General features: G+C 64.9%; 98 protein-coding genes and 2 tRNA genes (2 of these 100 only partly in view). 65 read left to right on the forward strand and 35 right to left on the reverse strand.

Going from position 1 to position 115343, the window contains the following annotated elements; all coding sequences use genetic code 11:
* The 5 genes from phbB to IP92_RS17030 all read left to right on the forward strand — a co-directional run.
* Positions 1 to 366 carry the end of an acetoacetyl-CoA reductase gene (gene phbB / locus IP92_RS17010; RefSeq protein WP_145877103.1) on the forward strand. Its footprint begins 375 nt before the window's first position, so the window shows 366 of its 741 coding nt (coding positions 376–741); its start codon lies off the left edge, out of view; its stop codon occupies positions 364 to 366.
* Positions 367 to 467: 101 nt separating this feature from the next.
* Complete coding sequence (locus IP92_RS17015) at positions 468 to 1772, forward strand: amino acid deaminase (RefSeq protein ID WP_145877105.1); 1305 nt, start codon at positions 468 to 470, stop codon at positions 1770 to 1772.
* Between the two features lie 12 nt (positions 1773 to 1784).
* Positions 1785 to 2741 carry a prolyl aminopeptidase gene (pip, locus tag IP92_RS17020; protein ID WP_145877107.1) on the forward strand — a complete coding sequence of 319 codons (957 nt, stop codon included), beginning with the start codon at positions 1785 to 1787 and terminating at the stop codon, positions 2739 to 2741.
* Positions 2742 to 2883: 142 nt separating this feature from the next.
* Positions 2884 to 3336 carry a DUF2721 domain-containing protein gene (locus tag IP92_RS17025; RefSeq protein ID WP_145877109.1) on the forward strand — a complete coding sequence of 151 codons (453 nt, stop codon included), beginning with the start codon at positions 2884 to 2886 and terminating at the stop codon, positions 3334 to 3336.
* A 6-nt stretch (positions 3337 to 3342) separates the two neighbouring features.
* The gene (locus IP92_RS17030) at positions 3343 to 3795 is read left to right on the forward strand and encodes a hypothetical protein (RefSeq protein ID WP_145877112.1); all 453 of its coding nucleotides are present in this window, start codon (positions 3343 to 3345) and stop codon (positions 3793 to 3795) included.
* Between the two features lie 9 nt (positions 3796 to 3804).
* On the opposite strand, the gene IP92_RS17035 is transcribed toward IP92_RS17030, so the two are convergent.
* Positions 3805 to 4449: an SRPBCC family protein gene (locus IP92_RS17035; RefSeq protein WP_145877114.1), complete on the reverse strand. Its 645-nt coding sequence runs from the start codon at positions 4447 to 4449 to the stop codon at positions 3805 to 3807.
* Positions 4450 to 4538: 89 nt separating this feature from the next.
* Here IP92_RS17035 and IP92_RS17040 point away from each other — a divergent pair, with 89 nt between their 5' ends.
* The gene (locus IP92_RS17040) at positions 4539 to 6560 is read left to right on the forward strand and encodes an NADPH-dependent 2,4-dienoyl-CoA reductase (protein WP_145877116.1); all 2022 of its coding nucleotides are present in this window, start codon (positions 4539 to 4541) and stop codon (positions 6558 to 6560) included.
* A 117-nt stretch (positions 6561 to 6677) separates the two neighbouring features.
* On the opposite strand, the gene IP92_RS17045 is transcribed toward IP92_RS17040, so the two are convergent.
* From IP92_RS17045 to IP92_RS17055, 3 genes are all read right to left on the reverse strand, one after another.
* On the reverse strand, positions 6678 to 8381 hold the full coding sequence (locus IP92_RS17045) for a cation:proton antiporter domain-containing protein (protein WP_145877118.1): 1704 nt from the start codon (positions 8379 to 8381) through the stop codon (positions 6678 to 6680).
* Positions 8382 to 8485: 104 nt separating this feature from the next.
* On the reverse strand, positions 8486 to 9619 hold the full coding sequence (locus tag IP92_RS17050; protein ID WP_145877120.1) for a beta-ketoacyl-ACP synthase III: 1134 nt from the start codon (positions 9617 to 9619) through the stop codon (positions 8486 to 8488).
* 156 nt (positions 9620 to 9775) lie between these two features.
* On the reverse strand, positions 9776 to 11218 hold the full coding sequence (locus tag IP92_RS17055) for a S41 family peptidase (RefSeq protein WP_145877123.1): 1443 nt from the start codon (positions 11216 to 11218) through the stop codon (positions 9776 to 9778).
* A 343-nt stretch (positions 11219 to 11561) separates the two neighbouring features.
* Here IP92_RS17055 and IP92_RS17060 point away from each other — a divergent pair, with 343 nt between their 5' ends.
* From IP92_RS17060 to IP92_RS17070, 3 genes are all read left to right on the forward strand, one after another.
* A complete protein-coding gene (locus IP92_RS17060) occupies positions 11562 to 12125 on the forward strand; it encodes a hypothetical protein (protein ID WP_145877125.1) in 564 nt (187 codons plus the stop codon).
* A gap of 214 nt (positions 12126 to 12339) precedes the next feature.
* Complete coding sequence (locus IP92_RS17065; protein ID WP_145877127.1) at positions 12340 to 14373, forward strand: M13 family metallopeptidase; 2034 nt, start codon at positions 12340 to 12342, stop codon at positions 14371 to 14373.
* A gap of 139 nt (positions 14374 to 14512) precedes the next feature.
* The gene (locus IP92_RS17070; RefSeq protein ID WP_145877130.1) at positions 14513 to 16555 is read left to right on the forward strand and encodes a M13 family metallopeptidase; all 2043 of its coding nucleotides are present in this window, start codon (positions 14513 to 14515) and stop codon (positions 16553 to 16555) included.
* A gap of 112 nt (positions 16556 to 16667) precedes the next feature.
* Here IP92_RS17070 and IP92_RS17075 read toward each other — a convergent pair whose 3' ends face one another.
* Positions 16668 to 17243 (reverse strand): c-type cytochrome, encoded by a 576-nt coding sequence (locus IP92_RS17075; protein ID WP_145877131.1) that lies wholly within the window; start codon positions 17241 to 17243, stop codon positions 16668 to 16670.
* A gap of 225 nt (positions 17244 to 17468) precedes the next feature.
* Between IP92_RS17075 and IP92_RS17080 the strand changes: the two genes are divergently transcribed.
* The 3 genes from IP92_RS17080 (at position 17469) to IP92_RS17095 (ending at position 20108) form a co-directional block, all read left to right on the forward strand.
* A tRNA-Arg gene (locus IP92_RS17080) sits at positions 17469 to 17544 on the forward strand.
* A gap of 1007 nt (positions 17545 to 18551) precedes the next feature.
* A complete protein-coding gene (gene trfA / locus IP92_RS30800; protein WP_371860945.1) occupies positions 18552 to 19400 on the forward strand; it encodes a plasmid replication initiator TrfA in 849 nt (282 codons plus the stop codon).
* 357 nt (positions 19401 to 19757) lie between these two features.
* Positions 19758 to 20108 (forward strand): hypothetical protein, encoded by a 351-nt coding sequence (locus IP92_RS17095; protein ID WP_145877135.1) that lies wholly within the window; start codon positions 19758 to 19760, stop codon positions 20106 to 20108.
* A gap of 417 nt (positions 20109 to 20525) precedes the next feature.
* Here IP92_RS17095 and traJ read toward each other — a convergent pair whose 3' ends face one another.
* From traJ to IP92_RS17120, 5 genes are all read right to left on the reverse strand, one after another.
* A complete protein-coding gene (gene traJ, locus IP92_RS17100) occupies positions 20526 to 20891 on the reverse strand; it encodes a conjugal transfer transcriptional regulator TraJ (protein WP_145877137.1) in 366 nt (121 codons plus the stop codon).
* A gap of 95 nt (positions 20892 to 20986) precedes the next feature.
* Positions 20987 to 21277 carry a hypothetical protein gene (locus IP92_RS17105; RefSeq protein WP_145877139.1) on the reverse strand — a complete coding sequence of 97 codons (291 nt, stop codon included), beginning with the start codon at positions 21275 to 21277 and terminating at the stop codon, positions 20987 to 20989.
* A gap of 20 nt (positions 21278 to 21297) precedes the next feature.
* Complete coding sequence (gene trbL / locus IP92_RS17110) at positions 21298 to 22992, reverse strand: P-type conjugative transfer protein TrbL (RefSeq protein WP_145877141.1); 1695 nt, start codon at positions 22990 to 22992, stop codon at positions 21298 to 21300.
* Positions 22993 to 23176: 184 nt separating this feature from the next.
* Positions 23177 to 23944 carry a P-type conjugative transfer protein TrbJ gene (gene trbJ / locus IP92_RS17115; RefSeq protein WP_145877143.1) on the reverse strand — a complete coding sequence of 256 codons (768 nt, stop codon included), beginning with the start codon at positions 23942 to 23944 and terminating at the stop codon, positions 23177 to 23179.
* Positions 23945 to 23953: 9 nt separating this feature from the next.
* Positions 23954 to 24202, reverse strand: coding sequence for a hypothetical protein (locus IP92_RS17120; RefSeq protein WP_145877146.1), 249 nt, complete (start codon positions 24200 to 24202; stop codon positions 23954 to 23956).
* A gap of 632 nt (positions 24203 to 24834) precedes the next feature.
* Here IP92_RS17120 and IP92_RS17125 point away from each other — a divergent pair.
* The gene (locus tag IP92_RS17125) at positions 24835 to 25527 is read left to right on the forward strand and encodes a hypothetical protein (protein WP_145877148.1); all 693 of its coding nucleotides are present in this window, start codon (positions 24835 to 24837) and stop codon (positions 25525 to 25527) included.
* Positions 25528 to 25852: 325 nt separating this feature from the next.
* Here IP92_RS17125 and IP92_RS17130 read toward each other — a convergent pair whose 3' ends face one another.
* Positions 25853 to 27292: a DUF8370 family protein gene (locus IP92_RS17130; protein WP_145877150.1), complete on the reverse strand. Its 1440-nt coding sequence runs from the start codon at positions 27290 to 27292 to the stop codon at positions 25853 to 25855.
* A 182-nt stretch (positions 27293 to 27474) separates the two neighbouring features.
* Between IP92_RS17130 and IP92_RS17135 the strand changes: the two genes are divergently transcribed.
* From IP92_RS17135 to IP92_RS17145, 3 genes are all read left to right on the forward strand, one after another.
* Complete coding sequence (locus IP92_RS17135; protein WP_145877152.1) at positions 27475 to 27843, forward strand: nucleotide pyrophosphohydrolase; 369 nt, start codon at positions 27475 to 27477, stop codon at positions 27841 to 27843.
* A 2-nt stretch (positions 27844 to 27845) separates the two neighbouring features.
* Positions 27846 to 29750: a DNA/RNA helicase domain-containing protein gene (locus IP92_RS17140; RefSeq protein WP_145877154.1), complete on the forward strand. Its 1905-nt coding sequence runs from the start codon at positions 27846 to 27848 to the stop codon at positions 29748 to 29750.
* Positions 29751 to 30026: 276 nt separating this feature from the next.
* Positions 30027 to 31541 (forward strand): anti-phage protein, encoded by a 1515-nt coding sequence (locus IP92_RS17145; protein ID WP_145877157.1) that lies wholly within the window; start codon positions 30027 to 30029, stop codon positions 31539 to 31541.
* 280 nt (positions 31542 to 31821) lie between these two features.
* Here IP92_RS17145 and IP92_RS17150 read toward each other — a convergent pair whose 3' ends face one another.
* On the reverse strand, positions 31822 to 32802 hold the full coding sequence (locus IP92_RS17150; RefSeq protein ID WP_145877159.1) for a site-specific integrase: 981 nt from the start codon (positions 32800 to 32802) through the stop codon (positions 31822 to 31824).
* Positions 32803 to 32879: 77 nt separating this feature from the next.
* Between IP92_RS17150 and IP92_RS17155 the strand changes: the two genes are divergently transcribed.
* From IP92_RS17155 to IP92_RS17185, 7 genes are all read left to right on the forward strand, one after another.
* Positions 32880 to 32948: transfer RNA gene (locus IP92_RS17155), tRNA-Arg, on the forward strand.
* A 475-nt stretch (positions 32949 to 33423) separates the two neighbouring features.
* Positions 33424 to 34713, forward strand: a complete 1290-nt coding sequence (locus IP92_RS17160; protein ID WP_145877162.1) for a nucleotide sugar dehydrogenase — start codon at positions 33424 to 33426, stop codon at positions 34711 to 34713.
* Positions 34714 to 34725: 12 nt separating this feature from the next.
* Positions 34726 to 35784, forward strand: coding sequence for an SDR family oxidoreductase (locus IP92_RS17165; RefSeq protein ID WP_145877164.1), 1059 nt, complete (start codon positions 34726 to 34728; stop codon positions 35782 to 35784).
* A gap of 145 nt (positions 35785 to 35929) precedes the next feature.
* Positions 35930 to 37333, forward strand: a complete 1404-nt coding sequence (locus tag IP92_RS17170) for a TIGR03013 family XrtA/PEP-CTERM system glycosyltransferase (RefSeq protein WP_145877166.1) — start codon at positions 35930 to 35932, stop codon at positions 37331 to 37333.
* Between the two features lie 32 nt (positions 37334 to 37365).
* The gene (gene prsK / locus IP92_RS17175; protein WP_145877168.1) at positions 37366 to 39393 is read left to right on the forward strand and encodes an XrtA/PEP-CTERM system histidine kinase PrsK; all 2028 of its coding nucleotides are present in this window, start codon (positions 37366 to 37368) and stop codon (positions 39391 to 39393) included.
* 27 nt (positions 39394 to 39420) lie between these two features.
* Positions 39421 to 40791, forward strand: coding sequence for a PEP-CTERM-box response regulator transcription factor (gene prsR, locus IP92_RS17180; RefSeq protein ID WP_145877170.1), 1371 nt, complete (start codon positions 39421 to 39423; stop codon positions 40789 to 40791).
* A gap of 17 nt (positions 40792 to 40808) precedes the next feature.
* Complete coding sequence (locus IP92_RS17185) at positions 40809 to 42023, forward strand: VanZ family protein (RefSeq protein ID WP_145877172.1); 1215 nt, start codon at positions 40809 to 40811, stop codon at positions 42021 to 42023.
* A gap of 12 nt (positions 42024 to 42035) precedes the next feature.
* On the opposite strand, the gene IP92_RS17190 is transcribed toward IP92_RS17185, so the two are convergent.
* From IP92_RS17190 to IP92_RS17220, 7 genes are read right to left on the reverse strand one after another with little or no spacing between them, the layout of a single operon-like run.
* Positions 42036 to 42743: a tetratricopeptide repeat protein gene (locus IP92_RS17190; protein ID WP_145877174.1), complete on the reverse strand. Its 708-nt coding sequence runs from the start codon at positions 42741 to 42743 to the stop codon at positions 42036 to 42038.
* Entirely contained in the window at positions 42737 to 44014 is a 1278-nt protein-coding gene (locus IP92_RS17195; protein ID WP_145877176.1) for a glycosyltransferase, read from the reverse strand. Before IP92_RS17195 ends, IP92_RS17190 begins: the two co-directional genes overlap by 7 nt.
* The gene (locus IP92_RS17200; protein ID WP_145877178.1) at positions 44011 to 44898 is read right to left on the reverse strand and encodes a hydrolase 1, exosortase A system-associated; all 888 of its coding nucleotides are present in this window, start codon (positions 44896 to 44898) and stop codon (positions 44011 to 44013) included. Before IP92_RS17200 ends, IP92_RS17195 begins: the two co-directional genes overlap by 4 nt.
* Positions 44888 to 45739: a hydrolase 2, exosortase A system-associated gene (locus IP92_RS17205; protein WP_145877180.1), complete on the reverse strand. Its 852-nt coding sequence runs from the start codon at positions 45737 to 45739 to the stop codon at positions 44888 to 44890. Before IP92_RS17205 ends, IP92_RS17200 begins: the two co-directional genes overlap by 11 nt.
* Position 45740: 1 nt before the next feature.
* A complete protein-coding gene (locus tag IP92_RS17210) occupies positions 45741 to 45992 on the reverse strand; it encodes an acyl carrier protein (protein WP_145877182.1) in 252 nt (83 codons plus the stop codon).
* Between the two features lie 3 nt (positions 45993 to 45995).
* Positions 45996 to 47099, reverse strand: a complete 1104-nt coding sequence (locus tag IP92_RS17215) for a GNAT family N-acetyltransferase (RefSeq protein WP_145877184.1) — start codon at positions 47097 to 47099, stop codon at positions 45996 to 45998.
* Positions 47096 to 48340, reverse strand: a complete 1245-nt coding sequence (locus IP92_RS17220; protein ID WP_145877186.1) for an aminotransferase class I/II-fold pyridoxal phosphate-dependent enzyme — start codon at positions 48338 to 48340, stop codon at positions 47096 to 47098. The genes IP92_RS17215 and IP92_RS17220 overlap by 4 nt, the downstream gene beginning before the upstream one ends.
* A 239-nt stretch (positions 48341 to 48579) precedes the next feature.
* Between IP92_RS17220 and IP92_RS17225 the strand changes: the two genes are divergently transcribed.
* The 12 genes from IP92_RS17225 (at position 48580) to IP92_RS17280 (ending at position 63875) form a co-directional block, all read left to right on the forward strand.
* The gene (locus IP92_RS17225; RefSeq protein WP_145877188.1) at positions 48580 to 50169 is read left to right on the forward strand and encodes an acyl-CoA ligase (AMP-forming), exosortase A system-associated; all 1590 of its coding nucleotides are present in this window, start codon (positions 48580 to 48582) and stop codon (positions 50167 to 50169) included.
* On the forward strand, positions 50166 to 51410 hold the full coding sequence (locus IP92_RS17230; protein ID WP_145877190.1) for a pyridoxal-dependent decarboxylase, exosortase A system-associated: 1245 nt from the start codon (positions 50166 to 50168) through the stop codon (positions 51408 to 51410). Before IP92_RS17225 ends, IP92_RS17230 begins: the two co-directional genes overlap by 4 nt.
* A 78-nt stretch (positions 51411 to 51488) precedes the next feature.
* Positions 51489 to 53267 (forward strand): asparagine synthetase B family protein, encoded by a 1779-nt coding sequence (locus IP92_RS17235; protein ID WP_229418828.1) that lies wholly within the window; start codon positions 51489 to 51491, stop codon positions 53265 to 53267.
* 1 nt (position 53268) lies between these two features.
* A complete protein-coding gene (locus IP92_RS17240; RefSeq protein WP_145877195.1) occupies positions 53269 to 54303 on the forward strand; it encodes a polysaccharide deacetylase family protein in 1035 nt (344 codons plus the stop codon).
* A complete protein-coding gene (locus IP92_RS17245; protein ID WP_145877197.1) occupies positions 54300 to 54887 on the forward strand; it encodes an arsenate reductase/protein-tyrosine-phosphatase family protein in 588 nt (195 codons plus the stop codon). The genes IP92_RS17240 and IP92_RS17245 overlap by 4 nt, the downstream gene beginning before the upstream one ends.
* A complete protein-coding gene (locus IP92_RS17250; protein WP_145877199.1) occupies positions 54884 to 55990 on the forward strand; it encodes an acyltransferase family protein in 1107 nt (368 codons plus the stop codon). The genes IP92_RS17245 and IP92_RS17250 overlap by 4 nt, the downstream gene beginning before the upstream one ends.
* Positions 55987 to 57177 (forward strand): carboxylate--amine ligase, encoded by a 1191-nt coding sequence (locus IP92_RS17255; RefSeq protein WP_145877201.1) that lies wholly within the window; start codon positions 55987 to 55989, stop codon positions 57175 to 57177. Before IP92_RS17250 ends, IP92_RS17255 begins: the two co-directional genes overlap by 4 nt.
* A 14-nt stretch (positions 57178 to 57191) precedes the next feature.
* Positions 57192 to 58199, forward strand: a complete 1008-nt coding sequence (locus tag IP92_RS17260; RefSeq protein WP_158206762.1) for a glycosyltransferase family 2 protein — start codon at positions 57192 to 57194, stop codon at positions 58197 to 58199.
* Complete coding sequence (locus IP92_RS17265; RefSeq protein ID WP_158206763.1) at positions 58196 to 59200, forward strand: glycosyltransferase family 2 protein; 1005 nt, start codon at positions 58196 to 58198, stop codon at positions 59198 to 59200. Before IP92_RS17260 ends, IP92_RS17265 begins: the two co-directional genes overlap by 4 nt.
* A gap of 99 nt (positions 59201 to 59299) precedes the next feature.
* Positions 59300 to 62053, forward strand: a complete 2754-nt coding sequence (gene prsT, locus IP92_RS17270) for an XrtA/PEP-CTERM system TPR-repeat protein PrsT (protein WP_145877208.1) — start codon at positions 59300 to 59302, stop codon at positions 62051 to 62053.
* Positions 62054 to 62202: 149 nt separating this feature from the next.
* Positions 62203 to 63069: a PEP-CTERM/exosortase system-associated acyltransferase gene (locus IP92_RS17275; protein WP_145877210.1), complete on the forward strand. Its 867-nt coding sequence runs from the start codon at positions 62203 to 62205 to the stop codon at positions 63067 to 63069.
* The gene (locus tag IP92_RS17280) at positions 63066 to 63875 is read left to right on the forward strand and encodes a PEP-CTERM/exosortase system-associated acyltransferase (RefSeq protein WP_145877213.1); all 810 of its coding nucleotides are present in this window, start codon (positions 63066 to 63068) and stop codon (positions 63873 to 63875) included. The genes IP92_RS17275 and IP92_RS17280 overlap by 4 nt, the downstream gene beginning before the upstream one ends.
* Before the next feature lie 4 nt (positions 63876 to 63879).
* Here IP92_RS17280 and IP92_RS17285 read toward each other — a convergent pair whose 3' ends face one another.
* Complete coding sequence (locus tag IP92_RS17285) at positions 63880 to 64722, reverse strand: ThiF family adenylyltransferase (RefSeq protein ID WP_145877215.1); 843 nt, start codon at positions 64720 to 64722, stop codon at positions 63880 to 63882.
* Positions 64723 to 65090: 368 nt separating this feature from the next.
* Between IP92_RS17285 and IP92_RS30505 the strand changes: the two genes are divergently transcribed.
* Positions 65091 to 65978 carry a PEP-CTERM sorting domain-containing protein gene (locus tag IP92_RS30505; RefSeq protein ID WP_145877217.1) on the forward strand — a complete coding sequence of 296 codons (888 nt, stop codon included), beginning with the start codon at positions 65091 to 65093 and terminating at the stop codon, positions 65976 to 65978.
* A gap of 48 nt (positions 65979 to 66026) precedes the next feature.
* Here IP92_RS30505 and IP92_RS17295 read toward each other — a convergent pair whose 3' ends face one another.
* From IP92_RS17295 to IP92_RS17325, 8 genes are all read right to left on the reverse strand, one after another.
* On the reverse strand, positions 66027 to 66863 hold the full coding sequence (locus tag IP92_RS17295) for a lytic transglycosylase domain-containing protein (protein WP_145877220.1): 837 nt from the start codon (positions 66861 to 66863) through the stop codon (positions 66027 to 66029).
* 4 nt (positions 66864 to 66867) lie between these two features.
* Positions 66868 to 67587, reverse strand: coding sequence for a GAF domain-containing protein (locus tag IP92_RS17300; RefSeq protein WP_145877222.1), 720 nt, complete (start codon positions 67585 to 67587; stop codon positions 66868 to 66870).
* Between the two features lie 49 nt (positions 67588 to 67636).
* A complete protein-coding gene (locus tag IP92_RS17305) occupies positions 67637 to 68731 on the reverse strand; it encodes a nucleotidyltransferase domain-containing protein (RefSeq protein WP_145877225.1) in 1095 nt (364 codons plus the stop codon).
* Complete coding sequence (locus IP92_RS17310) at positions 68728 to 69636, reverse strand: HprK-related kinase A (protein ID WP_145877228.1); 909 nt, start codon at positions 69634 to 69636, stop codon at positions 68728 to 68730. The genes IP92_RS17305 and IP92_RS17310 overlap by 4 nt, the downstream gene beginning before the upstream one ends.
* Before the next feature lie 2 nt (positions 69637 to 69638).
* Positions 69639 to 69872 (reverse strand): HPr-rel-A system PqqD family peptide chaperone, encoded by a 234-nt coding sequence (locus tag IP92_RS29935; protein ID WP_158206764.1) that lies wholly within the window; start codon positions 69870 to 69872, stop codon positions 69639 to 69641.
* Entirely contained in the window at positions 69872 to 70444 is a 573-nt protein-coding gene (locus IP92_RS17315) for a hypothetical protein (protein ID WP_158206765.1), read from the reverse strand. Before IP92_RS17315 ends, IP92_RS29935 begins: the two co-directional genes overlap by 1 nt.
* A 186-nt stretch (positions 70445 to 70630) precedes the next feature.
* On the reverse strand, positions 70631 to 71206 hold the full coding sequence (locus tag IP92_RS17320; protein ID WP_145877499.1) for an XrtA/PEP-CTERM system exopolysaccharide export protein: 576 nt from the start codon (positions 71204 to 71206) through the stop codon (positions 70631 to 70633).
* Positions 71207 to 71355: 149 nt separating this feature from the next.
* On the reverse strand, positions 71356 to 72144 hold the full coding sequence (locus IP92_RS17325) for a S1 family peptidase (RefSeq protein WP_145877233.1): 789 nt from the start codon (positions 72142 to 72144) through the stop codon (positions 71356 to 71358).
* Positions 72145 to 72452: 308 nt separating this feature from the next.
* Between IP92_RS17325 and IP92_RS17330 the strand changes: the two genes are divergently transcribed.
* Genes IP92_RS17330 through IP92_RS17415 form a run of 18 tightly spaced genes read left to right on the forward strand, consistent with a single transcriptional unit; the run spans position 72453 to position 94348 of the window.
* Positions 72453 to 73982: an XrtA system polysaccharide chain length determinant gene (locus IP92_RS17330; protein WP_145877235.1), complete on the forward strand. Its 1530-nt coding sequence runs from the start codon at positions 72453 to 72455 to the stop codon at positions 73980 to 73982.
* 24 nt (positions 73983 to 74006) lie between these two features.
* Entirely contained in the window at positions 74007 to 74957 is a 951-nt protein-coding gene (locus tag IP92_RS17335; RefSeq protein WP_199271788.1) for an XrtA-associated tyrosine autokinase, read from the forward strand.
* Positions 74950 to 76482, forward strand: coding sequence for a TIGR03016 family PEP-CTERM system-associated outer membrane protein (locus IP92_RS17340; RefSeq protein ID WP_145877237.1), 1533 nt, complete (start codon positions 74950 to 74952; stop codon positions 76480 to 76482). Before IP92_RS17335 ends, IP92_RS17340 begins: the two co-directional genes overlap by 8 nt.
* A gap of 16 nt (positions 76483 to 76498) precedes the next feature.
* Positions 76499 to 77503 (forward strand): XrtA/PEP-CTERM system-associated ATPase, encoded by a 1005-nt coding sequence (locus IP92_RS17345; RefSeq protein ID WP_145877239.1) that lies wholly within the window; start codon positions 76499 to 76501, stop codon positions 77501 to 77503.
* The gene (wecB, locus tag IP92_RS17350) at positions 77500 to 78645 is read left to right on the forward strand and encodes a non-hydrolyzing UDP-N-acetylglucosamine 2-epimerase (RefSeq protein ID WP_145877241.1); all 1146 of its coding nucleotides are present in this window, start codon (positions 77500 to 77502) and stop codon (positions 78643 to 78645) included. Before IP92_RS17345 ends, wecB begins: the two co-directional genes overlap by 4 nt.
* Before the next feature lie 12 nt (positions 78646 to 78657).
* Positions 78658 to 79530: an XrtA system polysaccharide deacetylase gene (locus IP92_RS17355; RefSeq protein WP_199271789.1), complete on the forward strand. Its 873-nt coding sequence runs from the start codon at positions 78658 to 78660 to the stop codon at positions 79528 to 79530.
* On the forward strand, positions 79527 to 80624 hold the full coding sequence (locus IP92_RS17360; protein WP_145877243.1) for a FemAB family XrtA/PEP-CTERM system-associated protein: 1098 nt from the start codon (positions 79527 to 79529) through the stop codon (positions 80622 to 80624). Before IP92_RS17355 ends, IP92_RS17360 begins: the two co-directional genes overlap by 4 nt.
* Before the next feature lie 3 nt (positions 80625 to 80627).
* Positions 80628 to 81893 carry a TIGR03087 family PEP-CTERM/XrtA system glycosyltransferase gene (locus IP92_RS17365; protein WP_145877246.1) on the forward strand — a complete coding sequence of 422 codons (1266 nt, stop codon included), beginning with the start codon at positions 80628 to 80630 and terminating at the stop codon, positions 81891 to 81893.
* The gene (xrtA, locus tag IP92_RS17370; protein WP_145877248.1) at positions 81890 to 83446 is read left to right on the forward strand and encodes an exosortase A; all 1557 of its coding nucleotides are present in this window, start codon (positions 81890 to 81892) and stop codon (positions 83444 to 83446) included. Before IP92_RS17365 ends, xrtA begins: the two co-directional genes overlap by 4 nt.
* A gap of 1 nt (position 83447) precedes the next feature.
* Positions 83448 to 84629 (forward strand): TIGR03088 family PEP-CTERM/XrtA system glycosyltransferase, encoded by a 1182-nt coding sequence (locus IP92_RS17375; RefSeq protein ID WP_145877250.1) that lies wholly within the window; start codon positions 83448 to 83450, stop codon positions 84627 to 84629.
* Positions 84617 to 86512, forward strand: coding sequence for an XrtA/PEP-CTERM system amidotransferase (locus IP92_RS17380; RefSeq protein ID WP_145877252.1), 1896 nt, complete (start codon positions 84617 to 84619; stop codon positions 86510 to 86512). Before IP92_RS17375 ends, IP92_RS17380 begins: the two co-directional genes overlap by 13 nt.
* 52 nt (positions 86513 to 86564) lie before the next feature.
* Positions 86565 to 87794 (forward strand): TIGR04063 family PEP-CTERM/XrtA system glycosyltransferase, encoded by a 1230-nt coding sequence (locus IP92_RS17385; RefSeq protein ID WP_145877505.1) that lies wholly within the window; start codon positions 86565 to 86567, stop codon positions 87792 to 87794.
* The gene (locus tag IP92_RS17390) at positions 87791 to 88897 is read left to right on the forward strand and encodes a glycosyltransferase family 4 protein (RefSeq protein ID WP_145877255.1); all 1107 of its coding nucleotides are present in this window, start codon (positions 87791 to 87793) and stop codon (positions 88895 to 88897) included. Before IP92_RS17385 ends, IP92_RS17390 begins: the two co-directional genes overlap by 4 nt.
* Positions 88894 to 90291 carry a phenylacetate--CoA ligase family protein gene (locus IP92_RS17395; RefSeq protein ID WP_145877257.1) on the forward strand — a complete coding sequence of 466 codons (1398 nt, stop codon included), beginning with the start codon at positions 88894 to 88896 and terminating at the stop codon, positions 90289 to 90291. The genes IP92_RS17390 and IP92_RS17395 overlap by 4 nt, the downstream gene beginning before the upstream one ends.
* Positions 90288 to 91619 (forward strand): putative O-glycosylation ligase, exosortase A system-associated, encoded by a 1332-nt coding sequence (locus tag IP92_RS17400; protein WP_145877259.1) that lies wholly within the window; start codon positions 90288 to 90290, stop codon positions 91617 to 91619. The genes IP92_RS17395 and IP92_RS17400 overlap by 4 nt, the downstream gene beginning before the upstream one ends.
* Complete coding sequence (locus tag IP92_RS17405) at positions 91606 to 92595, forward strand: polysaccharide deacetylase family protein (protein WP_199271790.1); 990 nt, start codon at positions 91606 to 91608, stop codon at positions 92593 to 92595. Before IP92_RS17400 ends, IP92_RS17405 begins: the two co-directional genes overlap by 14 nt.
* A 14-nt stretch (positions 92596 to 92609) precedes the next feature.
* Positions 92610 to 94058: a lipopolysaccharide biosynthesis protein gene (locus IP92_RS17410; RefSeq protein ID WP_158206766.1), complete on the forward strand. Its 1449-nt coding sequence runs from the start codon at positions 92610 to 92612 to the stop codon at positions 94056 to 94058.
* On the forward strand, positions 94055 to 94348 hold the full coding sequence (locus IP92_RS17415) for a 2Fe-2S iron-sulfur cluster-binding protein (RefSeq protein ID WP_145877263.1): 294 nt from the start codon (positions 94055 to 94057) through the stop codon (positions 94346 to 94348). The genes IP92_RS17410 and IP92_RS17415 overlap by 4 nt, the downstream gene beginning before the upstream one ends.
* Here the strand turns inward: IP92_RS17415 and IP92_RS17420 are convergent, their stop codons facing one another.
* Positions 94349 to 95308: an AraC family transcriptional regulator gene (locus IP92_RS17420; RefSeq protein WP_307724857.1), complete on the reverse strand. Its 960-nt coding sequence runs from the start codon at positions 95306 to 95308 to the stop codon at positions 94349 to 94351.
* 60 nt (positions 95309 to 95368) lie between these two features.
* On the opposite strand from IP92_RS17420, the gene IP92_RS17425 reads away from it, so the two are divergent.
* On the forward strand, positions 95369 to 95911 hold the full coding sequence (locus IP92_RS17425; protein WP_145877267.1) for a carboxymuconolactone decarboxylase family protein: 543 nt from the start codon (positions 95369 to 95371) through the stop codon (positions 95909 to 95911).
* Positions 95912 to 95927: 16 nt separating this feature from the next.
* On the opposite strand, the gene IP92_RS17430 is transcribed toward IP92_RS17425, so the two are convergent.
* Positions 95928 to 96236, reverse strand: a complete 309-nt coding sequence (locus IP92_RS17430; RefSeq protein WP_145877269.1) for a hypothetical protein — start codon at positions 96234 to 96236, stop codon at positions 95928 to 95930.
* Positions 96237 to 96333: 97 nt separating this feature from the next.
* Between IP92_RS17430 and IP92_RS17435 the strand changes: the two genes are divergently transcribed.
* Both IP92_RS17435 and IP92_RS17440 read left to right on the forward strand, forming a co-directional pair.
* Positions 96334 to 96603: a MoaD/ThiS family protein gene (locus IP92_RS17435; RefSeq protein ID WP_145877272.1), complete on the forward strand. Its 270-nt coding sequence runs from the start codon at positions 96334 to 96336 to the stop codon at positions 96601 to 96603.
* Position 96604: 1 nt separating this feature from the next.
* Positions 96605 to 97690: a WD40/YVTN/BNR-like repeat-containing protein gene (locus tag IP92_RS17440; RefSeq protein WP_145877274.1), complete on the forward strand. Its 1086-nt coding sequence runs from the start codon at positions 96605 to 96607 to the stop codon at positions 97688 to 97690.
* A gap of 24 nt (positions 97691 to 97714) precedes the next feature.
* Here the strand turns inward: IP92_RS17440 and IP92_RS17445 are convergent, their stop codons facing one another.
* A complete protein-coding gene (locus IP92_RS17445) occupies positions 97715 to 98329 on the reverse strand; it encodes a TetR/AcrR family transcriptional regulator (RefSeq protein ID WP_145877276.1) in 615 nt (204 codons plus the stop codon).
* Positions 98330 to 98444: 115 nt separating this feature from the next.
* On the opposite strand from IP92_RS17445, the gene IP92_RS17450 reads away from it, so the two are divergent.
* From IP92_RS17450 to IP92_RS17460, 3 genes are all read left to right on the forward strand, one after another.
* Entirely contained in the window at positions 98445 to 99446 is a 1002-nt protein-coding gene (locus IP92_RS17450) for an MBL fold metallo-hydrolase (protein WP_145877278.1), read from the forward strand.
* Positions 99447 to 99532: 86 nt separating this feature from the next.
* Positions 99533 to 101551, forward strand: coding sequence for a 3'-5' exonuclease (locus IP92_RS17455; RefSeq protein ID WP_145877280.1), 2019 nt, complete (start codon positions 99533 to 99535; stop codon positions 101549 to 101551).
* 89 nt (positions 101552 to 101640) lie between these two features.
* The gene (locus IP92_RS17460) at positions 101641 to 102006 is read left to right on the forward strand and encodes a hypothetical protein (RefSeq protein WP_158206767.1); all 366 of its coding nucleotides are present in this window, start codon (positions 101641 to 101643) and stop codon (positions 102004 to 102006) included.
* Positions 102007 to 102149: 143 nt separating this feature from the next.
* On the opposite strand, the gene IP92_RS17465 is transcribed toward IP92_RS17460, so the two are convergent.
* Positions 102150 to 104732 carry a TonB-dependent receptor gene (locus tag IP92_RS17465; RefSeq protein ID WP_145877284.1) on the reverse strand — a complete coding sequence of 861 codons (2583 nt, stop codon included), beginning with the start codon at positions 104730 to 104732 and terminating at the stop codon, positions 102150 to 102152.
* A gap of 226 nt (positions 104733 to 104958) precedes the next feature.
* On the opposite strand from IP92_RS17465, the gene IP92_RS17470 reads away from it, so the two are divergent.
* From IP92_RS17470 to IP92_RS17490, 5 genes are all read left to right on the forward strand, one after another.
* Entirely contained in the window at positions 104959 to 105951 is a 993-nt protein-coding gene (locus IP92_RS17470; RefSeq protein ID WP_229418829.1) for a LacI family DNA-binding transcriptional regulator, read from the forward strand.
* A gap of 95 nt (positions 105952 to 106046) precedes the next feature.
* Complete coding sequence (locus IP92_RS17475; RefSeq protein ID WP_145877287.1) at positions 106047 to 108368, forward strand: glycoside hydrolase family 65 protein; 2322 nt, start codon at positions 106047 to 106049, stop codon at positions 108366 to 108368.
* On the forward strand, positions 108365 to 109009 hold the full coding sequence (gene pgmB / locus IP92_RS17480) for a beta-phosphoglucomutase (protein WP_145877289.1): 645 nt from the start codon (positions 108365 to 108367) through the stop codon (positions 109007 to 109009). Before IP92_RS17475 ends, pgmB begins: the two co-directional genes overlap by 4 nt.
* A gap of 26 nt (positions 109010 to 109035) precedes the next feature.
* Entirely contained in the window at positions 109036 to 110313 is a 1278-nt protein-coding gene (locus IP92_RS17485) for an MFS transporter (RefSeq protein WP_145877291.1), read from the forward strand.
* 25 nt (positions 110314 to 110338) lie between these two features.
* Entirely contained in the window at positions 110339 to 111349 is a 1011-nt protein-coding gene (locus tag IP92_RS17490; RefSeq protein WP_145877294.1) for a substrate-binding domain-containing protein, read from the forward strand.
* Positions 111350 to 111353: 4 nt separating this feature from the next.
* On the opposite strand, the gene IP92_RS17495 is transcribed toward IP92_RS17490, so the two are convergent.
* The 3 genes from IP92_RS17495 to icmF all read right to left on the reverse strand — a co-directional run.
* Positions 111354 to 111554: a hypothetical protein gene (locus IP92_RS17495; RefSeq protein ID WP_145877296.1), complete on the reverse strand. Its 201-nt coding sequence runs from the start codon at positions 111552 to 111554 to the stop codon at positions 111354 to 111356.
* Positions 111555 to 111569: 15 nt separating this feature from the next.
* A complete protein-coding gene (locus IP92_RS17500) occupies positions 111570 to 112466 on the reverse strand; it encodes a phytanoyl-CoA dioxygenase family protein (RefSeq protein ID WP_158206768.1) in 897 nt (298 codons plus the stop codon).
* Positions 112467 to 112624: 158 nt separating this feature from the next.
* Positions 112625 to 115343: the 3' portion of a fused isobutyryl-CoA mutase/GTPase IcmF gene (icmF, locus tag IP92_RS17505; protein ID WP_145877300.1), read on the reverse strand. 581 nt of this gene lie beyond the right edge of the window; the window shows 2719 of its 3300 coding nt (coding positions 582–3300); the start codon falls outside the window, past its right edge — the gene reads right to left on this strand; it ends in the stop codon at positions 112625 to 112627.

The raw sequence follows: 115343 nt of genomic DNA on the forward strand, positions 1-115343 counted from the left end.
ATGGTCGAGCGGGGCTGGGGCCGCATCATCAACATCTCGTCCGTCAATGGCCAGAAAGGCGCGTTCGGCCAGACCAACTATTCGGCAGCGAAGGCCGGCGTGCACGGCTTCACGAAGGCGCTGGCGCTGGAAGTGGCGAAGAAGGGCGTGACCGTCAACACGATCTCGCCGGGCTATATCGGCACGAAGATGGTCACCGAGATCCCGCAGGAAGTGCTGGACTCGAAGATCCTGCCGCAGATCCCGATGGGCCGCCTGGGCAAGCCGGACGAAGTGGCCGGCCTCGTCGCCTACCTGTCGTCCGACGAAGCAGCCTTCGTCACGGGCGCGAACATCGCCATCAACGGCGGCCAGCACATGTCGTAAGCGAGCCGCCGCCACCGGCAAAAACCGGTGTCAGACACTCAGGTGTCTGACACCGGTTTTGTTTTTGGTACAGTACACAGCCAATCTTCAGGGGACTATCGATGAGCATCCTGCCCGACGGCGGCCTGCAACTGGCCGCGCTCGAAGAACAACTGCTGCAGCCCGGCACGAAGGGCTTGCCGATCGCGGAACCGCTGCGTCAGCACATGATCGGCGTGCAGCGCTGGAACGTGCTCGCTGCCGACACGAGCTTTCCCGTCGCGCTGCTGAAGACGTCCAGCCTGCTGCACAACCTCGACTGGATGCATGCGTTCTGCGCCCGTTTCAACGCGGTGCTGGCGCCGCACGGCAAGACGACGATGAGCCCCCAGCTGTTCGGCGCCCAGCTGGCCAACGGCGCCTGGGGCATCACGCTGGCGACGGCTACGCAGGTGCTGGCCGCCGCCCGCTTCGGCGTGCGTCGCGTGCTGCTGGCCAATGAGTTGGTCGCCCCGGCCGACATCCGCGCTCTGCTGTACCTGATGCAGGACGACCCGGGCTTCGAGCTGTATACGCTGGCCGATTCGGCCGACGGCGTGCGGCGCTTGTCCGATGCCGTCGTCGCCAGCGGCCTCGATCGGCCGTTGCCGCTGCTGGTCGAACTGGGAATCAACGGCAAGCGCGCCGGCTGCCGCTCGCCGGACGATGCGCTGACGCTGGCCCGCCTGATCGCCAATGCACCGGGCCTGCAACTGGCCGGCATCGAAGGCTACGAGGGCTTGCTGGTCAGCGACGACCGCGCCGCCGACATCGAGCGCGTGAACGCCTTCCTGGCCCACATCGCGCAACTGGCGCGGCAGGCCGATGCCGAAGGCCTGTTCGGCGGGCCGCGCATCCTGCTGTCAGCGGGCGGCTCGTCGTACTTCGACCTGGTGGCGCGGGGTTTCCGCGACGTCGACGGCCTGTCGCGCCCCGTGCTCTCCGTGCTGCGCAGCGGCTGCTACCTGACCAGCGACCATGGCCACTACCTGCAGATGACGGCGGAACTGGACGAGCGCGAACACCTTGCCGTCGGCCTGAAGCCGGCGCTCGAAGTGTGGAGCATCGTGCTGTCCCGCCCCGAGCCCACGCTGGCGATCCTGTCGATGGGCAAGCGCGATGCGTCGTACGACCTGGGGCTGCCGCATGCGCTGGTCACGCATCGTCCCGGCGACGCTGGACCGGTGGCGCTGCCGGACGGCGCGCGCATCGAGAAGATGAACGACCAGCATGCGTACCTGCGGCTGCCGGAAGGGACGGACGTGCGCGTGGGCGACCTGGTCGGCTGTGGCATCTCGCACCCGTGCACGACGTTCGACAAGTGGCCAGTGCTGCTGCTCGTCGACGACGATTACAATGTACAGCGCGCCATCAACACGATCTTCTGAAAGACTGCCGACATGCCCGATCCGTCCCCGTACCTGTTCCCACCCGTCGCGCCGCAACGTAGCGGCATGCTGCCGGTCGACGAACTGCACACGATCTATTGGGAGGAGGTCGGCAATCCGCAAGGCATCCCCGTGATCTTCCTGCATGGCGGTCCCGGTGCGGGCCTGTCGCCGCAGCACCGCCGTTTCTTCGATGCGCGCCACTACCGCGTGATCCTGTTCGACCAGCGCGGCGCCGGCAAGTCGACGCCGCTGGGCGAGACCCGCAACAACACGACCCAGCTCCTCGTCTCGGACATCGAACGGCTGCGCGAGCTGATGGGCATCGACAAGTGGCTCGTGTTCGGCGGTTCGTGGGGCTCTACGCTGGCGCTGGCCTATGGCGAGACGCATCCGGAGCGCTGCCTGGGCTTCGTCCTGCGCGGCATCTTCCTGTGCACGCCGCTGGAGATCGACTGGTTCATCGACGGCGCGCAGTGGTTCCACCCGGAGATCCACGAGGAGTTCGCGGCCGCCATTCCGGCCGACGAGCAGGGCGACCTGCTGCAGGCGTATTACAAGCGCATCATGGACGACGACCCGGCCGTCTACTGGCCCGCGGTGCGCGGCTGGAGCCGCTTCGAAGGGCGGCGCGTGTTCCTGCTGCCGCAACCGGACGAGCCGCCGTGCGACACGCTGGACCTGGGCCTCGGCCGCCTCGAGGCGCACTACATGGCGAACCTCGGCTTCTTCGAGGAAGACCAGCTGCTGAAGAACGTCGAGCGCATCGCCCACCTGCCGGCGGTCATCGTGCAGGGCCGCTACGACGTGATCTGCCCGCCGTTCACCGCATGGCGGCTGCACAAGCGCTGGCCGGGGTCCGTCGTGAAGATGGTGCCGGACGCGGGGCATGGCGCGATGGAGGCGGGGATCAGCCGGGAGCTGGTAGCGGCGACCGAACAGTTCCGCCGCTTCGGTAGATTTGAATAGCGCGTAGGCCCGATAAAGTCGTCAGGGCAGGACGCCGCGGCGGCGCCATGGCGGCTTGCCCGGCCGCGCGCGCCCCTCGCGGGCTGTTACACTGGCGGCTGAAGCGGGCGCATCGTCCCGCGGGGACATTATCATCAATTCAATGAACATTCAGCTGGGCGATATCGGCCACATCATTCAACTGGCGATCGCGCCGGTATTCCTGCTTAACGGCGTCTGCACGGCACTGATGGTGCTGATCAACCGGCTGGCGCGGATCATCGACCGGTCGCGGGTGCTCGAAGACCGCCTCGACGTTGCCTACAACGACAATTACCTGACCGAGCTGGACGTGCTGTACCGCCGCTCGCACCTGATCAACTACGCAATCACGCTGGCGACCGCGTGCGGCCTGTTCGTCTGCCTCGTCATCGCGCTGCTGTTCATCGGCGATACGACCGAAGTCACGCTGGACAAATACATCGCCGGCCTGTTCGTCGCCTCCGTGATCAGCCTGATCGGCAGCTTCGGCTTCCTGCTGCGCGAGATCTTCATCGCTTCCGCGGCGATGCGCGCCATGCGCCACGTCCGCCTGTCACCCAAAACCAACGAGTAGTTTTCCATGCATGATTATCAACGCCCCCCGACCCTGCACCGCTACGGCCCCCGCGACGAACTCGACCTGGCACTGACCCAGGGCCAGTTCGTGCTGCGCCCGATGGCGGGCTTCCTCACGCTGTCGTTCTCGCAGGCGTGGGACCGCCAGCTGTTCGACCTGTTCGGCGCCGACGCCTGCCTCGTCATCCACAACACGGAAGAATTCGGCGAGCGCATCCACCGTGCCGTACAACGCGCATTGCCCAACTGGGCCGGTATCGACGGTGCCGTCGAATACGGCAGCCGCGCGCGCCTGGGTGCCGCCTTCACGATGGGGACGCAGGATGCCGCGGAACAGGAATGGAAGTTCGCGTGGCGCCCGATGCATACGCAGGCGAGCCTGAACCCGGTCGTGATCCGGATCGGCAGCATCGAACAGTTCGCGGAAGTGCGGGCGAAGGACCACTACCCGGCGTGATGCCGGCGTTCAGCGCGGGGCCGGCACCGCGGCGGCTTGCGTGCGCGCGATATCGGTGCCGGTGGACGGCAGCGCACGCGGCGCCAGGCCCTTGTCGAGGCGCGTCAGCACGGCCGTCAACATGCGTTCGACGTCGCCGCGGATGATGTTCGTGCCGAGGATGCCGGGCACGTAGAAGCTCGGCATCATGCGCCCCGTGTACAGCACGCGGGTGCCGCCCGTTTCCGGCACGGGCACCAGTTCCCAGCGCGATTCGTAATGCTTCATGTCGCCCGAGATCAGGTCGATGTCGATCGACGACATGGGCTGCTCCGTCGCGCGCACGATCAGGTGGATCGAGCGGGACATGAACAGAAAGCGGGCATTGCCGAACTGCTCGATGATCACTTCATTGCCATTGCGCGAGAGGACGCGGCACGACACGAGGTCGGGCACGAATTCCTCCATCCGGTCGTAGCTCGTGAGGATACGCCAGACCACCGGCAGCGGCGCTTGCACGGTGCCGCTGGCATCGATCTCGTACATGTGCAGCGCATCCTGCGTGATGCGCTTGACGGTGACGTGCAGCTTGGGCGTGTCGGTACGCTGCCCTTGCGCATACACCAGCGCGGGCGCGGTACAGCCGATCAGCAGGAGCAGCAGCAGTTGCCTCATGCTGTTCAGCGTACGGGAAGTGGTGTCAGAATACAAGTCTCGCACGCCCGTTCGGTTATCCAGCGCACAAACTCCATCCCAATCGAAAGATGACACCTTACCCCCATCTGCTCAGCCCCCTGGACCTTGGCTTCACGACCCTGCGCAACCGCGTCGTGATGGGTTCGATGCACACCGGTCTCGAAGACCGCTTCTGGCACTACGGCAAGCTGGCCGCGTTCTATCGCGAGCGGGCGCGGGGCGGCGTTGGACTGATCGTTACAGGTGGCATCTCGCCGAACCGGCAGGGGTGGCTGCTGCCGTTCGGCGGCACGCTCAATCATCTCGGCGACGTGTTCAATCACCGCAAGGTGACCCGGGCGGTGCACGAGGAGGGCGGCAAGATCCTTCTGCAGATCCTGCACGCGGGGCGCTACGGCTACCAGCCGTTCGTCGTGTCGGCATCAAGCCTCAAGTCGCCGATCTCGCCGTTCAAGCCGCGCGCGCTGACGGAGGCCGGCATCGAGGCGACCATTCGCGCCTACGTGCGCTGTGCCCAGCTGGCGCGCAAGGCCGGCTATGACGGCGTCGAGATCATGGGCAGCGAAGGGTATCTGCTGAACCAGTTCCTGTCGGCGCGGACGAACCGGCGCACCGACCGCTGGGGCGGCGCCGTCGAGAACCGCATGCGCCTGCCCGTCGAGATCGTGCGCAGGGTGCGCGAAGCGGTCGGGCGCGACTTCATCATCATGTACCGGCATTCGCTGCTCGACCTCGTCGAAGGCGGCAATACGTGGGATGAGGTGGCGACCGTCGCCCGGGCATTGCAGGAGGCCGGCGTGACGATCCTGAACACGGGCATCGGCTGGCACGAGGCACGCGTGCCGACGATCGTCACGTCGGTGCCGCGCGCCGCGTTCGCGGCCGTGACGGCGCGCCTGCGCCGCGAGGTGACGATCCCCGTCGTCGCGTCGAACCGCATCAACATGCCGGCCGAGGCGGAAAACGTGCTGGCACGCGGCGACGCGGACATGGTGTCGATGGCGCGGCCGTTCCTGGCCGACCCGGAATTCGTCAACAAGGCGAAGGCCGGGCGCGCCGACGACATCAACACGTGCATCGCCTGCAACCAGGCGTGCCTCGACCACACGTTCGCGAACCGGCGCGCCACGTGCCTCGTCAATCCGCGCGCCTGCCACGAGATGGAGCTGGTGTACCGCCGCACGCCGGCGCGCCGCCGCGTGGCCGTTGTCGGCGCCGGGCCGGCCGGGCTATCCGCCGCGACGGTGGCGGCCGAGCGGGGGCATGACGTGACGCTGTTCGAAGCGAGTGAGCGCGTCGGCGGCCAGTTCAACGTGGCGCTGCGCATCCCTGGCAAGGAGGAATTCACCGAGACGATCCGCTACTTCCGCCGCCGCCTGGACGCGACGGGCGTGCGCGTGCAACTGGGCCGGCGCGTCACCCCCGCGGACCTGCAGGACTACGACGACGTGGTCGTCGCCACCGGTGTCGTGATGCGCCGCCCGGCGATCGACGGCATCGACCACCCGAAGGTGCTGACCTACCTGGACGTGCTGGCGCAGGGCAAGCCGGTCGGCCCGCGCGTGGCGATCATCGGCGCGGGCGGCATCGGTTTCGACGTCGCCGAATTCCTGCTGCACGACACAGCCGCCCCGCGCCCCCAGCCCCTGGAACAGTGGACGGCCGAGTGGGGCGTCGACCTGGCCGCGAGTACCGGCGGCGGGCTCGTCCCGCCCACGCCGCCGCATCCGGCCCGGCAGGTGTACCTGCTGCAGCGTAAAACCAGCAAGCCCGGCGCGGGCCTGGGCAAGACGACGGGCTGGGTGCACCGCGCCACGCTGCTCCGCCACGGCGTCGAGATGCTGCCGGGCGTGCAGTACCGCCGCATCGACGACGCCGGCCTGCACATCACCGTGGGCGGCCTGGACCGGCTGCTGGAAGTGGACAACGTGATCGTCTGCGCCGGCCAGGAAAGCCTCGTCGAGCTGATGCCGCCGAAAGGCACGACGACCACCGCGCGCTTCCACAAGATCGGCGGCGCCGCGCTGGCCGCCGAACTGGACGCCAAGCGCGCGATCCGCGAAGGCGCCGAACTGGCCGCCCGGCTGTAGTACCGCTGAGCCTGTGTCCCCTGGTGCCAGGCACGAGAGGACACGGCCTCAACTGCAAACACGCATGAGTTCGTGTCCCTTGGTGCCTGGCACCAGGGGACACGGCCTCGGCCGTTGTCAGTGCTTGCCCGGCTCCCGGAACGTTTCGAGCACGTAGTCGCTGATGCCGTTGGCGAGTTCTTCTTCGCCGATGAATACCTTGCCGGCCTGCTCCTCGCGTAGCAGGTCCGCTTCTTCCTCGCTGTGCGTGCGCACGACGGTCTTGATGTTCGGATTCAGAGTGCGCGCCGTTTCGATCATCGCGCGGACGTGGAACGTGTCAGGTGTCGCGATCACCAGCATGCGCGCGTGCGCGATGTGGGCCTGGATCAGCACTGCCGGTTCGCCCGCATTGCCCGCGACGGCGGGGATGCCGGCGCGGCGCAGCTCGTCGACCTTTTCGCGGTTCTGTTCCGCGACGACATAATGGATGCCATTCGCGTTCAACGTCTGCGCGATGCGGCGCCCCACGCGGCCGTAGCCGACGAGGACGACCTGCCCGGCCAGCTTGCTGTGCGCCGTCGACATCGGCAGCTCCGCCAATGGGTCGGCAGGGCGGTCGAACTTCGCCGCCAGCAGCGGGTTGCGGCCGAGCCAGCGGCCCAGCGGGCCGGTGGCGGCGAACACGATCGGGTTGACGGCGATCGAGATGATCGCGCCCGCCAGGATCAGGCTCTGGCCGTCGTGCGGCATCAGCTTCAGCGAGATGCCCAGCGCGGCGAGGATGAACGAGAACTCGCCGATCTGCGCCAGGCTGGCCGACACCATCAGCGCCGTCTGCGCCGGATAGCGCAGCAGCACGACCAGCGCAAACGCGGCCAGCGACTTGCCGAACACGATGATCGCGACGACCGCCAGCAGCTGCAGCGGTTGTTCGACGATGATGGCCGGCTCGAACAGCATGCCGACGGAGACGAAGAACAGCACCGCGAACGCGTCGCGCAGCGGCAGCGATTCCTCGGCCGCGCGGTGCGCCAGCGCCGATTCGCGCAACACCATGCCGCCGAAGAAGGCGCCCAGCGCGAACGAGATGCCGAACAGTTTCGTCGACGCGTACGCGATGCCGACGGCCGCCGCGATCACGCACAAGGTGAACAGCTCGCGCGAGCCGGTGCGCGCCACCTGCCACAGGATCCACGGGAACAGCTTGCGGCCGACCAGCAGCATGAAGCCGACGAACAGCGCCACCTGGCCCAGCGTGATGGCCAGCGTCATCCAGATGCTGGCCGACGGATCGTGGCCTTCGGTCGCGCCGCCCAGCGACGGCGCCAGCGCCGGCAGCAGCACCAGCACGAGCACCGTCACGAGGTCCTCGACGACGAGCCAGCCCACCGCGATGCGGCCGTTGAACGAATCGAGGATGCCCCGTTCTTCGAGGGCGCGCAGCAGCACGACGGTGCTGGCCACGGACAGCGCCAGGCCGAACACAAGCCCGCCGCCGATCGACCATCCCCACCAGTGCGCCAGCCCCATGCCCAGCGCCGTCGCCGCTGCGATCTGCAGCACCGCGCCCGGCAATGCCACCTTGCGCACTTCCCACAGGTCGTCCAGCGAGAAGTGCAGGCCCACGCCGAACATCATCAGCATCACGCCGATCTCGGCCAGCTGGCCGGCCAGCGCGGCGTCGGCGACGAAGCCGGGAGTCGTGGGGCCCAGCAGGATGCCGGCGGCGAGATAGCCCACCAGCGCGGGCAGTTTGAGGCGGGTGGCGAGGAAGCCGAAGACGAGGCCGAAGCCCAGGGCCGCGGCGATGGTGGTGATCAGGCTGACGTCATGGTGCATGCAGGCGGGGTTCCTTTCAGTGTACGCTTATATTCGTTGGCGGGGGCGGCAACATGCCGTCCCGACAACGAGTATAAGCCGAACGCCCCGCCCGGCTCGCCGTTTTACAGCTCCGGTACCAGCTTTTGCACGACGACGCTGCCGATCGAATAGCCGGCGCCGAACGAGCAGATGACGCCGTAGGCGCCTTGCGGCAGGTCGTCCTGGTGCTTGTGGAAGGCGATGATGGAACCGGCCGACGACGTGTTCGCGTACGTGTCCAACACCACCGGCGCTTCGTCGGCCGTCGCGTCGCGGCCCAGGATCAGGCGGGCGATCAGCTGGTTCATGTTCAGGTTCGCCTGGTGCAGCCAGTAGCGGTTGATCTGCTCGATCTGCAGGCCCGCGCTGGCGATCGAGTTCTTGATCATCTCGGCCGCCATCGGGCACACGTCCTTGAACACCTTGCGGCCCTGCTGCTTGAACAGCTTGTCGGGCTGGCCCACGCCGGCTTCGTCGAAGCGGTTCATGAAGCCGAAGTTGTTGCGGATATTGTTCGAGAACGACGTCTTCAGCTTCATGTCGAGAATCGCGAAGCGGTGCTCGGACACCGCCGTGTCGGCCGCCTCGATGACGATCGCCGTGCAGGCATCGCCGAAGATGAAGTGGCTGTCGCGGTCGCGGTAGTCCAGGTGGCCGCTGGTGATTTCCGGATTCAGTACCAGCACGGCGCGCGCCTGGCCCGTCTGCACGGCGGTGGCGCCGGTCTGGATGCCGAACGTCGCCGACGAACAGGCCACGTTCATGTCGAAACCGAAGCCGTCGATGCCCAGCGCCTGCTGCACCTCGATCGCCATCGCCGGGTAGGCGCGCTGCATGTTCGAGCAGGCGACGATCACCATGTCGATGTCGGCCGGCGTGCGCTTGGCGCGGGCCAGCGCTTCCTTGGCCGCCGCGACGCAGATCTCGGCCTGCAGCGACAGTTCCTCGTTGGCCCGCTCGGGAATGCGCGGCATCATCCGCGCCGGGTCGAGGATGCCTTCCTTGTCCATCACATAGCGGGATTTGATGCCGGATGCCTTTTCGATGAAGCCGGCGGACGACGGCTCCAGCGCCGTGACCGTGCCGGCCGCGATGCCTTCCGCGTTGGCGGCGTTGAAGCGCTCGACGTAGGCATTGAAGCTGTCGACCAGTTCCTCGTTGGTGATCGTGTGCGGAGGCGTGAAGAGTCCGGTACCGCTGATGACGGCTTGTTTCATGTGCAAACTTTCGAATTCGTTAATAGGCAGCAGCAGGCAGCAGCAGTGCGACAGCGCCAGTACGGCGCAGATTTTACCTTAACGAACGCGACAGAAGCGGTAGAGGAAGGCCCCCAAAGTGTTGCCCGAGGCGGCTTGGCCTTGGCGGGCAAACGCTTATTTGGCGGCCGGCGCGGCAGCCTGCCCGATCGTCGACGCGGCCTTGGCCTTCTGCACGGGCAAGCCCTTCAGGTGGTTCAGCGCTTGCGCGAGCTGGAAGTCGTCGGCACTGCCGTATTCGAGGGGCTTGCGCTGCTTTTCCAGCGCCAGGATGCGCATCTGCTCTTCGAGCTCGTCGCGTTTTTCCTTGCTGGCTTCCGCCTCGCGGTCGTTGGACAGGTGCTTTTCCAGATCTGCCTCGCGCATGCGCAGCGCATTCAGGCCGTCGCCGTCGGCGTATTCGTTGACCGGCACGTCCGGCGTGATGCCCTTGGCCTGGATCGAGCGGCCGTGCGGCGTGTAGTAGCGTGCCGTCGTCAGTTTCAGGGCCGTATCGGCCGTCAGCTGGCGGATCGTCTGCACGGAACCCTTGCCGAACGTCTGGCTGCCGATGATCGTCGCGCGCTTGTAGTCCTGCAGCGCACCGGCGACGATCTCCGAGGCGGAGGCCGAGCCGGTATTGACGAGCACCGCGAGCGGCACGCGCTTCACCGCTTCCGGCAGGCGCGCTAGCGCATCGCTGTCGCTGCGCAGCGAGTAGTACTCGGGGCGGGCATAGTAGATCTGCTTCGAGTCGGGCAGCTGGCCGTTGGTGGACACCACCGGCGTATCCTTCGGCAGGAACGCGGCGGCCACGCCGATCGCGCCTTGCAGCACACCGCCCGGGTCGTTGCGCAGGTCGAGCACCATGCCCTTCAGGTTCGGATCCTGGCGGTACAGCTCCGTGATCTTCGCGGCCAGGTCGTCCACCGTCGGTTCCTGGAACTGCGCCACGCGCAGCCATGCATAACCCGGCTCGACGATCTTGCCCTTGATGCTCTTCTGGTGAATTTCCTCGCGCACCAGGCTGAACGTGAGCGGCTGCGGCTCATCCTTGCGCAGCACCGTCAACGTCACCTTGCTGTGCGGCTCGCCGCGCATGCGCTTCACCGACTCGTCCAGCGACAGGCCTTTCAGCGGCGTCGTATCGAGGCGGGTGATCAGGTCGCCGGCCTTGATGCCTGCGCGGTAGGCGGGCGAGTCCTCGATCGGCGCGACGATCTTGATGTAGCCTTCGTCGCTCTGGGCGATCTCGATGCCCAGGCCCACGAAGCGGCCTTGCGAGCCTTCGCGCAATTCCGCATATGCTTTCTTGTCGAGGTAGGCCGAGTGCGGGTCGAGCGACGCGACCATGCCGGAGATGGCTTCGGTCAGCAGTTTCTTGTCCTCGACCTGCTCGACGTAATCGGATTTGATGAGGCCGTACACATCGGCCAGCTGGCGCAACTCTTCCAGGGGCAGCGCAGGTTCCGCGTTGCGCTGCGCCAGCGCGGAGAACTGCAATGAAACGGCAATGCCGGCGACGACGCCCAAGCCGACAAGCCCGCCGTTCTTGATGCTCTTTCTGAAATTCTTGGCCATGTTCTTGCCCACGCTGTTGCCGGCATTGTTGCCGACGTTGTTACTCGTCCATGCTGGCGCTCACTCGACCGCCGTCGGTTCAGTATAAACCTGATCGTCGACGGATGTGGGGGTCCGGATGTGCGGCGCCGCGGCTTTACCACGTTTTACGTTACGCCCTGATCGGCCCGCCAATATTGCGGGATTTTGTAGACATGTATGCCTCACGTTAATGAGCGTAAGTAAATGTAAGAAAGGCGGAACGCACCGGTATCAGGTCCTACACTGGGTTTGTATTTCTCTCTACCCTGAAGTGGTTTTAGCCAGCGCCCCAAGCGCTGGCTTTTTTTTGCACGGAGCATTCATGAACGTATTCAAGAGGAGCGCGGCCGCGGTGGCCGCCGCGCTGTTGTTGGCCGGGCCCGCGCTGGCGCTGCCGATGATGGAGATGCGCGCGCAGGACCTGCTGATGATGGCGCCGGACCTGAAGCAGGCGCTGAAGCTGACCCCGAACCAGGCCACGCTGTGGAGCCAGACCGAGAGCCGCACCCGCACGCTGCTGCGCGAACGCCAGTCGCGCGAAGAGAAGCTGCAGGCGGCCACGTTGCAGGCATTGCAGGGCAAGGACGTCGAGCTGCGCGAACTGACCGCCGCGCTGGATGCCGAAAGCCGCGCCAATGCGGCCGAGGAGCAGCAGCTGCGCGAGTGGTGGCTGACGGTGAACGATGCGCTCGACGATACCCAGCGCCGCGCCGTGGCCGTGTTCCTGGCCGAACAGTTGCAGCGCAAGCCCGAAGGGCCGGGCGGCAGCGGCGGGCCGGCGCGCGGTGAAGGCGGCGAAGGCCGCGGCGGCCATCGCGGCGGTCCGGGTGGCGGCATGGGCGGCGGCGCAGGCGGTGGCAAGGGCGGCATCAACATCGGGCTGTAAGGCCGGGCGATGCTTGCGTAGCGTCGTGTATCGCAAAGTATCGAAAAGTAAAAAGCCCGGGCGGGTGACCGCGCCCGGGGGCGGCGAGGGTGCGCCGTCCAGCTTCCTCGTGTACGCTAGCGGGCTGGCGCCGGCGCACGGGCGCATGCGCCAGCTTCCGCAACCCGGGTCCAGCCCCACAAGGGCGATCACCCCATTTCGAGAAAGTGGCAACGTGAAACGACATCTCCTCTCCACCCTGACGATTGCGCTGTGCGCCGGCTTTGCCACCGCGGGACACGCGGCATCGGCCGCCCCGGTTTCCGGCATCGACACCCAGTACATCGACCCAAGCGTACGGCCGCAGGACGACTTCTTCGTGCACCTGAACGGCCAGTGGCTGAAGACGGCCGAGATCCCGGCCGACAAGTCGAGCTGGGGCTCGTTCGCCAAGCTGCGTGACGACACGCTGCCGCAGCTGCGCGGCATCATCGAAGATCTGGGCAAGGGCAAGCGGCTGCAGGGCGACGAGCAGAAGATCGCCGACCTGTACGCCAGCTACATGGACGAGAAGAAGCTGGACAAGCTGGGCGCCAAGCCGCTGGCCGGCGAACTGGCGCGCATCGCCGCGCTGAAGGACAAGGGCGAGCTCCCCGCGCTGGTCGCCCACCTGACGCGCATCGGCGTATCGGTGCCGTACAGCGTGCGCGTGTCGCAGGATGCGCGCGCGTCGACCCGCTACGCCGCCTACGTGGCGCAGAGCGGCCTCGGTCTGCCCGACCGCGACTACTACCTGAAGAAGGACGACGCCAAGCTGGCCGACGCGCTGGCGAAGTACGAGCTGCACGTGGCGAAGGTGCTGACCCTGGCCGGCGCCAAGGATGCGGCCGCGCAGGCGAAGAGCATCGTCGCGCTGGAAACCGCACTGGCGCAGGCGCAGTGGACGAAGGTCGAGAACCGCGACCCCGTCAAGCGCTACAACAAGACCGACATCGCCAAGCTGGCCGAACTGGCGCCGGGCTATGACTGGCAGGGCGCGCTGGCCGCCGCCGGCATCGCCGGCAAGACGGACTATGCGATCGTTATGCAGCCAAGCTACCTGCAAGGCTTCGTCAAGGCCGTCAACGACACGGACCTGGCAACGTGGAAGTCGTATTTCACGTGGCAGCTGCTGCGCGATGCGTCGCCTTACCTCTCGAAGCCGTTCGCCGATGCGCACTTCGCGTTCTACGGCACCGTGCTGACGGGCGTGACGGAACAGCCGCCGCGCTGGAAGCGGGGCGTCGGCGTCGTCGAAGGGGCGATCGGCGAAGGCCTGGGCAAGCTGTACGTGGCGAAGTACTTCCCGGCCGACCGCAAGGCGCGCATGGAGCAGCTGGTGCGGAACCTGATGGCCGCCTACAAGCAGAGCATCGACACGCTCGACTGGATGAGCCCCGAGACGAAGAAGGAAGCGCAAGCCAAGCTGGCCAAGTTCACGCCGAAGATCGGCTACCCCGACAAGTGGCGCGATTACAGCAAGCTGAAAGTCGCACGCGGTGACCTGATCGGCAGCTTGCGCAACGCGTCCGTGTTCGACTACGACCGCAACATCGCCAAGCTGGGCCAGCCGATCGACCGCACCGAGTGGGGCATGACGCCGCAGACCGTGAACGCCTACTATCGCTCGACGACGAACGAGATCGTGTTCCCGGCCGCGATCCTGCAGCCGCCGTTCTTCGATGCGAAGGCGGACGACGCCGTCAACTACGGCGCGATCGGCGCCGTGATCGGCCACGAGATCAGCCACGGCTTCGACGACTCGGGCAGCCAGTCCGACGGCGACGGCAACCTGCGCAACTGGTGGACGGACCAGGACCGCGCCAACTTCAAGGCAAAGACGGACCGCCTCGTTGCGCAGTACGATTCGTACAGCCCGCTGCCGGGCTACCACGTCAACGGCAAGCTGACCCTGGGCGAGAACATCGCCGACAACTCCGGCCTGGCGATCGCGTACAAGGCGTATAAGATCGCGCTGAACGGCCAGCCGGCCCCGGTGATCGACGGCCTGACGGGCGAGCAGCGCTTCTACATGGGCTTTGGCCAGGTGTGGCGTTCGAAGATGCGCGAATCGCAGCAGATCGTGCAGGTGAAGACGGACCCGCACTCGCCGGGCCAGTTCCGCGCCAACGGCACCGTCGTCAACCAGCCCGGCTTCTATGAAGCGTTCGGCGTGAAGGAAGGCGACAAGCTGTATCTGAAGCCGGAAGAGCGCGTGATCATCTGGTAACGCAGTTGGCCAGCGCCGCCGCAGGCAAAAAGACCACACTGCGTGGTCTTTTTGTCATCCGGGCCGGCGCGTATGATATTGTCGGTTGCCCGGTGACCGACCGGCCCAAACCCATCGTTCTACACAAGAGGGAAATACCTTGAAACGACACCTGTTAAGTGCATTAACGCTCGGCCTGTTGGCCGGCGTCTGCGGCGTTGCCGGCGCGGCCGACAAGGCCCCGACCAAGAACGTCGCATCCGGCATCGCGATCGAGTATGTCGACCCATCCGTGCGCGCCCAGGACGACTTCTTCGTTCATACCAACGGCAAGTGGCTGGCCACGACCGAGATCCCGGCCGACAAGTCCAGCTGGGGTTCGTTCGCCAAGCTGCGCGAGGATATCCAGCCGCAGCTGAAGAAGATCATCGAGGACGCGGCCGCCAGTGCGCAGGACGCGGACCAGCGCAAGATCGGCGACTTCTACGCCAGCTTCATGGATGAGGCACGCGTCGAACAGCTGGGCATTGCGCCGATCAAGGACAACCTGGCCCGCATCGGCGCCCTGACCGACAAGAAGGCGCTGCCGCAACTGCTCGCCGAGTTCAATCGCTATGGCGTGACGGCACCGATCAACTTCGGCATCCACCAGGACAACAAGGATTCGACCAAGTACGTGGCCGACTTCTACCAGGACGGCCTGGGCCTGCCGGATCGCGACTACTACCTGAAGAAGGACGACGCGAAACTGGCCGACGCGCTGGCGAAGTACGAGACGCACATGGCGAAGATGCTGACGCTGGCCGGCGTTGCCGATGCCGCCGCCACCGCCAAGGCGATCGTTGCGTTCGAGACGGAGATCGCGAAGATCCAGTGGAGCAAGGTCGAGCTGCGTGACCCGGTGAAGGCGTACAACAAGTACGACATCGCGAAGGTCGGCGAACTGATGCCGGGCTTCGACTGGAACGCCTACCTGGCCGCCACCGGCGTGCAGGGCAAGGTGACGTACGTGATCGTCAGCCAGCCGACCTACCTGCAGGCGCTGGACAAGGTGCTGGCCAACACGCCGATCGAAACGCTGAAGGCGTATGCGCAGTGGCACGTGATCCATGCTGCCGCACCGTACCTGTCGAAGGCGTTCGTCGACGAGAACTTCGCGTTCTACGGTACCACGCTGTCCGGCGCAACGGAGAACCGCCCGCGCTGGAAGCGTGCCGTCACCTCGACGGAAGGCGCGCTGGGCGAAGCGATCGGCAAGGTCTACGTGCAGCAGCACTTCCCGCCGGAGTACAAGGCGCGCATGGAAGTGCTCGTGAAGAACCTGCTGACCGCGTTCAAGCAGAGCATCAACACGCTGGACTGGATGACGCCGGCCACGAAGAAGGAAGCGCAAACGAAGCTGGCCAAGTTCACGACGAAGATCGGCTACCCGAACAAGTGGCGCGACTACTCGGCGCTGACGGTGAAGCGCGACGACCTGCTGGGTAACGTGCAGCGTGCCAACGAGTTCAACTACAACAAGGAATTGAACAAGCTGGGCAAACCGATCGACCGCGACGAGTGGCTGATGACGCCGCAGACGGTCAACGCGTACTACAACCCGGAAATGAACGAGATCGTGTTCCCGGCCTCGATCCTGCAGCCGCCGTTCTTCGATCCGAAGGCGGACGACGCGGTCAACTACGGCGGCATCGGCGGCGTGATCGGCCACGAGATCAGCCACGGCTTCGACGACCAGGGCGCGCAGTATGACGGCGACGGCAACCTGCGCGACTGGTGGAGCCCGGCCGACCACAAGAACTTCAAGGCCAAGACGGGCCAGCTGGTGGCGCAGTACAGCGCCTTCAGCCCGCTGCCCGGCTACAACGTGAACGGCGAACTGACGCTGGGCGAGAACATCGGCGACAACTCCGGTCTCGCCGTCGCCTACAAGGCCTACAAGCTGTCGTTGAAGGGCAAGAAGGCGCCGGTGATCGACGGCCTGACGGGCGACCAGCGCTTCTACATGGGCTGGGCGCAGGTATGGCGCATGAAGATGCGCGAGCCGGCCCAGATCGTGCAGATCAAGACCGACCCGCACTCGCCTGGCCAGTTCCGCGCCAACGGCACGATGCGCAACCAGCCGGGCTTCTACGACGCCTTCAAGGTGAAGGATGGCGACAAGATGTACCTGCCGCCGAAGGAGCGTGTGATCATCTGGTAAGCGTGCGCGCTTGACGATGCAAGGCCGCCAGCGTGCGGCCTTTTTTACGCCCGCCGAAAACGTCGGGACGAAAAAAAACCGCCCGCAGGCGGTTCTCCGGGAGGCCGGTGAATCAGCCTTTCGGCGCTTCGGCCGGTGCTGCCGCGGGCGCATCGCCTGCCGGTGCGGCGGCGGAAGCGGCGGGTGCTTCCGGTTCCTTGAACTTCGCGCCGGACTGGTTCGTCATGAACACGACGGCGCGCGCCACTTCCAGGTTGTCCAGGTCCGGGTTGCCGCCCTTGGCCGGCATCGCGCGGATGCCTTCGATGGCGTGCTTGACGAGCGTGTCGTAACCCTGCGCGATACGGGCGCCCCAGGCACCGCTGTCGCCCACTTTCGGCGCACCGGCGACACCGGCACCGTGGCAAGCCTGGCAGGTCGTCGTGTAGATGGCTTCGCCCGTCTGCAGCACCTTCGGCGCGTTGGCGTCCTTGAACGTGAAGCCTTCGTCGGCGACCGGTTTCAGGCGGCCGGCGACGGCTTCGGCGGACATCGCGTCCGTGCCGGCGCCCGTCAGCTTTTGCTGGGTGACGAATTGCACCAGCAGGATGATACCGAGGATGGTGATAAGGAAGAAACCTACGACAGCTGCTACGAGTTGCTTGGGCGTCCGGATGACGGAGACTGGTTCGTGTTGTGCGTCGCTCATGATGTCCTTAGTACAAAGTCTGGCCTGCCAGTGTTAAGGGTGGGTACTTCGGTGATCCGAACGATTATAGACGCAAAATTATTGGCTTGGAAACGATTCGGCCTCGGTGGAAATGGTTAGTTTCCCATCGGTAAGAGTGACTATTTGCATGCATGCCATGAAAAGTTGTGCTTTGACATAGACGCGCGGCACGAAAGCCGGTATCCTTCCGGTTCTCTTCCGAGTGCGGCTGTAGCTCAGTGGATAGAGTATTGGCCTCCGAAGCCAAGGGTCGCTGGTTCGATCCCAGCCAGCCGCACCATTTTTTCCCTTCCAATCAATAAGTTATGCGCTGCAATATGTTGCAGTGTTTAGCAATTTGATGCACTTTTTGGCACACCGACTGTGCCAAACTTGTGCCAAGTTTCTCTTCTCTAATTTTTGGCACGCTCGACATGCTGCATCGCATTGCAGACTACTGCAAGCGAAGGCATAGGCACGGGTCAATTTGCCTATCTGTGCAGCCATGTGCACTGTTGTTTTCCAAAATACGCTATGATTTCAGCACCGTGCTGAGAGCGTGTGAACGGCCCCGAGACAAAAGCAAAGCGACCAGGTAGCGTAGCCCGCAGACCTGTCGTCACGAAGCGAGGGCCACGTATCGTTCAGCAGTTCATCTTTTAAAGCGGAATGAGGATGAATAGGAAAGGATGCCTAGGCAATCGCCTGCGAGAGGCTCACCGCCGGTCAGAATGAGGCCGGAGTCAAAGTGTGAGGCTTCCAGGAGAACGGCAACATGAGGGGGACAACCCCGCTGTAGGTTTTCCATAGCGAAGTTGGTCGAGCAGCCTTTGGCGTAACGTTCTCGTCCCAACTGGAAAGCGTGCAGCCCCGCAGACTCATTCGACTCCGACGGTCTCTGACTGGTCGGGTTCGGAGACGTCTTGCCATGCAAACCTTACTTTCTGTTGAGCAGTTATCCGCGTGTCTTCATAAATCTGTCGCAAGCATCCGTAGCGATGTAACGCGTAATCCCCAAGCACTGCCGCCGATATGCCGGCTTCCGGGCACGAAACGCCTTTTATGGCGCACGGAAGATGTTGAATGCTGGCTCGCGAAGCATGTTCTATCCCCCCCTCCAGTGCCGGCATTGCCATTGGCTACGCCTAAACGGGGCCGCCCTCGGAAAACTGAGCAGACCACTACAGCGGCTAGCACTGCACGGCCAGCAGGCGCCTCTTCGACGCGTCGGGCCCGGGGGGCATAGTCATGCTGCTCGAGGATCTTTCCAAACGACTCACAGAGCGCGCACTTGTCGCAGGCTCTCGCATGCCTCCATGGCCAGAGACTGTGCGTGGCGTTCCCAATGGAGTTCTACGCTCCGCCTTGTTCGGTGCGATTGGCCGTTGTAAGCGTGCTCGGCTGGACCGGGAGCTGATTGCATCGGTTGAGGGAGTTGTAATATGGTACTCAGGGATGCAGCTCGATCAAACTGATCTGGATGTCTGGGAAGGGATCCTGCACTTATCGCGGAATGCCGACTTAGTTCAACCAATTCAGTTTGGCGCCAGGCAATTCCTGCGGCTAATCGGCCGCGGCGGACCCAATGGCGATAGCCTTGGGAAGGGCGATCGCAAGTGGCTCAAGAGCGTTATCACGCGGCTAGCTGGTGCAAATGTTGAGCTTCGACAGGGACCATATACCTATATCGGCTCGCTCATCAATGAGGTCCTTTTAGATGATACCAATGGACAGTATATGCTGACCCTTAATCCTCGCATGAGAGTATTGTTCAGCCGCGACGCCTATACAGGTGTGGATTGGACAATCCGACGCAGCTTGCAGGGATATCCGTTGGCTCAGTGGCTTCACGGCTACTACTCGACACACGCACGTCCATACCCTCTTAACGTTGATACCCTTCACTCCCTTTGCGGGAGCAAGACGGGCGCTTCGGCGAAGACGGAGATGGCAAAGGAGAGAGCCTTAAGGTGCTGGCGTACTGCGACCCTTGAGCCAGCGCTTCAATTGCTTGAGAAGGCGCACAACGATTGTGGACAATATTTCCGTAGCAAAATATCGCCTGGAGGTCTGGTGACCGTAGAACGGACACCCACTATTGCTCAGAAAAAGCACCTTCAAAAGCGCGGCCAATATCCGCTCCTGTTCGGGGGATAGAGTTCGCACGGAGGGGGGACGGAATGGGCGTGTGGGGGGATAGAATGTGCGTCAAGGGGGGATAGAATTTCCAAAGTCCGGGACAGAGTCCGCATTATCCACAGCTCATTCCACCGTAAGTCTTTGTTTTGAAAAGGACATCTTCGTCATCGAAAATCGCCTAATCGATTTAATCTTTTCTTAATCAATGGCTTCCAAATTCTCGGGTGCAACAAAAATTAAGAATTTTACTCCAGGGTAAAACCAGTTGATGGATAGTCGCCTCGAAAATCAGTCGTCCTGCGGCTTCAATTCTCCAAAATGAGTAGCCGTTGGCTGGCTGAGGTTAAGCTAATAATTGATTCCAAGAACTTCACCATGCGCAAGACGAAATTTTGCTTTAGCTCTCCTATCGCTAACGGCGATACTCCTGTGCCCAGGGTCTCCAGCAGGGACGGGAGAGGCGTGCCGGCAGAAAATATGGACAAGTCTCTAGATGAGGTGAAGAGAGCGCCTTCAAATGCGCAGGAGCTTAAGGTTTCTCTGGCAGCCACATCTGACTTGGCCAGTGCCGAGGCTGTGCGTGACCTGCAAAGCAAATCAAGGAATGATCCGGTGGATACGGATAAGGTGGGCACAGTGCATTTTGTTGCCGACGGCGGACCAACTTGGCATCTTCCAGTATTCGTGACTAGGACAACGCTTGCTGCTCTCCTGGCGGATGAGTAAGGTAATGATGCCAATACCGACGTATGTCGGCCCACCAACTCCGCTTCTAGCTGTCCGTGACGGCTAACGATCGAAGCAGTGGTGTTACAGCCAAAATTTTAGCGGCTAAATTTAGCAAGCTGGCAAAGGTGTGCGACAAGCCTAGTCTGGATAGGCAAAATGGTAGCCACGAGCGGTACCTGCATCCCTGAGAAGCTACAGGCACCGCTACCAGCATGGCGTTTAACAATGACAAGAAAACTTGGTAGGAAGTTGAAAGACTAGTTTAGCATTGCCCTAGGCAGATTTCCCATAATGAGTAAATCGGCGCTCAACACACAAAAAAATGTCAAAATTCGCCGAACGATGCAAGGTTATGGGTCGTATTACTCATTTTGGGAAATTTCTCGTCCGCGCTGGACTGGCGAAGGCCTACTGCTATTTCTTCGGAATTAGAACTTCACGCATGATGCTCTGCATTTGGTCCTGAGTGGATGCGATCTTGGAGAGCAGGGCACGGATCGTTGCTTCGCCAAACGCTGCCGTCCTAGTGTCATTCGTCAACCATAGTTTCAGTAGTCCACCTAAGCGGCCAAGGTCACCATTGATGCGAGCAAGCTCTTCTACTCGACGATTGTCCAATATGCTACGCGCCTGATAGCCTTGCCCGACATTGCGAAGGAAGACAGCGATGGGCAAATTTGCTGCCCTAGCATTGCTGGCGATTTGCTCTTCTTCTTGTGGCAGCACTGGCACCCTCAAGTGCTTGTGCTTTCGGGTCAATTTTAGTGCTTTATCCCTCATGCTGCGGTCCTTGTGCAAGAATGAACACTACCATTCAACATATGCAGTTATGCGCGTAATCATATAGATACGCACATAAATATTTATGTAAAAAATTATATAGAAGAGTGATCGCTGGAAATGTTTATCAGATTTTCTGCCTCGCTCTTAGTCTTCACCGAGAGGTTACTTACTTTCTTCCTAACGTCGGCCATATCAGATCTCGGCACTGGCCCGCATTGGAAACGATAGACCAACATCATATTAACCTCCATGATGGTATCGAGGATTTCCCCGGCCTCGCTGTATTGGCCAAGGTTAAACGAAGAAACATCATCGTCGATCATGTTCAATGCGTACTCCAGAACGGTGACGTACGAAGAAAATTTTTCAGCACATGCATCCATGATTAACTCTCCTGGTTGGATTAGTCAAAGACCGATTTGCCACTTGCTGCAGTTGATGAAGCATTCGATTTAGCTCCATTATTATTTAATGTTTTGCCCATATCGTTACTTGCCGGCCGGTTTACAAATTCTGCTATCTCGGATTCAGTTTCGCTATTCATACCACCGGTTTTGGTACCGGCCGACAAGCTGCTTTCATCGAACTGGGCGGTCCCAGTAGCTCGGCCGGCCTGTTCCCGCAATTTGATCGCGGTCGCGATCTTGCCGCCTGTAGTTTCGCCAATCCGGTCCATAGCCGACTCGCTCACTTCAGACACCTTAGCTTTCGCCACGTCCCATGTCCCTTGCGCCAAGCCTGCTGCAGTACCCCCCACGACCTTACCAACCTTTGCAGCCATCATCGCAACCCCTGATTTTGCTTCACCCGGAGAGCTATTTTTACCCGTACTTCCCTTGGCGTTCGACTTGTCTGTCCGTTGACTTGATCCTGTCGATGCGCGGGTTGGCAAGTCACCAGCCGAGCAGCTCGACCCCATACCAGCGTGGCCGGCACTACTAGAAGAAACGCTGTCCATGTCGCCCATCGCCGCCGCCAGCGAGCTTCCGCCCACGCTACCGCCACCGCCAGATTCCCCAGCACCGCCACCAGCAGCGGCCGTAAGAGCACCGATTCCACTATTACCTCCACCGGCATCTTCCGCTGCACTCGCCTTGGAAAATGCAGCCATAAGAGCTTGGGCACCACCCGCAGCGCTGGCAGCACCGGCTACACCGGCTCCTACGACAGCGGCACCTCCTGTCGCAACGGCTGATGCAGCCATCGCCATACCGCCCATAAGGGTACCCACTCCCACTCCGGCACCAGAGCCACCGCCAACCAACGCGGCCATGCGACCAGGTATCTTGTGGATCAGTAAAGCCAAAACGGCACATACACAAAAAACCACCAGCAATTCATAGAGAGATGACCCGTCCAGATTGGCGTAAAAACCGCTGATTACACTCGTTGCAATGCCCACTAGAAGGGTAATTGTCATCAATTCCATCCCGACGCCTAACATGGACCTGAAATAGCCAACTGCCATGTCGGAAGTCCACCGTGAGCCACCAAACCCCAGGATAAAAATGCCTGCATATGCCATTACCCATGCATTTACCAAGGCGATAAGAATATTTGCTGCTACAACGCACATGCAAAGCAGGATAATCGTCGACACGATTACAATAGCGAGATTATCAATGGGGTGCACCCAGCTGAGTGACGCGAAAGCCTTTTTAACGATATTGAGACCAATAGAGATCGGACTTGACGGAGTTAAATTCTCAATGCCAATAGGACTCCCAGCCGCGCGCGCACCAATCTCTTGCATCGAGCTAATGATAGCAACAGCCATTGCTGGGCCATTCGATAGTAGCCACCAAAAAAAACCAGTTGTTATCGTAAATTTTACAAACTCAGCAAAAAATTCTCCGATATCAGCTTTCCTCAAAGCCATCATGCCAAACGTCCAAACCATGCTAATGGTAACGAGCATCCAAAATAACCAAGTGGCATAACCAGTAATCACGGACGCCCATGCAGAGCTATAAGTGTAAAACCGCACTGTCACATCGTTTAAAATACCTCCGCCACTTGGAGGTACGGCCAATGCCGGAAAGGCGGTTAATCCGATGAGAATCAAAAATAACAAATTTCGAAAAACGCGGTTGTTCATTTACTGCCCCTTGACTTTGGTGGCTCGGACCTAGGCTTGGTCCACTGATCTTCGGCAGGATCACTAGGCGGCGGAACCCGATATGTATCTTTTAAATTCATCTGACGTTCAGCCTCGGCGTCAGTTTTATTGCCACAACCCGATGCTGCGAAAATGATCGCGATAATTGATATAAGATTTTTCATCAGTGCCACCTATCCTCAGTTGGATCAGACGGACCAGGGGCTGCAAATCGCTTGTCACTCGCCGCTTGCTGTTTTGCTTCGTTATCAGAAAGTGCCTGGTTGCGAGTAGCGATGATATTCTGTTGAGCTATCAATAATCCGCGAATTTGCAAAAGCTGATTAGATTGATGACTCGCTAGCTGATTGGCGTACCCGATGGCTTGTAGTTGTCCCTCCGCTCCTTGCGCAGAGGATTGAAGGCGTTGTAGCTGCAAAGCATCCGATTCTAAGTTCTGCTGTTGGATTTTTAACCCGCGGAACAAAGAGTCGTTCGCTCGCTTTTGCGCCTCTGAGCCAAATACCTCAGTTGTTCTCATGGCTTGCCATTCTGCTGCTGTACAGCCGTTCACAGAATAGCAGGGCGAGCTCCGATAAGCAGCCATATCTTTAAAACGGCCAAGATATGCGTCGATACTTCCTAGGTTGTTCTGATAATATTCAAGAGTATCGATAGCACTACGCAAGTGGTTCATTGTAGTAGTAGCGTCATCCCAAAGTCGCGTGGATGGCTGTAATGTGTTCTTCAGTTGATACTCATACTGCTGCAGTTGAACTTGATACTGTTGAATCTGTTTTAGAGTTTGCGTAACACTCTCAAAGGCGGTCATCAAGTTTTGGCTTAGATTTGCGCCATCAATAACAGGAATGCCGGCATGAGTAGGTAATGCTGTTGCAGCTAAAATCGCGAAAAATTTAGCAGCTAAAGTTCGTCTTACCGATTTCTTCATCTTGGTCCCCTATTCATGAGATTTATTGCGACTATTGTTAGCGAATGTGCCGTCGAGCAGTCTTGCCACAGACTCAACCGGGAAATATACGCGTCGGCCAATGTAAACCTTTGCAGCATTGATGTCTTTCGCCCAAGGCTCTTTCCTCGATAACGCCATACGGACGCCTTCTGGCTTACGGCTTAATGTTTCGGCTAATTGCTCCAAAGTCAGAACAGCACCATATTTCTCTTTCAAAATCTCAAACGTCACACTCACAACTTTCCTTTGGGTTGTTGGTTGGCTCTATATGGCTAGTGTTGGCTAAAGTGAGGAATATGTATAGCGGATGCTAGCACGAACTAAATCCGTGCTAAATAGTATTATTTAATCGACATTTCAGAACATATTGGTGTGTCCTAGTAGCCCGAAAGTAATGTATAGCTATACTTTCAGCTGGCGAACTCTGAATGGCGCTTAATTTGATTTGTGATCAGTTATTTTTTAGTGTAGAAATTGAGGATAAATCGGAAGTGAATGGGAAATAGCCGCCGTTAAGATTGGGCTCTTAATCGAACGTTTGGGGCGGGCAGGATAGGTGAAGATAGCTATCCCGCATGCGGGACAGTTATCTTCACCTTCGCTTATTCACACCTACGGCGCTCAACGGGTTCCTGCTCTGCGAGGCCAAGCGGCTGCCGCCGCCGAATGAACGCGCGTTGCCCGTAAAAAATGTCTCTACAGAGTTAAGGCAGGTCAAAGCTGCTAGACTACAATCCCGACGACGGTCCTAGTGTGTGCAGCGCAATGCTAGCTAGCATGGAGGGCGCCACTTAACAGTTCCCCGCGCGGTTTTAGCCGCTAAAGTCCGCTCTAATGATGGTCCTGCGCGTGTCGAAAGGAAAAGTTATATGCAACCAACCAACGAAATTCACTCGCTCTACCGTTCAGCGTTTGACGACTTGCCATCGGATCAATATGGCGTGTTGGTAGAGAACGAGGTTGATGCCATTCGTTTGAAATGGCTGGCTAGTGTCGTTGGCGAAAATAAGCTGCGAGGCAGTGTAGCCAAGTACCACGTCCGATATCCCGACTGCAAGCCGTATGTATCGCTTCTACTAAAGTGGTATCACTTGAAGGTCCCGGTAAAGCTATACGCGGCCGTGCCGGTTCCCGTGTATTGGGTGTACATATTACGGATGCAGTGCGAGCCCAAGATCAAGATCGGAATGACCGGGCGCTGGCCCTTTCGAGTATGGGATTTTGTGCGGAAAGCCAACCAACACGACGCTGACCGTGATCGCCTTGCGTCAACCTTTGATCTCCATGCGAGCCAAGCCTGGCTTGTCGGCGGAAATAAGAGCGAGGCAATACGCCGAGAGGCCATCTTAAAGGATGCACTATTTGTTTGGCAGGTCGAGTCGCCTTGGAAGAGCGGGCACACTAACTACGGTGCAGGCGGGCATAAGGAGTGGTTTGATTCTAGCCAGATGCCCTTGGCGATCGAACTGATGGCGTCATTTGATGGTGCTGCTGCCGCTGGTCAGACGTTAAGGGAGGCGCTTGAGATTGCGTCCCAATCTGTCAATCCCGACCTGCTGTGACATTGTTTCTTATGGTCCGCCCAAGCCGGACGCCGCAGTGGCATGCCGAAGTCCTGACTGAAGGTCTGCAGGCACAAGAAAAAGGACGGCTTCATCACGCAGTCCTCGGACTCCGCCGCTGGATCGACGTTCCGGAAGATTAGGTCGCAGAACGGCGTGACGTCGCTACGACGCGCTTCGCTTCAGCACCATGTGCCGCAAGGTCAGCATTGGAATGTACGAAATCATCTTTAGCAATGGTTGAGAACACGCGGAAGCGGCTAGCGGCAACTTCGACTTGCAACAATGCCCCCACTGATCTGCTCGTGCATATGACAATCAGCGGTTACTCGCGCTTGCTTGCCGAAGCCCTCTGCATGCCATTGACGTACGCGATGTGCGAAGCGTGGCCATGCTCCTCGATGAACCCTATCCGTAGCTGTTGAATGCCATCAAGCTTTCTCCCCATACGGCCGACATCAACTAGCAGAAAAAACGCCCGGTCCGTATCCTCGCCTTTCTTATAAAATTCCAACTGCTTCTCATAACCGTGTACGACGTCGGGATTGGTCGATAGCTTGATCTCCACTACCACCTTGGAGGCGAAGCCGTTCGAGACCTTGAAATCGACTGGGCCGTTCCCGGAATCTGCCTCCGGAGTAAGGTCTAGGTCGTTTGCCTTGCAGTGGGCATAGGCGATGGCATAGAACAGTCGCTGGCTCGCCTTCTCCTTTCGAGGTTTCCCTTCTTCGGTCCACAGTTCTTTCCACAGCCCCTTGTTCTCCACCAGGTCCCGGAACTGCTCCACAATTTTCCCGACGATTTCCTCGACCGCGTCAACATCCAGCTTCCGCTTCGCGTATTTCGCGAGATCGAAAGGGAACTGGTTCGGTATAGTTTCCAGGAGGCGCGTCCAGAACGCTTCGCCATTCCTGTCACCTGCGAAGTCGTAAGGCTTCGGATCGACCTCCCTGAGCATTTCCAGCAAGTCCTTGAACGCCTTCTCGCTTCTGAGCGCGGCGTCCTTCATCTGGGCCTTCTTAGCCTTGGTCATGTTTGCCCATATCTCGCCAACGCTTCCGTTCACTCGCTCCCGGAGCGCGTCGTTTTCCGCCACCACCCGCGCGATGTCACTCCAATCGGCAGCGATGGGCAGCGCACGCACGATGTCCCTCGGGACCAGCACCAATGGGTCTCCCGAACAGGGGTTACAGATCAAGTTCATGTGTATGCCACCGATGACGTAGGCCTTCCTAGGCATTTTCAGGCTGGCGTTAACCCTGTCGGTGAATGCGATTAGGCTTTTCAGGATTATGTTGGTCGTCATGTCGCTGATGCGGTCAGGCCCTATGCCTTCCTCAAACAGCGCTAGTGCCATGAATAGGTCAACGTCATCCACCCCGAGCCCGACGATCTGGGACGCCGTGTCCAGCGTCGTCGCGACCAGGTCCTTGCCGAACCCGGAGCCTTTTACCGAAGTTCCGTAGCCAAGGCAGGTCCAGCTGACCTCGGAGAACTTAAAGAGGCGTTCGGCCCCCTTCCAAGCTGCGTCGCCCTTTTGCTTTGAGCCAGCCAAGAGCCTGATAATTGTGCGAAACCGCTGCGTGTATTCACCTATTGCTCCATCATGTATCTCTGGATGCTTGCTGTAAGTCAGCAGCATGGGATCAATGAACAGGAGCGTGTCCGTGGCCAGCAGCACGTTCACGACGTCGAACTCCGCCAGGACCTCTTCCGACAGGTTAAATTGGCTGCTAATTGTGGCGGGGTTTGTTATCTTGCCCATTATTTTCCTATGTAGTCATGATAAAAGACACCATGCCGCCTGTGGTGCAAGGTAAATTCTTGCGGGAAATTGACTATAATGAAGCATACGGCTGGGCAGAGGGCCTGTCCACTCACATCTTATAGCTGACGGCTTCGGAAACCTATCGTATGCAGTGGACATTTACTATCAAGGAGCAGGCTATGCATCCCAGAATCCCCGACCTCGAGGCACTTAGTGCCATGCTGCATGAGTTTGTCGTCGAGCGCGAATGGGGCCAGTTCCATACACCAAAGAACCTAGCCACGGCGCTGAGCGTAGAAGCGGCGGAGTTGTTGGAGCCGTTCCAGTGGCTTTCCACGGGAGACGGGAGTGAGCTCACTGAAAGCGCAAGGGCGGCGGTGCGCTTGGAGATGGGAGACGTGCTGGCATACCTGCTTTTGCTGGCGGACAGGATGGGCGTGGATCTATACGAGGCACTGGCGGAAAAAATAGCGATCAACGCCAAGAAATATCCTGTCGATAAAGCTCGCGGCCGTTCAGAAAAGTACACCGCCTACGAGGGAAAGTAAGCATGCGCATATACGCGAACCACGCCAAGCATTTCATAGAGGACTGCGAGCGGAACCAGATCACCGAGAAGCTGCGATTGGGGTTCGAATCGGCACATGGCTATACCCCGGGGCCGAGCGAGATCCAATCGTGGAGGAACTCGCTCCGGGCGCTGGCGATGGTGCTGGGCCGGGCCGGCCTTGTGGATCAGGGCATCCTTCTTGAGTACAAGCTGCCGCAGACGTCCAAGAGGATCGACTGCGTCCTCTGCGGCTTTTCTGAAGCCGGCAAAGCGGCGGCAGTAATCCTAGAGCTCAAGCAATGGGAGACCTGTAAAGAGGCAGAAGGGCCCAACGAGGTAATCTCGTTCGTAGGCGGAAGGGAACGCGAGCAGCTCCACCCCTCCGAGCAGGCGCGCCGGTACGCGCAGTACCTGGAAGACTCCCACGAGGCGTTCTACGCAGACGCCCCACCACTGCATGCAATTCCGTGCGCCTATCTCCACAATTACCTGACGGTCCCGAACGATCCACTCAAGCGCGCGAAATTCACGGAGCTTCTCGCGGCATCGCCGCTGTTCACCTCCGACGATGTGGACGCCTTCGTGGAGTTCATCCGGCGTCATGTGGGCCACGGCGACGGGTTGACGGTGCTGGGCCGCATTGAGCAATCACGATACCGGCCGAGCAAGAAACTTATGGAGCACGTCGCGGGCGTCATAGCCAATGACAGCTCGTACTTGCTGCTCGACGAGCAGCAAGTAGCCTTCGACAGCGTTTTTACAGCGCTTAAAAACGGTGTCCACAACCGGACCAAACAGGTCATCATAGTTAAGGGCGGCCCTGGGACGGGCAAATCCGTCATCGCCATGAACCTCGCGGCGGCTTTGCTTAGGAACAGCTACTCAGCCCACTACGTGACAGGCTCCAAGGCCTTTACGGAAACGCTGCGGAAAATCATCGGCACGCGCGGCGCCGACCTCTTTACGTACTCAAACAACTACATGCAGTCGCCGCCGGACGCGGTGGACGTCCTGATCACAGACGAGGCACACCGGATCCGCGAAGTAAGCAGCAATAGGTTCACTCCAGCTTCCAAGAAGACAGGGATGAGTCAATTAGAGGAGCTCATCCGTGCCTGCCGCGTGAGCGTATTCCTGATAGACGACGCCCAGGTGGTGAGGCCGGGCGAGATCGGTTCTGCCGACTACATACGTGCCCAGGCGCAGAGGCTTGGCTGCACGGTCCAGGAGTACGAACTCGCCGCACAATTCAGGTGCAACGGCTCCGAACGGTTCGTCAGGTGGATTTCTGCCAGCCTTGGCCTAAACGGAGCTCCGCCGGAAGACTCGCTTGGCGACGAGTTCGATTTCCGAATTTTCCCTTCGCCCGCCAAACTCGAGCTCGCGATTCTTGAAAAAGCCGCCAGCGGCCATTCGGCAAGGATGTTAGCTGGGTACTGCTGGCCGTGGTCCAATCCCAATGACGACGGTACTTTGCCGAACGACGTAGTCGTCGGGGAGTTCGCGCGCCCTTGGAATGCCAAACCCGACGCGGGCCGTCTCGCGCCTGGGATTCCAAAGTCAAACCTGTGGGCGTATCAGCCCGGAGGAATCGGTCAGGTCGGTTGCGTATATACGGCACAGGGCTTCGAATTCGACTATGTGGGGGTGATCTTCGGGAACGATCTCAGATACGACTCGACTACTGGCATTTGGCTGGCCGACAAGACGAAAAATTTCGACGGGACGGTGAAGCGTTCCGGAGTTTCCCTCGTTCGTCTTCTCCAGAATACCTACCGTGTATTGCTTTCCAGAGGAATCAAGGGCTGCTACGTCTGTTTCCTGGACGAGGACACGGAGGCATATTTCAAATCGCGGCTTGAGACGTTCGCTGGACACGATTGCAGCCATATTAAGAGCGCCTAACAAAACCTGGCGCTTGTCCTAGGGGGCAAAAACCACGATCGTCGACGACCTGCTGGAGATCGCGCGCGCCATCTCCGGCAAGATCTCCTAGAGCACCGGCCCCTCGATCCGGCCGGACTGGTCGAAGCTGCCTCATCACCTTCGGGGCCGCAGGCCATTTCGATCGCCAATGAGTTGCGCCAGGAACCTGAGTTATCGTGCCACTTAGTATGATTTTTCGAGCCAATTGCGCCAGAATACAAAAATTTATATGGGCATCAAAAACGAGGAAACTGAATGACAATAGAATTCAACGACTTTACTCAAGGGTTAGGCCTTGATAGATACCCGTTCTCCGTGTTTACCGCTGAGGAGGAAAGGGAATTCCTTCGTGTAGCATTTGTCCGACCGATCGCCTATTCACCAGCGATTCAAGCTGCTAGGGAAGGTAAAAACATTTTCCTTTATGGGGAACGCGGAACGGGTAAGACTGCGCTCTTATTCGAACTCGTAAGTGAACGTTCAAAAACGGCAAAGGTCGCTCAGGTCTCGAACTTTTCGGATCTTCCGCTAGTTCCTGGACGTGCTGACATTTATGGACTTTATGTCTCTACTTTAACGGATCTTCTGTTTAAAAAGCTATTGCCACAAATGTCAAATGTGGTGTTTGACCGGCCTAAATTGGATCGCGATGACAAAGTTCTGGTTTCCTATCTTTTGAAGAACCACACAAGTACATTATCCCGTGCAGCTCTCCGCGAAGACTTACGCAAAATTCAACATGGGCGCTTCAAACGCGGAGCCGCATTGGTTTTCAACTTTTTCCGCGGTGTCGCGAACCAAGCAGCGAATACCGGAGTTGACATCGCAAGTCACACTATTCGTCAGTCCCTCGGTCTACCTGACCCTTCTGAAAACGAAGCTAGCAGTGCAAAGGACTACTTTGAGCGAATCGAGCTTGCAGTCGATTCTGACTTCGACGACGGTAAAGCCAACACACTGCTGTTAAAGAAAACGGTTGAACTTTGTCATAAGCTCGGTGTAAAACCGATAACTCTTGTCCTCGACCGCATTGACGAAGATTCACGACTGAAAAATGATTCGGCAGTCATTGCAAATTTTTTAAGGCCATTTTTAGTAGAAAATGAAATCTTCTATGGAAATGACTTACAATTCATTTTTTCTATCTGGAGCATCCCGTTCCAGAACGTTAAATCGGATTTCCGGGCGAATAAGTTCTGTGTTGAACAAGTTCATTGGCGTGACCACGAACTCATCAATGTTCTCGACAAGAGGCTCCAACTTCATTCCAACGATAAGGTCACTTCTTACAGCCAGCTCTTCGGAGATCCAACGTTCTTCAAGAACAACCTGCTACCACTTGCGAACGCCAATCCCCGCGATTTGTGGCAGCTCATGAACCAAGTGCTGAGAGAACAATATCAGCTAGATCCTACAGTTAAAAAGGTATCGACCGAGGCGATGCAAGCTGGCATGAAGTCTTTTGTTAAGAACTTTAGCTACTATGAATATTATCCCCGCAAGATTGATGCACGAGCTAACAGTTTGGATGTTTATTCATACATATCTCATTTGCGTAAGTTGCAAGACTGTCAATTTACGATCAACAGTCTAGCAACTGCTGCTGGGACGGGAGGTTCTACAGGAAATTATGTGGTCGGTATGGAAGGCATTGGGCTGGTTCGCAAGTGCGAGGATAAGGGGCCAAATGGCGCTACCCTCTACGAAGTTAAAGATCCTAAGGTAAGGTTCGCAATTATGAATCGAATTGATATTCGTCGCGACGCCTAGCGCGTCCAGACGGGCGGCGACAAATTGCCACGCCAATCACAACGGGAATTTATTTTGATATAGGGTCATCCCAAGGGAATAGTTCGCTTTGCATGGCAATCGAAGCCTGCACCTGGACCCTTGGATTCGCCGGAAGGTCACGCAGATCTGAATACTCTGGGCTGCCACCTTGATCGACAGCCGTGCCAGGATACCCTCATGTGTCGTCCAGCGCCGAGGCCCTGGCTGGTTACTGCCTTGACGCTTGGCAGCATGCGTGACGTCGCTGCATTCTTCATTGTTACCCGAGTTTTTTTGCCAGATCTTCTGCCCGCAGATGGGTGTAGCGTTTCAGCATGTCGAGAGTTTTGTGGCCGGTGATCGCTGCTACTTCCATGACATTAAGGCCTTTTTCGAACAGTCGGCTTGTGGCTTCATGACGAAGGTCATGAAAGCGTACACCAGCTATGTTGGCGCGGTGCACTTCGCATGCACGCTCGAATGCCTGGCTCATCGATTCTGGTCGAAGCGCAAAGACAGAACCTTCCTTTTTGACGCCGAATTCCTTAAGCGCTTTGATAGCTGTTTTTGAAAGGGGTACGGTGCGGGGTACATCCGTTTTAGTCTTGGGAAGGTGCACTGTTTGTTTTTCCAAGTCAATTTCTTCCCATTTTAGGGACGCCAGCTCGTTTCTGCGCATGCCGGTTTCGACTGCAATTCTAATGATGGTGCGCAGCTCTGAGGACTCGGTAGCACCAAGAATCGCGACAATTTCATTCTCGGGGACGCGTCGGTCTCGGCCGCGAGGTTTGATGGGTTTCCGAACCTGCGCTGTTGGTAATCCGCCTGGCAGAGAGATACCCCAATCCATCGAAGCAGTTTTCAATACACGGTTCAGCAGGTTGAGTTCATGAATGACCGACTGAGGCCCTACGACTTTCAAGCGGCGGTCGCGGAACTGGGCCACCTGCGATGAAGTAAGGCTCGCCATGCGGTAGTCACCGAAAGCGTTGGTCAATGTCTTGAGCCGGGATTTATCGGATTGCTCGCTGCGCTTCGTTGGCAGCACTTCAGTTTCAAAGCGATTCAGCACGTCCTTGATGAGTGTTGCCTCGGCCTCGTTCCGTGACACGAACACCCCCCGGACCATTTCTGATTCAATGACCGTCGCCCACTTTTCAGCTGCAACTAGTGAAGTGAAAGTCTTAGTCTGGGTCGGATAGCCACGCTTACGGATTTGCACGTGGTACTGCTTGTCGCCTTTTTTGCGGATCGTTGGCATAGGAGTCTGCTGCAAGTACGGAAAGTAGCAGTGTGCCAAATTTGTGCCAATAAATGGGAGTTATCTACGTGCGCCTAGCTACTGTTGAGGCTATTTTTGGCCTCCGAAGCCAAGGGTCGCTGGTTCGATCCCAGCCAGCCGCACCACTTCCCGGCGCACGCTTGACGTACCGCCACATTTTCCCCCGCTTTTCTCGTTTTTTCCCGGGTTGTTCCCGCTCCAGTCCAGCCGCTTCGCGCAGCGATTGCGCTCGCCCCGGCCATTACGCGGCCAATTGCTTTCATTCACGTAGCGCGATGCGTCGTCGCAACAGTTGCCATATTTAACTGCCTTTTCGACAATTTGGTGACACTTGAGGTCGCTGCTGGGGGTAAGCTGTGAAGTCCCAGCAACCCCAACTATCCGTCCAAACCTTGCGCCAGCGCGGGGAAACGGACGAGTAACGGCGGTAGGATCGCGTCATACAGTTTCAGAAACTTTTAGTCAACAGCCGGTTGTGGCTTCGGTCGCGACAGTGTTGTTTGCGTTCTACGGTGGCAGGCCGATCCAAGATTGAAGAAATGAAATTTTTGCTATACAGTTAGCATAAATACAAATCGTAATTCTCGAACGGAACCCGATATGGAACACGATCATGTTGTTGCAGTGGTGGGGTTGGGGTATGTGGGATTGCCGCTGGCCGTAGAGTTCGGAAAGAAATGGACGACAGTCGGTTTCGATCTGTCCGAGGCGAAAGTCGAGAATTACAAGCGCTTCGTCGACCCCACCGGTGAAGTGGCGTCGGACGATCTGCGTGCCGCGCACAAGCTCACGGTGACGACCGACCCGGCCATGCTGGCGCAAGCCGACTACATCGTCGTCGCCGTGCCCACCCCCGTCGACATCGCCCACAATCCTGACTTCGGCCCGCTGGTCGGCGCGTCGACCAGCGTGGGCAAGCACATGAAACGCGGTGCGATCGTCGTCTACGAATCGACCGTGTACCCCGGCGCCACCGAGGAAGTGTGCGTGCCGATCCTGGAGCGCCACTCCGGCCTGAAATGGCGCGACGATTTCCACATCGGCTTCTCGCCGGAGCGCATCAACCCTGGCGACAAGCAGCACACGCTGACGAACATCCTGAAGGTCGTCTCCGGCGACGACGCGCCTACGCTGGAAGCGATCGCGCAGCTGTACGAATCGGTCGTCACGGCGGGCGTCTACCGCGCATCCAGCGTCAAGGTCGCGGAGGCGGCGAAAGTCATCGAGAACACGCAGCGCGACCTGAACATCGCGCTGATGAACGAGCTGGCGATCATCTTCGACAAGATCGGCATCGACACGCTCGAAGTGCTGCAGGCCGCCGGCACGAAGTGGAACTTCCTGCCGTTCCGCCCGGGCCTCGTCGGCGGCCACTGCATCGGCGTCGATCCTTACTACCTGACGCACAAGGCCGAGATGATCGGCTACCACCCGCAGGTGATCCTGGCGGGCCGGCGCATCAACGACGGCATGGCGAAGTTCGTGGCCGAGAAAACGGTCAAGGAAATGATCGCGGCCGGCTCGCACGTGAAGGGTGCGAAGGTGAACGTGCTGGGCCTGACGTTCAAGGAAAACTGCCCGGACCTGCGCAATTCGAAAGTCGCGGACGTCGTCTTCGAGCTGCGCTCGTACGGCCTGGACGTGCACGTGTACGACCCGGTCGCCGATGCGGACGATGCGATGCACGAATACGGCATCAAGCTGGAAAGCTGGGACAGCCTGCCGCAGGCCGACGCGCTGGTGGCGGCCGTGTCGCACAAGGAGCTGCTCGGCCTGTCGCTGACGGACTTCACGGCGAAGCTGAACGACGGCGGCTGCTTCATCGACGTGAAGTCGCAGTTCAACATGGCTGGTTTGCGCGAAGCGGGCTACTCCGTCTGGCGCCTGTAACGGCACCGCGCTGTGAGCAAGTTCGACGACGTGACGGAGCACCTGCGCGGCCGGCAATACCGCTGGCTGGTGACGGGTGCTGCCGGCTTCATCGGCTCCAACCTCGTGCAGGCGCTGCTGGCGCTCGGGCAGCGGGTGACGGGCCTGGACAATTTCGCCACCGGCTATCGGCACAACCTGGACCAGGTGCGCGCCATCGTCGGCGCGCAGGCCTGGGCCGATTTCCAGTTCATCGAAGGCGACATCCGCGATGCGGCAACCTGCGCGCGCGCCTGCGAGGGCGTCGACTTCGTGCTGCACGAGGCGGCGCTGGGCTCCGTCTCGCGCTCGATCGAAGACCCGCAGCGTACCCACGACACCAATGTGAACGGCTTCGTCAACATGCTGCTGGCGGCGCGCGACGCGCGCGTGCGGCGCTTTGTCTACGCGGCGTCGAGCTCCACCTACGGCGACCACCCCGGCCTGCCGAAGGTCGAGGACCAGATCGGCAAGCCGCTGTCGCCGTATGCCGTCACGAAATACGTCAACGAACTGTATGCGGACGTGTTCGCGCGCTGCTACGGCATCGAGACGATCGGGCTGCGCTACTTCAACGTGTTCGGCCCGCGGCAGGACCCGCAAGGCGCGTACGCCGCCGTGATCCCGCAGTGGGTGGCGGCGATGGTGGCAGACAAGCCCGTGACCATCAATGGCGACGGTGAAACGAGCCGCGATTTCTGCTTCATCGACAACGTCGTGCAGGCCAATGTGCTGGCCGCGCTGGCGCCAGCCGGTGCCGCCAACCAGGTCTACAACGTGGCGCTGAACGAGCGCACCAGCTTGAACCAGCTGTACCAGATGATGCGTGCGCTGCTGCTGCCGCGCTTTCCGCATCTGCAGGACAAACAACCGCAGTACAAGGACTTCAGGGCCGGCGACGTGCGCCATTCGCAGGCCGATATCACCAGGGCGCGCGAATTGCTGGGTTACGCGCCGACGCACCGCATCGACGCCGGGCTCAGGGAAGCAATGGATTGGTACGTGCAGCACCTGGCATCCGCCAGCCAGTGTGCTGGGTCACAAGCTCGTTGAACAATGAATTTGACGCGATCGTCTCCGTATTGGGGCGATTCTCGTCGGATTCATTGAACGAATCCGTGATTCAGCACACGACCAGTTCCGAGAAGCCGCGTTCGACGGCAAGGAAATAAAACTAGGTGTGCCCTGGGGGGTAAAAATGTTGAGAATCTCGAATCACTACATATCCAAGGTAGTGTTCAGCCTGCTGTTCCTGGAAGTTCTGATACTTATCGGATCGTTCTATGCGGGTGCCGGCTTGCGGTTCTTCGATGGCGACGAGTTCGTGCTGCCGAAGCTCGATCACTTCTTCATGTCCGCGTGCGTGTTCGCGGCCGCCATCGTGTTCTCGATGAGCGCACTGGGCATGTACCAAGTGAACGTCAACGAGGGCTTGCGTAACCCGTTCTTCCTGCAGCTGATGCCGTCGTTCGCGATGGGCTTCTGCATCCTGACGCTGGTGTTCTACGTGGCGCCCGACCTGTACTTCGGCCGCGGCATCCTGCTGCTGGTGTTCTGCATCGCCGGCACCGGCATCGTGCTGGCGCGGGTCGTGTTCCTGAAGACGGCCGAACTGTCGATCCTCGAATCGCGCATCCTGTTCATCGGCTGCGGCCAGCTGGCCAAGGAATGCGGCGAATTGGCGGCGCGCTCGATGACCTATCACAAGTACCACGTGGCCGGTTACGTCGCGGTGCCGTCCGAGGACGTCGCAGTGCCGCAGGACAGCCTGCTGCAGGTGGCGGACGGACGCTCGCTCGTGCAACTGGCGCAGCAGCACCGTGTCAGCGAGATCGTCGTGTCGGTGCAGAACCGGCGGGGCGGCACGTTCCCGATCAAGGAACTGCTCGACTGCAAGCTGTACGGCATCAGCGTCACCGACTCGACCACGTTCTTCGAGCGCGAGACGTGCCAGATCCGCGTCGACTCCGTCCAGCCCAGCTGGCTCGTGTTCGGCGGCGGCTTCGACCAGGGCTGGGTGCGCACCTTCATGAAGCGCAGCTTCGACGTGGTCGTGAGCCTGCTGCTGCTGGTCGTGTCGCTGCCGGTGATGCTGCTGACGGCGCTGGCGATCTACATCGAGGACCGCGCACCGATCTTCTACTCGCAGGAGCGGGTGGGCAAGGACGGCCAGGTATTCCGCGTGCTGAAGTTCCGCAGCATGTACACGAATGCGGAGCAGGGCGGCCAGCCGCAGTGGGCGGCCAAGAACGACCCGCGCATCACGTACGTCGGCAACATCATCCGCAAGCTGCGGATCGACGAGCTGCCGCAGATCCTCAACGTGCTGAAGGGGCAGATGAGCTTTGTCGGCCCCCGTCCGGAGCGGCCGTATTTCGTCGGCCAGCTGACCGAGCGCGTGCCGTACTACAACGTCCGGCACAGCATCAAGCCAGGCATCACCGGCTGGGCCCAGGTGCGCTACGGCTATGGCGACTCCGTCGAGGACGCGGTGCAGAAGCTGCAATACGACCTGTACTACGTGAAGAACAACAGCCTGCTGCTGGACGTGCTGGTGCTGATCGACACGTTCAAGGTCGTCATGTTCCGGGGAGGCCGCTGAGCGGCATTGCCGCACGGTCGCGCGAGGTCACGATGCCGGTCAGTACCGCCTCCTTCAGTTACGCCAGCGCCGCGCTGGCGTTCGCCTTGTTGTGCGTGCCGTTGTTGACGCGCTGGCGCGGCCGCCCCCATACCCGCCTGCTGGCTGCCGCCTGCGCTGCGATGGTGCTGTGGAGCGGCGCGATGATCGCGCTTGCCGCCGGGGTTCTGTCCGCACTGCCGGCCGAGTTGCTGGAACTGGCGCGCGGCGCCGCATGGACGGCCGTGCTGTTCGCGATGCTTGGCCTGCGGCCCGCCGGGACGATCGTGCGCTTCAGCGCCGGCCTGTACGTGGCGCTGCTCGCGCTGGTCATTGCCGAACCGGCGCTGCCGCATCACGTGGGCTTCCAGCTTGCCGTCGCCGGCCGCATGGGCGCCGCGGTGCTCGGCATGCTGCTGATCGAGCAGTTGTACCGCAACGCCGGCACGCAGGGCCGCTGGGCCATCAAATTCGCCTGCCTGGGCATCGGCGGCATCTTCGCGTACGACTTCTACATGTACAGCGACATGCTGCTGTTCCGCGAACTGAATCCCGAACTGTGGGCGGCGCGCGGCGTCGTCAATGCGCTGACCGCGCCGCTGCTGGCGCTGGCGCTGCTGCGCAGTGCATCGTGGTCCAGCCACTTCGCCGTGTCGCGCCGCATGCTGTTCCACTCCGCGGCGCTGATCGGCTCCGCCGTCTACCTGCTGGCGATGAGTTCAGCGGCCTACTACCTGCGTTTCGTCGGCGGCGAGTGGGGTTCGTTGATGCAGCTGGCGTTCCTGTTCGGCGCCTCGATGCTGCTGGCGGGCGTGCTGTTTTCCGGCAGCTTCCGCGCGTGGCTGAAGGTCTTCATCAGCAAGCACTTCTACCGCTACAACTACGACTACCGCGAGGAGTGGCTGAGCTTTACGCGCACGCTGTCGCACCCCGGCCCCGGCCTGGGCGAACGGACGATCCAGGCGCTGGCCGCGCTGGTCGAAAGCCCGGGCGGCGCGCTGTGGCTGCGCCGCGGCAGCCGTTGCGAGCCGGCCGCGCAGTGGCAAACGGCGCCGGCCGCCGCCTGCGAGCCGGCCGATTCGCCATTCTGCACGTTTATCGAGCGCAGGCAGTGGGTGGTCGACCTGGGCGAACAGGCCCCGCCGGATGCGCAACTGCCCGCGCAACTGCCTGCATGGCTGCATGCCTTCCCCCGTGCGTGGCTCGTCGTGCCATTGATCCTGCACGGCCGCCTGCTCGGGTTCACGGTGCTGCAGCGCCCGCGCAGCGCCGTCGCGCTGAACTGGGAGGTGCTGGACTTGCTGAAGGTGGCCGGAACCCAGGCGGCCAGCTACCTCGCGCAGCAGGAGGCCGACACCGCGCTGATGCTGGCGCGCCAGTTCGATTCGTTCAACCGGCTGTCGACGTTCGTCGTGCACGACCTGAAAAACCTCGTCGCGCAGTTGTCGCTGCTGACAGCCAACGCCGAGAAGCACCGCGACAACCCCGAGTTCCAGCGCGACATGCAGGATACGGTAAGCTACTCCGTGCAAAAGATGAAACTGATGCTGCAGAAGCTGTCGCGCTCGGCCACGCCGGAACATGCGCGGCCGCTGGCCGTCGACCAGGTGCTGACGCAGGCGGTGGCGCTGAAGTCCGCATTCGAACCGCGGCCGACGCTGCAGGTGGACCAGGCGGGATTGCTGGTGCTGGCCGATGCGGAGCGGCTCGAACGCGTGCTGGGGCACCTGATCCAGAACGCGATCGAGGCGACGCCGAAGGATGGCAAGGTGGCGGTGCGGCTGAATGGCAGTGCCGACGCCGTGTGCATCGAGATCGCCGACACGGGGCAGGGCATGAGCGCGGAATTTGTCCGTGAGCGCCTGTTCAAGCCGTTCGACTCGACGAAGTCGGCCGGCATGGGCATCGGCGCCTTCGAGAGCCGGGAATACATCCACGAGCTGGGCGGCCGGCTGGATGTACGCAGCGAACCGCTGCACGGCACCACGTTCACGGTCAGCCTGCCGCTGTACCGTGCCGACGCGATCAGCCAGGCCGCCTGACGTGGACGGGACACTGGAGACACTGTTGTGACGCAATCGAAACCGAAGCTGTTGATCATCGAGGACGACCCCGGCCTGCAAAAGCAGCTGCGCTGGAGCCTCGATGCCTACGATGTCGTCGTGGCCGGCGACCGCGAGGCTGCGCTGGCGCAGCTGCGCCGGCACGAGCCGGCCGTCGTGACAATGGACCTGGGCCTGCCGCCCGATCCGGACGGCGCCACCGAAGGCCTGGCCACGCTCGAGCAGATGCTGGCGCTGGCGCCGGACACGAAAGTGATCGTCCTGACCGGCAACCAGGACCGCACGCATGCGGTGAATGCGATCGCGATGGGTGCCTACGACTTCCACCAGAAGCCGTGCGAGCCGGAGCTGCTGGGCCTCGTGATCCAGCGCGCGTTCGTGCTGCACGGCCTGCAGCTGGAGCACCGCCGGCTGCAGCAGAACCAGGCCGACTCGCCGCTGTCGGGCGTCATCAGCCGCGACCCGGCGATGATGAAGGTGTGCCGCAACATCGAAAAGGTGGCGCCCAGTTCCGCCACCGTGATGGTGCTGGGCGAGAGCGGCACGGGCAAGGAAGTGCTGGCGCGCGCGCTGCACCAGCTGTCGCCGCGCGCGAAAGAACGCTTCATGGCGATCAACTGCGCGGCCATTCCCGAGACGCTGCTGGAATCCGAGTTGTTCGGCTACGAGAAGGGCGCGTTCACGGGCGCCGTCAAGCAGACCAAGGGCAAGGTGGAACTGGCCAACGGCGGCACGTTCTTCCTCGACGAGGTGGGCGACTTGCCGATGCCGCTGCAGGCCAAGCTGCTGCGCTTCCTGCAAGAGCGCGTGATCGAACGGGTCGGCGGCCACGAGGAGATCGCCGTCGACGTGCGCATCGTCTGCGCGACGCACCAGAACCTGAAGGCGCTGGCCGCCACCGGCAAGTTCCGCGAAGACCTGTATTACCGGCTGTCCGAGATCGTGCTGACGATCCCGCCGCTGCGCGAGCGCAATGGCGATGCCGTGTTGCTGGCCCAGCACTTCAAGAACCGCTACTGCGTCCAGGAAGGCCGCGCCACGCTGCACTTCGCGCCGGATGCGCTGGCGCAGATCGCCCGCCACACATGGCCGGGCAACGTGCGCGAGATGGAGAACTGCATCAAGCGCGCCGTCATCATGAGCGATGGTCCGGCGATCACGGCGGAAGACCTGGGACTCGGGCTGGGGCCCGTCGAGGACGAGCCGTTGAATCTGCGCCAAGTGCGCGACGAGGCCGAGTACAAGGCGATCGTGAAGGCGCTAGCGCGGGTGGACGGCAATATCGTCAAGGCGTCCGAACTGCTCGGTATCAGCCGCCCTACGCTGTACGACCTGATGGAACGCCACGCGATCCGCCCGGCCGCGCTGCCCGCGTGACGGCGAGCTGGCGGCCGATGGGTGTCCTGCTGCTGGTGTATGCGGCGCTGCTGGCCTACGGCAGCTGGTACCCGTTCGCCTGGGGCGAGCCGGAACACCCGCTGTTCACGTTCCTGCACGCGTGGCCCAGCCACCTGGACAAGGGCGACATCATCCAGAACGTGCTCGTCTACATGCCGTTCGGCCTGTTGATGGTGGCGTGGCGGGGCCGGCGCGAGCCGTTCGCCGTCGCGCTGCTGCTGGCGGCGCTGTGCGGCACCGCGCTCAGCTTCGGCATCGAGACGGTCCAGCAATACCTGCCGGCGCGCGTGCCGTCGCTGGTCGACGTGGCGATGAACTTTGCCGGCAGCGTCATCGGCGCGCTGCTGGGCGCACTGGTCAGCCGCCACACCAGCCCCGGTGCGCAGTTGCTGCGGTTGCGCGATGCGTGGTTCCGTCCCGGTCCGCTCGCCAGCACGGGCCTCGTCGTGATCGGGCTGTGGTTCCTGGCGCAGACGAGTCCTCTGGTGCCGTCGCTCGATATCGCCCAGCTGCGCGGTGCGCTCGGCTACCTGTATCGCTCGGTGACGACGCCGTCCTCCGCCAGCGCCGGCAAGTTCGCCACGCTGTGGTGCTACCAGGCCGGCATCGGCATCCTGCTGTGCAGCCTGCTCAACCCGGGCCGGCCCGCATTGCGCGCCTATGCGCTACTGACGGCATTCGTCTGCATGGCCAAGCTACTCGTCGTCGGCCGCGTGCTGTCTCTGGAACTGATCGCGGCCGCGGTGCTGGCGCTGCCGGTGCTGGCGCTGTTGCGTGCCTTGCCGCCGCGCGTGCTGGCTGCTTGCGGCGTCGTGCTGCTGGCGATGGGGCTGGCGATCTACGAGTCGCTGCCCGGCGAGGCGGCCGTGCTGTACCGGACGGGGTTCAACTGGATTCCGTTCGAGGGGCAGATGCACGACCTGTCCGGCCTGGAAAACATCCTGGAATTCCTGTGGCCGACGATGGCGATGGCCTGCCTGGCGCGGCAGGCGGTGCCGTTCCACCGCCAGGATGCCTGCGCGGTGCTGGGCACCGTGTCCGTGGCGCTGGGGCTATTCCTGCTGGAGTGGCTGCAGCAGTCGGTGCCCGGCCGCTATGGCGACATCACGCAGGTGATGCTCGCGTGTGCCGGCTGGATCGTGCCGTGGTGCGTGCCGTTGCGTGCCGCGGGCGATGCCCGCGCTGTGGGTCAGGTGGCGCGCAGCCGCTAGGCGAGCAGCGCATCACTGCGCCGCGGCGGGCTCCTTCGTTTCGGCCGTGCCTTCCTCGTCCAGATTGTCCGCGCCAGTCGGCAGCGGTTCGACCTTGCCATCCCACTTGCCGGCGTTGACGAGCATGTTGCGCAAGCCGTCGAACGGGAAGTTGTGCTGGTAGGCTTTCTTCGCGTGCTGCACCGCCAGGTCGTATCGCTTGGCGCGGAAGTAGGCGATGCCGAGGTTGTAGTTGACTGACGGGTTGTCAGGCACCAGCTCGGCCGCCTTCTTCAACAGCGGCATCGCGCGCTCTTCCTGGCCCAGCTTGTAGACGTACTGTCCGTAGGCCGCCCACGCCATGCCGTCGTCCGGCTTGAAGCGCACGGCGCGCTCGAAGTAGCACTCGACGGGATACTTGGCGCCAACCAGCTGCGTCACCTTCGTGCGCATCGCCACGGTGGCCATCGTCGTCAGCGCCTTCACGTGGTTCGGGAATGCGCGCAGCGTGTAGTCGAGGTCACCGCCCACGGTGCCGGTGTTGCCGCGCACGCCGGCAGCTACTTCCTCGGTGTAGTGGGCCGACTCGACGAGGTGCAGCGCATCCGGCGGCGGTTCGCGGTAATCGTACGGCCCGAAGCCGTTCGTCAGGTCGCCGCAATACGGCTTTGCGAAAGCGGCGCCGGCACACAGCAGCAGCGCTGCGGCGAGCAGGCGGGAAATGGGTTTTGGCGTCAGCATGCTTCACTCGTTCCTTTCACCTGGGCGTTCGGCACGGTGACCGTCACCTGGTCCAGCAGCCGCGCCAGTTCAGCCGTGCGGGCCCGGCGCGAGTTGGCGGCCACCGCTTCGTCGGATGCCAGCGGGGCATGGCCTGCCTCGGCCAGCGCGAGGAAGCGCAGCAGCGCGTCCTTGATACCCGCCTTGTCGTCCAAGGGCCCGATGGTGTCGATGCCGGCGTGGCGCAGCGCGGCGGCCGTGTCGCCGGTGGCGTCCGTCAGCGCGAGCACGGGACGGCGCGCCCGCAGGTACTCGTACAGCTTGGCCGGGATCTGGTGGTTGCAGTTGGTGGCCTGCAGCACCAGCAGGCCATCGGCACCGAGCATTTCCGCCAGCGCGTCGCGGTAGGCGATGTGCGGCGCGAGGGTGACGATGTCGGCAATGCCATGCCGCTCGATCAGCGGTCGCAGGAAGTCGTCGTGCGCGGTGGCGCGCAGCACCACGCGCAGGCGCTCGGCCGTCACGCTGCCGTCACGCTTCAGGTCCGCCAGCGCTTCGAAGAACGGCCCCGGATCGCGTTCGGACGGGTAGACGATGCCGCTGTGGATCAGCGTGAAGGGCCCGGGCGTCGCGACCTTTTGCAATGCCGCGGCGTTGGCGAAGTTCTCCTCGTCGTAGCCATTCTCGATCAGCGCGAAGCGGCTCACTGGAATGTCGGGGAAGCGCTTCGTGTACGTGACGATGGCACCCGGGGTCGTGCACACGGCCAGCGTGCAGTGGCGGATCGTCTGTTCCTCGATCCACCGGTAGAGGCGGCGCGTCAGCGGATCGGCGGGGTAGTCGACGTCCGTCATCGGGTCGCGCAGGTCGGCGATCCACGGCAGCCCCGTCAGCCGGTGCAGCGCCAGGCCGATCAGCTTCGCGCTGGCGATCGGGTAGGTGGTCCAGATCACCTGCGGCTTGTAATTGCGGATCATCCGCAGGCCGGCGGGGATGGCGCCCAGGCACCAAGACACCCAGCGGTCCGGCAGCGCCATCCAGCCCACGTACCGGCCGCGCAGCGACAGGTGGCGCGACGTATCGAGCGCGAACGCGCGGTGCACGATCGCCTCGCGAGGAATCTCGTCCAGCTGATCCGGCCCGCTGTTCGCATAGGCGCGCGGATGCGCCGACAGCACCAGCGGTTGCCAGCCGTGCTGCGGCAGGTACTGCGAGAACTTCAGCGTGCGCTGGATGCCGCTGCTGCCGCGCATCGGCGGGTAGTGGTAGGCGACCACCAGCACGCGGTTCATGCGCCGGCTCCGTCGCGCACCTCGCCATGCACCCATTCCGCCGTCCACCTGGCCACCTGGTCGCGCCATTCGCGGCGGGAGAACGTGTGATCCGCCGCGGCCAGCGTGCGGCGCTGCACCCGGGGCGCCGCCAGCAGCTTACGCCACTGGCGCGATGCCTTCACCATGTCGAGGAACTCCTGCGCCGTCAGGTCGGCGCCGCTGATGATCAAAAGGATGGGGCCATCGAAACCCTTCCAGCCCGCCAGCATGCGTTCGTGCAGCCCCGGCGACGGGGATGGGGCGTCGGGCGCGGTGGCCGCAGCCGGCTTGTCGCGCGACGTGCGCAGCAGGCCCGCGAACGAGCGCAGCGCCTTGCCGAATTCGAACTGACCGCCGGCGATCTTCTTCCACAGCGCCGGCTGCAGCAGCCGCGCCGCGTAGTAGTGCTTCAGCGTGGCACGCGCCAGGCCGTCGGCCGTGCGGGCCCATGGATTGAGCAGCACGAGGCCCGCCACGCGGCGGTCGTGCCGCGCGTAGAACAGCGCGGCACTGGCGGCATCGCACAGGCCCCACAGCACCACTTCCCGCAGGCCCGGCACCGCCGCCATGAAACGGTCGATGGCGGCGCGCAGGTCCGCATCGACGTCTTCGAAATTGCGCTGCGCGCCGCCGCTGTCGCCCATGCCGCGGTAGTCGAAGCGCATGGCAGGGATGCCCTGGTCGGCCAGCGCCCGCGCCAGCAACGCGAATTGGCGATGGCTGCCGACGCGGTATTGCGGACCGCCGACGACGATCAGCACGCCGCGCCGCGCCACGGGACGCGCCGGATCGGCCGGGCTGAGGATGGCGGTCAGCCAGTCGCCCGCGCAGGGGAAGGTCAGCGCTTGTTCGTCAGGCCGCATGGCAGGCAGCGGCCAGATGCCGCAACGTAGCGTCGAGCAGCGCGGGGCACTCCTCGATTTCCTGCGTGGCCCAGAACTGCGGCCCGGCGACGACGTGCGTCGCGACGGTTGCGCCGGCGGCGCGCCAGCCATCGGTGACGCGGGCGGCGGCAGGCGACAGCGGCCGGCCGCTGTCGGCGGCCACTTCGTACCAATGGACGGGGCATGCGGGCGCCGGCAGCCGCGTGCCGTCGCAGCCGTCGATGGCCGCTGCCAGCGCGGGATCGAGCCGGTAGCCTGCGATCTCCAGCGCCTCGCCGGCGGCAAGCGCATGGCGCAGCGCGGCCGTGCCATTGCCGGCCGCACCGTCCGTCAACATCTGGCTGGCGACCTTCAGGCGCAGGAACTGCGTGAGGCATTGCGCGCCGCTGGTGATGGGTTGCCACAGCAGCAGCGCCGGTACGTCGACGGTCGCGGCAACGTCCAGCGCCAGCAGTGCGCCCAGGCGCAGGCCCCACAGGCCGGGGCGGCGGCCGCACTGGCGCTCCAGCCATTGCAGGCCGCGCAGCACGTCGTCGCGCCAGGTCTCCCAGCGCGCATCGCCGAAATCGCCGGCGCTGTCGCCGCAGCCGTACAGGTCCAGTTGCAGCACCGCGTGGCCTTGTGCGGCCAGTGCGCGGGCCAGCAACGCGGCCATGCGGCGCGACTTGTTCATCTCCTCCGCGAAAGGATGCAGGTACAGCCACGCGCCGGCGCATTGGCCGGCCGGGGCGTGAGCCGGAGCATGATACAAGCAGAAGCGCGCCGCCGCCCCGCCGTCCAGGAAGAACGGTTGCGGAGGAGGAGCGGCGGTCGCGTGCATGTCAGGCGGTCATCTTGTGCTTCACGAACGCGGCCAGGCTGCCCAGCGTTGCAAAGGTTTCGGCGCTGATCTCGTCGTCGTCGACGGCAAAGCCGAACTGCTCTTCCAGCGCGCCGATCAGCTGGACGACGGCCATCGAATCGAGTTCCGGGATGCTGCCGAGGAGGGCGGAATGCTCGTCCAGCGCCGCGCCGGTGGCGGGCGGCAGGGAGAGAACGTCGATGACAATCTGCTTTACTTCGTCGAAAACCATGTATTACTCCGTTGTTGGGGTTTGCTGCCGCGCGGCTGCTGGCGCAGCGGCAGGAGCGGCGAACCTGCCGCGCAACCGCTGTATCAGGGCGGACCGCTCGCCGGCCGCGGCATGCAGCTGGCGCAGTACCGGCCAGCGGTAATGGTTGACATGGTACATGGTCCGGATTTCGTCGGTCCAGCGCGTATGCCATTCCATCACTTTGCCGTAGAACTCCAGGCGTTCGTACTGTTTTTCGTCAAACAGCCGCTGGCAGCATTCCTCCCGCATCAACAACGTCGGCGACAGGCTCGCCGGTACCGTTTCGTCATAAGTCGTTTTCAGCACGATCAGCGCGCCGCCACCCTCGATGCACAGGTCCATCGCGACCAGTTGCGCGTCGAACCAGTAGCGATACACGGCGGCCTGGCCACGCCGCGCGAACGCTTCCAGCATCGCCGTATAGAAGCGGCCCTGCGCATTGTCGGGGTGGATCGCGGTACCCAGCTGCGCCTTCCAGCCGGCGCTCTCGAGCCGGCCGTAATCGGCCACCGCCGCGGCCATCTGTTCGGGCAGCCGGTCGATCTGCATGCGCGTGGCGACGCCTTCCTTCTGCAGCCTGGCGCGCTGCTTTTTCAGGTTGCTGCGCAGGTTCTTGCCGCGCGCATTCCAGTAGTCGTCGAAACTGCCCTGGATCGGCACGTGGGCGGTGCGGATGTAGTCGACGGTGCGCAGCGCCGGCCCATCGGCGGGGCGCGGCTCCAGGTACGGGTCGCGCTGCGTGAGGCCGACCATCAGCGCGAGCCGGGGCAGCTTGCGCGTGAGCCCCGGCAGCAGCGCATCGAGCGGCACGTGGGGGCGGTGCAGCCACATGCCGACCGGTGCCTGCGACGGCTGCAGCACTTCCCATACGCCGCGCCCGCGCGGTACCAGCACGCCCATTGCGACGACTTCGCCGCCGCTCCCCTGGCACACGGCCAGCCTGCCGCGCGGGTCGCCGAATTCCGCCAGCAGCGGTTCGACGAACTCCGGCTCCAGCAGCGGCGAACGGGCCGTCGCCCCATTTAGCGCACGCCACGCGGCGGCGTGACCGGCAAACGCGCCGGCCGGATGCAGTTGCCATTTCATCGCACACCTCCATTGGCGGACGCACGCACCTGGGCGATCATCCAGTCGATCTCGCCGTCGCGCAGCTCCTGGTGGCAGGGGAATTGCAGCACGCGGCGCGACAGGTCCACACTGTGCTCGCACACGGTCGCGTCGACGCCGGGCCACAGATATTCGCCGAAGCGGATCACGGGCACGCCCGCCTGCTTGAGCTGGCGGAACAGCACGTGCGGCTCGTCGCACAGCAGCGGGAACACCCACGGGTAGACGCCGTCCGGCAGCGTCGCGAACAGGGGCCGGCAGCCCGGCAGCGCGGCCAACGCGTCGTACAGCCGGCGCCAGTTGCGGCGGCGCAGCTCGCCCATGCGCCGCCGCGACACCACCCGCAGCATTAGCCGCGAATACAGCGACGAGCGCTTCGTCAGCCAGGCCGGATCGAATCCGAAGCCGCCGTCCGACGATCCCGGCGCCAGCGCGGGCGCGGCGCCGTGCCGGTGTGCCTTGATCACGCCCCACAGCGCGTTCTTCGCCGCCATCGGCAACGCCAGCAACGCCCGCAGCAGCGGCAGGCGGCCGTAGTCGAAGCCGTTTTCGATGGAGTTCAGGAGTACCTTCGTCTCGAAGCCGGCGCCGGCCGACTGCAGCGCCACGCCATCGAGCCGGTGCCGCGCCGACACGAGGCAGCCGCCTTCGTAGACGGGAAAGAATTTCATGCTACTGGCGATCGCATAATCGCCGTAGGAACCAAGCGGCTTGCCGGCGTGCTCGCCGAGGAACGAGTGCGCGCAATCCTCCAGCAGGTACAGGCCCCGTTCGTCGCAGAACGCGCGCAGTGCCGGCAGCGGTTGGTGGAAGCCGTAGTAGTTCGTGGCCATCAGCGCCTTCACGTGCGGCGTGGCGGCGGCCTTCGCGGCGATGTCGTCGAGGTCGACGGTGGTGTCGGGGCGGATGCGGTAGAACAGCGGCGTCGCGCCGGCCCACACGACGGGCTCGATCATCGATGCGCAGTGGTAGGACGGCACCAGCACGACGTCGCCGGGGCCCACGCCCATTTCACGCAGGGCCAGCGCGATCGCGACGCGGCCGCTGGTAACGAAGCGCACCTGCCCGGCATCGAGGATCGATGGCGCGGGCGGGCCGCCGGCACGCAGGAACGAGGCCAGCGACAGCGCGGGTGCCACGGGCACGCGGGAACGGGGATAGTCGGCGGGGGATGGCACGGCCGCTGGCGGCTTCACATCAGAAATGCTGATCTTTCCCATATCGTCTCGCTGAGCCAATTTCCGGGACATAACTTTGCGGCACGCCACATGATACATCAAGGCATTGCTAAAAATTTATGTTAGTTGTTGTTTTTGAAGCAAGCGGCGAGGAATTTTTCCGACAATTCTTGGGAAAAAGCAGTAAGTAACAGATTGTAAAATGTTAATATCTGCGCCTGGATTTCCATACGGTCACAAAAATAATGTCTCCTGGGGAATCAGCACTTGCAGGACATCTCATGAGCGACCTCATCCACGACTTCATATTCCGGTCGGCACAGCGTACGCCGGCCGCCGAAGCCCTCGTCCATGGCAACCGCCGGGTCGATTACGCGGGCCTTGCCGGGCTCGTCCGCCGCAGCGCCGCCGCGCTGCTTGCCAGCGGCCTCGAACGGGGCGAGCGGGTCGCCGTCTACATGGAAAAAAACGTCGAGAACGTGGCCGCGATGTTCGGTGCAGCGGCTGCCGGCGGCGTGTTCGTGCCCGTCAATCCGCTGCTCAAGCCGGAGCAGGTGGCGTACATCCTGGCCGATTGCAACGTGCGCGTGCTGGTCACGACGGTCGACCGGCTGCGCCTGCTGGCCGGCGTGCTGCCGTCCTGCCGCGACCTGCGCCTCGTCATCGCCGTCGGCGCGCAGGACACCGCGCCCGCCGTGCCGTGGCTGGAAGTGCAGGCATGGGACGACGCACTGGCGCGTGCCCGGCCCGACGAAGCAATGCCGCACCGCGCGATCGATACCGACATGGCCGCGATCCTGTACACATCCGGCAGCACCGGCAAGCCGAAAGGCGTGGTGCTGTCGCATCGGAACATGGTGGCGGGCGCGCAAAGCGTTGCCGGCTACCTGGAAAACACGCCGCAGGACCGCATCCTCGCCGTGCTGCCGCTCAGCTTCGACTACGGCCTGTCGCAGCTGACCACGTCGTTCCACGTCGGCGCGACGGCGGTGCTGATCAACCACCTGCTGCCGCGCGACGTGCTGAATGCCGTCGTCGCCGAGCGCATTACAGGCCTGGCCGCCGTGCCGCCGCTGTGGATCCAGCTGGCGCCGCTGCCGTGGCCGGCGGATTGCACCTTGCGTTACCTGACCAACTCCGGCGGCGCGATGCAGCGCCCGACGCTGGACGCGCTGCGCCTCGCGCTGCCGAACGCGCGGCCGTTCCTGATGTACGGCTTGACGGAGGCCTTCCGCTCGACCTACCTGCCGCCCGAGGAACTGGAGCGCCGCCCCGATTCGATGGGCAAGGCGATTCCGAACGCCGAGGTGATGGTGCTGCGGCCGGACGGCAGCGAATGCGCGCCGCACGAGCCGGGGGAGCTGGTGCATCGGGGCGCCCTGGTATCGCTGGGCTACTGGAACGACCCGGCCAAGACGGCCGAGCGCTTCAAGCCGATCGGCGCGCGCCACTACGGCCTGCCGCTGACGGAACTGGCCGTGTGGTCCGGCGACACGGTGCGGCGCGATGAAGAAGGCTTCCTGTACTTCATCAGCCGCAACGACGAGATGATCAAGACGTCCGGCTACCGCGTCAGCCCGACGGAGGTCGAGGAAGTCGTGTATGCGCGCGAGCACGTGGCCGAGGCGGCCGCGATCGGTGCCGCGCATCCTGCGCTGGGCCAGGCGATCGTCGTCATCGCGTATCCGCGCGACGGGGCGGCGCTGACGGCGTCCGACCTGCTGGCTGCCTGCAAGCCGCACCTGCCGGCCTACATGCTGCCGCAGAAGATCGTCATCGCCGCCGCGCCGCTGCCGCGCAACCCGAACGGCAAGATCGACCGCAAGCTGCTGGCCACGCAGTACGAAAGCGTCTTCACGGAGCAGCAATGAGCGACACCACCAAGCCGCGCCCGCAGCACGCGCCGCTGCTGCAGTTCCCTATCGTCGACGATTGCCTGCAGGTCGGCGGCATGCCGTTGACCCGCCTGGCGCAACGCGTCGGCCAGACGCCGTTCTATGCCTATGACCGCGCGGCGCTGACGGCGCGCGTGGCGGAACTGCGCCGGCACCTGCCGCGGGACGTGCACCTGCACTATGCGATGAAGGCCAATCCGATGCCGGCCGTCGTGCAGCACATGGCCACGCTGGTCGACGGCATCGACGTCGCCTCCGGCGGCGAGCTGCGCGTCGCGCTCGATACGCCGATGCCGCCTGCGCACATCAGCTTTGCCGGCCCGGGCAAGAGCGACGCCGACCTGTCTGCCGCGATCGCGGCCGGCATCGTGCTCAATCTGGAATCGGAAGGCGAGACGGAGCGCGCCGCGCGCATCGGCGCCGCGCTCGGCATCACGCCGCAGGTGAACGTGCGCGTCAATCCGGACTTCGAACTGAAGTCGTCCGGCATGAAGATGGGCGGCGGACCGAAGCAGTTCGGCGTCGATGCCGAGCGGGTGCCCGCGCTGCTGCGCCGCATCGGCGAACTGGGACTCGACTTCCACGGCTTCCACATCTTCTCCGGCTCGCAGAACCTGAAGGCCGCCGCATTGCACGAGGCGCACGAAAAGACGTTCGCGCTGGCGCTGCGCCTGGCCCAGGACGCGCCGCGCGCGCCGCGCATTCTCAACATCGGCGGCGGCTTCGGCATCCCCTACTTTCCGGGCGAGGAGCGGCTCGACCTGGCCGCCGTCGGCGCCAACCTGCATGCCGTGATGGAGACGGTGCGCCCGCAACTGCAGGGCGCGCAGGTCGTCATCGAACTGGGGCGCTATCTCGTCGGCGAGGCCGGTGTGTACGTGTGCCGCGTCGTCGACCGCAAGGAGTCGCGCGGCACCGTCTACCTGGTGACGGATGGCGGCCTGCATCACCACCTGTCGGCATCCGGCAATTTCGGCCAGGTGATCCGCAAGAACTACCCGGTCGTGATCGGCAATCGCGTCGCGGGCGGCGAACGCGAAAAGGCTTCCATCGTTGGCCCGCTGTGCACGCCGCTGGACCTGCTGGCCGACCAGATGGAGCTGGCCCGCGCGGGGCCGGGCGACCTGGTCGCCCTGCTGCAGTCGGGGGCGTACGGCATCACGGCAAGCCCGGGCGGCTTCCTCAGCCACCCCGCCGCATTGGAAGTGCTGGTCTGACAAACACTGGGGGTCACGATGAGCGGTATATGTGGATGGATCGGTTGGAACACGCCAGAGCGTGACCTGATCGAGAAAATGGCAGTACCGCTGGGCCGCTTCGACGGCACCGCGACCGAAAGTGCAATGGGCGCCCGCTGCGCGGTCGCCGTGGCGGCCCTGGAAGGCGCGGCCGACATCCACCTGCGCGATGGCGTGCTGGCCGCCGTGTGGGGCCACCCGGTGCTGCGCGATGCCGCGCTGGCCGACCAGGCGGCGCAGCAGGGCGTGGCGGCCGTGCTGGCGGGCCAGCGCCACCTCGGCCCCGAGAAGCTGTGCGCGCTGCTCGACGGTGCCTTTGCGCTGTGCGTGCTGGACGAACGGGCTGGCGAAGCGATCCTCGCCACCGACCGCGCCGCCGTGAGCCCGCTGACGTGGCAGGTGGCCGGCGAAACGCTGCTGTTCGCATCGTCCGCGGACGCCTTGTTGCGCCATCCGCTGGTGCGCGGCGAGATCGATCCGCAGGGGATCTACAACTACGTCTACTTCCACATGGTGCCGGCACCCGGCACTGTCTACCGGGACCAGCACCGGCTGCTGCCGGGCCACTACCTGCATTACCGGCAGGGCCGCATCGAAACGCAGCCCTACTGGCGCATGCGCTTCCAGGAAGACGGCAAGCGCTCGTTCGACGACCTGAAAAGCGACTTCCTGGCCCAGCTGCGCCACGCGGTCGGCACGGCGGCCGGTGGCGCGAAGGTGGGCGCCTTCCTGTCGGGCGGCACGGACAGCTCGACGATCGCCGGCATGCTGTGCGACGTGACCGGTACGCCGGCGGATACCTACTCGATCGGTTTTGCCGCCCAAGGCTACGACGAGATGGAATACGCGCGCATCGCGTCGCGCCATTTCGGCACGCGCCACCACGAATACTATGTGACGCCGGAAGACGTGGTGGCCGCGATCCCCGACGTGGCGGCAGTTTGCGACCAGCCGTTCGGCAACGCATCGGCCGTGCCGGCGTTCTACTGTGCGCGGCTGGCGCGCGCCGACGGCATCACGCGCATGCTGGGCGGCGACGGCGGCGACGAACTCTTTGGCGGCAACGAGCGCTATGCGAAGCAGCACGTGTTCGCGCTGTACGAACGCGTGCCGCCGCTGCTGCGCAAGGCGCTGCTGGAGCCGGCCGTGTTCAACTTCCCCGGCGGCGACCGGGTGACGTTGCTGCGCAAGGCGAAGAGCTACATCGAGCAGGCCTCGGTCGGCATGCCGGCCCGGCTGGAAACCTACAACCTGCTGGGCCGCTACGGCGCGCAGCAGGTGTTCAGTGCCGACTTCCTGGCCGGCGTCGATACGGGCGAACCGCTTGCCGGCCTGGCGCGCACATATGACGCCAGTGACGCGAAAAGCCTGATCAACCGGATGCTGGCGCTGGACCTGAAGATCACGCTGGCCGACAACGACTTGCCTAAGGTGATGAAGGCATGCGAGCTGGCCGGCGTCGAGGCCGCGTTCCCGTTCCTGAACGACGCGATGGTGGCGTTTTCCGCCGGCCTGACGCCGCAGCAAAAGCTGAACGGCACGCAGCTGCGCTGGTTCTTCAAGGAGGCGTTGAAGGGCTTCCTGCCGAACGAGATCATCACGAAGCAGAAACACGGCTTCGGGCTGCCGTTCGGCGTCTGGCTGCAGCAGCACAAGGGTTTGCAGGAGCTGGCATCCGATAGCCTGACGGACCTGAAGCGGCGCGGCATCGTGCGCGGCGACTTCATCGAGCAGCTGACCGGCCGCCATTTGCAGGAGCATGCGGGGTATCACGGCACGATGGTGTGGGTGCTGATGATGCTGGAACAGTGGTTCCGCCAGCGCGCCGGAGCGTGACATGCGCACGCGGGTCTGCATCTCGATCGATACGGAGTTTTCCATCGGCGGTGCGTTCACGGATCCGGCGCGCCTGCCTGTCGCCGAGCCGATGGTGTGGTGCGAGGTGGATGGCCGCTCGCAGGGGCTGGGCTTCCTGCTCGACACGTTCGAACGCCACCGCATTCCCGCCACGTTCTTTGTGGAGGCGGCGCAGCGCTACTACTTCCGCGACGCCGACCCGATGGGCACGATCGCCCGCCGCATCGCCGCGCACGGGCACGAGGTGCAGCTGCACACGCATCCCTGCTGGTCCGTGTTCCGGCACGACGACTGGCGCGAGCAGGTAACGCGCGAACCGCGCCAGGACGATTTCTACGGCCGTGCCGAAGAGGACACGGTGCACCTGCTGCGCCAGGGCCAGGAGACGTTCGCCGACTGGGGCGTGCCGCTGCCGACCGTGTTCCGCTCCGGGAACCTGCAGCACGACGACACCCTGTTCGCGGCCATGGCGCGCTGCGGCATTCCGTACAGCTCCTGCGTGGGGCTGGCCGTGTTCGACAGCGGCGACGCGCGCTACCGGCTGTACAGTGGCGCCCACCCGCGCCATGGCGTGCTCGAGATGCCGGTGCTGACGTTCGAGGACTGGCGCATCGGCGGCCGCCGCCACCGCAAGACGCTGACGATCGCCGGCACCAGCTTTGCCGAGACGCGCCTGCTGCTCGAGCGCGCCCACGAGCAGCGCGTGCCGCTGGTCGTCATCCTCACGCACCCGTTCGAATACGTGCAGCGCCGCGACGATGGCATGCGCACGGCGCGCCGCAACGCGCTGCACCAGGGCCGGCTGGAACGCCTGTGCCGCTACCTCGACTGCAATCGGGACCGCTTCCAGCCCACCGGCCTGGGCGAAGCGGGCAGCGCCTTGCAGGCCGCGCCGGACGAGCGCAACGTCCTGCTGCAAGGCAGCGGCTGGCGCAGCGTGCGGCGGCTCGCCGAGCAGGTGGCGTACGACCGCTACGGCAAGTGGGCGCTGGCGCGCCGTGGAGCGCCGGCATGAAGGCGTGGCTGAATGCGCGCTTCGGCACCTGGCGCGGGCTGGTGCGGTTGCTGCTGGCGCATGCGGAGCTGGTCACCGGACGATTGTGGCCCTTCCGGCTGCGCGATCCGGCGGCGGTGCGGCGCGTGGTGTTCGTCTGCCTCGGCAATATCTGCCGCAGCGCGTACGCGGAACAGGTGGCGCGTGCCGCCGGCCTGCACACGGCGTCGCTCGGGCTGTCGACGACGACCGGCGCGTGCTCGCCCGACCAGGCGCTGGCCGCCGCGGCGCGCCAGCATTTGCCGCTGGACGCGCACCGCGCCTGCGACTGGAAGGACTTCGAGGTGCGGCCCGGCGACCTGCTGCTGGCGATGGAGGTGCGCCAGGCGCACGAGCTGCTGCGCCGCCTCGGCGGCCGCGAGGACGTGCAGGTCGCCCTGCTTGGCAACTGGTGCAGTCCGCCGCTGCCGCACCTGCACGATCCGTTCACGCTGTCGGACGCGTATTTCGACACGTGCTTCACCCGCATCCACGCAGCCGTCGGCGCCCTGGGGGCGCAGCTGCCGGCGGCGCGCGCACCGTCACTGCAAAGGAGGCAACGATGAGCCGCGAATTCTCGCTGTATCTCGATGCGGTGCGCTTCCTGGCCGCGCTGATGGTCGTGTTCTACCACATGAACATGCGCTGGCTCAGCACGAAGATCCTGCCGCTGTCCGACCACGGCCATGCAGCCGTGATGGTGTTCTTCGTGTTGTCCGGCTATGTGATCTCGTACATCCACGCACAGCGCGAGAACACGCCCGCCGAGTACTGGGCCAGCCGGCTGTCGCGCTTTTATTCGCTGGCCGTGCCGGTCGTGCTGGTGACGCCGCTGCTGGACATTGCGGGCGAGGCCCTGAACCCGGCGATCTACGAAGGCTGGACGACGCATGGCTTGGCCTTGGTGCGCATCGTCAGCAGCCTGGCGTGGCTGAACGAGGTGTGGACGATCTCGATCATGTCCTTCTCGAACACGCCGTACTGGTCGCTGTGCTACGAGATGTGGTACTACATCATGTTCGCCGTCTGCGTGTTCACGGCGGGGCGCACGCGCGTGCTGCTGCTGGCCGCCTGCGCGCTGGTGGTGGGACCGAAGATCCTGCTGCTGGCCCCGGTGTGGGCGATGGGTGTCGCGCTGCATCGCTGGAAAGCGCTGCAGCGCACGTCGTTCGGTGTGGGGCTGGCGCTGTTTGCCGGCTCGCTCGTCGCGTTCGGACTGTTCCAGCACTTCCGCCTGACGGATATCGGCAGCGACTGGATGCGCCGGCTCGTCGGCGAAGCGCTCCACCATCAGCTGACGTTCTCCCGCTTCGCGCTGACCGATTACCTGCTGGGCGCCATCGTCGCCGCCAACTTCGTCGGCGCGCGTGCGATCGCGCCCGCCCTGGGCCCCGTGCTGCTGCCGCTGGCGCGGCCGATCCGCTGGCTGGCCGGCTACACGTTCTCGCTGTACCTGATGCACCAGCCGCTGCTGCTGTTCTATGGTGCCGCGATCGGCGGCGATCCGGCCGGCCCGCTGTACTTCCTGGAAGTGCTGGGCGCGATCCTCGTCACTGTCTGGCTGGTGGGATCGGTCACCGAGCGCCGCCGCCACCTGCTGCGCGCGTGGCTGCTGGCGCGGCTGCAGTCGCTGTCGGCGTTGCGCCTTGCCGCGCGGGGCACCCGATGACCCCCGCCGTCGTGCTGGGCATCGACACGCCGATCGGCCTGGCGATCGTGCGCAGCCTGGGCCGGCACGGCGTGCCCGTGACCGGCATCGCGCGGGGCATGGCGGCACCGGGCCTGTCGTCGCGCTATCTGCGCGAAGGCTTGCTGCGCGCGGACGATGCGCAGGGCACGCTGGAACAGCTCGAATCGCTGTCCCGGCGCCTGGGGCCAGCGTGCCTGTTCGCGATCTCCGAAGGCGACATCGCGCTGCTGAACCGCCATCGCGACCGTCTCGCCGGCTACCGGCTGATGTTCCCGGACGCGCGCCGCATGGATGCGGTACTGGACAAGCACCGCACCTACGCCGCCGCGCGCGCCGCCGGCGTGCCCGTGCCCCGTACGGTGCAACCGGCCACGCTGGACGATGCCGCGGCGGCCGCGCCGGAACTGCGCTATCCGGTCGTGCTGAAATGGGCCGAGCCGAACGAGGCCGGCATCCTGCTGCGCCGCGCGGGCCTGGAGCTGGACAAGACCCGCTACTGCCACGATGCGAACGAACTGCTTGCCTACCTGCGTCGCTTCGAGCCTGTCGGCCGCTATCCGATGATCCAGGAGTACTGCGCCGGCTATGGGCTGGGGCAGTTCTTCCTCGTCAAGGATGGCGTCGCGCATGCCGTGTTCCAGCACCGCCGCCTGCACGAGTGGCCGCCGGAAGGCGGCGTGTCGACGCTCTGTGAGTCGGTTGGGCTGGAACATCACGCGGCGCTGCGCGAGCGCTCGCTGGCGCTGCTGCGCGAACTGGATTGGGAGGGCATCGCGATGGTCGAATACCGCTACGATCCGCAGCGCGGCGAGGCGGCGCTGATGGAAATCAACGGGCGCTTCTGGGGCAGCCTGCCGCTGGCCTGCCACGCCGGCGTGGACTTCCCGTGGCTCGCCTACTGCCTGCTGGGCAACGGCGCAGCGCAGCCGCAGCCGGCCTACCGCGCCGGCATGCGTTGCCGCTTCATGATCCCCGAGACGAAGCGGCTGGCACGCCTGCTGTTCCAGCCCGGTGCCGTGGCCGACCGCCAGCTGGCGTTCTCGCGCGGGCGCGAGCTGCTGGGCTACCTGGCCGATTTCCTGCGCCCGTCGATGCGCTATTACCTGTTCACGTGGTCGGACCCGGCGCCGTTCCTGCGCGACCTGTGGCACGTGGTGCGGCGATGACGAGAGGAGGCACGATGCAGACGATCGACCGGAGCGCGCGCGGCGGCGAGACCGTGACGGTGGCTGTCGTGATCCCGTATTTCCAGCGCCGCCCCGGCATCCTGGCGCGCGCGCTGCGTTCCGTTATCGCGCAGACGGCGCACGCACGACTGGACGTCATCGTCGTCGACGACGGCTCGCCCGTGCCCGCCGCGGACGAGGTGGCGCAGCTGCCGGAAGCGCAGCGCGGTGCCATCCGCGTGATCCGGCAGCGCAATGCGGGCCCCGCCGCGGCGCGCAACAACGCGCTCGATCACGTCACGCCGGACACCGAGTTCGTTGCCTTCCTGGATTCGGACGATATGTGGGAGCCCGAGCACCTGGCCAATGCGCTGCGCGCGCTGGATGCCGGTTACGACTTCTACTTCGCCGACTTCTACCAGCTGAACCAGACGGTCGGCGCGTTCGAGCGGGCTGGCCGCATCGAGCCGGCACGCCACGCGCTGCTGCCGGGCGAACGCCACCTGCACGTCTACCAGGCCGACATGCAGGCGCAGATCCTGGGCGGGAACGTGATCGGCACGCCGACCGTCGTGTACCGCTTCCGGTCGCTGCGCACGTTGCGCTTTCGCGAGGAGTTCGTGTACGCGGGCGAGGACTACCTGTTCTGGCTCGACCTGTCGCGAATGACGGACCGGATCGCCTTCTCGTCGGCGCGCGAAGTGGTGTGCGGCGATGGCGTCAACGTGTTTTCCGGCTCCGGCTGGGGCACGGAAAAGTCGCTGATCCGGCTGCACTATGAGATGAAGTACAAGAAGGCGATCGCGCGGCTGTATCCGCTGACGGAGCGCCAGGTGAAGGAAAACCGCGCCGCCGTGCTGGCGCTGCGGCGCAGCTTCGTCGCCGACGTCGTGCATCGCGTCGCGCATCGCAAGCCGTTCGCGGGCGTGATGTGGAAGCAGTTGAAAGTCGATGCACCCAGCGTGCTGTGTTTCGTGCCGCTGGCGATCGGCCTCGTGCTGCGGCGGGGACGCGCTGCGTGAGCCGTGTCCTCGTCAGCATCTTGAACTGGAACGGCGCGGCGCAGACGCTCGCCTGCGTGCAGGGCGTGCTGCGCCAGCAAGTGCCGGCGGGAGCGGGCATCGACATCCTCGTCATCGACAACGGTTCCGAGCCGCCCGATGCGGCAGCGCTGGCCCAGGGGCTGGCCGCGCTGCCGGTCGCGCTGCGCCGCGAGCCTGTCAATCGGGGCTTCGCGGGTGGCCACAACCTCGCCGTCGCGCACGCGCTGGAGGCGGGGCACGACTACGTCTGGCTCGTCAACAGCGATGCCGTGATGGGCGACGAGCAGGTGCTGGCGCGGCTGCTGGCCTTGATGACGGACGAGCCCCGTTGCGGCGCGGCGTCGCCCGTGCTGGCGATCCTCGACCAGCCGGACAAGGTGTACTTCTGCGGGAACTTTCACGACTGGGACAGCCTGGCCACGCACCGCGCGCGCGACGTCGACGACGCCCGCGCCACGGCGCCGCACCGGCGCGCGCAGCAATGGGTGCCCGGCACGGCGATGCTGCTGCGGACGCAGGCGCTGCGCGCAGCCGGCCCGCTCGACGAACGGATGTTCGCGTACTTCGAGGACGACGAGCTGTGTGCTCGTATGGCCGCACACGGCTGGCACAGCGGCGTGGCATACGACGCGCGCGTGCTGCATGCGATGCCGCGCCGGGAGACGGACCGCCCGCCTTACTACTTCTACCTGATGGCCCGTAACTACCTGCTGTTCTGGCACGGCAGCACGCCGGCAGCGCACCGCCGCCGGCTCGCGTTGAAGTTGCTCGATCGCGCGCTGTACGACGTCAATCGGCTGCGTTACCGGGGCTTTCCGGAACAGGCCCGCGCGGCGCTGCTCGGGGTGGAGGATTTCCTGCGCGGGCGGCACGGCCGGCCGATGCTGGAGCGGTCCGTCGCGTTGCCGCTGCGCTGGTTGCGCGCGCTGTTGTGGCTACCCCACGTGCGTGCGCTGCGCCGCCTCGACGAAGGGGACTAGCCGGCGTTGTCGCGTTGCGCCGCAACCGCACTCAGCCTATTGCTCCGCGGCGCCTACCATGTCAGTATTGTGTTAATCAATTTGCCACAAAGGTCGACCATGTCCCTGCGAACGACAAAGGCTGCCGCGGCAGCGATGATGCTGGCGGGTGCGCTGGCCGGCTGCAAATCCGATACCGCCGAGTCGCTGCTGGCGGACGCCCGGCAGTACCAGCAAAAGGGAGACAACAAGGCGGCCGTGATCCAGCTGAAGAATGCGCTGGAGAAGAATCCCGACCAGCCACAGGCCCGTTTCCTGCTCGCGACGATCGCGCTGCAGATGGAGGATGCGCTGACGGCCGAGAAGGAAGCGCGCCGCGCGCTGGCGTTGAAGGTGCCGCCGGCCGAGGTGCTGCCCGTGCTGGGCAAGGCGTTGACGATGCAGGGCAAGTACCAGGCGGCGCTGGACGACATGGCCGCCGCGCCGGACACGCCGCAGGTGCTGTCCCTGCGTGGCAATGCCTACCTGGGCCTGGGCAAGACGGACGAAGCGAAACAGGCGTTCGATGCCGCGCTGGCCGGCCAGCCGGGGCAGGGTGACGCGCTGACGGGGCTGGCGCGCCTGGCCGCTTCGCAGCAGCAGTGGGACGACGCCAAACGCCTGGTGGAGGAGGCGATCGCGAAGAACCCGCGGCACGAAGGGGCGTGGCAGTTGACGGGCGACCTGCTGCGGGTACGGAACCAGCCGCAGGAAGCGATGGCCGCCTACCGCGAAGTGTTGAAGATCAATCCCGCGCACCGCAGCGCCCACCTCGACCAGGCCGAACTCAATATCGCCGCCCGCCAGTACGATGCGGCGCAGGCCGACATCGACGCGGCCCGCAAGACGACGCCGAACAACTTCCTCGTGCTGCACCACCAGGCGTTGCTGGACTTCTCGCGCAACAACATGAAGGACGCGCAGAGCAACCTGCTGAAAGTGATGCAGGTGGCGCCGAACCACATGCCGAGCGTGCTGCTGTCCGGCGCCGTCGCGCTGAACCTCGGGCTGCTCGAGCAGGCCGAGAAGGACTTGCGCCGCTACGTCGAGTGGAATCCCACGAACCTGTACGCGCGCAAGATGCTCGTCAGCACGCTGCTGAAGACGCGCCAGTTGAAAGACGCGGAAACCGTGCTTGCGCCGGCGCTGGAGGATGGCAAGGCCGATGCGTCAGTACTGGAACTGGCGGCCGAGCGTGCCATGCTGGACCAGCGGTACCAGCAGGCGGCGAGCTACTTCCAGCAAGCGGCACAGCGCGATCCGCAACGAGGTTCCGTACGTACGGGCCTGGGGCTGGCGAAGCTGGCGCTGGGCGACCGTGCCGGCGGCGCCGCCGAGCTGGAAGCGGCGGCCAAGCTCGCGCCCGGCTCGCTCGACACCGTGGCCACGCTGGTGCGCGCGCAGACCAGCATGGGCGAGTACGACAAGGCGTTGGCCAGCATTGGGCTTGTCGAGAAAGCCCATCCGAATTCGCCGGTGCTGCTGAACCTGAAGGGCGGCGCTTGGCTCGGCAAGAAGGACGTCAAGGCGGCCCGTGCCGCCTTCGACGCGGCAATTGCCGCCGACCCCACGTATTACCCGGCGGTGGCGAATGCCGCGCAACTGGACTTGCAGGCGAAGGACACGGCGGGTGCCAAGGGACGTTTCGAGAAACTGCTGGCAAAAGATGCCAAGAATGCCGATGCGATGGCGGCGCTGGCGCAGATCGCGTTGACGCAGAACGACCAGGCTGGTGCGACCGCGTGGCTGGAAAAAGCGGTGGCCGAACAGCCGGACGCTGTCGACCCGGCGATCCGGCTGGGCGAGCACTACCTGGCGACCGGCGCTGCGCCGAAGGCGCTGACATTGCTCAGCAAGTACCAAGTGGCGAATGCCGACAACGCGGCGCTGCTCGACCTGCTTGGCCGCGTGCAGATGGCCAACAAGGATGCGAACGGCGCCATCGAGACGTTCAGCAAGCTTGCGAGCGTACGGCCGAAGTCCGGCGCCGCGCAATTGCGGTTGGCGACAGCGCAGCTGGCCCGCAACAACGAGCCGGCCGCCGCCGAGGCGCTGAAGAAGGCGGTCGCCGTCGAGCCGGATTTCATGCAGGCCTATGTCGCCCAGGCCGACGTGGCGATGCGCAAGCGCGACTACGAGGGCGCGCTGGCGATCGTGCGTGCGATGCAGCAACGTTTCCCGAAGTCGCCCGTCGCGTTGCTGCTCGAAGGGGATCTGTGGATGACGCAGGGCAAGCCTGCGCAAGCCGTGCGGCCCTATGAGCGGGCCTATGCGCTGGCACCGACGGCGCCGATGTTGATGAAGCTGAGCAAGTCGCTGCTGGGCAGCGGCAAGGCTGCGGAGGCTGACCGGCGCGTCGCCGAGTTCCGCAAGCAACACCCCGGCGAGCCGCTGGCGGCGATGTATGTGGCGGAAAACCTGATGGGTGCGAAACAGTACAGGCAGGCGATCGTGGAACTGGAAGGCGCGTTGAGGGCCGCGCCGGACAACGTCGTGGCGCTCAACAACCTCGCGCTGGCTTACCAACAGGAAAAAGACAGCCGGGCGCTGCCGACGGCGGAAAAGGCGTACAAGTTGGCTTCTACGCATCCGCTCGTCATGGACACGCTGGGCTGGCTGCTGGTCGAGCAGGGCAATGTCGCGCGCGGCATGCCGCTGCTGCGCGAAGCGGCGCGCCTCGCACCGGACACGGCCGATGTGCGCCTGCACCTGGCCCAGGCACTGGCCCGGTCGGGCGATAAGTTGAATGCCCGCAAGGAATTGGAATACGTGCTGGCGAAGGGAACATCGCAGCCGCAGCAGGAAGCAGCACGTTCTCTAATGAAACAACTTTGAATTCTTTTGCGGAAAAGCAAAATATCGGTGGGCTACTGATATTTAATGTAGGAAATTTTAAATTTCGGCGACCGAGCCGATCAGGCGAGATTTTTCGTTAAAGATCGGTTAATCTCAGCGATATTGCCTTTTAAAAGCGTAGACAGAACGTGCTACCCGCCACCCGGCCCAGCCAACTGCGACTGTTCTTCGACAGGATACTCGGCAAGCGAGACATCCTGATTCCGTACTTCGACTTCGTCGAAGTGCCGGCCGGAGAAAGTCGCGGAAAGACGATCCGGGACATCTACCACTTGCGGTACGAAGTGTATTGCGTGGAGCGCGCGTTTCTGGACTGCGACAAATACAGCGATCAGCTCGAAACTGACGAGTTCGATCATTGCTCTACTCACTTTGCTGCTTACAACCACGACCGCGATATCGTCGGCACTGTCCGCCTCGTGCAACCTGAAGAACACAAGCTGTACCCGTTCGAAAGCCACTGCACGTTGTTCGACGATTTTCGCTTTCCACCGCGCGAGAAAGCTGGGGAGATTTCCCGCTTGGTGGTCCGCAAGTCGTACCGTCGGCGCCGCGGCGATTCCATGGAAGGTGTTTCCAAGGATTTCGTCGAGGGTGGCCGCACTCCGCCATCGCCACGCTTGCGCGAGCAGCGTGGCAACAGTCCGCTGTTGCTGTTGGGCCTGTATCGGGAGATGTACCGGCATAGCCGCCGGCACGGCATCCGCTATTGGTACGCAGCGATGGAACGCTCGCTGGCCCGGTCCCTGGACAGGATGGGCTTCAAGTTCGTGCCGATCGGGCCGGCGACAGATTATTACGGGCCGGTAACGCCCCATATCGTCGACCTCGAAGAGCTCAGCGAACGGTTGCACAGGGAGAATCCCTTCCTCGCCGCATGGTTCAGCGACGAGCCGATTCCCCTGTGGATCCAGCTTAAGTCCCTGGTCGTCAGTACGATGATCGGTGCCCCACGCAAAAACGGAGGGGCACGACCCGAAGAGAGAGAGAAATGATCCTTTTCCCCGAATTGGACCGTTTGCAGGCCCGCTCCCCAGAGCCCGCAAACGGTTTTCCCACCCGTAAGACCCCAGTTTCCCTCCCACTTTTTCGCAGTTATTGCGGCCGCGCGCTGGGTGGAGTCCCCGCCGAGATTGCCCGCCTGCGCTTCGAGGTCTATTGCCTGGAATGTGCATTCCTGCAATCGGAGACGTTTCACGAAGGGCTGGAACACGATCAGTACGATACGCACGCGATGCATTTCGCCGCGTACACGCTGGAAGAGCGCGTGGTCGGCGCCGTTCGGCTCGTTCAGCCGAAGGACGGCAAACCGTATCCGTTCCAGCAGTACTGCAAGCCGTTCGACGGTTTCGAACTGCCGCCAGGTGGCGAAGCGGCCGAGATCTCGCGCCTGGTGGTGCGCAAGGGGCACCGCCGGCGCCGCGCCGATTCGCTGCTGGGCGTGCCGGGCCGCGACGGCCTGGCGCAGGATTGGTATGACCACGAACAGTGGCGCCGCGAGCGGGGCCGTCGCGGCGACGAGCGCGACTCGCCGATGCTGCTGTTCGGCCTGTACCGCGAAATGTACCGCCACAGCCTGCGCAGCGGCATCCGCTACTGGTACGCGGCGATGGAACGCTCGCTGATCCGTTCGCTTGAAAGGCTGGGCTTCGCGTTCGAGGCGATCGGACCGCAGGCCGATTACTACGGCACCGTGACGCCGTGCCTGCTCGACCTGCGCGCGATGGAAGAGCGGCTGCACAACACCAACCCGGCACTGGCCAGGTGGTTCATGCAGCGCCCGCTGGGGCTCGCGGCCTGACGCGTCAGGCGGCCGGGGTGTCGGCGCTGATGTCGATCAGCTTCGTCACGTGATTGCGGAAGCTGTGCACGACCATCTGCGGCGAGGTCGGCACCGGCAGCCCGGCCAGCAGGTCCGTCATCATCGACAGCGCCAGCGCGGCGACGGTGAAGCTGCCGATCGCCAGCTGCGATGCCGGGCAGGGGCGGCCGTCTTCCATGATCGTCAGCGCCCGCGCCACCTGCTCGACCACCTGGCGGTCGAGATGGGCACCGATGCGCGCCATGATCTTGCCGAACACGTTCGAATAGCTGGCATCGCCTTCGTGGGTAGCCTGCGAAACGTCGTGCGCGATGATTTGCGCCAGCGAACCTCGTGCATCGGCAGGGAAATACAGCACCCCGGCGCCGAAGCCGATCGACAGCGCCGTGAAGATCGGCCGCTTCAGCTGCTGCGCCGCCGTGTGCAGGCTGAGAATGGCTTCCAGGTCGAGGAAGTCGATCGTGTCGAAGATGATGTCGACCTTGCCGACCAGTTCGGCCGCGTTGGCCTTGTCGAGGTTGGCAACGATCGCTTCCACTTCCGCTTCCGGATTGATGCGCAGGATGTGTTTCTTCAGCGCCTCCGCCTTTGGCGCGCCGATATCGTCGAATTCGAAGAACTGGCGATTCAGGTTGTGCGCGTCGACGGTATCGCCGTCGATCAGCACGAACTTGCGGAAGCCCGTGCGGGCCGCGCAGATTGCTGTCGAGCTGCCCAGTCCATTGCCGGCAATCAATAAGGACGTGTCGCGGATCTTTGCCTGCGTGGCCGGATCGATGTATCCCTCGTTGCGCGTGACGAACGTGTCATAGTTGAATACGGCCATGAATTTCTCCTTGCCAATTCTTTAATACGACTAGCATAAGCCATAACGCCTGTGCCCGCGCATTTTGTCGGCAAACTTTACAGTAGTTTTCCGACGCTGCCCACGCAAGTTATTTTCGATTGAAAAGCGCGAGTTTTTTCTCCTGCCGCTCGTGCTTCCGGACCAATAATTCCATTAAGAAATTAATTCAGTGCTGGACTGTCGAAAAACTTTACATCCTGCGCTAGCGCAAAGTTTTTGCAGTTCAGTTCCCCACCCTAATACGCTGATTTCACTAGGACTTTTCCGATAAGCCTACGTTTGGCACGCCGATTGCTTATCAGTGCAGGACGCTGCATGAGGCGCCTCTAACGAATGGAGATCTACAAATGTTAATCAAGAAATGGATGGCTGCGGCATCTCTTGGTTTGGCGGCGCTGAGCGCATCCGCCACGCCATTGGATGCACTGACCGGCAACGTGAACATCAAGCTGCAGGGCTTGACGACGGAAAACAACACCTGGGCCGGCACCAACGAGACCACCTGGGGTATCGGCAGCATCAGCCAGATCACGGCTACGGGCGGCCAGGTGTGGAACATGGGCGCCAGCGACGGCACTTACCTGTACTACATGATCTACGGTATCGCCGACCTGAACACGGTCCAGAATGCCACCGGCACGTTCGACCTGTACAACGTGGGCGCAACGGGTGGCCTGGGCGATGGCCGCATCCACCTGGACATCTACCGCACGACGACCAACATCCTCGAACTGACGTCGGACTTCAATGCCCAGGTCGGCGATCGCACCGGCTACAACATGCACTCGCTGCTGCAGGGCCTGGGCCCGGCTTACCTGCAACTGGAGTTCGGCGAAGGCAAGCAGCTGGCCAACGTGGCCGGCGGCACGGACCCGACGGCCGACGAAACGATCTCGACGCTGGTGCAGAATACGACGTCGGCAACGCTGCCGGCAGCCGGTACCGGCCAGTTCTTCGCCGACGTGATCGGCGGCACCGCGGCGAACCAGTGGAACACGAACGGCCTGTTCGGCCACGACATGGACGGCAAGTTCACGCTGTCCACGAACGGCGCGTCGCAAGGTTCCGGTGTTTGCACGGACGAGGAAGTGACGGGCCCGAACCCGACCTGCTTCACGGGCTTCATCAACGACCCGATCCGCGCCATTCGCGCCGTGCCGGAACCGGGCTCGCTGGCGCTGATCGGCTTGGGCCTCGTCGGCCTGGCCGGCCTGCGCCGTCGCGTCGGCAACTGATTCCCAGCCGCACATCAAATGCCCGGCAGTGCCGGGCATTTTTTTTGTTCAAGGCGTGGGCGGCAGCGGATGAATCTTGTGCGGGTACAGCATCGCGATGCGGCGCACGTAAGAGCGCGTTTCATGGAACGGCGGTACGCCGCGGTAATGCAATACCGCCGCTTCTCCAGCGTTGTATGCCGCCGTCACGCGTTCCACATCGCCATCGAACAACTTCAGCAGCGTGCGCAGATAAGCAAGCCCCCCACGGACATTCGATTCCGGATCGAACGGATCGGCCACCGCAAAGCGCCGCGCCGTCTGCGGGATCAGCTGCATCAGCCCCTGCGCATTCTTGGGCGACACGGCGTGCACCCGGAAGCCCGATTCCACGGCGATCACGGCCAGCGCCAGTTGCGGGTCGACGTCGTATTGGGGTGCCAGCGTTTCGACCAGTTGGCGCACCGGATTGTGCTGCGGTGGAATGGCGGCAGGCAGCGCCGCCCATGGATCGGGCGCGAGCTCCAGCTGCAACGGTGGATCGGGTTCCATACAGGCCGGCAGCGGCGCCTGGACCGACGCCGGTAACGCGGCCACAAGCCGCGCGGCCTGTTCATGGCCTTGCGCCGCGGCAAGCTCGAACAGCCGGCGCGCCACACCTTCGTCACGCGGGCCGCCGCGACCGTTGATGATCATCCAGCCCAGCGCGTATTGCGCATCGGCGACGCCTTGCCGCGCGAGCCGGCAATACAACTCGGCGGCGCGGGGCAGGTCGCGCGGCATCCCTTCGCCGTGTTCCAGGGCGGCCGCGGTCGCCATGACGACGGCGGGCGGCGCGGCCCGCGCGCACGCGCAGTGGAGCATGGCGCAGCACAAGGCCAGCTTGGCGGTTGACGAGGTGCGCATCGGGTCACTCCTTTTCCTCGCGCGCGTCAGCCTTGGCGCGGGTCAGCTGGCTGTTCAGTTCCGAGATGATTTCCGTTGCGGCCTGCACGATCTGGCCGGACGCGAAACCGGCCCTGACCATCTCCCGATAAAACGACTTCGCCAGCACCCGCGCGAGCCGGCCCGGGTGGCGATAGGTCGTGGCTGAAGCCGGCGCGTCGCGCAGCAGCGCCAGCTGGGCAAAGCGGGACGCCAGCACGCCTTGCAGCTGCGCCGCCTGCATCGCCTTGCCGGCGAACAGCGCGATCAGTTGCAGGGTCGGCAGTGCAAGCGGACCGGGAAACGCTGCGCCGGCGCCGGCACTGGCATTGAGCGTGCCGGCAATGCGACCGTCGATCGGGACCGGCACGACGATCAGGCCGCCGGTGGAGCGGCGCGCCAGATGCGCGTACGGGGAGGTGGCGATGTCGGCAATCACAAGCGGCAAGCCGCTGGCCAGTACCTGACCCGCCAAGCCTTCGCCATGCGCCACCGACGCCGTCAGCGCCGCGGCGGCCAGCGGACCATGGCTGGCGCATACGCTCATCCGGATAACGCCGTCGTCGGCACCGTCGGCCTGCATCAGCGAGCAGGCCTCGGCGTCGACGAAGCGGGCCGCAAGGCTCGTCAGCTGCTGGAGATCGTTGCCGGCCTCCGCGAGGCCCTGATGCAGCGCCTGCAACGCGAGTGACGTGTCGTTGGCCATCGGTTTCTCCGGGGTGGACGGCTTCAGTGTAGCGGCCCCGTCGGCGGTTTCACGCTGTTTCAGGGCCGAGTTTGCGCGGCGACAGAAACGCCTTGTGGAACAGGTGCCGGGCCAGCAGCAGCGGCGGCATGCGCAGCCAGTTGCCGCGCAGGTAAAGCAAGAATCGGGCAACGCCGCTGCCGCCGTCGCCGCAGCTGGTGTGCTCCGGCAGCAGTGCGCGCCGGAACAGCCAGTCCATCAGCGCCCGCAATGGCGCGGCGGGGCCGGCCACGTCCGCACGCACCGTGTCCGGCACCTCCGTGCCCAGCAGCAGCGTCGCGTAGCGCAGTGCATAGAACAGCGGACGCTCGAGCTGCAGCTGGCGCGCCCGGGGCACCAGCTCTGCCCAGAAGCGGCGCTCGCGGCCGAAGTGGCGCAGCAGCCGGTGGATGTCGAGCAAGTCGCGCAAGCCGTTGTTGAACTCGCCGTCGTTGAACAGGTGCACCGCGCTGTGCAGCACCATGTCGACGGGCGCCAGCACGTGGACGCCCGGCATGCCGGGAACCGGCTGGGCCGCCGCGCGCAGCAGCGCCGGGTCAGGCCGGCTGGCGGCCGTCTTCGGCAAAATTGCGTGGTGCACGTCGATCATCGATGCGCGGCGCATGTGCCGCATCGGCGGCAGCTCATGCATCCACTCGCGGTAGTAGCGCTGGTCGTAGGCGTCGTGGTGCGTGCCGGCCCAGCCCGCCAGCATCAGTGCCGCTTCCGCTTCCGCGAGCCGCTCCTCGGGAACGAGCACGTCGATGTCGGAAAACAGCCGGCCCTGGGCGGGCGGCAGGCCGGCCACTGTGTAGGCCGCGCCTTTCAACAGGATCAGCGGCAAGCCGAGGCCGGCCAGTGCCGTGCCGATCAGCCGTACTTCCCACAGCACACCCTGGCGGTGCCGGCGCGTCAGCACGCGCGCCCAGTCCAGCTGTTCGCGCGCCGGCGCCGGGATCCGGTCGAGCAGGCCGTCTTCTTCCAGCAGGTACGCCAGCGCCGCCAGCAGGTTGGCCGCGCCGGCCTGGCGCAGCAGCAGGTCCCAGCCGGCTTCGTCCAGGTTGGCCAGCCGCGCCGGCGTGGCCAGTGCCGTCAGCAACAGCGGCTGCAGGCGGGTCGGCGTCATGGAAGAGAATCGAAGAAGGCCAGCGCGTCGTCCAGCAGGCCGTAGCGGAAGCGCCAACCCGCGCTGCGTTCGACGAGGCCCGCAAGCGCCGTGAACCCTTCCGCGCCGAGCAGGCTGTAGTTGAAGCAGTTCTGCGCCAGCTGCATGAACGTGTCGGCGCGTGGCAGCGGATCGGCGGCCAGGGTGGCGCCTGCTTCGAAGCGGGGAAAGACGACCCAGCCAGGCAGTGCGGATTCGCCCGCGCGCGCCACGCTGGCAGCGGGGGCACGCAGATGCGCCACCGTGCCCTTGACGGTGTCGGTGACGGGGCGGCTCATCACGCTGTCCGGCACATAGTCGCGGATCACGCCGATCGACGCGTTCTTCAGGCTGATCGGGCGCGGCAGCGGATGGAGCAAGCCGTCGTCCAGGCGCAGCAACGTCAGCTCGTCGGACAGCAGGCGCCAGCCGCCGCGCCCGACCAGTGCCGCGCACAACGTGCTCTTGCCGGAGCCGGGCGGCGCGGGCAGGATGGCGGCGCATCCCCCTTTCTCGACGACGGCCGCGTGCACGATCAGGTAACGGTTGGCGCGGCTGGACACGCACCAGTTCAGCCCCCATTCGAACATCGGGAATGCCTGGTCCAGCGGCAGCGGCTTGAACATCGAGCGGCCGTCGTACAGCAGGGTGACTTGCGGCCGCAGCCAGCGGCGCGGCGTGGCGGGCCTTACCAGCTCCAGGTGGAAGTCGGCGAAGCGGTCGTTGTCACACAGTGGATAGGCGCCGTACAGCAGGTGGATGCCGTCCGCCACGCCGGCGATCGGCGAACGCAGCCGCGTGGTGAAACGACCCGTACCCAAGTTGATGCCCGGTCCCGCGAGGCGCTCGCCCAGTTCGGCCCGGGTCAGGCTGGCGACGGTAGCCATGGTCAGCAGGGTTCGATCAGGTGCAGCTGGCGCAGCGTTGCCAGCATGTCGGCGAGCTCGGGCGCGGCCAGTTCGTCCGCGCCCACGTCGCCGTCACGCAGCGCCAGCAGCAGCCGCATCGCGTCGTCGGAGAGCAAGTGGGTATCGCCGGACAGGTCGTTGTACAGCACGCAGGCGCCATCCCAGCCGCGGTGCAGCAGGGACTGGCCGGGAACGATGCGCCAGCACGACGGCATCAGTACATGGTGCCTTGCAGGTATTCGACGATCTTGGCGCCGTCCCAGCGCACGCCGGCCGTCGGCGTGTAATAGCCCTTGGCCTGGTACTCGTTCCAGATCCGCTGCAGCATCGGCACCGTCTGGAAGGTCGACAGCCCCGCCTTCACGTTGAGGTAGCAGGCCATCAGGTGGCGGCCGATGCCGTAGCGGTCCCACGATTTCGTTTCCAGGATCCCGGCCTGCGTGACGGCGCCGTAGGTTTTCGTGTTCAGGCTGTTGCATGCGAACACCTTTGCGTACAACTGCGTCTTGTTCGTGCCGCCCGGCCAGCTGTGCGTTTTCCAGTAGCCCGGCGAGCGCCCCGCGCACACGGGCTGTGGGCCGCGGAAGCTCTGCAACCCGCCGGACAGGTAGCCCGACGGCGTCGTGCAGATTTCGCACGCCATGCCGGGCTGGCTGTGCAGCGTCAGCAGGACGCCCGACGCGGCGACGCCGGCCCGCGTGAAGCGGCGCCGCGCCGTCCCTTCGGGCGACAGATTTGCCTCGCCAGGCTCCCCGGCAGGGGCATCGTGCTGTTGTTCGGTGGCCACGTTGGGGTCCTTCAAGGTGGTCGGGCGGATTGGACGGTTCTGCAGTGAACATAAGCAAGTCCCGTTCCTGAGTTCCCACCGCTTGTTCGGCGGCTAGCAAAATCAATGAGTTACCGCAAGAACCTGCGCTGTTTAGCGGATCAGTTATTGATCTGGCTCAGAGGCTGTAAAGATTCCCGACAGCGATCAGAAGAAACTCTCCGGGATTACCAGAATGTCGCCCGGCCGCATCGATACATTGGCGGAGATGTCGCCGTCCCTGATCAGGTCGTTCAGGCGGACGCGGTACTGCTGCTGCTTGCCGTCCACCGTGCGGATGATCGTGGCCCGATTGCCTGCCGCGAATTCAGTGACGCCGCCCACGGCGATCAGCACGTCCATCAGCGACATGTCGCGGCGGTACGGCAGCGACTGCGGCCGGGCAGCTTGCCCGATCACGCGGATCTGTTCGTTGTAGGTGCCGACGAAGCCCGTGACGATCACCGTCACCACCGGTTGCTGGATGTACTTGGCGAGCGCCTTCTCGATGTCGCGCGCCAGTTCCGTGGGGGTCTTGCCGCTCGCTTCCAGGTCTTCCACGAGCGGCGTCGTGATCTTGCCGTCCGGCCGTACCGGCACGCTCTGCGACACTTCCGGATTGCGCCACACGATGATGTTGACGTTGTCGCCGGGGCCGATCACATAGTCGGGGGCGGCACTGGGGCCCGCATCCGTCAAGGTTGCGTGGCCCGAGCTGGCGCAACCGCCCAGAGCACCCAGCATGACCACACCTGCCGCCAGCCAATTGAACAGCGTTTGGTATTTCACGGAACTCTCCAGTTTGGATACGAAGTTACCTAAAAGTAACTTTCATTGTGTAAATTTTCTGTTGTCTATTTTATACGAGATGGAATGTCGGTCGTGACATTTTTTTACTTGGCAGTGGCACTTTGCTGCAACAATTCCCGAACATAACGCACAGGGATCGCATACGATATCCCGCTGGGTTGGCTCAGTGCGTTTTCCTTCTGGCTCTTCAGGAAAGTCATGTTCAGCACGCCATAGACGACGCCGCTGTCCGGGTCGTAGACGGGGCTGCCGCTGTTGCCGGGGTAGGCCGTGCCGTCCAGCTGCATGATCTGGAATGGCCGGCGTTGCAGTTGCGAGATCGCGCGCGCGTCGAGCCGGCGCGAGCTGACGGACGGCAGCAGCATCGGCGTGATGGCGGACAGCATCGCGCGGTGGGTAACGGGTGTCAGTCCCAGGTTCATGCCGAGAGGGAAGCCGGTGAACGCGAGCGACTGGCCTTCTTCCGCGTCCGGCCCGTTGTCCAGCCGCAGCGGCGGGAGTGGCGTGCCGGCCAGGCGCAGGTGGGCCAAGTCGTGTTCGCGATCGACGCCGGCGATGGTCGCCGGGCGGAAGTCGAGCTTGTCGCCGCGGCCCAGCACGATGCCGAGCGTTTCCATCCGCTCCACGTCGAGCTCGGGTAACGCATGGGCGTTGGTGATGATCGACAGTCCATCACCGACGGCGAAGCCGGTCGCGACGAAGACGATGGCCGGGCTGCGGGTGCGCAGCATCGTGCCGACGCCGACGACGGACGGCTTCACGGCCGCGATCGTCTCCTTCAACGTCGCCGCGCCCACGGTTGGCCCGAGCACCGGCAACGCGGCACCGCAGGCAACGACAGCAGCGAGGAACAGGCGGGAAACGTGGCTCATCGGTTCAGGATAGCAGAAATGCAGCGGCGGCAAGCGGTCCACGGCAAGCCAAAAGTTGGTTGCACTCAAGAAATCTTCTTTCCGATCTGTCAGCGTTTTGCAACGGTGTTGTTGCTGTCATGTTGTAAAGAAAAATTAATATCAACCGGCAATGCTTTCTGCGGTATCATAGGACGATTGATGTAATTTAAGCAATAAACAGGCAGTGCAGTCGGTAACGGGCAGGTAACAATTCGCTGTAAAAGTCTGCGGGGAGCTGCGGCCCTCGACAGGCGGACTGGGACGGTTTACTGAAAGCGAGTATCGAGATGGCAGAACTGATTGCGCTGCTTTTGAGCTTCCTCAAAGCAATTGGTAAGTACCGCTGGTTCGCGGTAGCAATTACCTGGATGGTGGCGATTGCCGGCTGGGTGGTTGTGTACCGGCTGCCGAACGATTACCAGGCTTCCGCCCGCGTGTATGTCGACACGCAGAGCATATTGAAACCCCTGCTGGCCTCGATGACGACGCTGCCGAACACGGAGCAGCAGGTGATGTTCATGCGCCGCACGCTGATCAGCCGGCCGAACGTCGAGCGGGTGCTGCGCATGGTCGACCTGGACATCAAGGCCAAGAGCGTCAAGGAACACGAGAAGATCGTCGACGAGCTGATGAACCAGATCAAGGTCATCGGCACCGAGCGCGACGACATCTACACGATCTCGTACAACAATCCCGATCCGAAGCTGGGCAAGGAGGTCGTGCAGTCGCTGCTGACGATCTTTGTCGAGGGCAGCTTCGGCGGCAAGAAGCAGGATTCGGAAAAAGCGATCCAGTTCATCGACGACCAGATCAAGATGTACGAGGACAAGCTGGCCACCGGCGAGAACGCGCTGAAGGAATTCAAAATCCGCCACATGGGCCTGCTGCCGCGGCAGGGCGGCGACTACGCGTCCAGCTACGGCGAACTGAACGAGAAGCTCAGCCAGGCGCGCCTGGAGCTGCTGGAGGCGGAGCAGGCGCGCAATGCGATCAAGCGGCAGATGGCCGGCGAGGACATGGCGCCGGTGACCGACACCACCGAGCGCGCGATCGTCAATCCCGAGATCGACGGCCGCATCGGTTCGATCCAGAAGAACCTCGACCAGCTGCGCATGCAGTTCACCGAGGAGCACCCGGACATCGTGGCCGGCAAGCGCCTGATCGCCCAGCTGGAAGAGCGCAAGAAGGAAGAGGCGAAGAAGGTGAAGGCCAGCGATCCGGGCGCGAGCTACAGCCCGATGCTGCAGCAGATGAACGTCCAGCTGTCCGTCGAGGAGGCGCGCATCGCGTCGCTGAAGGCGCGGGTCGGCGAGTTCTCGGCGCGGCTGGCGCAGATGCGCTCGATGAGCACGCAGGCGCCGGAGATCGAGGCGCAGCTGGCCCAGCTCAACCGCGACTACGCCGTCAACAAGGAAAATTACGAAAAGCTCGTGCAGCGCCGCGAAGCGGCCAAGCTGTCGGGCGACCTGTCGACGGCCACCGACATGCTGACGTTCCGCGTGATCGATCCGCCGTCCGTACCGCTGACGCCGGCCGGGCCGCCGCGGCTGCGCCTGTACACCCTCGTGTTCGGCGGCGCGCTGCTGGCAGGCCTCGGCGCCGCGCTGCTGCTGGCACAGATCCGGCCGACTTTCCTCAGCCAGCACAGCCTGCGCGAGGTGACGGGCTTGCCGATCCTCGGCAGCATCGGCATGAACTGGACGGACCAGCAGAAAGTGCGTCGCCGCCGCCGGCTGTACGCGTTCACCGCCGCGGTCGCCTCGCTGTTCACCGCGTACGGCGGTGTCCTCGCCTTCACCCTTTTCCGGCAAGCGTAAGCCGGGGAAAGCACAGGTTACAACGTGAGCATCATCGAAAAAGCCGCGAGCCGGATCGGCCAGCAGGCGCCGCTTCCCGCCCAGCCGATGGCCCGCGTGGCGGTGCAGCCGGAGCCCGAGATTCACACGCCCGAGCTGGACGGCCCGGACGTGGCGGTGGCCGAGCAGCCCGCCATGGAAGCGCCGGCCGCACCACCGGCCGTCGCGCTGGCCAACGGCACACCGGGTGCGCCGGAACCACAGCGTCGCACTGCGCGCGTGATCGAGCTGGACCTGGCGCGGATGAACGACGCCGGGCTGGTGACGGCGGCCGGCGGCCGCACCAATCTCGTCGAGGACTTCCGCATCATCAAGCGCCCGCTGATCAAGCGCGCGTTCACGCCGCGCAAGGCCAATGCGAATCCGGGCAACCTGATCATGATCACCAGCTCGTTGCCGGGCGAAGGCAAGACGTTCACGTCGATCAACCTGGCGATGAGCATCGCGATGGAACTCGATCACACGGTGCTGCTGGTCGATGCCGACGTGGCACGGCCGTCCGTGCTGCGCACGCTGGGCCTGCCCGCGCAACGGGGCCTGATGGACATCCTGCTCGATGACCAGCTCGACATGGCCGACGTGATGCTGCGCACCAACGTCAACACGCTGTCGATCCTGCCGGCGGGCACGTCGAACCCGCGCGCCACCGAGCTGCTGGCCAGCCACGCGATGAAGGCGCTGGTGCTGGAGATCGCGGACCGCTATCCGGACCGCATCGTGATCTTCGACTCGCCGCCGCTGCTGCTGACGAGCGAGGCGCACGTGCTGGCCAGCCACATGGGGCAGATCGTCGTCGTCGTCGAGTCCGAGAAGACGACGCAGCACGCCGTCAAGGAGGCGCTGCGCCAGCTGGAAGGATGCAGCAACGTCAACCTGGTGTACAACAAGTCGCGCGAGCTGGGATCGTCCAGCAAGTACGACTATCACTATGGTTGAACGGCGCTCCCGCGCGCTGCTGGCGCCGGCGCTGGTGCTGGCCTTGCTGCCGTCCGCCGTACGGGCGGCCTGGCAGGTCACGCCGTCCGTCGAGTTGCGCGAAACGTGGTCGGACAATCCGTCGCTGCGCTCGGACGGCGAGAAGCGCAGCCAGTTCATCACGTCCGTCTCGCCCGGCGTGACGGTGACGAACCAGACCCCGCGCCTGCAGGTATCGGCTTCCTACCAGCTGAACGCATTCAAGTATTCCGGCGAAAGGACGACGGGCACGGACAACGTGAACAGCAGCCTGAGCGCCAGCGCCAAGGGCATGGTCGTCAACGACCTGCTGTTCTTCGACGCGGCGGCCGGCATCACGCAGACGCCCATTTCCGCCTTCGGCCCCGTCGGCGACAACCCGTACTCGAGCACGAACCGCAGCGAAGTGCGCAGCTATCGCGTGTCGCCCTACCTCGTGCACGGCTTCGGCAGCTTCGCGTCCGCGCAACTGCGCTACACGCACGACATGGTCGACAGCGACATGCCCGGCTTCGCGCGCAGCACGTCCGATTCGCTCAATCTCTCCATCAACAGCGGCCCCACGTTCCGCGCGCTGGGCTGGGGCCTGCAACTGAATCGCGCCAACGAGGAAGACGGCATCGCGCCCAAGCAGATCAACAGCAAGGTGCTTGCTTCGCTGCGCTACGCGATGACGCGCACGTTCAGCCTGACCGCGACGGGCGGCTACGACAGGTTCGACTACGAGAGCATGGGGGAAGGCACGAAGGGCGCATCGTGGTCCGGCGGGTTCTCCTACAACCCCAGCGCCCGCACCAGCCTGCAGATGTCGGCTGGCAAGCGCTATTACGGCAACAGCTACTTCCTCGCCGCGACCCACCGCAGCCGCTACACGGTGTGGAGCATCAATTACAGCGACGACGTGACGCGGAGCCGCAGCAATTTCCTGCTGCCGTCGGCCGTCGATACCGCGTCGATGCTGAGCCAGCTGTTCATCTCGCAATATCCCGATCCTGTCATGCGCGCACTGGTGGTGTCGGCGTATATGCGCGCGCTCAACCTGCCGAGTTCGTTGCCGAACAGCACCAATTACTTCAGCAACCGCTACATGCTGCAACGGCAGTTCAATGCCTCCGTGGCACTGCGCACGGCGCGGACGACGACGTTGGTATCGCTGTACAAGACGCGCCGCGAAGCGCTGTCGCTGCTGGAGTACGACAGTTCGCTGTTCGGCGCCGGGCAGCAGAACATCAACGACAACACCGACCAGACAGGCCTGGCGGTGATGGTCGATTACCGGCTCGGCGCACGCACCAATGTCTCGCTGGCCGCCAACACGGGGCGCAGCGAATCGCGCAGCAGTCAGTTCTCCGAACGCAACCGCCAGATTCGCGCTCACCTGTCGCACACGTTCAGCCCGAAGCTGTCCGGCGGCGTCGAAGTGCGCCGCACGTCCGGCGGCCTGGCGCTGCAAGGCGGCTCGTACTCGGAGAACGCGGTGGCGGCATCCCTTTCGATGAAGTTCTAGCGGAGCACGACGTCCCATGTACGAAAGCTATTACGGTCTCCTGGACAAACCCTTCCGCCTGCGTCCCGATCCGCAGTTCTTCTTCGGCAGCAAGGGGCACAAGCGCGCGATGGCCTACCTGGACTACGGGCTGGCGCAGGGCGAGGGGTTCATCGTCATCACGGGCGAGGTCGGCGCGGGCAAGACGACGCTCGTGCGCAACCTGTTCCGCAAGATCGCGTCGGACCAGATCGTCGCGGCGCACATCGTCAACACGCACGTCGATTCGGACGACATCCTGCGCGGCGTCGTGGCGGCATTCGGGCTGCCGTTCGAAGACAGTGCCAGCAAGACAACGCTGTTGGCCCGGCTGGAAGCCTTCCTGCGCGAGTGCGACGGGCAGGGCAAGCGAGCCCTGCTGGTGGTTGACGAAGCGCAGAACCTGACGCCCCGCGTGGTGGAAGAATTGCGCATGCTGTCGAACTTTCAAACCGACGACAAGCCGCTGTTGCAGACGTTCCTGCTCGGCCAGCCGGAGTTTCGCGCGACCTTGCACAGCCCCGGGATGCAGCAACTGCGCCAGCGCGTCATCGCGACCTACCACCTGGGCCCGATGGACGAGCTGGAAACCCAGGCCTACATCGAGCACCGGCTGTTGACCGTGGGCTGGAAGGGCGACCCGTCGTTCACCCCGGCCGCCTACGCGGCCATCTACCAGTTCACGGGAGGCATACCGCGCAAGACCAACCACCTGTGCGACCGCTTGTTGCTGATGGGCTTCCTCGAAGAGATGCATGCCTTCACCGACACGGACGTCGACATGGTGATCCGCGACATTGCCCAGGAATTCGAAGCGCCGGCGGAACCGCCGGGCGACCCCGCCCTCGATCCGGAACACGCCGTGTTCGCGAACCAGTACCCATCCGTGCTGGACGAGCGCATGTTGCGACTGGAGAAATCGATGGGGTCGGTGCTGTCGATCCTGAAAAAGATCGTGCGCACGCCGGCCGGTGCGAACCAGGTTATGGATGGCAACCAATGAACACGAACCTCAGCACTGACAAGGTCCTCCGCATCCTGTGCGTGGTGGGCGCGCGCCCGAACTTCATGAAGATGGCGCCGATCATGCAGGCGTTTGCCGCGTTGGGGCCGCGCGTTGAGGCGCAGCTGGTGCACACCGGCCAGCACTACGACGTGGCGATGAACCACCAGTATTTCCAGGCGCTGGGCATTCCCGACCCGGACGTCAACCTCGAAGTGGGCAGCGGCAGCCATGCGCAGCAGACGGCCGAGGTGATGCGCCGCTTCGAGCCGGCGCTGGACGACCTGGCGCCGTCGGCCGTGCTGGTCGTCGGCGACGTCAATTCGACGATCGCCTGCGCGCTGGTCGCCGCGAAGAAGGGCGTCCCCGTCATCCACGTCGAGGCGGGCCTGCGCAGCTTCGACAGGGCGATGCCGGAAGAAATCAACCGGGTGCTGACGGACCAGCTGTCGGACCTGCTGTTCACGACCGAGGAAAGCGGCCGCGCGAACCTGCTGAAGGAAGGCATTGCGGATGAGCGCATCCACTTCGTCGGCAACGTGATGATCGATACGCTGCGCCTGAACCTGCCGCGCGCCGTGCCGGCCGCGCGGATCGCCGCGGACGCCGGCCGGCGCGGTTTCACCGATGGCGGCTACTCCGTCTTGACCCTGCATCGCCCATCGAACGTCGACGACCCGGCCGTGCTGCGCCGGCTGCTGGAAACGGCGGTGCGGATCAGCGAGCGGGTGCCGCTGATCTTCCCCGTCCACCCGCGCACGCGCGCGACGATCGAGCGCTTCGGCCTGTTGCCGCTGCTGGACCGTCCCACGATCCTGCTGCTGCCGCCGATGGGTTACCTGGAGATGCTGGGCTTGATGAAGGATGCCCGCGCCGTGCTGACGGATTCCGGCGGCATTCAGGAAGAGACCACGGCGCTGGGCACGCCGTGCATCACGCTGCGCGAGAACACCGAGCGGCCGATCACGGTGGACGAAGGCACCAACACGATCGCCGGCAGCGATCCCGCGACGATCCTGGCCGTCCTCGGCGACGTGCTGGCCGGCCGCGGCAAGGCGGGCCGCGTGCCGCACTTCTGGGATGGCCGCGCCGCCGAGCGGATCGCTGCCATCGTGCGCGACTGGCTCGAGCGCCGCGGCTGAACGGGAACACCGATGAACGCGCCCGTGCCCAACGTGACCGCGCTGACCGCGCTGCGCAACGCGATGACGATCGACGTGGAGGATTACTTCCAGGTGTCCGCGTTTGCCGGCCATATCGCGCGCGACAGCTGGGCGCAGCGCGAATGCCGCGTCGAAGCCAACGTCGAACGCATCCTCGCGATCCTCGACGAAGGCGGCGCGAAGGCCACATTCTTCACGCTGGGCTGGATCGCCGAGCGCTATCCAGCGCTGGTACGCCGCATCGTCGCCGGAGGCCACGAACTGGCCAGCCACGGCTACGGCCACCTGCGCGCATCGGATCAGGACCGCGGACAGTTCATGGACGACGTCGCGCGCAGCAAGGCGATCCTGGAAGACATCGGCGGTCGTCCGGTGCTGGGCTACCGGGCGCCGAGCTTTTCGATCGGCCCCGGCAACCTGTGGGCGCTGGACGTGCTGCAGGAAGCGGGCTATCGCTACAGCTCGTCGATTTACCCGATCGCCCACGATCACTACGGCATGCCGGACGCGCCCCGCTTCGCGTTCCACCCGAACGGCGCGCACGGTCTGCTGGAAGTGCCGATCACGACGGTGCGGCTGATGGAGCGCAACCTGCCGGCCGGTGGCGGCGGCTACTTCCGGCTGCTGCCATACGCGCTGTCGCGCCGCATGATGCGGCGCGTGAATCAGGCCGACGGCCAGCCGGCGATCTTCTACTTCCACCCATGGGAGCTGGACCCGGGCCAGCCGCGCGTCGGCGGTGTCGGCGTCAAGACGCGCTTCCGGCACTACGTTAACCTGGCACGCATGGAGCGCCGCATCCGCGCGCTGACACGCGATTTCGCGTGGGACCGAATGGACCGCATCTTCCTGGAGGGGACATGAGCGCGATCATCGAGCAGGCGATGCTGCGCACGCAGGCGCCGGCCGGGCCACAACCGCTGTCGGTCAGGCTGCTGGGCGCGGACGCCGCGGACCGCGCGCGCTGGGACGCGTTCGTGCAAGCCTGTCCGGACGCGACGTTCTTCCACCGCGCCGGCTGGCAGCGCGTTATCGAGCAGGCGTTCGGCCACCGCACGTGGTTCTATCTCGCTGAGCGGGACGGCCGCATCGAAGGCGTGCTGCCGCTGGCGCGCATCAAGAGCCGCCTGTTCGGCGATTCGCTGATCGCCCTGCCGTTCTGCGTGTACGGCGGCGTCGCCGCGTTGAACGACGCGGCGCGCGCGGCGCTCGATGCGGAGGCGATCCGGCTGGCGACGACACTGGGCGTCGGCCACCTCGAATACCGCAACTTCGCCCAAGCCCACCCGGGCGAGCCCGCGTGGCTGGGCAAGGACCTGTACGTCACGTTCCGCAAGGAGATCGGCGGCGACGACGAGGCCAACATGAACGCGATCCCCCGCAAGCAGCGCGCGATGGTCCGCAAGGGCATCAAGCTGGGCTTGACGGGCGAGGTGGACGAGCACGTGGACCGCTTCTTCACGGCTTACGCGCACAGCGTGCACCGCCTGGGCACGCCGGTGTTCCCGAAGAAGTACTTCCGGCTGCTGAAGGAGGAATTCGGCGCCGACTGCGAGGTGCGCGTCATCGTCCAGGGCAGCACGCTGGTGGCCGGGGTGCTGAGCTTCTTCTTCCGCGACGAAGTGCTGCCGTACTACGGCGGCGGCATGGCGATCGCGCGCGACGTTGCGGGCAACGACTTCATGTACTGGAACCTGATGCAGGCAGCGGCGGCGCGCGGCTGCCGGGTGTTCGACTTTGGCCGCAGCAAGCGGGGCACCGGGGCGTTCGACTTCAAGAAGAACTGGGGGTTCACCGCGCAGCCGCTGCCTTACGAGTACCGGCTGATCGCCGCGCACGAGCTGCCGGACGTGAATCCGCTCAATCCCAAGTACCAGTTGTTCATCAAGCTGTGGCAGAAGCTGCCGCTGGCGCTGGCGAACGCGCTGGGGCCGCATATTGTCAAAGACCTGGGGTAAGCCGTGGAAGACCTGCTGCTGCTGGTGCACCGCATCCCTTATCCCCCGAACAAGGGCGACAAGATCCGCTCGTGGCACCTGCTGCGCTACCTGGCCGCGCGCTACCGCGTACACCTGGCCACGTTCGTCGACGACCCGGACGACTGGCAATACGTGGCCCATGTGCGCAAGCTGTGCGCGTCGAGCCACTTCGCACTGCTCAACCCGCGCCGCGCGCGGCTGCGCAGCTTGCGCGCCGTGCTGGCGAACCGCGCGCTGTCACTGGATTACTACAGCGACGGCGCCACCCACGCCTGGGTGCGCCGGGCGATGCGGGCCAACGGCATCGCGCGCGTCGTCGCGTTCTCGTCGCCGATGGCGCAATACGCACAGGAGTTACCGGGTGTGCGGCGCATCGTCGACCTGTGCGACGTTGATTCCGAGAAATGGCGCGCTTACGCGGCAAAGAAGCCCTGGCCTGCCAGCATGCCGTACGCCTATGAGGCCGAGCGCCTGTTGCGCCATGAGCGCAAGGTGGCGGCATCGTGCGATGCGGCGCTGTTCGTCTCGGCGCCCGAAGCGGAGTTGTTCCGCCGGCTGGCGCCGGAAAGCGCGGCGCGCATCGGCTGGTTCGGCAACGGCGTCGACACCGAATACTTCTCGCCCGCGGCCTGCGGTGCCAGTCCTTACCAGCCCGGCGAACAGGCGTTGGTGTTCTGCGGCGCGATGGACTACTGGCCGAACGTCGATGCGGTGCAGTGGTTCGCCAATGCCGTGCTGCCGCGCATCCGCGCGCGGGTGCCGCAGGTGTCCTTCCACATCGTCGGCGCGCGGCCCACGCCGGCGGTGCAGGCGCTGGCCGGACTGCCTGGCGTGACCGTTACCGGTGCCGTGCCGGACGTGCGGCCGTATGTCGCGCATGCGGCGCTGTCGGTGGCGCCGCTGCGGATCGCTAGGGGCATCCAGAACAAGGTGCTCGAAGCGATGGCGATGGCCAAGGCCGTCGTCGTCAGCCCCGAAGCACTGGAAGGCATCGATGCGGCGGACGGCGCCGAAGTGCTGGTGGCGCAAGCGGCCGAGCAGTACGCGGACACGATCGTTGCCGCACTCGCCGACGACGCCCGGCGCGATGCGCTGGGGCATGCCGCGCGCGGCCGCGTCGCGGCGGCATACGGTTGGGAGGCCCGCCTCGCCGCACTCGATCCGCTGCTGGAAGCGGAGGCGCCGCGGCACGCGGCCGTGGCAGTACGTGCCGGCGCAATGGCTTCACCCACCTGGACCGGCGCATGAACACGATCACCGCCTCCGAAGATGCGCAACTCGCCGCGGTCCACGCCGGCCCGGCCCAGGTGCCGCCGCCCGTCGTGCAGTGGTGGATCGCCGGCGCGGCAGTGCTGCTGCCGCTGCTGGCCTTTTTCGGCACGGCGGCGTCGATCGTGTCGATCTGGAATCGTTCGGCGACGTTCGCGCACGGCTTCGTCATCGTGCCGATTAGCCTTTGGCTCGTGTGGCGCCGCCGCGACCAGCTGGCGCAACTGGCCGTGCAGCCCTGCTGGCCGGCGCTGGCGGCGCTGGCGCTGTGCGGCGCGGCGTGGATGCTGGCAGCGCTCAGCGACGTGCTGATCGTCGGCCAATACGCCTTCGCGGCGATGGTGCCGTTGACCGTGCTGGCCGTCTGCGGCACCGCGTTTGCCCGCGCACTGCTGTTCCCGCTCGCGTTCCTGCTGTTCGGCGTGCCCGTCGGTGAAGGATTGATCGACCCGCTGATTCAGATCACCGCGAGCTTCACCGTCGATGCGCTGCGGATGACGGGTATCCCCGTGCTGCGCGAGGGGAACAGCTTCAGCATCCCGACGGGCGACTGGTCCGTCGTCGAGGCGTGCAGCGGCTTGCGCTACCTGATCTCATCCGTCACGCTGGGCTGCCTGTATGCCTACCTGACTTATCGGTCGCCGTGGCGCCGCGTGCTGTTCGTGCTCGTGTCGCTGGCGCTGCCGGTGCTGGCAAACGGCCTGCGCGCCTACATGATCGTGATGATCGGCCATACCAGCGGCATGACCCTGGCGGTCGGCGTCGACCACCTGATCTACGGGTGGGCGTTCTTCGGCCTCGTGATGCTGCTGCTGTTCTGGATCGGCAGCTTCTGGCGCGAGGACCACACCGAACCGCTGACGGCGATGCGCCCGACGGTGCGCGTTCGCTCGGCGCCGCCGGCGAAGGTCGCTGCCGCCGCGCTGGGCGTCGCCGCATGCATCGGCGTGTGGCCGGCCTACGCGTGGTATCTGGAGCGCGGCAACGCTGCGCCGCCGCCGGTGGCGTTGTCGTTCGCAGCCGCCATGCCGTCTGCGCCCGCGTTCACCGCGTGGGAACCGGATTTCGCACCGGCCAGCGCATCGCTGCGGCGCTTCTATCGCGTCGGCACCGCACCGGTCGGCTTGCAGGTGCTGTATTACCGCGACGGCGGCGCGGGCAAGTTGATCAGTTCGACGAACCGGATTACCGCCGCGCGCAGTGGCTGGCACGAGACGGCCGTCGCGCTGTCGATGGAAAAAATCCGTGGCCACGACCTCGTCGTGCGCGAAACCGCGGTGGCCGGCCCCGGTGGAAGATTCGTCGTGTGGCAGTGGTACGCGATCGGTGGGCGGGTCACGGCCAGCGAATACGTCGGCAAGCTGCTGCAGTCGAAGCAGAAGTTCCTGACGGGCAGCGACGACGGCGCCGCGTTGATGGTGTTCACGCCGTACGAGGACGATCCGGCGGCCGCCCGGCCGGCGCTGCGCGCCTTCCTGCGCGAGCATCTGGCGGCACTCGACGCGACCCTGGCACAGAACGAACGGCAGTGACATGACCACGACTCCCCTGATCGTCCACCTGATCTACCGGCTCGACTTCGGCGGGCTGGAAACGCTGCTGGTCGAACGGATCAACCGGATGCCCGCCGCCTGCTACCGGCATGCGATCGTCTGCCTCACCGATGCCAATCCCGCGTTCGCGCAGAAGCTCGCCCGCCCGGACGTCGCGATCCACGCGCTGCACAAGAAGGCCGGCCTGGCGCTCGGCACCCATGTGACGTTGTGGCGGCTGCTGCGCCGGCTGCGCCCCGCGGTGCTTCATTCGTACAACCTGTCCGCCGTCGAATACGGCCCCGTCGCCCTGCTGGCGGGCGTGCCGGTACGGATCAACGGCGCGCACGGCCGCGATGCCGACGATCCGCATGGCACGAACCGCAAGCACAACGCGCTGCGCCGGCTGATGGTGCCGTTCTACGACTGCTGTTACGCGAATTCCGCCGCGATGGAAGCCTGGAACCGCACCGTGATCGGCGTGCCGGAGCATAAGAGCACGCTGCTGGCGAACGGCATCGACGCCGAGCGGTTCCGGCCCCGCGCCACCGACGACGGTTTCGCCGCCGACGGCTGCCCGTACGGCCGCGAGCACATCGTCATCGGCACGGTGGGCCGCATCCAGGCCGTGAAGGACCACGCGACCCTGGTGGATGCCTTCGCGCTGCTGCGCGCCAGGCTGCAGCGCCAGCGTGGCCAGCTGCGCCTCGTCATCGCCGGCGACGGCCCGCTGCTCGAGACGCTGCGTGCAAAGGTCGCGGCGGCCGGACTGCAGGACGTCGTCTGGCTGCCCGGTGCGCGCACGGACGTGCCGCAGATCCTGCGCGGGCTGGACGTGTTCGCGATGTCGTCGATCGCCGAAGGCACGCCGGGATCGGCGCTGGAGGCGATGGCGAGCGCGCTGCCCGTCGTCGGCACGCGTGTGGGCGGCATTCCGGAAGTCGTCGACAACGGCGTCACGGGCTTCCTGGTGCCGCCCGTCGATCCGGAAGCGATGGCGGCGGCGCTGGAGCAGTACGTGCTGTCGCCGGAACTGGCGGCGCAACATGGCGCGGCCGGGCGCGAGCGCGTGCTGCGCCGGTACAGCATGACGGCGATGGTCGCTGCCTACCAGGGCCTGTACGACAGCCTGTGCGAACGCAAGATCAAGACGAGAGGGGCGGTGACATCATGTGCGGAATAGTGGGGCTACTGGACACGCGGGGCAGGCGCGACATCGACGAGGCGCTGCTGCGGCGGATGAACGATACCCAGCACCACCGCGGGCCGGACGAGGGCGACATCTACCGCGAGCCGGGCGTCGGCTTCGGCCACCGCCGCCTGTCCGTCATCGACATCACGCTGGGCCAGCAGCCGCTCGGCAACGAGGATGGCAGCGTGATGGTCTGCTACAACGGCGAGATCTACAACTACCGCGAGCTGACGGCGCAGTTGAAGGCGCTCGGCCACGTGTTCCGCACGCACAGCGACACCGAAGTCATCGTGCATGCGTGGGAAGAGTGGGGCGAGGCATGCGTGGAGCGCTTCCGCGGCATGTTCGCGTTCGGCCTGTGGGACCGCAACCGGCAGGCGATGTTCCTGGCGCGCGACCACATGGGCGTCAAGCCGCTGTTCTACGCGATGCTGCCGGACGGGATGTTCGCCTTCAGCTCCGAGCTGAAGGCGTTGCGGTCGCTGCCCGGCCTGCCGCGCGACATCGACCCGCGCGCCGTCGAGGATTATTTCGCCTATGGCTACGTGCCTGAGCCGAAGACGATCTACCGCAGTGCGTTCAAGCTGGCGCCGGGATACCGACTGCTGCAGCGGGTCGGTGCGCCGCTCGCCGAGCCTCAGCGCTACTGGGACGTGCCGTTCAAGCCGCACTTTGCGATGACGGAGCGCGATGCCGAGGGCGAGCTGGTGGAACGGCTGCGCGATTCGGTGCGCAGCCAGCTGGTGGCCGAGGTGCCGCTGGGCGCCTTCCTGTCCGGCGGGGTCGACTCGAGCGCCGTCGTGGCGATGATGGCCGGCCTCACGGACGGCGCCGTCAACACGTGCTCGATCGCATTCCGCGACAAGGCCTATGACGAGTCGGCGTATGCCGCGCAGGTGGCGCAGCAGTACCGCACCGACCATCACGTCGAAACCGTCGACACCGACGACTTTGGCCTCCTCGATACGCTGTCGGACCTGTATGACGAGCCGTATGCGGACAGCTCGGCGATCCCGACGTACCGCGTGTGCCAGCTGGCACGGCGGCGCGTGACCGTCGCGCTGTCCGGCGATGGCGGCGACGAAAACCTGGCGGGCTACCGCCGCTATCGCTACACGATGGCGGAGGAGCGGGTGCGTGGCCGGATCCCGTCGGCGTTGCGCCGGCCGCTGTTCGGCACACTGGGCCGTTACTACCCGAAGGCCGACTGGGCACCGCGCGTGTTCCGCGCCAAGAGTACGTTCGAATCGCTGTCGCGCGACCTCGTCGAAGGCTACTTCCACGGCGTGTCGATCATGACGGATGCGATGCGCAGCCAGCTGTTCTCACCGCGGTTCCGCGCCGGCCTGCAAGGCTACCGGGCGATCGACGTGATGCGTGGGCATGCCCGGCAGGCGCCGACCGACGAGCCGCTGTCCTTGATCCAGTACCTGGACATGAAGACCTACCTGCCGGGAGACATCCTGACGAAGGTCGACCGCGCCAGCATGGCGCATGCGCTGGAGGTGCGCGTACCGCTGCTCGATCACCGGCTGGTGGAGTGGATCTCGGGGCTGCCGCCGGACATGAAACTGAACGGCGGCGAAGGCAAGTACATCTTCAAGAAAAGCATGGAGAAGTACCTGCCGCACGACATCCTGTATCGCCGCAAGCAGGGCTTCGCCGTGCCGCTGGCGGCCTGGTTCCGCGGGCCGCTGCGCGAACGCGTACGCACTGCGCTGCTGGGGGCGACGCTCGCGGAGACCGGCATGTTCAACGGGGCTTTCCTGGCCGAGATGGTGGAGCACCACCAGTCCGGCCGCCGCGACTACAGCGCGCCGATCTGGACGCTGCTGATGTTCGAGGCGTTCATCAAGAAAGAAATGCAGGCCTGACATGGGTACTTCCGATATCGCCGCAGGACTGGACCAACCCGCGGGCCACCCGCTGCGCATCCTGCACGTGCTGGATCACTCGATCCCGCTGCACAGCGGCTACACGTTCCGCACCCGCGCGATCCTGCAGCAGCAGCGCGCGCTGGGTTGGGAGACCCACCACCTCACGAGCCCGAAGCAGGGCCAGGCCGGTATGGACCACGAGACGGTGGACGGCTTGCGCTTCTTCCGCACCGAACCGGCGCGCGGCGCCCTCGCGCGCTTGCCTGTGCTGAACCAGCTGGCCGTGATCGACCGCCTGGCGGCGCGGTTGATGCAGGTCGCCCGCGAGGTGCGGCCAGACATCCTGCACGCCCATTCGCCCGCGCTGAACGCCGTCGCGGCGCTGCGCGTCGGCCGCAAGCTGGGCATCCCCGTCGTCTACGAGATCCGCGCGTTCTGGGAAGACGCGGCGGTGGACCACGGCACCAGCCGCGAGTGGGGGGCGCGCTACCGGCTGACGCGAGCGATGGAGACGTGGGTGCTGCAGCGAGTCGATGCCGCCACCACGATCTGCGAAGGGCTGCGCGGCGAGATTGTCGGCCGCGGCATCCCGGCTGCGAAAATCGAAGTGATTCCAAATGCCGTCGACATTGCCGATTTCTCGATCGGCGGGCCGCGCGACGACGCGCTGGCCCGTACCCTTGGCCTGGAAGGCAAGACCGTGCTGGGGTTCATCGGCTCGTTCTACGCGTACGAAGGCTTGAACGTGCTGCTCGATGCGCTGCCGGCGCTGCTGGCGGAGCGGCCCGGCATCCGCGTGCTGCTGGTCGGCGGCGGGCCGCAGGACGCGGCGCTGCGGCAGCAGGCACGCGCGCTGGGCGTGGCCGACCATGTGATTTTCACGGGCCGGGTACCGCACCACGAAGTGCAGCGCTACTACAACCTGGTGGACGTGCTGTGCTATCCGCGCCTGAAGATGCGCCTGACGGACCTCGTCACGCCGCTGAAACCGCTGGAAGCGATGGCGCAGGGGCGCCTGCTGGCCGCTTCCGACGTCGGTGGCCACCGCGAGCTGATCGAGGACGGCCGCACCGGCGTGCTGTTCGCCGCCGGCGACCCGGCCGCGCTGGCGCGCAAGGTGCTGGCGCTGCTGGCCGAGCCGGACGCCTGGCCGCGGCTGAAGGCGCAGGGGCGCCGCTTCGTCGAGGCCGAGCGCAACTGGGCCGCCAGCGTGGCGCGCTACCGCGCCGTGTATGGCCGCCTGGTGCCGGCCGCCGCGCAGACGGTGGAGCAGCCATGACGGCGCTGCGCATCGGCCTTGTCGGCCCGCTGCCGCCGCCGTCCGGCGGCATGGCGAACCAGACCTTGCAACTGGCCGGGCTGCTGCGCAGCGAAGGGCTGGAGGTCGAGACCGTGCAGGTCAACGCGCCGTACCGGCCAGGGTGGGCCGGCCGGATCAAGGGCGTGCGCGCGCTGGTCCGCCTGCTGCCGTATCTCGCCGGGCTGTGGCGGACTGCCGGTCGCGTGCAGCTGTTCCACGTGATGGCCAATTCCGGCTGGTCCTGGCACCTGTTTGCCGCGCCGGCGATCTGGGTGGCGCGGCTGCGCGGCAAGCCGGTCGTCGTCAATTACCGGGGCGGCGAGGCGGACGGGTTCCTGGCCGGCGCGCGCCGCTGGGTGGCCCCCAGCATCACAAGGGCGGACGCCGTCATCGTGCCGTCCGGTTTCCTGGAAGCGGTGTTCCGCAAGCATGGCTTCGCGACGCAGGTGGTGCCGAACATCGTCAACCTGGAACGCTTCTCGGCGCAGCGGGAGCCCGCTGCGACGCCTGGCCCGCGCCTGCTCGTCGCGCGCAACCTCGAGCCGATCTACGACAACGCGACGGCGCTGCGCGTGCTCGCGCTGGTGCGTGCACAGCACCCGGCGGCGATGCTCGTCATCGCCGGCGAGGGCCCGTTGCGCGCCGAGCTGGAAGCGCTGGCCGTGGAACTGAAGCTGACGGACGCCGTCACGTTCACCGGTCGCGTGGACAACGCCGGCATGGCCGCACTGTACCGCAACGCCGACGCGATGCTCAACTGCAGCCTGGTCGACAACATGCCGAACTCCGTGCTCGAAGCGCTGGCGTGCGGCGTGCCGGTCGTCAGCACGAACGTGGGCGGCGTGCCCTACTTTGTCGAGGATGGCCGTACCGCCTTGCTGGTGCCGCCCGGCGCGCCGCGAGCGATGGCGGATGCGGTGCTGCGGCTGGCATCCGATCCGGCGCTCGCGGCGGCGCTGCGCAGCGCCGGCCTTCGCCAGGTGCAGCAGTACACGTGGTCCAGCGTGCGTCCGCGCCTGCTGGCGGTCTACCAACAGGTGCTGGCATCCGCCGCCGGTACCGCCGCGGTGAGCCGGCCATGATCGACCGCTATCGCCCCGCGCCGTACACGGCGCTCGTCACGAACCTGATCTTCCCGCTGCACGAGCGGGTCAAGCAGCATCGCAGCGTGGCCGTTCGCAAGCAACTGGAAGAGTCGCAGTACTGGCCGGAGGAACGGCTGCGCGAGCTGCAACTGGCGCGGCTGCGCCGCCTGCTGCTGCGCGCCGGAACGAAGGTGCCGTACTTCCGTGACCTGTTCCGCGCGCTGGACTTCGACCCGCAGCGCGACCTGCACAGCCTCGACGACCTGGCCCGGCTGCCGCGGATGGACAAGGCCGTGATCCGCGCCAACGTCGAGCGGCTGAAGGCGGAGGATGCGGTCGGCCTCGCGCGTTTCAACACGGGCGGCTCGTCCGGCGAGCCGCTGATCTTCTACATCGGCAAGGAGCGCGTCAGCCACGACGTGGCCGCGAAGTGGCGCGCCACGCGCTGGTGGAACGTCGACATCGGCGACCCGGAAATCGTCGTGTGGGGTTCGCCGATCGAATTGAAGGCGCAGGACCGCGTGCGTGCGCTGCGCGACCGGCTGTTGCGCACGCACCTGCTGCCGGCGTTCGAGATGTCGACCGCGAAGCTGGATGGTTTCGTCGAACGCATCCGCGCGCACCGGCCGCGCATGCTGTTCGGTTACCCGTCGGCGCTGTCGCACATCGCCCGCCATGCGCGCGACAAGGGCCAGCGGATGGACGACCTGGGCATCCGCGTCGCGTTCGTCACGTCGGAACGGCTGTACGACGAACAGCGCCGGCAGATCTCCGATACGTTCGGCTGCCCCGTCGCCAACGGTTATGGCGGCAGGGACGCCGGCTTCATCGCCCACCAATGCCCGGAAGGGAGCATGCACATCACGGCCGAGGACATCATCGTCGAGATCCTCGATCCGGACGGTACGCCGGTGCCGCGCGGCCAGGCGGGCGAGATCGTCGTGACGCACCTGGCCACGGGCGACTTCCCATTCATCCGCTACCGCACCGGCGACATCGGCGTGCTGGGCACCGAGCAGTGCGGCTGCGGCCGCGGCCTGCCGCTGCTGCGCGAGATCCAGGGCCGCAGCACCGACTTCCTCGTGGCGCAGGATGGCACCGTGATGCACGGCCTGGCATTGGTCTACATCCTGCGCGACCTGCCGCAGGTGCAGGCGTTCAAGATCACGCAGGAAAGCCTGGACCTGACGCGCGTGCAGATCGTGCCGGCGGCGGCACTGGAGGCGCAGGCGTTCGAATCGCTGCGGCGCGACGTCGAACGCGGCTTCAAGGCACGGCTGGGTGCCGCCGTCGCCGTCGAGGTGGAGCTGGTCGACGCCATCGCGCCCGAGAAATCGGGCAAGTTCCGCTACGTGGTCAGCAAGGTGGCCGCCGGGAGAGCGGCGGCATGAGGGACGTGCTGGTCACGCTGATCGTGTTCGGATCGCTGCCCTACATCTTCAAGCGGCCGTCGCTGGGTCTCGTCATGTGGATCTGGATCAGTGTGATGAACCCGCACACGCAGGGCTGGGGCTTTGCGCGCGAGTTCCCGTTCGCCGCGATCATCGCCGTGACGACGGTGGCGGCAATGGCCACCAATCCGCACCGCCGCTACCGGTTGCCGATCACGCCCGTCACCATCACGTTCCTCGCCTTCGTCGCGTGGATGGGCGTCACGTCGGCGTTCGCGATCCACCCGGACCAGATCATGCCGCAGCTGGTGAAGGTTGCCAAGATCATGGGCATGACGATCGTCGTGCTGCTCCTGCTGCGCAAGCGCATCCACATCGAATGGATGATCTGGACGATCGTCGTGTCGATCGGCTACTACGGTGTCAAGGGGGGCATCTTCACGGTGCGCAGCGGCGCGCAGTACCGCGTGTGGGGACCGATCGGCACGTTCATCGACGGTAACAACGAGATCGCGCTGGCCCTCGTGATGACGATCCCGCTGATGCTGTACCTGTACACGCTGGTCACGCACAAATGGGGCAAGCGGGCGCTGATCGCGGCGATGGTGTTGTGCGCGCTGGCGTCGCTGGCATCGTATTCGCGCGGCGCGGCGATCGCGATGGCGGCGATGCTGTGCTTCCTGTGGCTCAAGAGCCGCAACAAGGCGATGCTGGGCATGTTGCTGGTGCTGTGCGTGCCGGTCGCGCTGGTGTTCATGCCCGAGCAATGGCATGCGCGCATCGACACGATCGACGAGTACGAGCAGGACATGTCGGCGATGGGCCGCATCAATGCGTGGCGCATGGCGTTCAACCTGGCCAACGACCGGCCGTTCGGCGGCGGCTTCGAGATCTACGATTCGGAAGTGTTCGAACGCTATGCGCCGGTGCCGGAGGACGTGCATGCGGCGCACAGCATCTACTTCCAGGTGCTGGGCGAACACGGCTGGATGGGCCTCGCGCTGTACCTTGCGCTGGGCGTGCTGACGTGGCGCACCGGTTCCTGGATCATCCGTAACGCGGAACCGTACAAGGAGCTCACCTGGGCCGGCAACCTGGCCCGGATGACGCAGGTGAGCCTGTTGGGCTTCGCCGTCGGCGGCGCGTTTCTGAGCCTGCTGTACTTCGATGTGCCGTATTATCTGATGGCGGGCATGGTGGCGACCCGGATCATCGTCGAACGCGAGAAACAGGCATTGGTGCCTGTGCCAAAGGTGAACCCGCTGGCGCCGCCGCCCGATGTCGACGAGGACACCACCGATGAAGAGTTACGCCATGACCCTGCCTGACACCGCGGGCGGCGCGCCGCTGCTGGAGAAGGGCTTGCTGTCGCTGCTGTCGCCGGGCGGCGCGAAGGGCTTGTCGATCCTGATCTACCATCGCGTACTGCCGCACAAGGACCCGCTGTTTCCCAGCGAGGTCGACGCCGCCGAGTTCTCCGCGCAGATCGCCATGTTGAAGTCGCGCTTCAACGTGTTGCCGCTGATCGACGCGGTACGCCGCGCCAGGGCCGGCACCTTGCCGGCACGCGCCGCGGCGATCACATTCGACGACGGCTATGCCGACAACGCCGAGGTCGCGCTGCCGCTGCTGCAGCGGCACGGCTTGCATGCGACGTTCTTCGTCGCCACCGGCTTCCTGAACGGCGGCCGGATGTGGAACGACAGCGTCTATGAGCTGGTGCGGCGCGCGCCGGACGGCGTGCTGGACGCGACGCCGCTGGGCCTCGGCAGCCATCCGCTGCACACGATCGGCGACCGGCAGCGTGCGATCCCGGCGCTGATCGGCCAGCTGAAGTACCTGCCGATCGCTGAACGCCAGCGGCAGGTCGACCGGCTTGTCGCGCTGGCCGGCGTGACGTTGCCGGACGACCTGATGATGACGAGCGCACAGGTGAGGAAGCTGCATGCGGCCGGCATGGGCATCGGCGCGCACACGGTGAACCACCCGATCCTCGCGCGCCTGCCGGACGACGAGGCGCGCCGCGAGATCGCCCAGGGCAAGCATGCGCTGGAAGAGCTGATCGACGCGCGCGTGCCGCTGTTCGCGTATCCGAACGGGAAACCGGGCGAGGACTACGAGGCACGTCACGTGGCGATGGCGCGCGAGCTGCAATTCGAAGGCGCCGTCTCCACTTCCTGGGGCGCCAGCCGCGCCAGGCCTGACCTGTTCCAGCTGCCCCGCTTCACGCCATGGGACCGCAGCCGGTTGCGCTTCGTGCTGCGCATGGCACGCAACCTCACCACCAGCGCACAGCTGGCGTAAAGGATCAACCCCGCATGTCGCTGAAGAAGGACGTCCTCACCGGTTTGAAATGGGTGGCCGGTGCCAAGTTCGCCAGCCAGATCGTCAGCTGGGTCGTCACGATCATCGTGATGCGGATGCTGGTGCCGGCCGATTACGGGTTGATGGCGATGGCCTCCGTGTTCCTGGCCTGGTGCGCGATGTTCGTCGAGATGGGGCTGGCGCCGGCGCTGGTGCAGGCGAAGGAGGTGTCGACGGAAAAGCTGCGGCAGGCGCAAGGCATCTTCATGCTCGTCAATTTCGCTGTCGTGCTGTTGCTGGTGGCCTGCGCACCGCTGGCGGCGCGTTTCTTCGACGAGCCGCACCTGACCTTGCTGATCCGCGTGATGTCGCTGCAATTCGTGCTCACGCCGTTCGGCCTGATCTCGGAAGTGCTGCTGCAGCGCGGCCTCGATTTCCGCGCCCGCTCGCTGCTGGACTTGGCGCAGTCCGTCATCACGGCGATCGCCACCTTGGCGCTGGCGTGGTGGGGCATGGGCGTGTGGGCGCTGGCGCTGGGGATCGTCATTGCCGCGTTCTGGCGCACGATCGCCGTCAACGTGGTGGCGCCGTTCCCGCACCTGCCGCTGTTCTCGGTGCGCGGCATGCGCGGCCTGCTGACGTTCGGCGGCAAGATCTCGGCATCGCGCTTCCTGTGGTTCTTCTTCACGCAGGCGGACACGGTCATCATCGGCCGCCTGCTGGGCGGCCAGGTGCTGGGCGTGTACTCGGTGGCGCTGCACCTGGCGAGCCTGCCCGTGCAGCGCGTGTCCGGCATCCTGAACCAGGTGGCGTTCCCCGCGCTGGCGCGCTACCAGAACGACCCCGCCGCGATCGCCCGTCAGTTGCTGCGGGCGTTCGAGCTCGTGTCGCTGGTGGCGTTTCCCGTCCTGTGGGGGATGGCCGCGACGGCCGGCGACATCGTGCTCGTGGTCCTCGGCGCGCACTGGGAAGGCGCGATCCTGCCGCTGCGCGTGCTGGCGCTGATCATGCCGTTCCGCACCGTCGTGCAGTTCCTGCCGGCCGTCACGGACGCCGTCGGCCGCCCCGGCGTCGCGCTGCAGAACGGTATCGTCGCGTGCACGCTGATGCCGGCGGCGTTCTACGTGGGTGCGCACTGGGGCATCTTCGGCGTCACGATGGCGTGGGCGCTCGTGTATCCCGTGGTCCTGCTGATCAACATGCAGCGGATGCTGGGCGTGATCGGCCTGACCATGGGCGCGGTCGCGGCGCGCATGTTGCCGGCCATGCTGTCCGGTGCGGCGATGTACGCGGCGGTGACGGGCGTGCATGGCATGCTGGATGGCTTCGCGGACCGGCGCATCGCGCTGGCGATCCAGGTCGCGAGCGGTGCCGCGGCCTATGTCGCCGCCAGCTGCCTGCTCAACCGGGCGGCGGTCGCCGAAGTGTGGGGCATGGTGCGGCGCAGGAGGCAAGCGGCATGACGTGGCGCGTCACGGTGCTGCCGAAAGGCTTCGAATTCGATGCGGACGAGGGCGAGACGCTGCTGCGCGCGGCCGAGCGGGCGGGCATCCGCCTGCCCAGCTCCTGCCGCAACGGCACCTGCCGCACGTGCCACTGCGCGAGCGACGGCGGCAAGGTGAGCTACGTGGTCGAGTGGCCCGGGCTGTCGCTCGACGAGAAGCTGGCGCACGACGTGCTGCCGTGCGTCGCCGTGGCCGAAGGGGACATCACGCTGACGGTGCCTGCCGCGCGCCGCGTCGATTCGCCCTGATCAGGCTTGCCGGGCCGTACGCCGGTACTCGCCCGGTCCCACGCCGTGATGGCGCTTGAAGACGCGGTTGAACGCCGCTTCCGACTGGTAGCCCACCTGTTCGCCGATTTGCCCGGCCGCGAGGCGGCCTTGCGCCAGCAGCCGCGCCGCCTGCGCCATCCGCAACTGCGTCAGCACTTCCGCCGGCGGCGTGCCGGCCGTCTGGCGGAATGCGCGCACGAACGTGGCGCGCGACATGTGGCACAGCGCCGCCAGCTGGTCGAGCGTCCACGGGCGCTCCGGCTCCGCCAACATCGCATGCAGCGCGGCCTGCAGGCGCGGTTCCGCCAGCACGGCCAGCAGGCCTGGCGTGCCCGATTGTTCGAGCCAGCCGCGCAGCAGCAATGCGAACAGCGCGGACGACAGTTGCGCAAGGACCGCCGCCGTGCCGGCGCGCTCCTGATCCGCTTCCTGCTGCAGCAGTGCGATCAGCGCGCGCAGGCTGGCCAGCGCCGGCTCGCCCGCCGTGCGCACCAATACCACGTCCGGCAGCGTGCGCAGCAGCGGCACCGACTCGGGGCCGAAGCGTAGTTCGCCGCACAGGATGTCGCTGGCCGGCCCGGTGCCGTCATTCGTCTCGACGGCCAGGTGCGACCCATGGATTTTGCGGGCAGGAGACGGTTCGCCATCGCCGGCGCGCAGCCGATGGGAGCCGCCGTGCGGGAACAGCACTGCGTCGCCGGCTTGCAGCGGCGCGCGCGAACCGTCCGGCAGCTCCAGCGACGCGCTGCCCGCGACCAGCAGGTGGTAGGGCGCGCAGCCGGCTTCCGCATCGGGCAACTCGATGCGCCACGGCGCGGCGAAGTGGCAGCGCACGTTCAGCGCGGTGCGCAGCGGGTACAGGGAAAGCAAGCGGCTGAGAGGGTCCAAGGGGTGCTGTCGGGTGAGCCGGATGAGCAAATTATAGCGCCGGCCGGGCATTCATCCACCTGGCCTTTTTCCCTAGACTGGCTCCATCAACTTTACGAAAAGGAGCACACCATGAACCGCCTCTTCACCCAGCCTGCCGCCCAAGCCACCGGTCACGCCGCCGAACTGTTCGGCGCGATCAAGGGCGCCATCGGCGTCGTACCGAATGCATATGCGGCGATCGGCAGCAACAGCCCCGTCGCCCTGGAAGCCGCGCTGAACCTCGACGCGGCACTGCGCAAGAGCAGCCTGTCGGCACGCGACATCGAAGTGATCAAGCTGGCCGTCAGCGAGCTGGCCGGCTGCGATTACTGCCTTGCCGCGCACACGCTGGCAGGCCGCAAGGCGGGACTGCCGGCCGATGCGATGATCCAGCTGCGCAAAGGGGAAGCGACGGGCGATGCACGCGTCGATGCGTTGACGGCTCTTGTTCGGGCGATCGTCGGCACGCGCGGTACGGTGCCGGAGGAAGTGGTGCGCGCCGCGCAGCATGCCGGCATCAGCGACGCGCAGCTCGTCGACACGCTGCTGGCTGTGACCAGCATCACGTTCACGAACCTGTTCAACCGCGTCAACGACACGGTGCTGGACTTCCCGGCCGCGCCGCGGGTGTAACAGGGCAGGGCGCCCGTCAGGTGCCCTTGCCGCGCAGCCGCGCCAGCAGCGCCTCGGTCTGTTCGTTCAGCGGCAGGCCGTGGCGCCGCAGCAGCTGCACGTGCAGCACGAGGTTTTCCAGCACCAGCTTGGCGGAGACCGCCAGCAGGGTCAGGCGCCGGTCTTCTTCCGAAAACGACTCCATCGCGTCGGCCATCTCGCACAGGTGGCTGGCGACGATGCCGCGCAAATCCTTCTCGTCGAACGGCAGGTCGGCGAAATCGATCGGGTCTTCCTGTTCCACTTCCTGCATCAGCAGCTCAAGCTCCTGCTGGGTTATCGACATGTGCCCTCCCGGTGTTGCGTGGATGTGTTGCCAGCTCATTGTAGGCCAACGGCCGGCTTGAGCCGCGCTAGAATCGTCGGATACGGAGACGACTCGCTTGGCGCAAATCATTTTCACCCAACAACTGGCGCGCTTTCTGCCCGTGCCGCGGCTGGTCACGGACGCGGCCACGTTGCGCGCCGCGCTCGACGAAGTCTGCGCCGCCAATCCGCGCCTGGCCGCTTACGTGCTCGACGACCAGGGCCGGCTGCGGCCGAACGTCGCCGCGTTCGTCGACGGCCGCCGCTGCCGCGATCCCGTGCTGCTGGACGATCCCGTCCGGCCCGATTCCACGATCCACATCCTGCAAGCGCTATCCGGAGGCTGACATGACGGACCACGCATTCATTGCCACCCGCAAGGGACTGTTCGAACTGACGCGGCAAGACGGCGCCTGGCAGCTGTCGCCGCCCCATTTCCCCGGCGATCCCGTCTCCATCGTGCTGCACGATGCGCGCGACGGCAGCACGTATGCGGCCCTCAATCTCGGCCACTTCGGTGCGAAACTGCACCGGCGCGATGCCGGCAGCGCTACCTGGACGGAAGTGGGGGTACCCGGTTACCCTTTGAAACCGGCGGACAGCGTGGACAAGACCGACTGGTCGCTGAAGCAGATCTGGTCGCTCGAGGCGGGCGGCGCCGACCAGCCGGGCGTGCTGTGGGCGGGTACCTTGCCGGGCGGCCTGTTCCGCTCGGCCGACCGCGGTGCAACGTGGCAGCTGGTCGAATCGCTGTGGAACGAACCGGGCCGGCCTGAATGGTTCGGCGGCGGCTATGACACACCCGGCATCCACAGCATCTGCGTCGACCCGCGCGACAGTGCCAGCGTGCTGGTCGGCGTTTCGTGCGGCGGCGTATGGCTGACGAATGACGGCGGCCGCAGCTGGAGCCTGCGCACCAGGGGCATGGCGGCGCGCTACATGCCGCCCGAGCTGATGGACAAGGGCGACGCCCAGGACCCCCACCGGATCGTCCGTTGCGCCGGCGCGCCGGATGTGCTGTGGTGCCAGCATCATTGCGGCATCTGGGTGTCGCGCGACAACGGCGCCAATTGGGAAGAAGCGCAGGCGCCGCGGTCGTCGTTCGGTTTTGCCGTCGCGGCTCATCCGCGGGAGGCTGGCACCGCATGGTTCGTGCCCGCGATCGCCGACCAGCAGCGCGTGCCGGTCGACGCGGCGCTGGCTGTTACCCGCACACGGGACGGCGGCACCACGTTCGAGACGCTGCGTGAAGGGTTGCCGCAGCAGCACTGCTATGACCTGGTGTACCGGCACGGACTGGCGATCGCAGATGACGGTGTCACGCTCCTGATGGGGTCCACGACCGGCGGCGTGTGGCTGTCCGAGGACGGCGGCGCGCGCTGGCAAGCCGTTGCACCTCATCTGCCTCCCGTTTACGCAACCCGTTTTGTGTAAGCGTCACGACAGCACGCTGACGCGTCACGTGCCCCAGTAGCACAGGAACATCTCGACGGCCGTCTCGGCGACGGCCCGCTGCTGCGCATCATCCAGCGGCGGCTGGCCCATCGCCACCTGCGGCCAGAACGCGAACGCCTTCAGTTGCCCCTGCAGCACGCTGGCCATGAAGGCGGGGTCGCCCGCTTTCAGCTTGCCGTCCGCCTGGGCTGCACGCACGAACGCGGCGCCGCCTTCCTCCTTTTCGGCCAGCTTCGCGACCATGCTGCGGGCGCGCTCCGGCGTGTGGATCGCTTCGGCGATCGCCACCTTGGCCAGGTCGAGGAAATAGGGGTCGCGCATCAGCGCCATCTTGTGGCGCAGCAGCGCCATCAGCTGGTCCCGCAGCGGCTGGCCGGGTTGGTAAGCCTCCGGCGTGGCGGCGGCGCTGCAGGCCCACAGCTCCTGCAGGATCTGCGCAAACAGGTCATCCTTGCTGGGGAAGTGGTTGTACACCGTGCGTTTCGACACGCCGGCCGTCGCCGCCACGCGGTCCATCGACGTGGCTTCGAAACCATTGGCGCGGAATTCCGCGATCGCGGCCTGCACGATGGCGGCACGCTTGCGGTCGGTCAGGCGAATGGGGGACAGATCGGACATGCGGCTATTTTACACCGGGTAGTTTACTTTTCTCGGTTCCGCGGGTAGACTAAAAACTACACTGTGTAGTTTACCCAACGATTTTTTCGCCAGCCCGACTTCCCAAGGAGTGGACATGACCACGACCACCGCACACGTCTCCCCGCAGATCCAGAACGGCCGTTACCGCAATCCGGCGCGGATGCACCGTAGCGGCGTGCGCAAGACGCTGCGCATTCTGTGGCGGGCACTGTTCGACAAGCCAACGGACACGGTGCCGGCCCAGCCGATCCCCGTGCAGGCGTTGACGCGCGAGGCGGTGCTGGCGGTGCCGGACCATACCGTGTTCCGCCTGGGCCATTCGACCGTGCTGCTGAAGCTGAACGGCGGCCTGTGGCTGACCGACCCGGTGTTCGCAAAGCGTGCCTCGCCGTTCAGCTGGCTGGGGCCGGCGCGCTTCCATGCGCCGCCGCTGACGGTCGATGAACTGCCGCCGCTGCAAGGCGTGATCTTGTCGCACGACCACTACGACCATCTGGACCAGGCGGCGATCGAGGCGCTGGCCGCGAAGACCGCGTATTTCGTCACGCCGCTGGGCGTCGGTGACCGGTTGGCGAAGTGGGGCGTGCCGTCCGAGAAGATCCGCCAGCTGGACTGGTGGCGTTCCGTGAAACTGGGCGGCGTGGAGCTCACTTGCACGCCCGCCCAGCATTTTTCCGGCCGCGGACTGTCGGATGGGAACAGCACGCTGTGGTGCTCGTGGGTCATCGACAGCGGCGAGCGGCGCGTGTTCTTTTCCGGCGACTCCGGCTACTTCCGCGGCTTCAAGGCGATCGGCGACCGCTTCGGCCCGTTCGACCTGACGATGATCGAAACGGGTGCCTACAACGAGCAGTGGCCGGACGTGCACATGCAGCCTGAGGAAACCATGCAGGCCCACATCGACCTGCGCGGCAACGTGCTGCTGCCGATCCATAACGGCACGTTCGACCTGGCGTTCCACGCGTGGCACGAGCCGCTCGACCGGATTGCCGCGCTGGCCGATGCGCAGGGCCAGCGGCTGGCGACGCCCGTGATGGGCCAGGCGCTCGACCTGGCCGCGCCGCACGTCGACACCCGATGGTGGCGCCCGGCCTGACGTTCCCTGAGGTTTCTCTGAGGTTTCCAGTATAGTGCCGCCACGAGCAATACACGAGCAATACACGAGCAATACCAAGGACAGCGATGGCGCACGAACCCAGCAAGGAACAGGCCGAAATCATCCAATCCCGCGCGAACGTCATCCTGATCGATGCGGTCGCGGGTGCGGGCAAGACCACGACGTTGTGCATGACCGGCATCGAGGCATGCCGGCGTGGCCTGGCGCCGGCCGCCGTCACGTGCCTGGCGTTCTCGGACGGAGCGAAGAAGCGCTTCGTCGAGAAGCTGGCCGAGGAGGGCGCGCCATCCGGCATCGCGCCATTGACGATCGCCGAGTTCGCGCTGCGCCACCTGCGCAAGCTCGACACCACCGGACTGTTCGCGCTGCCGCCGCTGCTCGGCCCCGCGCAGGTGCGCGACCGGCTCACGGAAGCGGCGGCAGCGGTCTGGCAGCGTTACGAAGCGAACGGCACGCAGTCCGACTTCGACTTCGGCATCGAGCAAAGCCCGGACCGCATCGACCACCTGTTCCAGGTACTGCGCCTGTTGAAGGCAACACTGTCCACGCACCGCTTCGGCGACGACGACTTCGCCTCGGTGCAGCGCTTCGAGATGGCGGACGAGCTGGACCTGCCAGTCGAACTGATCGACATCTGCGCGGCATACGAACGGCTGCGCGAACCGGAGCCGGGCGAATTCAACTGGCAAACGGCGGACGACTTCGTGCCCGACCTCGTGCGCGTGCTGGACCTGAATCAGGGCGCCGCCCAGCAGCTGTGGGCACCGGCGCTGTACCTGATCGACGAATGGCATGACGTGAATGCTGCCGAGTTCGCGCTGGTGCGCCTGCTGAAGCGGCGCGCGCGCCTCATCGTCGTGGGCGACCGCGACCAGGTCATCGATGCCGCGCGCGGTGCCGCGCTGCGCTTTTCCACCGACCTGTTTTCGGCCACGTATCCGGAAGCGGCACGGCTGCCGCTGCGCCGCTCGCGCCGCTTCGGCGCCGCGCTGGCACGTGCCGCATCACGGCTCACATCCCGTCCCGTCGAAGCGCTCGACGGCCTGCACACGGTGCAGCACAAGCTGGCGTACGACCCGGGTGTGCCGATGGGATGCGCGCGCGCCGTCGCGGCCCACGTGAAGTCGCTGCATGGCGCGCACCATGACGTGAAGCTGTCCGACATCGCGATCGTCACGCGCGAGGACGACCAGAGCATCGACCTCGAAAACGCACTGATCGATGCGAACATCCCGTACCGCTGCGAGGGCATCGAGTCGTATCTGCTGCGTCCCGAGATACTGTTCATGCGCGCGCTGCTGCACATCGTCAGCGGTTGCTACGACACGCTGGACAAGGACAAGCCGACCGTGCGCGCGATGGTCGGTGCGCTGGCGGCGTTCGTGTCGATGCCGGGCGATGCGGCACAATTCGACAGCAGCTACCTGCAGGTCAGCCGTACCGCCCGCCACGATCCGCTGGAGCAGGCGATCGAGACGGTGGCGGCCACGCCGGCATCGCTGCACTGGTTCTTCGACGGAATCGTCTGCAAGCCGCACGATGCGGACACGATCATCACGCGCAACTGGAAAGCGAAGTTCGCCGCGTGCGTGGCCACGCTGGCCGAGCGCAAGGAGACCCTCGCCACCGCGGCCGACGTGCTGCAGGCCGTGCGGGGAATGATCGACCTGAAGGCGGCCGTCGGCCGCGCGGTGCCGCGGCGCAGCGAGGCCGATGCGGCGCTGCGCTCGATCGCCCACTTCGCCGAGTTCGCAGCGGCCTATGGGAACAAGCCGGTCGAGCAATTCCTGCAGGAGCTGCGCGGCCGCCAGCGCAAGCTGTCTGCCCGCACCGATGCGAATCGCGCACGTGCGCAGCTCGTGCTGACGACCGTGCGAACGGCGAAGGGGCAGGAGTGGAACCACGTGATCGTGCCTTACCTGCAGCACGGCGAATTCCCGCGCAGCGCCGACCTGGCCGAGGAGCGCCGCTTCCTGTACGTGGCGATGACGCGGGCGCAGGAAAGCCTGACGTTGTGCCAGCCGGACGAGGCGCACCGGCGGATGTGGAGTCCGCTGTTGCATGGGGCGGAAGCGCGGGCCTGAAGTGTCCGGTAAAGGCGGAGGATGAAATGAGGCACGATATATACTTTGTGATCGCACCTAACGCAACTCTGGTCTCGCGCTTGGAGGAGATGGACACGGGTGAAATGTCAGACCTGCGAGACCCGGTGATGTGGTCGGGGTTCGAGTTCGATAAGGGGGGCCTGGCGGAAAAAGGCCTCGACAGACTTATCAAGCTCCTCTTTCTCGATGTTTTGCGCCGAGAGCAAATATCAGAGCCCCGCTTCCATGACATATTTGATGGCCTGCAGATCAGTGAGGCATATTTCGACCTCCTTTGGACAATCCAGCGTCCGCCTCTTGATATGTCTGTCGATATCGCCATTGCGGACGCACTTGCGAGTGGGACGATTGATGAAATCGAAAGTGCCGGCGGCGACGCGATCGGAAGTTATCTGGTGAATTATCGAAAGAGATTCACGACCCGCAAAAAATAGTGGAGAAGGGTAGGGAAGGCGTCAAAGTACGAACAACATGCTTGCGTATTCGTACATAAAAAAAAGCGGCCCGCAGGCCGCCAAAGTGAGATTCGGCGCGGGCGGCCTTGGATTCCACCCGTCCAGGGACATCTCAAAACAGGTCAGAACCGATACATCACCGAAGCTTCCCACGTGCGGCCGAACAGCGGGCGCGCGTTGATCGGGCCCGTGCCGCCCGTCGTCAGGCGCGAGTTGCCTTCGGTGAGACCCAGCTCGTTTGACAGGTTGTTGCCGCTGACGCGGAATTCGATCTTCTCGCCGATGCGGAACACGGCACCCAGGTCGTACGTCTTGTACGACGGCAGGTACTGCTGGTTCAGCTGGTCGGCCCAGCGGTCGCCGATGTACGTGAACGTGCCATACAGTTTCAGCTCGTTGTCGCCGATCGGGATCCGGTACGACGGCGTGAAGCGGTATTGCAGCTTCGGCTGGCGCTGCACGCGCTTGCCGGCGGTATCCGGATTGTCCTTGTACTCCGAATCCTGCCAGTCGCCCGTCAGCGTCAGGGTCAGGTCGCGGATCGGGCGCAGGCCCAGCTCGAACTCCACGCCGTTGCCCTTCGAGCCGCTGACGCGGTTCAGGATCGTGCCGTCGGCCAGGATCTGCTGGAACGCGATGCCGTCGAACTCCGTGTGGAAGTAGTTGATGTACGCGCTGTACAGCGGCGTCGCCGTCTTGAAGCCTACCTCGAACTGCTTGATGCTCGGCGTCGGCAGGATGCTGCGGTCGTCCACCTTCGCTTGCGTGCCGGCGTTGCGCAGGTCGTCGAACGCGACGAACGTGTGGCCCTTGTTGGCGCGGGCGAAGATGCTGGCGTCGCGGGCCAGCTTGAAGTTGCCGCCCACGGTGAACGACGTGGCCGAATCCGTGCGGTGCAGCGCCGTGTTCGAACCGGTCGGCGTCGACGTGTTGTTGTTGTAGACGGTCAGCGGGTTGTTGTCCGCATCGATCGTCGTCAGGTTCGACACGGTCGCATCGAGCTTCTGGCGCTCGCGCCGCACACCGCCGTCGACCTTGATGCGGTCGTTGACCTTCCATTCGTTGGCGATGAACAGGGCCGTGTTGCTGCCGTCATAAGTGGCCACCGGCGCGTAGTTGACGGGGCCTTCCTTGCCCTGGTTCGACACGATCACGCCGTTATCGAGGCGCACGTCGATCAGCCGGGCGTTGGGCACGGCCGTCATCAGGTGGCTGTTACCGAGGTACCAGACGTCGTCCGACGAGTAGTTGGCGAAATAGCCGCCGATCGTCACCGTATTGTCCTTCATCCATTCGCGGCTGACGCGAATCTCGTCGGTGGCGGACTGCAGCTGCTTCTCGACGGCCCACAGGCCGGCCTGCACCACCTGCTGGTCGGCGGCGACGGGCGTGCCGTCCAGGTAGCGGGCCGTCGCGCGGGTCGCGCCGGCGCCATAGGTGGCCAGCGCATTGGCGTTATAGGCGCTCATCGACAGCGGGTTATTCCCGGTGAACATGGCCACCGTGTTCAGGTCGCCGTCGAAGTAATTGAACTTGTTCGACACGTTCCAGCCGGAGATCGTCTGCGCGAAGTCGATGCCGAACACGGTGGACTTCAGGCCGCGGCCATCGCCCAAGTCGTAGTTCAGTGTGCGGCCGGGGCCCGCTTCGACGGTGAAGCGGCGCATCTCGCCGCTCATCAACGTGCCCGTCAGCGGATCGAAGCCGGGGAACTCGGAGATCGTGCGGCCTTCGTTCGACGAGATCAGCGGCACGCCCGTGTAGAACGCGTTCTTGTCGTCCGTGCGGCGGGCGTAGAACGTCACCTCGCCCTGGTCCAGCTTGCGCGTCAAGGTCGCAGTGATCTGGCCGCCCTTGTCGGCCGGGAAGCCGGCATCGCGCACGCCGTTCGTGTTGCGGTAGAAGCCGCCGATCGTGCCGTACCAGTTGTCGGCGATCTTGCCGCCGTAGTAGACGTCCACGCGACGCAGTTCACCCGTGCCCGTCGAGAAGCGGATCGAGCCTTCCGGCGTGTCCGTGCCCTTTTTCAGGATGAAGTTCATCGTCGCGCCGGGCTGGCCGCTGGAGAAGATCGTGCTTGGGCCGCCGCGTAGTACTTCCACGCGCTCCACCGTATCGTCCAGGCGGAACGCCGACGAGCCTTCGAAGAACGACAGCGTCGGCACCGGATAGATCGGATTGCCCATCAGCTGCACGGACACGAACGGCGAGTCGGAGCCGGACGGGAAGCCGCGCACTTCGATGTTCGCGCCGGACTGGCCTCCCGTCGCTTCGGCATACACGCCGGGCACCAGCTTCAGGATGTCGGCGGTGCTGCTGGGCGACGCCTGTTTCAATTGTTCCTCGCTGGCCGTCGTGATCGAGAATGCCGAGTCGAGCTTGCGCACGCCGCCGGTGGCGACGCCCGTCACGACCACTTGCTGGATCTCGTTTTGGACCGCATTGCTGGTCGCGGCCTGCGCGCCGGTTTGGCCGCCGCCCTGGGCGCCGGCACCGGATGCGCCGGCGCTGTCCTGCGCGGCCGGTGCCGCGGCCGTGGCGTCTTGCGGCGCGGCCGGCGTCTGCTGGGGTGTGGCGGGTACGGTGGCCTGGGCGTCCTGGGGCACTGCCGGTGCTTGCTGTGGCGTGGCCGTCGTCTCTTGCGCGGCCTGGGCGTGGCTGGCCTGGTGGGCGAGCGTCAGGATGGCGAGGGAAATCGAGGACATCAGAAATCTGTTCTTCATGGCGGTTCGCTTTCTTGTGATGGATTGTCGTCTCCGGACAATGCGCCGTGGCCGGCGCTGCCGCTTTGGCCGTGTTGTTCGGCCGTTATGCTTGCCATTGAAGCGCAAAAATGACATCGATGTCAATCGAATTGTTATCGATGTCATTTTTCGTGACAACTGTGGCGAATCTGTCATAATGCCCCCTGATTTTTTCTCTAGGCGAGCGATGGCGACTGCGAAAACCGATTCCGGACTGACGATGGAAGACCTGGCCCAGCTGGCCGGCGTCTCCAAGATCACCGTGTCGCGGGCGCTCCGCAACAGCCCGCTGGTGACCGACGCCACCCGCGAAAAGGTGCGCCGCATCGCCGAGGAGCAGGGCTATCGCTTCAACGTCAGCGCGCGTAACCTGCGCATGGGGCGGTCGTATTCCGTCGCGGTTGTGGTAGAAATGACACCGGAGAAGGGCCGGCCGATGTCCGATCCGTATCCGCTGGAACTGTTGGGCGGCATCACGCAGGAGCTGACGACGGCCGGCTACAGCGTCGTGCTGACGTCGAAGCAATTGCTCGACACGGCACCGGTGCAGGGCGCGGACGGCTTGATCCTGCTGGGCCAGGGCTCGCATGGCGAAGCCGTCACGGCGCTGCAGAAGACGGGCCGCCCGCTCGTCGTCTGGGGCGCGCCGGCACCGGATTCGGATACCGTCGTCGTCGGCAGCGACAACCGCAAGGGCGGCATCAGCGCCGCGCACCGCTTCCTCGAGCAGGGCCGCAAGAAGCTCGTGTTCCTGGGCGACGTCGACCACGCGGAGGTGCAGGAGCGCTGCGCCGGCTTCATCGACGCGATCGGCGGCCAGGGCACGGTGCACATCATGCGCCCGAAGGCGTTCACGTTCGAGGCGGGCTTCGATTGCATCTCGGCGCTGTTGAAGAAGAAGGGCCCCGTGTTCGACGGCGTGTTCGCCGCCAGCGACCTGCTGGCGATGGGCGCGATCCGCGCGCTCGCGGAGAAAAACCTGCGCGTGCCTGAAATCGTTTCCGTGATCGGTTACGACGATACGCCCGGAGCGGCCAGCTTCGTGCCGCCGCTGACGTCCGTGCACCAGTACCTGCGCGACGGCGGCGTGCTGCTGGCGAAAAAAATGCTGGACCTGATGAACGGCCAGCCTGCCACATCCGAAGTGCTGCCCACCACGCTGATGGTGCGGCAGACGTGAGCAACCTTTAAAAGCAAGCAGTGACACCCCGCCAGCCGGCACCCTGCAGCGTGATGCAAGTGAAATCCAAACCGGTTTGAACAAGTGAGGAGACCGTGAATACCAACCCCACCCACCGCTTTCCCCCTGATCCGTGGTGCCTGCGCGAACAGGCGCTGGACCCGGCCACCCATTTCCTGAACGAGACGCTGTTCGCGCTCGGTAACGGCTACATCGGCGTGCGCGGCACGGCCGAAGAGGGCTGGTCCGGCCCGGCCGGCACGTCGCTCGACGGCACCTACCTGAACGGCTTCTACGAGTCCGAGCCGATCCACTACCCGGAAACGGCACACGGGCTGGCGAAGACGAACCAGTTCATGCTGAACGTGCCGAATGCGAAAGGCATCGGGATCTGGCTGGAGGACGAGCGCTTCGATCCGCTGCAAGGGCGGCTGGAGGCATACGAGCGCCGGCTGGACGTGCGCACCGGTGTGCTGGAACGTTCGCTGCGCTGGACGTCGCCGCAGGGCCGCACGATCGCGCTCTCCAGCCGGCGGCTCGTGAGCTTCGCCGAGAAGCACCTGCTGGCGCTGGAGGTCGAGGTCACGCCGCTCAATTTCGCGGGCACGGTGCGCATCGTGGCGGCGCTCGACGGCGCCGTGAAGAACCTGGAGGCAGGTGACGATCCACGTGTGGGCTCGTCGGTGTCCGGCGCGTCGCTGGAACTGGTGGGCACCGAGCAGGCCGGCCACTTCAGCGCGCTGGTGCAGCGCACCCGCAACAGCGGCTTCATGCTGGTCAGCGCCACGCTGACGGAGGCCACGGGCGAACCGGAATGCCGGCGCGGCAACCTGCGCCTGGAGCAGGTGTACACGCTGCAGGCCGTGCAGGACCAGCCGCTGCGTGTGACGAAGTACGCGGCGTACCACACGTCGCGCGACTATCCGGAGAATGAACTGATGGCGCGCAGCCGCGCCGTGCTCGAAGCGGCGCGCGCGGACGGCTTCGCGGCGCTGGCCGCGCGGCAGGAAGCCTACCTGGCCGACTTCTGGGGCCACGCGGACGTCGAGATCATCGGCGACGACCTGCTGCAGCAAGGCATGCGCTTCAACGAATTCCACCTGTTGCAATCGGTGGGCCGCGACGGCAAGACGAACATCTCGGCGAAGGGCGTCACGGGCGAGGGCTATGAAGGCCACTACTTCTGGGACACGGAGATCTACATCTTCCCGTTCTTCCTGTACAACAAGCCGGAGATCGCCCGCGCACTGCTGGAGTACCGCTGGGCGGGCCTGGAGTCGGCGCGCCGGCGCGCGCGCCAGATGTCGCACCCGAAAGGCGCGTTGTACCCGTGGCGCACGATCGCCGGCGAAGAATGCTCGGCCTACTTCCCGGCCGGCACCGCGCAGTACCACATCAACGCCGACGTCGCGTACTCGATCCGCCAATATCTGGAAGCGACGGGCGACGACGACTGGATGCGCGCGCATGGCGCCGAGATCGTGATGGAAACGGCGCGCATCTGGACCGCGATCGGCAGCTACGACCGCCACGGCCGCTTCGTCATCAACGAGGTGACGGGGCCGGACGAATACACGGCGCTCGTCAACAACAATTACTACACGAACGCGATGGCGCAGGCGCACCTCGAGTTTGCCGCCGCGCTGTCCGACCGGCTGGCGCGCGAGTTCCCCGACGATCACGCCCGCGTCGTGCGTTCGATGGAACTCGATCCCGCCGAGCCGGACGAGTGGCGCCGCGCGGCCGGCCGCATGTTCCTGCCGTACGACGCCGAGCTGCGCATCCATGAGCAGGACGACAGCTTCCTGTCCAAGAAGCGCTGGGATTTCGCCGGTACGCCGAAGGAAAACTATCCGCTGCTGCTGAACTACCACCCGATGGTGATCTACCGGCACCAGGTGTGCAAGCAGGCGGACGTCGTGCTGGCGCTGCTGCTGCTGTCGTCACGCTTCGACGCGGCCGACAAGCAGCGCGACTTCGACTACTACGAGGCGGTGACGACGCACGACTCGTCGCTGTCCTCGTGCATCTTCTCGATCATCGCCGCCGAAGTGGGCTATGCCGACAAGGCGTACGACTACTTCATGGAGACGGCCCGCCTCGACCTGGACGACACCCACGGCAATACATGCCACGGCGTGCACACGGCGGCGATGGCCGGCACGTGGATGGGCGTGGCGTACGGCTTCGGCGGCATGCGCACCGATGGCGGCACGTTGCGGTTCGCGCCGACGCTGCCGAAGCGCTGGCAAGGCTACCGCTTCCGCATCCACCTGCGCGGCTGCCTGCTGCAGGTCAGCGTCACGGAAACGGGGACCATCTACAGCCTGCTGCAGGGCGACGCGCTGGAGTTCACCCACCATGGCCGCGGCGTCGCGCTGACGGCCGCACAACCGCAACACGAGGAGGCGGCATGAGTCGATTCGCAGCAGTGATCTTCGACCTGGACGGCGTCATCACCGACACCGCCCGCTACCATTACCTGGCCTGGAAGCGCCTGGCCGAGTCGCAGGGCGTGCATTTCGACGAGGCGTTCAACGAGCACCTGAAGGGCATCGACCGGATGGGCTCCCTGGAGCTGATCCTGGCATCCGCAACGCGCCGCTACAGCGACGCCGAAAAGCTGGCGCTGGCCACCGAAAAGAACGAGCATTACAAGGAGCTGATCGCAACGATGACGCCGAGCGACCTGCTGCCCGGCGCCGTGGCGGCGCTGGACGACTGCCGCGCCGCGGGCCTGAAGATCGGCCTGGCCTCCGTCAGCCGCAACGCGTTCACGGTGCTCGACCGCCTCGGCATCACGGGCAAGTTCGACTACGTCGTCGATGCGGGCACGATCGCCAAGGGCAAGCCCGATCCGGAGATCTTCCTGAAGGCGGCGCGCGAGCTGCGCGTGACGCCGGACGCATGCTTCGGCGTGGAGGATGCCGTGGCGGGCGTCTCGTCGATCAAGGCGGCGGGCATGTATGCCGTGGGCGTCGGCGACCCGCAGGTACTGGCGGCGGCGGACATCGTGATTCCCGACCTGACGCAGTTCCGGCTCGAACAATATAAATAATTTATAAAAACAGCGGAGGAGACATCATGCAACGACGCCGCATCCTGTTCATACTATTCCTGATCTACTTCGTGTTCGCGATCCTGCTGAACAGCGTGGGCACGGTGATCCTGCAGGTGATCCACAGCTACGGCGTCAGCAAGTCGTCCGCCAGCGTGCTGGAAGGCTTCAAGGACCTGCCGATCGCCATCGTGTCGTTCGCGGTCGCCTCGTTCCTGCCGCGGCTCGGCTACAAGCGTGCGATGCTGGTGGGGCTTGCCATCGTCACGTGCGCGTGCCTGGCGATGCCGCTGGTGCCGGCATTCGGCACGGCCAAGCTGCTGTTCCTCGCGGTCGGCGTGTCGTTCGCGCTGACCAAGGTCTCGGTGTATTCGACGCTGGGGTTGATCGCGAAGGACCGCAAGGAGCATGCCGGCCTGATGAACCTGCTGGAAGGCTTCTTCATGGTGGGCGTGCTGTGCGCTTACTGGGTGTTCGGATTCTTCATCGATTCCCACGATCCGTCGTCGCGCGGCTGGCTGAACGTCTACTGGCTGCTGGCGGCACTGTGCGCGGCCACGTTCGTGCTGCTGACGATGACGACGTTCGACGAGCGCCTGGCCGCGCTGCCGGCCGAGCGCACGCCGGCGCAGGACTTCGCCGCGATGCTGAAGCTGTTCTTCAAGCCGCTCGTGTGCATCTTCGTCGTCACTGCCTTCCTGTACGTGCTGATCGAACAGAGCGTCGGCTCCTGGCTGCCCACGTTCAACAACGAGATCCTGAAGCTGCCGGCGGCGATGAGCGTGCAGGTGACGAGCATCTTCGCCGCGTGCCTGGCAGCCGGGCGCCTGTCGGCCGGCATCGTGCTGCGCCGGCTGCACTGGTATCCGGTGATGAACGTCTGCCTGCTGGGCATGGGCGCCGTCGTGGTACTGGCGCTGCCGCTGACGCACGACGTGGTGGCCAACCCGAACGTCACGTGGGCCACGGCGCCGGCGGCCGCCTTCCTGTTCCCGCTGATCGGCCTGTTCATGGCGCCGATCTACCCGGGCATCAATTCCGTGATGCTCAGTTCCCTGCCGCCGGCCCAGCATTCAGCGATGACGGGGCTGCTCGTGATCTTCTCGGCGCTGGGCGGTACCACCGGCTCGCTGATCACGGGCTACGTGTTCGGCGCGTTCAGCGGCCACTTCGCGTTCTACCTGACGCTGGTGCCGATCGGCGTGGTGCTGGTGATGCTGTTCTTCTTCCGCCGCGCCGTCGAAGGCGCGGGCGATGGCGGCGACCAGCTGGGGGCCTCCACTATAATGGGCAGCCAGCACTGACGCATCGCCGCACGACCACCACCGCATGAACCTGAAAGCCCTGGCCGACACGCTCGGCATGTCGAAGACCACCGTCAGCCGGGCGCTGAACGGCTATCCCGAAGTCTCCGAACGCACCCGGCAGCGCGTGCTGGAGGCCGCGGCGGCGGCAGGCTACCGGGCCAATCCGGTGGCGCGTCATCTTGCCGTCGGCCGCAGCAATGTGCTGGGCATCATCTATCCGCTGCTGCCGGCCGACCTGGGCGACCCGATGTTCCTGGACGTCGTCGGCGGCGTGTCGGCCGCGCTGGAAGCGGCCGGCATGAACTTCATCATCGTGCCCGTCTCGCCGGCCAATGAGTTGCCGACCTATGCGCAGATGGTGACGGGGCGGCGGATCGACGGGTTGATCGTCAGCCGCACGCAGGTCGACGATGCGCGCATCGCCTACCTGACGGACGCCGGCTTTCCTTTCGTCGCGCACGGGCGCACCGCCAGCGCGGCACCGTACGCGTGGTTCGACTACGACAACGCGGCCGGCATCCGCCTGGCGATGCACGCGCTGCTGGCGCAGGGCCACCGCCGCATCGCCTTGCTCGGCTCCCCGGACACGCTGAATTTCGCGCGCCAGCGCCGCGACAGCTACCTCGCGTGCATGGCCGAAGCGGGGCTGACGCCGGACCCGCGCCACCTGATCGAATCGGCGATCGACCGCCGCAGCGGCTACCAGGCTATGCAGCGCCTGCTGGCGGCCACGCCGCGGCCGACGGCCGTCATCGTCGACAGCCACCTGTCCGGCGTCGGCGCCGTGCGCGCGCTGCTCGATGCGGGCCTGGCGATCGGCCGCGACGTGTCGCTGGTGGTATGGGGCACGATGGCCGACGGGTTGGCGGGGCTCGACGTGACGACGATCGACCAGCCGGACGCGCGGGACGCGGGCGCACGGATGGCCGCGATGCTGCTGGCGCTGTTGAACGGTGCGCCGGCGGCGGGACTGCAGGAGTTGTGGCAGCCGGTGTTGCTGCCCGGGGCGACGATCGGGCCTTGCCCCGGCTGAACGGTCAGGAAGAGCGGCGGCGAGGCCTGGGTGGGATCTCGACCGGCTCGTCGAGCGCCAGGCCGCCATGGGCCAGCAAGTCGGAGAACGTGCGGCGGCGGATCTCGTCGCGCAGCAGCTCAGCCACGACCTGCGATTTCAGCAGGCCCAATTCGGCCGCTTCCTCGGCCAGTTCGCGGGGCAGGGTAATTTCGATCATCGTCATGAGGCGGTCTCTCCTTCAGGTCAGGATCAAGCGGTTGATGTAACGGTCGAAAGGCAAGGACCCCGTGTACGGTTCCGGCTCGTACACATAGGCATAGCTGCGGAACAGCGAGTACTGGATCTGCAACATCAGGCGCGGCGTGCCGACCGGCGGCGCGCCCTTGTGGACGCCGGCAGTATCGACGGCAAAGCCGAAGCCGCGCTCGCCGACGGCCGTGATCAGTCGTTCGGCGCCATATTCCTCGCTGATCTCGCCATCGGTCTGCAGCTTCAGGCGCACCGGCGCGCGCGTCTTGTGCGTGCCGCGCACGTAGACGTGCGGTCCATCCGCCGCACCCACGTCGGTCAGGTAGACGATCACCTTGAAATAGCGCCAGTCCTCGGAGTCGCGGTGGAACGTCTGCAGGTCCGAGCGCCGGCCCGGCGTGGGAAACGACCAGCGCACGCCCAGTTGCGAGATCGTCGGCTTGCAGCCGATGTAGCGCTCGGCCAGCTCCAGCAGCGCGGGATCGTTGGCCAGCGACAGGATGTGCGGGCAGCGGATGATGTCGTGCAGGCTGTATTCGGCCAGCCGCGCGGCCGGCGGCACCGCGGCCAGCGTGAAGCGCGACGTGTCGTCCTGGCGGTCCGTCAGCGTCTTGTCGGCGAAATAGGCGTGGATGTCGGCGCACTGGCCGTCCGTCAGCACGTTACCCAGCGGTGCGTAGCCTTCCGCGTGCAGCCGGTCCAGCAGAAGCTTCTGCGCGGGCGCGGGGGCCGGCGCGGAGATGCCGTGGCGCACCCGCACCCAGTTGCGGAACATGCGCACGCACAGCCCGCGTAATGGAGGAGAGACGATGATGCGTTGCAGGTAGTAGAGGAAGCTGTTCGCAGGTTTGAAGCCGTGGCCCGGCGTCAGGCGTGCATATTTCATGTCGGTCCTCATCGAGGCCTGGGCGGTGAAATATGACGTTAGCGGAGCATGTGGGTGCCGTATTGATACACAGCAGAGGTCGCCAGAAGGCGAAGGGAAGGGTTGAGGACGATCAGTGCGGCCGGGATGCGTGTTGTTTCACGCATCCCGGCCCCGTGTCACATATTGCGGCGGTACTGGCCACCGACCTCGAACAGCGCATTCGTGATCTGGCCCAGCGAGCAGACGCGCACGGCGTCCATCAGCTTCGCGAACACGTTCTCGTTGTCGATCGCGGCCTGGCGCAGCGCCGCCAGCGCGGCCGGTGCCTCGTTCGCGTGACGGGTGTGGAAGTCGGCCAGGCGCGTCAGCTGCGATTGCTTCTCGTCGTCCGTCGAACGGGCCAGCTCCAGCGTCTGCGGAATCTCCACGCCCTTCGGATTGCGGAACGTGTTGACGCCGATGATCGGCAGCGAGCCGTCGTGCTTGCGGTGCTCGTACAGCAGCGACTCTTCCTGGATCTTGCCGCGCTGGTAGCCCGTCTCCATCGCGCCCAGGACGCCGCCCCGTTCGGCGATGCGCTCGAACTCCTGCAGCACGGCTTCTTCCACCAGGTCGGTCAGCTCCTCGATGATGAACGAGCCCTGGTTCGGATTCTCGTTCTTCGCCAGGCCCCATTCGCGGTTGATGATCAGCTGGATCGCCAGCGCGCGGCGCACCGATTCGTCGGTCGGCGTCGTGATCGCCTCGTCGTACGCGTTGGTGTGCAGCGAGTTGCAGTTGTCGTAGATCGCGATCAGCGCCTGCAACGTCGTGCGGATGTCGTTGAAGTCGATCTCCTGCGCATGCAGCGAGCGGCCGGAGGTCTGGATGTGGTACTTCAGCTTCTGGCTGCGCTCATTCGCGCCGTACTTGTCGCGCATCGTCACGGCCCAGAGGCGGCGGGCGACGCGGCCGAGCACCGTGTATTCCGGGTCCATGCCGTTCGAGAAGAAGAACGACAGGTTCGGCGCGAAGTCGTCGATGTGCATGCCGCGCGCCAGGTACGCTTCGACGAACGTGAAGCCGTTCGACAGTGTGAACGCCAGCTGCGAGATCGGGTTCGCGCCCGCTTCGGCGATGTGATACCCCGAGATGGACACCGAGTAGAAATTGCGCACCTGGTGATGCACGAAGTACTCCTGGATATCGCCCATCACCTTCAGCGAGAACTCGGTCGAGAAGATGCACGTGTTCTGGCCCTGGTCTTCCTTCAGGATGTCGGCCTGCACCGTGCCGCGCACGTTCTGCAGCACCCATGCGCGGATCTTCGCCGCTTCGTCGTCGGTCGGCTGGCGGTGATTCTCGGCGACGAACTTGTCCATCTGCTGGTCGATCGCCGTGTTCATGAACATCGCCAGGATCGTCGGCGCGGGGCCGTTGATCGTCATCGAGACGGACGTCGATGGGTTGCACAGGTCGAAGCCGTCGTACAGCACCTTCATGTCGTCCAGGGTGGCGATCGACACGCCCGAGTTGCCGACCTTGCCGTAGATGTCCGGCCGCAGCGCGGGGTCCGCGCCGTACAAGGTGACGGAGTCGAAAGCGGTGGACAGCCGCTTTGCATCGAGCCCTTCGGAGACGAGCTTGAAGCGGCGGTTGGTGCGGAATGCATCGCCTTCGCCGGCGAACATGCGCGTCGGGTCCTCGCCTTCGCGCTTGAACGCGAACACGCCGGCCGTGTAAGGGAACGAGCCGGGGACGTTCTCCAGCATCAGCCAGCGCAGCAGCTCGCCGTGGTCCTCGTACTTCGGCAGCGACACCTTCCTGATTTTCGTGCCGGACAGCGTGTGCTGCACGAGGCCCGTGCGGATTTCCTTGTCGCGAATCTTGACGACGTATTCGTCGCCCGCATACGCGGCCTGCATGTCCGGCCACATCGCCAGCAGCTTCTTCGCGGTGCCGTCCAGCGCCTGTTCGCGCTCGCCGATCACGTCGTCGAAATCAGCGGCGAGGTTGGCCACCTTGCCTGCGGCCGCCAGCATGCGCTTCGCTTCCGTGAGCTGCTGACGCTCGCGCGCCAGCACGGCCTGCCGGCGCACCTGCTTGTGGTAGCCGCGCACCGTGTCCGCGATCTCGGCCAGGTAGCGCGCGCGGGCCGGCGGCACGATCACGTTCTTGCCCGAGCTGTGGCGCACGTTCACCGGCGCCAGCGTGCCGGGGCGGGCGCGCAAGCCGAAGCCGGCCAGCTTCGGCAGCAGGCCCTGGTACAGCGCGGTGACGCCGTCGTCGTTGAAGCGCGATGCCTGGGTGCCGTAGACGGGCATCTGGTCCGGGTTCTGGCTCCACAGCTCGCGGTTGCGCTGGTACTGCTTCGCGACGTCGCGCAGCGCATCCTGCGCACCCTTGCGGTCGAACTTGTTGATCGCGATGAAGTCCGCGAAGTCCAGCATGTCGATTTTTTCCAGCTGCGAGGCGGCGCCGAATTCCGGCGTCATCACGTACATCGACACGTCCACGTGCGGCACGATCGCCGCGTCGCCCTGGCCGATGCCGGACGTCTCGACGATGACGAGGTCGAAGCCCGCCACCTTGCACGCGGCGATCACGTCGGGCAGCGCCTGCGAGATTTCGGAGCCTGCTTCGCGCGTCGCGAGCGAGCGCATGAAGACGCGATGCTGCCCATTCCATGGGTTGATCGCGTTCATGCGGATGCGGTCGCCCAGCAGCGCGCCACCGGACTTGCGGCGCGACGGATCGATCGAGATGATCGCGATGTTGATGGCGTCTTCCTGGTCCAGCCGGATGCGGCGGATCAGCTCATCGGTCAGCGACGACTTGCCTGCGCCGCCCGTGCCCGTGATGCCCAGCGTCGGCACGTTCAGGCGCTCGGCAGCTTGCAGCAGCTCGCGGCGCAGC

The sequence above is a fragment of the Pseudoduganella flava genome, assembly GCF_007830495.1.
Lineage (GTDB): Bacteria > Pseudomonadota > Gammaproteobacteria > Burkholderiales > Burkholderiaceae_D > Rugamonas > Rugamonas flava.

Coding starts and splice junctions, on each gene's coding strand:
- IP92_RS17225 (WP_145877188.1), top strand. CDS start 48,580: ATGAGCGACCTCATCCACGACTTCATATTCCGGTCGGCACAGCGTACG.
- prsK (WP_145877168.1), top strand. CDS start 37,366: ATGCCGGTCAGTACCGCCTCCTTCAGTTACGCCAGCGCCGCGCTGGCG.
- IP92_RS17250 (WP_145877199.1), top strand. CDS start 54,884: ATGAGCCGCGAATTCTCGCTGTATCTCGATGCGGTGCGCTTCCTGGCC.
- IP92_RS17465 (WP_145877284.1), bottom strand. CDS start 104,732: ATGTCCTCGATTTCCCTCGCCATCCTGACGCTCGCCCACCAGGCCAGC.
- IP92_RS17330 (WP_145877235.1), top strand. CDS start 72,453: ATGGCAGAACTGATTGCGCTGCTTTTGAGCTTCCTCAAAGCAATTGGT.
- IP92_RS17425 (WP_145877267.1), top strand. CDS start 95,369: ATGAACCGCCTCTTCACCCAGCCTGCCGCCCAAGCCACCGGTCACGCC.
- IP92_RS17150 (WP_145877159.1), bottom strand. CDS start 32,802: ATGCCAACGATCCGCAAAAAAGGCGACAAGCAGTACCACGTGCAAATC.
- IP92_RS17045 (WP_145877118.1), bottom strand. CDS start 8,381: ATGCACCATGACGTCAGCCTGATCACCACCATCGCCGCGGCCCTGGGC.
- IP92_RS17035 (WP_145877114.1), bottom strand. CDS start 4,449: ATGAGGCAACTGCTGCTGCTCCTGCTGATCGGCTGTACCGCGCCCGCG.
- pgmB (WP_145877289.1), top strand. CDS start 108,365: ATGAGTCGATTCGCAGCAGTGATCTTCGACCTGGACGGCGTCATCACC.
- IP92_RS17325 (WP_145877233.1), bottom strand. CDS start 72,144: ATGAGCCACGTTTCCCGCCTGTTCCTCGCTGCTGTCGTTGCCTGCGGT.
- IP92_RS17040 (WP_145877116.1), top strand. CDS start 4,539: ATGACACCTTACCCCCATCTGCTCAGCCCCCTGGACCTTGGCTTCACG.
- IP92_RS30505 (WP_145877217.1), top strand. CDS start 65,091: ATGTTAATCAAGAAATGGATGGCTGCGGCATCTCTTGGTTTGGCGGCG.
- wecB (WP_145877241.1), top strand. CDS start 77,500: ATGAACACGAACCTCAGCACTGACAAGGTCCTCCGCATCCTGTGCGTG.
- IP92_RS17405 (WP_199271790.1), top strand. CDS start 91,606: ATGACCCTGCCTGACACCGCGGGCGGCGCGCCGCTGCTGGAGAAGGGC.
- IP92_RS17130 (WP_145877150.1), bottom strand. CDS start 27,292: ATGGGCAAGATAACAAACCCCGCCACAATTAGCAGCCAATTTAACCTG.
- IP92_RS17060 (WP_145877125.1), top strand. CDS start 11,562: ATGAACGTATTCAAGAGGAGCGCGGCCGCGGTGGCCGCCGCGCTGTTG.
- IP92_RS17445 (WP_145877276.1), bottom strand. CDS start 98,329: ATGTCCGATCTGTCCCCCATTCGCCTGACCGACCGCAAGCGTGCCGCC.
- IP92_RS17240 (WP_145877195.1), top strand. CDS start 53,269: ATGCGCACGCGGGTCTGCATCTCGATCGATACGGAGTTTTCCATCGGC.
- IP92_RS17485 (WP_145877291.1), top strand. CDS start 109,036: ATGCAACGACGCCGCATCCTGTTCATACTATTCCTGATCTACTTCGTG.
- IP92_RS17320 (WP_145877499.1), bottom strand. CDS start 71,206: ATGCTGGGTGCTCTGGGCGGTTGCGCCAGCTCGGGCCACGCAACCTTG.
- IP92_RS17230 (WP_145877190.1), top strand. CDS start 50,166: ATGAGCGACACCACCAAGCCGCGCCCGCAGCACGCGCCGCTGCTGCAG.
- IP92_RS17440 (WP_145877274.1), top strand. CDS start 96,605: ATGACGGACCACGCATTCATTGCCACCCGCAAGGGACTGTTCGAACTG.
- IP92_RS17255 (WP_145877201.1), top strand. CDS start 55,987: ATGACCCCCGCCGTCGTGCTGGGCATCGACACGCCGATCGGCCTGGCG.
- IP92_RS17360 (WP_145877243.1), top strand. CDS start 79,527: ATGAGCGCGATCATCGAGCAGGCGATGCTGCGCACGCAGGCGCCGGCC.
- IP92_RS17135 (WP_145877152.1), top strand. CDS start 27,475: ATGCATCCCAGAATCCCCGACCTCGAGGCACTTAGTGCCATGCTGCAT.
- IP92_RS17310 (WP_145877228.1), bottom strand. CDS start 69,636: ATGGCTACCGTCGCCAGCCTGACCCGGGCCGAACTGGGCGAGCGCCTC.
- trbJ (WP_145877143.1), bottom strand. CDS start 23,944: ATGAAGAAATCGGTAAGACGAACTTTAGCTGCTAAATTTTTCGCGATT.
- IP92_RS17170 (WP_145877166.1), top strand. CDS start 35,930: ATGTTGAGAATCTCGAATCACTACATATCCAAGGTAGTGTTCAGCCTG.
- IP92_RS17160 (WP_145877162.1), top strand. CDS start 33,424: ATGGAACACGATCATGTTGTTGCAGTGGTGGGGTTGGGGTATGTGGGA.
- IP92_RS17430 (WP_145877269.1), bottom strand. CDS start 96,236: ATGTCGATAACCCAGCAGGAGCTTGAGCTGCTGATGCAGGAAGTGGAA.
- IP92_RS17450 (WP_145877278.1), top strand. CDS start 98,445: ATGACCACGACCACCGCACACGTCTCCCCGCAGATCCAGAACGGCCGT.
- prsT (WP_145877208.1), top strand. CDS start 59,300: ATGTCCCTGCGAACGACAAAGGCTGCCGCGGCAGCGATGATGCTGGCG.
- IP92_RS29935 (WP_158206764.1), bottom strand. CDS start 69,872: ATGCCGTCGTGCTGGCGCATCGTTCCCGGCCAGTCCCTGCTGCACCGC.
- IP92_RS17345 (WP_145877239.1), top strand. CDS start 76,499: ATGTACGAAAGCTATTACGGTCTCCTGGACAAACCCTTCCGCCTGCGT.
- IP92_RS17050 (WP_145877120.1), bottom strand. CDS start 9,619: ATGAAACAAGCCGTCATCAGCGGTACCGGACTCTTCACGCCTCCGCAC.
- IP92_RS17245 (WP_145877197.1), top strand. CDS start 54,300: ATGAAGGCGTGGCTGAATGCGCGCTTCGGCACCTGGCGCGGGCTGGTG.
- IP92_RS17380 (WP_145877252.1), top strand. CDS start 84,617: ATGTGCGGAATAGTGGGGCTACTGGACACGCGGGGCAGGCGCGACATC.
- IP92_RS17375 (WP_145877250.1), top strand. CDS start 83,448: ATGACCACGACTCCCCTGATCGTCCACCTGATCTACCGGCTCGACTTC.
- IP92_RS17280 (WP_145877213.1), top strand. CDS start 63,066: ATGATCCTTTTCCCCGAATTGGACCGTTTGCAGGCCCGCTCCCCAGAG.
- IP92_RS17210 (WP_145877182.1), bottom strand. CDS start 45,992: ATGGTTTTCGACGAAGTAAAGCAGATTGTCATCGACGTTCTCTCCCTG.
- IP92_RS17145 (WP_145877157.1), top strand. CDS start 30,027: ATGACAATAGAATTCAACGACTTTACTCAAGGGTTAGGCCTTGATAGA.
- IP92_RS17190 (WP_145877174.1), bottom strand. CDS start 42,743: ATGCTGACGCCAAAACCCATTTCCCGCCTGCTCGCCGCAGCGCTGCTG.
- IP92_RS17300 (WP_145877222.1), bottom strand. CDS start 67,587: ATGGCCAACGACACGTCACTCGCGTTGCAGGCGCTGCATCAGGGCCTC.
- IP92_RS17125 (WP_145877148.1), top strand. CDS start 24,835: ATGCAACCAACCAACGAAATTCACTCGCTCTACCGTTCAGCGTTTGAC.
- IP92_RS17285 (WP_145877215.1), bottom strand. CDS start 64,722: ATGGCCGTATTCAACTATGACACGTTCGTCACGCGCAACGAGGGATAC.
- IP92_RS17305 (WP_145877225.1), bottom strand. CDS start 68,731: ATGACGCCGACCCGCCTGCAGCCGCTGTTGCTGACGGCACTGGCCACG.
- IP92_RS17495 (WP_145877296.1), bottom strand. CDS start 111,554: ATGACGATGATCGAAATTACCCTGCCCCGCGAACTGGCCGAGGAAGCG.
- IP92_RS17025 (WP_145877109.1), top strand. CDS start 2,884: ATGAACATTCAGCTGGGCGATATCGGCCACATCATTCAACTGGCGATC.
- IP92_RS17195 (WP_145877176.1), bottom strand. CDS start 44,014: ATGAACCGCGTGCTGGTGGTCGCCTACCACTACCCGCCGATGCGCGGC.
- IP92_RS17015 (WP_145877105.1), top strand. CDS start 468: ATGAGCATCCTGCCCGACGGCGGCCTGCAACTGGCCGCGCTCGAAGAA.
- IP92_RS17200 (WP_145877178.1), bottom strand. CDS start 44,898: ATGCGGCCTGACGAACAAGCGCTGACCTTCCCCTGCGCGGGCGACTGG.
- IP92_RS17105 (WP_145877139.1), bottom strand. CDS start 21,277: ATGGATGCATGTGCTGAAAAATTTTCTTCGTACGTCACCGTTCTGGAG.
- IP92_RS17140 (WP_145877154.1), top strand. CDS start 27,846: ATGCGCATATACGCGAACCACGCCAAGCATTTCATAGAGGACTGCGAG.
- IP92_RS17500 (WP_158206768.1), bottom strand. CDS start 112,466: ATGAAATATGCACGCCTGACGCCGGGCCACGGCTTCAAACCTGCGAAC.
- IP92_RS17390 (WP_145877255.1), top strand. CDS start 87,791: ATGACGGCGCTGCGCATCGGCCTTGTCGGCCCGCTGCCGCCGCCGTCC.
- IP92_RS17260 (WP_158206762.1), top strand. CDS start 57,192: ATGCAGACGATCGACCGGAGCGCGCGCGGCGGCGAGACCGTGACGGTG.
- IP92_RS17400 (WP_145877259.1), top strand. CDS start 90,288: ATGAGGGACGTGCTGGTCACGCTGATCGTGTTCGGATCGCTGCCCTAC.
- IP92_RS17420 (WP_307724857.1), bottom strand. CDS start 95,308: ATGCCCGGCCGGCGCTATAATTTGCTCATCCGGCTCACCCGACAGCAC.
- IP92_RS17415 (WP_145877263.1), top strand. CDS start 94,055: ATGACGTGGCGCGTCACGGTGCTGCCGAAAGGCTTCGAATTCGATGCG.
- IP92_RS17410 (WP_158206766.1), top strand. CDS start 92,610: ATGTCGCTGAAGAAGGACGTCCTCACCGGTTTGAAATGGGTGGCCGGT.
- IP92_RS17185 (WP_145877172.1), top strand. CDS start 40,809: ATGGGTGTCCTGCTGCTGGTGTATGCGGCGCTGCTGGCCTACGGCAGC.
- IP92_RS17395 (WP_145877257.1), top strand. CDS start 88,894: ATGATCGACCGCTATCGCCCCGCGCCGTACACGGCGCTCGTCACGAAC.
- IP92_RS17235 (WP_229418828.1), top strand. CDS start 51,489: ATGGCAGTACCGCTGGGCCGCTTCGACGGCACCGCGACCGAAAGTGCA.
- IP92_RS17460 (WP_158206767.1), top strand. CDS start 101,641: ATGGACACGGGTGAAATGTCAGACCTGCGAGACCCGGTGATGTGGTCG.
- IP92_RS17205 (WP_145877180.1), bottom strand. CDS start 45,739: ATGCACGCGACCGCCGCTCCTCCTCCGCAACCGTTCTTCCTGGACGGC.
- IP92_RS17030 (WP_145877112.1), top strand. CDS start 3,343: ATGCATGATTATCAACGCCCCCCGACCCTGCACCGCTACGGCCCCCGC.
- IP92_RS17055 (WP_145877123.1), bottom strand. CDS start 11,218: ATGGCCAAGAATTTCAGAAAGAGCATCAAGAACGGCGGGCTTGTCGGC.
- IP92_RS17075 (WP_145877131.1), bottom strand. CDS start 17,243: ATGAGCGACGCACAACACGAACCAGTCTCCGTCATCCGGACGCCCAAG.
- IP92_RS17455 (WP_145877280.1), top strand. CDS start 99,533: ATGGCGCACGAACCCAGCAAGGAACAGGCCGAAATCATCCAATCCCGC.
- IP92_RS17215 (WP_145877184.1), bottom strand. CDS start 47,099: ATGAAATGGCAACTGCATCCGGCCGGCGCGTTTGCCGGTCACGCCGCC.
- traJ (WP_145877137.1), bottom strand. CDS start 20,891: ATGAGGGATAAAGCACTAAAATTGACCCGAAAGCACAAGCACTTGAGG.
- pip (WP_145877107.1), top strand. CDS start 1,785: ATGCCCGATCCGTCCCCGTACCTGTTCCCACCCGTCGCGCCGCAACGT.
- IP92_RS17470 (WP_229418829.1), top strand. CDS start 104,959: ATGGCGACTGCGAAAACCGATTCCGGACTGACGATGGAAGACCTGGCC.
- IP92_RS17355 (WP_199271789.1), top strand. CDS start 78,658: ATGAACGCGCCCGTGCCCAACGTGACCGCGCTGACCGCGCTGCGCAAC.
- IP92_RS17095 (WP_145877135.1), top strand. CDS start 19,758: ATGCGCAAGACGAAATTTTGCTTTAGCTCTCCTATCGCTAACGGCGAT.
- trfA (WP_371860945.1), top strand. CDS start 18,552: ATGCCTCCATGGCCAGAGACTGTGCGTGGCGTTCCCAATGGAGTTCTA.
- IP92_RS17490 (WP_145877294.1), top strand. CDS start 110,339: ATGAACCTGAAAGCCCTGGCCGACACGCTCGGCATGTCGAAGACCACC.
- IP92_RS17340 (WP_145877237.1), top strand. CDS start 74,950: ATGGTTGAACGGCGCTCCCGCGCGCTGCTGGCGCCGGCGCTGGTGCTG.
- xrtA (WP_145877248.1), top strand. CDS start 81,890: ATGAACACGATCACCGCCTCCGAAGATGCGCAACTCGCCGCGGTCCAC.
- IP92_RS17220 (WP_145877186.1), bottom strand. CDS start 48,340: ATGGGAAAGATCAGCATTTCTGATGTGAAGCCGCCAGCGGCCGTGCCA.
- IP92_RS17295 (WP_145877220.1), bottom strand. CDS start 66,863: ATGCGCACCTCGTCAACCGCCAAGCTGGCCTTGTGCTGCGCCATGCTC.
- trbL (WP_145877141.1), bottom strand. CDS start 22,992: ATGAACAACCGCGTTTTTCGAAATTTGTTATTTTTGATTCTCATCGGA.